107 protein-coding genes and 4 tRNA genes (2 of these 111 running past the window's edge) are annotated in these 115,343 nt (G+C 34.0%); 61 read left to right on the forward strand and 50 right to left on the reverse strand.

All coding sequences use genetic code 11. The features are described from left to right. Window positions 1-1,019 carry the 3' portion of a slipin family protein gene (locus J7E44_RS09555; protein WP_214828615.1) on the forward strand. The gene continues 79 nt to the left of window position 1, outside the view, so only the last 1,019 of its 1,098 coding nucleotides appear in the window; its start codon lies beyond the left edge, outside the window; it ends in the stop codon at window positions 1,017-1,019. 47 nt (window positions 1,020-1,066) lie between these two features. Here the strand turns inward: J7E44_RS09555 and J7E44_RS09560 are convergent, their stop codons facing one another. From J7E44_RS09560 to J7E44_RS09570, 3 genes are all read right to left on the reverse strand, one after another. Beyond that, window positions 1,067-1,522: a VOC family protein gene (locus J7E44_RS09560; RefSeq protein ID WP_214828618.1), complete on the reverse strand. Its 456-nt coding sequence runs from the start codon at window positions 1,520-1,522 to the stop codon at window positions 1,067-1,069. 166 nt (window positions 1,523-1,688) lie between these two features. Next, complete coding sequence (locus J7E44_RS09565; protein WP_251040536.1) at window positions 1,689-1,982, reverse strand: helix-turn-helix domain-containing protein; 294 nt, start codon at window positions 1,980-1,982, stop codon at window positions 1,689-1,691. Between the two features lie 39 nt (window positions 1,983-2,021). Further along, window positions 2,022-2,450 (reverse strand): helix-turn-helix domain-containing protein, encoded by a 429-nt coding sequence (locus J7E44_RS09570; protein WP_214828623.1) that lies wholly within the window; start codon window positions 2,448-2,450, stop codon window positions 2,022-2,024. A 662-nt stretch (window positions 2,451-3,112) separates the two neighbouring features. On the opposite strand from J7E44_RS09570, the gene J7E44_RS09575 reads away from it, so the two are divergent. The 8 genes from J7E44_RS09575 to J7E44_RS09610 all read left to right on the forward strand — a co-directional run bounded on the left by J7E44_RS09575 (window position 3,113) and on the right by J7E44_RS09610 (window position 11,039). Beyond that, window positions 3,113-4,651, forward strand: a complete 1,539-nt coding sequence (locus J7E44_RS09575) for a SulP family inorganic anion transporter (protein ID WP_214828626.1) — start codon at window positions 3,113-3,115, stop codon at window positions 4,649-4,651. Between the two features lie 319 nt (window positions 4,652-4,970). Further along, on the forward strand, window positions 4,971-5,645 hold the full coding sequence (locus J7E44_RS09580; RefSeq protein WP_214828629.1) for an HAD family hydrolase: 675 nt from the start codon (window positions 4,971-4,973) through the stop codon (window positions 5,643-5,645). A gap of 1 nt (window position 5,646) precedes the next feature. After that, complete coding sequence (locus J7E44_RS09585) at window positions 5,647-6,471, forward strand: phosphoribosyltransferase family protein (protein WP_214828632.1); 825 nt, start codon at window positions 5,647-5,649, stop codon at window positions 6,469-6,471. Beyond that, window positions 6,461-7,015: a TerD family protein gene (locus J7E44_RS09590; protein WP_214828635.1), complete on the forward strand. Its 555-nt coding sequence runs from the start codon at window positions 6,461-6,463 to the stop codon at window positions 7,013-7,015. The genes J7E44_RS09585 and J7E44_RS09590 overlap by 11 nt, the downstream gene beginning before the upstream one ends. A 6-nt stretch (window positions 7,016-7,021) precedes the next feature. Beyond that, window positions 7,022-8,182, forward strand: coding sequence for a toxic anion resistance protein (locus J7E44_RS09595; RefSeq protein ID WP_214828638.1), 1,161 nt, complete (start codon window positions 7,022-7,024; stop codon window positions 8,180-8,182). A gap of 39 nt (window positions 8,183-8,221) precedes the next feature. Continuing rightward, window positions 8,222-9,142, forward strand: coding sequence for a hypothetical protein (locus J7E44_RS09600; RefSeq protein WP_214828641.1), 921 nt, complete (start codon window positions 8,222-8,224; stop codon window positions 9,140-9,142). 69 nt (window positions 9,143-9,211) lie between these two features. Beyond that, window positions 9,212-9,823 carry a TerD family protein gene (locus J7E44_RS09605; protein WP_214828644.1) on the forward strand — a complete coding sequence of 204 codons (612 nt, stop codon included), beginning with the start codon at window positions 9,212-9,214 and terminating at the stop codon, window positions 9,821-9,823. A 178-nt stretch (window positions 9,824-10,001) separates the two neighbouring features. Then, window positions 10,002-11,039, forward strand: a complete 1,038-nt coding sequence (locus J7E44_RS09610) for a TerC/Alx family metal homeostasis membrane protein (RefSeq protein ID WP_214828659.1) — start codon at window positions 10,002-10,004, stop codon at window positions 11,037-11,039. A gap of 65 nt (window positions 11,040-11,104) precedes the next feature. Here the strand turns inward: J7E44_RS09610 and J7E44_RS09615 are convergent, their stop codons facing one another. Further along, window positions 11,105-12,100: a catalase family protein gene (locus J7E44_RS09615; RefSeq protein WP_214828662.1), complete on the reverse strand. Its 996-nt coding sequence runs from the start codon at window positions 12,098-12,100 to the stop codon at window positions 11,105-11,107. A gap of 132 nt (window positions 12,101-12,232) precedes the next feature. Here J7E44_RS09615 and bamJ point away from each other — a divergent pair, with 132 nt between their 5' ends. The 5 genes from bamJ to J7E44_RS09640 all read left to right on the forward strand — a co-directional run bounded on the left by bamJ (window position 12,233) and on the right by J7E44_RS09640 (window position 16,186). Next, window positions 12,233-12,667 carry a BamJ family beta-barrel-assembly machinery protein gene (gene bamJ / locus J7E44_RS09620; protein ID WP_214828665.1) on the forward strand — a complete coding sequence of 145 codons (435 nt, stop codon included), beginning with the start codon at window positions 12,233-12,235 and terminating at the stop codon, window positions 12,665-12,667. Between the two features lie 186 nt (window positions 12,668-12,853). After that, entirely contained in the window at window positions 12,854-13,804 is a 951-nt protein-coding gene (locus J7E44_RS09625) for a hypothetical protein (RefSeq protein WP_214828668.1), read from the forward strand. A gap of 67 nt (window positions 13,805-13,871) precedes the next feature. Next, entirely contained in the window at window positions 13,872-14,282 is a 411-nt protein-coding gene (locus J7E44_RS09630; protein ID WP_214828671.1) for an Rrf2 family transcriptional regulator, read from the forward strand. Between the two features lie 58 nt (window positions 14,283-14,340). Then, the gene (locus tag J7E44_RS09635) at window positions 14,341-14,994 is read left to right on the forward strand and encodes an NAD(P)-dependent oxidoreductase (protein WP_214828674.1); all 654 of its coding nucleotides are present in this window, start codon (window positions 14,341-14,343) and stop codon (window positions 14,992-14,994) included. A gap of 13 nt (window positions 14,995-15,007) precedes the next feature. Then, window positions 15,008-16,186 (forward strand): MBL fold metallo-hydrolase, encoded by a 1,179-nt coding sequence (locus J7E44_RS09640; RefSeq protein ID WP_251040537.1) that lies wholly within the window; start codon window positions 15,008-15,010, stop codon window positions 16,184-16,186. Between the two features lie 57 nt (window positions 16,187-16,243). On the opposite strand, the gene J7E44_RS09645 is transcribed toward J7E44_RS09640, so the two are convergent. Further along, a complete protein-coding gene (locus J7E44_RS09645; protein WP_214828676.1) occupies window positions 16,244-17,284 on the reverse strand; it encodes a M23 family metallopeptidase in 1,041 nt (346 codons plus the stop codon). 224 nt (window positions 17,285-17,508) lie between these two features. On the opposite strand from J7E44_RS09645, the gene J7E44_RS09650 reads away from it, so the two are divergent. The 6 genes from J7E44_RS09650 (at window position 17,509) to J7E44_RS09675 (ending at window position 24,117) form a co-directional block, all read left to right on the forward strand. Further along, entirely contained in the window at window positions 17,509-18,549 is a 1,041-nt protein-coding gene (locus tag J7E44_RS09650) for an NAD(P)H-dependent glycerol-3-phosphate dehydrogenase (RefSeq protein WP_214828679.1), read from the forward strand. Between the two features lie 247 nt (window positions 18,550-18,796). Beyond that, window positions 18,797-19,819, forward strand: a complete 1,023-nt coding sequence (locus J7E44_RS09655; RefSeq protein WP_214828682.1) for an LLM class flavin-dependent oxidoreductase — start codon at window positions 18,797-18,799, stop codon at window positions 19,817-19,819. A gap of 10 nt (window positions 19,820-19,829) precedes the next feature. Further along, window positions 19,830-20,918 (forward strand): NAD(P)-binding domain-containing protein, encoded by a 1,089-nt coding sequence (locus J7E44_RS09660; RefSeq protein ID WP_214828685.1) that lies wholly within the window; start codon window positions 19,830-19,832, stop codon window positions 20,916-20,918. A 182-nt stretch (window positions 20,919-21,100) separates the two neighbouring features. Continuing rightward, window positions 21,101-22,606 (forward strand): malate dehydrogenase (quinone), encoded by a 1,506-nt coding sequence (gene mqo / locus J7E44_RS09665; protein ID WP_214828688.1) that lies wholly within the window; start codon window positions 21,101-21,103, stop codon window positions 22,604-22,606. 243 nt (window positions 22,607-22,849) lie between these two features. Further along, window positions 22,850-23,251 carry a hypothetical protein gene (locus J7E44_RS09670; RefSeq protein ID WP_214828691.1) on the forward strand — a complete coding sequence of 134 codons (402 nt, stop codon included), beginning with the start codon at window positions 22,850-22,852 and terminating at the stop codon, window positions 23,249-23,251. Next, on the forward strand, window positions 23,251-24,117 hold the full coding sequence (locus J7E44_RS09675; RefSeq protein ID WP_214828693.1) for an AadS family aminoglycoside 6-adenylyltransferase: 867 nt from the start codon (window positions 23,251-23,253) through the stop codon (window positions 24,115-24,117). Before J7E44_RS09670 ends, J7E44_RS09675 begins: the two co-directional genes overlap by 1 nt. Here J7E44_RS09675 and J7E44_RS09680 read toward each other — a convergent pair. Next, window positions 24,114-25,694, reverse strand: a complete 1,581-nt coding sequence (locus tag J7E44_RS09680) for a GMC family oxidoreductase N-terminal domain-containing protein (RefSeq protein WP_214828696.1) — start codon at window positions 25,692-25,694, stop codon at window positions 24,114-24,116. The genes J7E44_RS09675 and J7E44_RS09680 overlap by 4 nt on opposite strands. 139 nt (window positions 25,695-25,833) lie before the next feature. On the opposite strand from J7E44_RS09680, the gene J7E44_RS09685 reads away from it, so the two are divergent. From J7E44_RS09685 to J7E44_RS09700, 4 genes are all read left to right on the forward strand, one after another. Further along, on the forward strand, window positions 25,834-26,451 hold the full coding sequence (locus J7E44_RS09685; RefSeq protein WP_214828699.1) for a DUF1684 domain-containing protein: 618 nt from the start codon (window positions 25,834-25,836) through the stop codon (window positions 26,449-26,451). Window positions 26,452-26,454: 3 nt separating this feature from the next. Further along, complete coding sequence (locus J7E44_RS09690) at window positions 26,455-26,928, forward strand: GNAT family N-acetyltransferase (protein ID WP_214828702.1); 474 nt, start codon at window positions 26,455-26,457, stop codon at window positions 26,926-26,928. Between the two features lie 72 nt (window positions 26,929-27,000). Further along, window positions 27,001-27,810, forward strand: a complete 810-nt coding sequence (locus J7E44_RS09695) for a glucose 1-dehydrogenase (RefSeq protein ID WP_214828705.1) — start codon at window positions 27,001-27,003, stop codon at window positions 27,808-27,810. 107 nt (window positions 27,811-27,917) lie between these two features. Beyond that, window positions 27,918-30,575 (forward strand): MGH1-like glycoside hydrolase domain-containing protein, encoded by a 2,658-nt coding sequence (locus J7E44_RS09700; protein WP_214828710.1) that lies wholly within the window; start codon window positions 27,918-27,920, stop codon window positions 30,573-30,575. A gap of 32 nt (window positions 30,576-30,607) precedes the next feature. Here the strand turns inward: J7E44_RS09700 and recO are convergent, their stop codons facing one another. From recO to J7E44_RS09720, 4 genes are read right to left on the reverse strand one after another with little or no spacing between them, the layout of a single operon-like run. Further along, the gene (gene recO, locus J7E44_RS09705; RefSeq protein WP_214828713.1) at window positions 30,608-31,294 is read right to left on the reverse strand and encodes a DNA repair protein RecO; all 687 of its coding nucleotides are present in this window, start codon (window positions 31,292-31,294) and stop codon (window positions 30,608-30,610) included. Further along, a complete protein-coding gene (gene porZ / locus J7E44_RS09710) occupies window positions 31,294-33,561 on the reverse strand; it encodes a type IX secretion system anionic LPS delivery protein PorZ (protein WP_214828716.1) in 2,268 nt (755 codons plus the stop codon). The genes recO and porZ overlap by 1 nt, the downstream gene beginning before the upstream one ends. A gap of 1 nt (window position 33,562) precedes the next feature. Then, window positions 33,563-34,513, reverse strand: coding sequence for a bifunctional metallophosphatase/5'-nucleotidase (locus J7E44_RS09715; RefSeq protein WP_214828719.1), 951 nt, complete (start codon window positions 34,511-34,513; stop codon window positions 33,563-33,565). After that, window positions 34,513-35,268: a 5'-nucleotidase C-terminal domain-containing protein gene (locus J7E44_RS09720; protein WP_214828722.1), complete on the reverse strand. Its 756-nt coding sequence runs from the start codon at window positions 35,266-35,268 to the stop codon at window positions 34,513-34,515. The genes J7E44_RS09715 and J7E44_RS09720 overlap by 1 nt, the downstream gene beginning before the upstream one ends. Window positions 35,269-35,375: 107 nt before the next feature. On the opposite strand from J7E44_RS09720, the gene dapA reads away from it, so the two are divergent. From dapA to J7E44_RS09740, 4 genes are all read left to right on the forward strand, one after another. Further along, window positions 35,376-36,248, forward strand: a complete 873-nt coding sequence (gene dapA / locus J7E44_RS09725; protein WP_214828725.1) for a 4-hydroxy-tetrahydrodipicolinate synthase — start codon at window positions 35,376-35,378, stop codon at window positions 36,246-36,248. A gap of 117 nt (window positions 36,249-36,365) precedes the next feature. After that, window positions 36,366-36,869: a GNAT family N-acetyltransferase gene (locus J7E44_RS09730; protein ID WP_214828728.1), complete on the forward strand. Its 504-nt coding sequence runs from the start codon at window positions 36,366-36,368 to the stop codon at window positions 36,867-36,869. Between the two features lie 292 nt (window positions 36,870-37,161). Continuing rightward, window positions 37,162-37,743, forward strand: a complete 582-nt coding sequence (locus tag J7E44_RS09735) for a helix-turn-helix domain-containing protein (protein ID WP_214828731.1) — start codon at window positions 37,162-37,164, stop codon at window positions 37,741-37,743. Beyond that, window positions 37,736-38,182, forward strand: a complete 447-nt coding sequence (locus J7E44_RS09740; protein WP_214828734.1) for a response regulator — start codon at window positions 37,736-37,738, stop codon at window positions 38,180-38,182. Before J7E44_RS09735 ends, J7E44_RS09740 begins: the two co-directional genes overlap by 8 nt. Window positions 38,183-38,781: 599 nt before the next feature. On the opposite strand, the gene recG is transcribed toward J7E44_RS09740, so the two are convergent. The 6 genes from recG to J7E44_RS09770 form a co-directional block, all read right to left on the reverse strand. Continuing rightward, on the reverse strand, window positions 38,782-40,866 hold the full coding sequence (recG, locus tag J7E44_RS09745; RefSeq protein WP_214828737.1) for an ATP-dependent DNA helicase RecG: 2,085 nt from the start codon (window positions 40,864-40,866) through the stop codon (window positions 38,782-38,784). Window positions 40,867-41,026: 160 nt separating this feature from the next. Then, window positions 41,027-41,560 carry a thioredoxin family protein gene (locus tag J7E44_RS09750; RefSeq protein ID WP_214828740.1) on the reverse strand — a complete coding sequence of 178 codons (534 nt, stop codon included), beginning with the start codon at window positions 41,558-41,560 and terminating at the stop codon, window positions 41,027-41,029. A 44-nt stretch (window positions 41,561-41,604) separates the two neighbouring features. Further along, window positions 41,605-43,077, reverse strand: a complete 1,473-nt coding sequence (locus tag J7E44_RS09755; protein WP_214828743.1) for a peptide MFS transporter — start codon at window positions 43,075-43,077, stop codon at window positions 41,605-41,607. Between the two features lie 109 nt (window positions 43,078-43,186). Beyond that, the gene (locus tag J7E44_RS09760; RefSeq protein ID WP_214828746.1) at window positions 43,187-44,938 is read right to left on the reverse strand and encodes a peptide MFS transporter; all 1,752 of its coding nucleotides are present in this window, start codon (window positions 44,936-44,938) and stop codon (window positions 43,187-43,189) included. Window positions 44,939-45,070: 132 nt separating this feature from the next. Beyond that, window positions 45,071-46,726, reverse strand: a complete 1,656-nt coding sequence (locus J7E44_RS09765) for a peptide MFS transporter (protein WP_214828749.1) — start codon at window positions 46,724-46,726, stop codon at window positions 45,071-45,073. Window positions 46,727-46,870: 144 nt separating this feature from the next. Next, window positions 46,871-49,000, reverse strand: coding sequence for a S9 family peptidase (locus J7E44_RS09770; protein WP_214828752.1), 2,130 nt, complete (start codon window positions 48,998-49,000; stop codon window positions 46,871-46,873). A 119-nt stretch (window positions 49,001-49,119) separates the two neighbouring features. Here J7E44_RS09770 and J7E44_RS09775 point away from each other — a divergent pair, with 119 nt between their 5' ends. Next, window positions 49,120-49,593: a hypothetical protein gene (locus J7E44_RS09775; RefSeq protein ID WP_214828755.1), complete on the forward strand. Its 474-nt coding sequence runs from the start codon at window positions 49,120-49,122 to the stop codon at window positions 49,591-49,593. An 11-nt stretch (window positions 49,594-49,604) separates the two neighbouring features. Next, entirely contained in the window at window positions 49,605-49,790 is a 186-nt protein-coding gene (locus J7E44_RS09780; RefSeq protein WP_200244190.1) for a DUF6496 domain-containing protein, read from the forward strand. Between the two features lie 88 nt (window positions 49,791-49,878). On the opposite strand, the gene glgP is transcribed toward J7E44_RS09780, so the two are convergent. Continuing rightward, on the reverse strand, window positions 49,879-51,540 hold the full coding sequence (gene glgP, locus J7E44_RS09785; protein ID WP_214828757.1) for an alpha-glucan family phosphorylase: 1,662 nt from the start codon (window positions 51,538-51,540) through the stop codon (window positions 49,879-49,881). A 200-nt stretch (window positions 51,541-51,740) separates the two neighbouring features. Here glgP and J7E44_RS09790 point away from each other — a divergent pair, with 200 nt between their 5' ends. The 5 genes from J7E44_RS09790 to J7E44_RS09810 all read left to right on the forward strand — a co-directional run bounded on the left by J7E44_RS09790 (window position 51,741) and on the right by J7E44_RS09810 (window position 58,434). After that, a complete protein-coding gene (locus tag J7E44_RS09790; RefSeq protein ID WP_214828760.1) occupies window positions 51,741-52,538 on the forward strand; it encodes a hypothetical protein in 798 nt (265 codons plus the stop codon). Between the two features lie 163 nt (window positions 52,539-52,701). Next, window positions 52,702-54,789, forward strand: coding sequence for an FIDD domain-containing protein (locus J7E44_RS09795; RefSeq protein WP_214828763.1), 2,088 nt, complete (start codon window positions 52,702-52,704; stop codon window positions 54,787-54,789). Window positions 54,790-54,859: 70 nt separating this feature from the next. Then, a complete protein-coding gene (locus J7E44_RS09800) occupies window positions 54,860-55,450 on the forward strand; it encodes a DUF1572 family protein (RefSeq protein WP_214828766.1) in 591 nt (196 codons plus the stop codon). A 66-nt stretch (window positions 55,451-55,516) separates the two neighbouring features. Continuing rightward, on the forward strand, window positions 55,517-56,863 hold the full coding sequence (gene mtaB, locus J7E44_RS09805; protein ID WP_214828769.1) for a tRNA (N(6)-L-threonylcarbamoyladenosine(37)-C(2))-methylthiotransferase MtaB: 1,347 nt from the start codon (window positions 55,517-55,519) through the stop codon (window positions 56,861-56,863). Window positions 56,864-56,916: 53 nt separating this feature from the next. Further along, the gene (locus J7E44_RS09810; protein WP_214828786.1) at window positions 56,917-58,434 is read left to right on the forward strand and encodes an FMN-binding glutamate synthase family protein; all 1,518 of its coding nucleotides are present in this window, start codon (window positions 56,917-56,919) and stop codon (window positions 58,432-58,434) included. A gap of 51 nt (window positions 58,435-58,485) precedes the next feature. On the opposite strand, the gene J7E44_RS09815 is transcribed toward J7E44_RS09810, so the two are convergent. After that, complete coding sequence (locus J7E44_RS09815) at window positions 58,486-59,235, reverse strand: hypothetical protein (RefSeq protein WP_214828789.1); 750 nt, start codon at window positions 59,233-59,235, stop codon at window positions 58,486-58,488. Window positions 59,236-59,289: 54 nt separating this feature from the next. Between J7E44_RS09815 and J7E44_RS09820 the strand changes: the two genes are divergently transcribed. Beyond that, complete coding sequence (locus J7E44_RS09820; RefSeq protein WP_214828792.1) at window positions 59,290-59,733, forward strand: RNA-binding S4 domain-containing protein; 444 nt, start codon at window positions 59,290-59,292, stop codon at window positions 59,731-59,733. Here the strand turns inward: J7E44_RS09820 and J7E44_RS09825 are convergent. Further along, the gene (locus J7E44_RS09825) at window positions 59,728-60,243 is read right to left on the reverse strand and encodes a shikimate kinase (RefSeq protein WP_214828795.1); all 516 of its coding nucleotides are present in this window, start codon (window positions 60,241-60,243) and stop codon (window positions 59,728-59,730) included. The two genes, J7E44_RS09820 and J7E44_RS09825, sit on opposite strands and share 6 nt — an antisense overlap. Before the next feature lie 116 nt (window positions 60,244-60,359). Here J7E44_RS09825 and J7E44_RS09830 point away from each other — a divergent pair. The 3 genes from J7E44_RS09830 to J7E44_RS09840 all read left to right on the forward strand — a co-directional run bounded on the left by J7E44_RS09830 (window position 60,360) and on the right by J7E44_RS09840 (window position 60,690). After that, a tRNA-Lys gene (locus tag J7E44_RS09830) sits at window positions 60,360-60,432 on the forward strand. Window positions 60,433-60,467: 35 nt separating this feature from the next. Next, a tRNA-Leu gene (locus tag J7E44_RS09835) sits at window positions 60,468-60,550 on the forward strand. Between the two features lie 67 nt (window positions 60,551-60,617). Beyond that, window positions 60,618-60,690 (forward strand) — tRNA-Lys (locus tag J7E44_RS09840). Between the two features lie 97 nt (window positions 60,691-60,787). Here J7E44_RS09840 and panC read toward each other — a convergent pair. Beyond that, on the reverse strand, window positions 60,788-61,636 hold the full coding sequence (gene panC, locus J7E44_RS09845; RefSeq protein WP_214828804.1) for a pantoate--beta-alanine ligase: 849 nt from the start codon (window positions 61,634-61,636) through the stop codon (window positions 60,788-60,790). A gap of 171 nt (window positions 61,637-61,807) precedes the next feature. Here panC and J7E44_RS09850 point away from each other — a divergent pair, with 171 nt between their 5' ends. The 9 genes from J7E44_RS09850 (at window position 61,808) to J7E44_RS09890 (ending at window position 72,338) form a co-directional block, all read left to right on the forward strand. Beyond that, the gene (locus J7E44_RS09850) at window positions 61,808-62,578 is read left to right on the forward strand and encodes a glycogen/starch synthase (RefSeq protein WP_214828806.1); all 771 of its coding nucleotides are present in this window, start codon (window positions 61,808-61,810) and stop codon (window positions 62,576-62,578) included. A gap of 11 nt (window positions 62,579-62,589) precedes the next feature. Then, window positions 62,590-64,146 (forward strand): DUF4270 family protein, encoded by a 1,557-nt coding sequence (locus tag J7E44_RS09855; RefSeq protein WP_214828808.1) that lies wholly within the window; start codon window positions 62,590-62,592, stop codon window positions 64,144-64,146. Window positions 64,147-64,172: 26 nt separating this feature from the next. After that, entirely contained in the window at window positions 64,173-66,026 is a 1,854-nt protein-coding gene (gene glmS / locus J7E44_RS09860) for a glutamine--fructose-6-phosphate transaminase (isomerizing) (protein WP_214828810.1), read from the forward strand. 107 nt (window positions 66,027-66,133) lie between these two features. Continuing rightward, window positions 66,134-67,552 (forward strand): T9SS ring complex lipoprotein PorK/GldK, encoded by a 1,419-nt coding sequence (gene porK / locus J7E44_RS09865; RefSeq protein WP_214828812.1) that lies wholly within the window; start codon window positions 66,134-66,136, stop codon window positions 67,550-67,552. A 62-nt stretch (window positions 67,553-67,614) separates the two neighbouring features. Continuing rightward, window positions 67,615-68,310, forward strand: coding sequence for a type IX secretion system motor protein PorL/GldL (gene porL, locus J7E44_RS09870; protein ID WP_214828814.1), 696 nt, complete (start codon window positions 67,615-67,617; stop codon window positions 68,308-68,310). Window positions 68,311-68,360: 50 nt separating this feature from the next. Continuing rightward, window positions 68,361-69,953 (forward strand): type IX secretion system motor protein PorM/GldM, encoded by a 1,593-nt coding sequence (porM, locus tag J7E44_RS09875; RefSeq protein WP_214828816.1) that lies wholly within the window; start codon window positions 68,361-68,363, stop codon window positions 69,951-69,953. Between the two features lie 23 nt (window positions 69,954-69,976). Beyond that, window positions 69,977-70,915 carry a type IX secretion system ring subunit PorN/GldN gene (porN, locus tag J7E44_RS09880; protein ID WP_214828818.1) on the forward strand — a complete coding sequence of 313 codons (939 nt, stop codon included), beginning with the start codon at window positions 69,977-69,979 and terminating at the stop codon, window positions 70,913-70,915. A 54-nt stretch (window positions 70,916-70,969) separates the two neighbouring features. Continuing rightward, window positions 70,970-72,004, forward strand: a complete 1,035-nt coding sequence (locus tag J7E44_RS09885; protein ID WP_214828820.1) for an NAD(P)/FAD-dependent oxidoreductase — start codon at window positions 70,970-70,972, stop codon at window positions 72,002-72,004. Between the two features lie 79 nt (window positions 72,005-72,083). Next, complete coding sequence (locus J7E44_RS09890; RefSeq protein ID WP_214828827.1) at window positions 72,084-72,338, forward strand: SemiSWEET transporter; 255 nt, start codon at window positions 72,084-72,086, stop codon at window positions 72,336-72,338. A gap of 54 nt (window positions 72,339-72,392) precedes the next feature. Here J7E44_RS09890 and J7E44_RS09895 read toward each other — a convergent pair whose 3' ends face one another. After that, window positions 72,393-72,827 (reverse strand): META domain-containing protein, encoded by a 435-nt coding sequence (locus J7E44_RS09895; protein ID WP_214828829.1) that lies wholly within the window; start codon window positions 72,825-72,827, stop codon window positions 72,393-72,395. A gap of 40 nt (window positions 72,828-72,867) precedes the next feature. After that, entirely contained in the window at window positions 72,868-73,260 is a 393-nt protein-coding gene (locus tag J7E44_RS09900) for a hypothetical protein (RefSeq protein ID WP_214828831.1), read from the reverse strand. Between the two features lie 362 nt (window positions 73,261-73,622). Here J7E44_RS09900 and J7E44_RS09905 point away from each other — a divergent pair, with 362 nt between their 5' ends. The 4 genes from J7E44_RS09905 (at window position 73,623) to J7E44_RS09920 (ending at window position 79,879) form a co-directional block, all read left to right on the forward strand. Continuing rightward, window positions 73,623-74,012, forward strand: coding sequence for a hypothetical protein (locus J7E44_RS09905; protein WP_214828833.1), 390 nt, complete (start codon window positions 73,623-73,625; stop codon window positions 74,010-74,012). A 141-nt stretch (window positions 74,013-74,153) separates the two neighbouring features. Further along, a complete protein-coding gene (locus J7E44_RS09910) occupies window positions 74,154-75,236 on the forward strand; it encodes an efflux RND transporter periplasmic adaptor subunit (RefSeq protein WP_214828835.1) in 1,083 nt (360 codons plus the stop codon). Window positions 75,237-75,258: 22 nt separating this feature from the next. Then, window positions 75,259-78,450 carry an efflux RND transporter permease subunit gene (locus J7E44_RS09915; RefSeq protein WP_214828837.1) on the forward strand — a complete coding sequence of 1,064 codons (3,192 nt, stop codon included), beginning with the start codon at window positions 75,259-75,261 and terminating at the stop codon, window positions 78,448-78,450. Then, the gene (locus J7E44_RS09920; RefSeq protein WP_214828839.1) at window positions 78,422-79,879 is read left to right on the forward strand and encodes an efflux transporter outer membrane subunit; all 1,458 of its coding nucleotides are present in this window, start codon (window positions 78,422-78,424) and stop codon (window positions 79,877-79,879) included. Before J7E44_RS09915 ends, J7E44_RS09920 begins: the two co-directional genes overlap by 29 nt. Before the next feature lie 218 nt (window positions 79,880-80,097). On the opposite strand, the gene J7E44_RS09925 is transcribed toward J7E44_RS09920, so the two are convergent. Beyond that, window positions 80,098-80,322 carry a hypothetical protein gene (locus J7E44_RS09925; RefSeq protein ID WP_214828841.1) on the reverse strand — a complete coding sequence of 75 codons (225 nt, stop codon included), beginning with the start codon at window positions 80,320-80,322 and terminating at the stop codon, window positions 80,098-80,100. Window positions 80,323-80,689: 367 nt separating this feature from the next. On the opposite strand from J7E44_RS09925, the gene J7E44_RS09930 reads away from it, so the two are divergent. The 3 genes from J7E44_RS09930 (at window position 80,690) to J7E44_RS09940 (ending at window position 84,785) form a co-directional block, all read left to right on the forward strand. Then, the gene (locus J7E44_RS09930) at window positions 80,690-82,336 is read left to right on the forward strand and encodes a helix-turn-helix domain-containing protein (protein WP_214828843.1); all 1,647 of its coding nucleotides are present in this window, start codon (window positions 80,690-80,692) and stop codon (window positions 82,334-82,336) included. A 107-nt stretch (window positions 82,337-82,443) separates the two neighbouring features. Next, a complete protein-coding gene (locus J7E44_RS09935) occupies window positions 82,444-83,976 on the forward strand; it encodes a M20/M25/M40 family metallo-hydrolase (RefSeq protein ID WP_214828845.1) in 1,533 nt (510 codons plus the stop codon). 107 nt (window positions 83,977-84,083) lie between these two features. After that, window positions 84,084-84,785, forward strand: coding sequence for a hypothetical protein (locus J7E44_RS09940; RefSeq protein ID WP_214828847.1), 702 nt, complete (start codon window positions 84,084-84,086; stop codon window positions 84,783-84,785). A 108-nt stretch (window positions 84,786-84,893) separates the two neighbouring features. Here J7E44_RS09940 and J7E44_RS09945 read toward each other — a convergent pair whose 3' ends face one another. Both J7E44_RS09945 and J7E44_RS09950 read right to left on the reverse strand, forming a co-directional pair. After that, window positions 84,894-86,000: a DUF4861 family protein gene (locus J7E44_RS09945; protein WP_214828849.1), complete on the reverse strand. Its 1,107-nt coding sequence runs from the start codon at window positions 85,998-86,000 to the stop codon at window positions 84,894-84,896. 11 nt (window positions 86,001-86,011) lie between these two features. Further along, the gene (locus J7E44_RS09950) at window positions 86,012-87,205 is read right to left on the reverse strand and encodes a glycoside hydrolase family 88 protein (protein WP_214828856.1); all 1,194 of its coding nucleotides are present in this window, start codon (window positions 87,203-87,205) and stop codon (window positions 86,012-86,014) included. Between the two features lie 270 nt (window positions 87,206-87,475). On the opposite strand from J7E44_RS09950, the gene J7E44_RS09955 reads away from it, so the two are divergent. Further along, entirely contained in the window at window positions 87,476-88,207 is a 732-nt protein-coding gene (locus tag J7E44_RS09955) for a hypothetical protein (protein ID WP_214828858.1), read from the forward strand. Window positions 88,208-88,556: 349 nt separating this feature from the next. Further along, window positions 88,557-88,889, forward strand: coding sequence for a hypothetical protein (locus J7E44_RS09960; protein ID WP_214828860.1), 333 nt, complete (start codon window positions 88,557-88,559; stop codon window positions 88,887-88,889). Between the two features lie 194 nt (window positions 88,890-89,083). Here J7E44_RS09960 and J7E44_RS09965 read toward each other — a convergent pair. Continuing rightward, a tRNA-Ser gene (locus J7E44_RS09965) sits at window positions 89,084-89,170 on the reverse strand. A 55-nt stretch (window positions 89,171-89,225) separates the two neighbouring features. Then, the gene (locus tag J7E44_RS09970; RefSeq protein WP_214828862.1) at window positions 89,226-90,242 is read right to left on the reverse strand and encodes an asparaginase; all 1,017 of its coding nucleotides are present in this window, start codon (window positions 90,240-90,242) and stop codon (window positions 89,226-89,228) included. Between the two features lie 163 nt (window positions 90,243-90,405). On the opposite strand from J7E44_RS09970, the gene J7E44_RS09975 reads away from it, so the two are divergent. Beyond that, window positions 90,406-91,068: a TrmH family RNA methyltransferase gene (locus J7E44_RS09975; RefSeq protein WP_492331087.1), complete on the forward strand. Its 663-nt coding sequence runs from the start codon at window positions 90,406-90,408 to the stop codon at window positions 91,066-91,068. Window positions 91,069-91,078: 10 nt separating this feature from the next. On the opposite strand, the gene J7E44_RS09980 is transcribed toward J7E44_RS09975, so the two are convergent. Together J7E44_RS09980 and tsaD are read right to left on the reverse strand one after the other, a co-directional pair. Further along, the gene (locus J7E44_RS09980; protein WP_214828866.1) at window positions 91,079-91,789 is read right to left on the reverse strand and encodes an RsmE family RNA methyltransferase; all 711 of its coding nucleotides are present in this window, start codon (window positions 91,787-91,789) and stop codon (window positions 91,079-91,081) included. A 270-nt stretch (window positions 91,790-92,059) separates the two neighbouring features. Beyond that, the gene (gene tsaD / locus J7E44_RS09985) at window positions 92,060-93,076 is read right to left on the reverse strand and encodes a tRNA (adenosine(37)-N6)-threonylcarbamoyltransferase complex transferase subunit TsaD (protein ID WP_214828868.1); all 1,017 of its coding nucleotides are present in this window, start codon (window positions 93,074-93,076) and stop codon (window positions 92,060-92,062) included. A gap of 4 nt (window positions 93,077-93,080) precedes the next feature. On the opposite strand from tsaD, the gene J7E44_RS09990 reads away from it, so the two are divergent. The 3 genes from J7E44_RS09990 (at window position 93,081) to J7E44_RS10000 (ending at window position 98,934) form a co-directional block, all read left to right on the forward strand. Continuing rightward, window positions 93,081-97,883: a translocation/assembly module TamB domain-containing protein gene (locus J7E44_RS09990; protein ID WP_214828870.1), complete on the forward strand. Its 4,803-nt coding sequence runs from the start codon at window positions 93,081-93,083 to the stop codon at window positions 97,881-97,883. A 134-nt stretch (window positions 97,884-98,017) separates the two neighbouring features. Then, window positions 98,018-98,488, forward strand: a complete 471-nt coding sequence (locus J7E44_RS09995; protein ID WP_214828877.1) for an Lrp/AsnC family transcriptional regulator — start codon at window positions 98,018-98,020, stop codon at window positions 98,486-98,488. 68 nt (window positions 98,489-98,556) lie between these two features. Next, the gene (locus J7E44_RS10000; RefSeq protein ID WP_214828879.1) at window positions 98,557-98,934 is read left to right on the forward strand and encodes a hypothetical protein; all 378 of its coding nucleotides are present in this window, start codon (window positions 98,557-98,559) and stop codon (window positions 98,932-98,934) included. Between the two features lie 44 nt (window positions 98,935-98,978). On the opposite strand, the gene J7E44_RS10005 is transcribed toward J7E44_RS10000, so the two are convergent. The 21 genes from J7E44_RS10005 to asnB form a co-directional block, all read right to left on the reverse strand. Continuing rightward, a complete protein-coding gene (locus J7E44_RS10005) occupies window positions 98,979-99,389 on the reverse strand; it encodes a hypothetical protein (RefSeq protein WP_214828881.1) in 411 nt (136 codons plus the stop codon). Window positions 99,390-99,395: 6 nt separating this feature from the next. After that, complete coding sequence (locus J7E44_RS10010) at window positions 99,396-99,935, reverse strand: TlpA family protein disulfide reductase (protein ID WP_214828883.1); 540 nt, start codon at window positions 99,933-99,935, stop codon at window positions 99,396-99,398. Between the two features lies 1 nt (window position 99,936). After that, window positions 99,937-100,662: a hypothetical protein gene (locus J7E44_RS10015; RefSeq protein ID WP_214828885.1), complete on the reverse strand. Its 726-nt coding sequence runs from the start codon at window positions 100,660-100,662 to the stop codon at window positions 99,937-99,939. 241 nt (window positions 100,663-100,903) lie between these two features. Next, window positions 100,904-101,758 carry a LuxR C-terminal-related transcriptional regulator gene (locus J7E44_RS10020; protein ID WP_214828887.1) on the reverse strand — a complete coding sequence of 285 codons (855 nt, stop codon included), beginning with the start codon at window positions 101,756-101,758 and terminating at the stop codon, window positions 100,904-100,906. A gap of 34 nt (window positions 101,759-101,792) precedes the next feature. Beyond that, window positions 101,793-102,362, reverse strand: a complete 570-nt coding sequence (locus J7E44_RS10025; RefSeq protein ID WP_214828889.1) for a GNAT family N-acetyltransferase — start codon at window positions 102,360-102,362, stop codon at window positions 101,793-101,795. Window positions 102,363-102,570: 208 nt separating this feature from the next. Further along, window positions 102,571-103,518: a transketolase family protein gene (locus J7E44_RS10030; RefSeq protein ID WP_214828891.1), complete on the reverse strand. Its 948-nt coding sequence runs from the start codon at window positions 103,516-103,518 to the stop codon at window positions 102,571-102,573. Between the two features lie 10 nt (window positions 103,519-103,528). Next, entirely contained in the window at window positions 103,529-104,692 is a 1,164-nt protein-coding gene (locus J7E44_RS10035; protein ID WP_214828893.1) for a hypothetical protein, read from the reverse strand. 32 nt (window positions 104,693-104,724) lie between these two features. Next, a complete protein-coding gene (locus tag J7E44_RS10040) occupies window positions 104,725-105,579 on the reverse strand; it encodes a transketolase (RefSeq protein WP_353050475.1) in 855 nt (284 codons plus the stop codon). Between the two features lie 104 nt (window positions 105,580-105,683). After that, complete coding sequence (locus tag J7E44_RS10045) at window positions 105,684-106,205, reverse strand: hypothetical protein (protein WP_214828897.1); 522 nt, start codon at window positions 106,203-106,205, stop codon at window positions 105,684-105,686. Window position 106,206: 1 nt separating this feature from the next. Then, on the reverse strand, window positions 106,207-107,736 hold the full coding sequence (locus J7E44_RS10050; protein ID WP_214828899.1) for a sodium:solute symporter: 1,530 nt from the start codon (window positions 107,734-107,736) through the stop codon (window positions 106,207-106,209). Window positions 107,737-107,846: 110 nt separating this feature from the next. Further along, window positions 107,847-108,131 (reverse strand): GNAT family N-acetyltransferase, encoded by a 285-nt coding sequence (locus tag J7E44_RS10055; RefSeq protein WP_214828901.1) that lies wholly within the window; start codon window positions 108,129-108,131, stop codon window positions 107,847-107,849. 1 nt (window position 108,132) lies between these two features. Then, entirely contained in the window at window positions 108,133-108,531 is a 399-nt protein-coding gene (locus J7E44_RS10060) for an OsmC family protein (protein WP_214828903.1), read from the reverse strand. Next, window positions 108,531-108,749: a (4Fe-4S)-binding protein gene (locus J7E44_RS10065; protein WP_214828905.1), complete on the reverse strand. Its 219-nt coding sequence runs from the start codon at window positions 108,747-108,749 to the stop codon at window positions 108,531-108,533. Before J7E44_RS10065 ends, J7E44_RS10060 begins: the two co-directional genes overlap by 1 nt. Beyond that, window positions 108,749-109,327 carry a TMEM175 family protein gene (locus tag J7E44_RS10070; protein ID WP_214828907.1) on the reverse strand — a complete coding sequence of 193 codons (579 nt, stop codon included), beginning with the start codon at window positions 109,325-109,327 and terminating at the stop codon, window positions 108,749-108,751. The genes J7E44_RS10065 and J7E44_RS10070 overlap by 1 nt, the downstream gene beginning before the upstream one ends. After that, window positions 109,327-109,860: an NADPH-dependent FMN reductase gene (locus J7E44_RS10075; protein WP_214828909.1), complete on the reverse strand. Its 534-nt coding sequence runs from the start codon at window positions 109,858-109,860 to the stop codon at window positions 109,327-109,329. The genes J7E44_RS10070 and J7E44_RS10075 overlap by 1 nt, the downstream gene beginning before the upstream one ends. A 32-nt stretch (window positions 109,861-109,892) precedes the next feature. Beyond that, window positions 109,893-110,792 carry a pirin family protein gene (locus J7E44_RS10080; protein ID WP_214828911.1) on the reverse strand — a complete coding sequence of 300 codons (900 nt, stop codon included), beginning with the start codon at window positions 110,790-110,792 and terminating at the stop codon, window positions 109,893-109,895. A 56-nt stretch (window positions 110,793-110,848) separates the two neighbouring features. Further along, window positions 110,849-111,166, reverse strand: coding sequence for a GNAT family N-acetyltransferase (locus J7E44_RS10085; protein ID WP_214828913.1), 318 nt, complete (start codon window positions 111,164-111,166; stop codon window positions 110,849-110,851). Window positions 111,167-111,297: 131 nt separating this feature from the next. Beyond that, window positions 111,298-112,173 carry a pirin family protein gene (locus J7E44_RS10090; protein ID WP_214829218.1) on the reverse strand — a complete coding sequence of 292 codons (876 nt, stop codon included), beginning with the start codon at window positions 112,171-112,173 and terminating at the stop codon, window positions 111,298-111,300. 120 nt (window positions 112,174-112,293) lie between these two features. Further along, window positions 112,294-113,694 carry an MFS transporter gene (locus tag J7E44_RS10095; protein ID WP_214828922.1) on the reverse strand — a complete coding sequence of 467 codons (1,401 nt, stop codon included), beginning with the start codon at window positions 113,692-113,694 and terminating at the stop codon, window positions 112,294-112,296. Window positions 113,695-113,916: 222 nt separating this feature from the next. Beyond that, a complete protein-coding gene (locus J7E44_RS10100) occupies window positions 113,917-114,726 on the reverse strand; it encodes a hypothetical protein (protein WP_214828924.1) in 810 nt (269 codons plus the stop codon). A gap of 231 nt (window positions 114,727-114,957) precedes the next feature. Beyond that, window positions 114,958-115,343 carry the end of an asparagine synthase B gene (gene asnB / locus J7E44_RS10105; RefSeq protein ID WP_214828926.1) on the reverse strand. 1,285 nt of this gene lie beyond the right edge of the window, so the window shows 386 of its 1,671 coding nt (coding positions 1,286-1,671); the start codon falls outside the window, past its right edge — the gene reads right to left on this strand; its stop codon occupies window positions 114,958-114,960.

The raw sequence follows: 115,343 nt of genomic DNA on the forward strand, positions 1-115,343 counted from the left end.
AAGGTAATCACTGGGTTTTTGGTGGTAAATTTGTGGAAATCTATGAAATGAAGACGTTGTTGAAAGCTAATGACGATTTGATTCTTTTATTGAAAAATGAAGAGTTAAATGCGATGTTGGAAATCGTGGAGGTGAAAGATGGTGAACTTGTATTGGTTTATGAGAACGGAATCTTTAAAGAGGTACTTCATGTTGGTCAATATGTCATTTGGAAGGGTGTGATGAACAGAGAATTTCTAAAAGCTGACTTGACGAAAGTTGATATTACAGAAAAGATTTCCAAAACCATTCTGGAAAATGCAAAATTGAAAAACCTTACCAGAAAATTTGTGGTGACTAATCAGCATAAAGGTTTGTTAATCATCGATGGTAAGCTAACGAAAGTGCTGGATGCAGGAACTTATTATTTTTGGGTGAATGAAATTTCCGTTGAAGTAAAAAGTGTAGATACTCGTATGCAGCAAATGGAAATTGCCGGCCAGGAGCTTTTAACGAAAGATAAAGCGATGCTTCGTATCAATTTTTATGTTCGTTATCAAGTGGAAAATATCGTGAAAGCATTGATGGATAATAAAGAGTATGATAAACAATTGTATATACTGATGCAGTTGGCTCTTCGCGAGTTTGTGGGTGCTTTGACACTAGATGAATTGCTGTTGAAAAAGGATTCTGTAGGAAAAGAAATTCTGGAGAATCTTGGACATAAAGCCAACGATCTTGGATTGAAGGCTACAGATGCTGGAATCCGGGATGTGATCCTAACAGGAGAAATGAAGGAAATCATGAATCAGGTTTTGATTGCAGAGAAAAAAGCTCAGGCCAACAGCATCATGCGTCGTGAAGAAACAGCTTCTACAAGAAGTTTGCTGAACACAGCGAAACTAATGGAGGAAAATGAAGTCTTGTGGAAGTTGAAAGAAATGGAATTTATGGAGAAGATTGCAGATAAGATTGGAGATATTACCGTTTCCGGAAACAGTAATATTGTTTCTCAGCTAAAAGAGATTTTTGCAAAATAAAACTAATAACTATTACTATAGAAATGGGCTTCTGTGAAAACAGAAGCTCATTTCGCATTCATATAATTTAACCAGTCTTCATAAGATATTACACCCAATTCAGGTCGGCCTTCACCATCGAGAATAGAGATGAATTCCAAACTATTTCCATCCGGATCATTAAAATAAATGGCTAAAGCTGGCATCCATGCAAAGACCATCGGCTTATCCATCCCATTTTTCAGAAAGTTGTAAGGTTTTAGGTTTCTTGTTTTTAAATAATCAACCGAATAATTCAGAATATCTTCTTTATCGCTCGAAAAAGCAAAATGCCTGGGTTGTAAATTTTCTTTTTGTTCCCATAGGCCGAGCATAAACTCTTTTCCTTCACCAACCCATAAAAATACAATCGGTCGGGTTTCATCTCTATGTGCTAGTTTTAGTCCTAAAACTTCAGTATAAAATTGAATAGCATTTTCTAAATTACTTACCTGAATATGTGTTTCATATAATCCTTTGATCATAATTGTCGTATTAAATGTTATAAGTAATAACAAAAGTATAAATCAATTCCTCAAAAATGATATTTCACCAATTCCTTTATAAAAAAAGAGTGATAGATATTATAACTTAAAAAATTTAGAATGTCGAATAAAAAAGCCGATAAATATTTATTTACCGGCTTATACTTTAATTGAGTTCTTCTTCAAAATTCTTTTTCCACTTCGCAATAGTGGTTCTGCTGATCTTATACTTCTTTGACATATAACTTGTAGAAAAACCATGCTTTCTCTGATATTGCAATAGCTTCAGCATTGTTTTCTTATCGTATGTTTTTAGTTTCTGGTTGTTTTTTGCACTTTCTTTTGATTGTTCAAAAAGCCTTTCATTAAGTTTTAGAACATCATCTGAAGTATTAAGTCTTTTGAGTAATTCTTTAATTTTCGGTTCTTCTAATTTATCAGGATGTTCAAGTCTGAGCATGTCATGATAAATTTTGCTGTAATTTGGTCGCATTATATCTTATTTATTTGGGGTGTCTATTTTCTGGAGCCAACGATGAAGCGTACTTTTTGGAATGGAATATTCTTTTATTACGTCATTCAAGCTCATCTCTCCGGACTGAATTCTTTTGATAATAAATTCTTTGATTTCCTGAGTGTAGATATTCTTTCTGAAATAAGGTATTTTTTCGGATTTTTCGGTGTTCTTATTTACTGCTGCTGGTGGAGCGTATAGAATAAGGTGAGAACTATACAGTCTGAAAAAGTCATACTCTAATAATTTACTGCATCTTAACAGAACTTCTGTGTCGATCGATCTGCTATTTAGCATGTTTTCAACAAACTCTTCATCTTTGTTTAGGAAGTTACAAATCCTTTCTATTGTAATTCCTTTGTCTTCAACTCGCTCTTTTATGAATTGTCCTATATGTATTTCTTTGTATAACATTTATAAGATAAATATTTATATTAATAATATGTGTAAGTAAATAGTGTGTTACAATTTTTATTGGTATTCTGAAATAGATAATGATAATAGAATATGATATGAAATATGTAATCAGATGCTGTTGAGCTATAATGATGGTAAAATGCAAAATTTGTAAAATCTTTTACATTACTATTTGCTGGCTTTTGAGTATTTAAAGAATTAATTGAGTATCCTTCCAACTTCCATCGATGCTTTTAGCGATTATTTATTTTTCATTTCGTCTAATAAAATACTATAAATATCAGATTTTACGACTGTAGTAGTAATAATACATTATCTAAAGCGCTTTCATGTAATTTCTCTTTATTTTGTTCTACTGATAGATTACTTTTTTATATTAAAGTTAAATTAGTAAAATCTTATTTTAATTTAAAGATATATAAGAAATAATCAACTTATTGGTTCCCAAATATAGAGAAAATAGAAATTGAAGCAAAAGATATAGTAATAAATAATGTTAAAAAATGGTTTTAACGAAAAAATTAGGGTGTTAAATTTTTATATTTTTAACAATATAAATTTATATATGAATTATTACGAATAATGCTTATTCGTTTATGCTATTTTGAAAATTCGATTATTGTATATAATGTTTCAAGTATTTACCTTTGTCCACAGTTATGAGTACATATATAAAGATCTTCGATTTTTCTAAAAAGGTAAACTATAAAAATGAATTACTTGCAGGGTTTACAGTTGCAATGACTATGATTCCTGAATCTCTTTCATTTGCTATTTTAGCGGGACTTTCTCCGTTAACGGGTTTGTATGCAGCCTTTTTAATGGGGTTGATAACGGCTGTTTTCGGTGGTAGACCAGGAATGGTTTCTGGTGGAGCGGGTGCTACTGTTGTTGTCTTGATCGCATTAGCTAAATCTCATGGTGTTGAATATCTGTTTGCTACTGTTATACTGGCCGGGGTTTTTCAAATGCTTGTGGGTATCTTTAAATTAGGAAAGTTCGTTCGGTTGATCCCACAGCCTGTCATGTATGGTTTTTTGAATGGTTTGGCTGTTATTATTTTTATGGCTCAAGTCGAGCAATTTAAATTTGTGGACAGCAATGGTGTCGTTCAGTGGCTACAGGGGACTTCTTTATATATTATGGCAGGGCTTACCATTTTTACCATAGCTATTGTTTATTTTTTACCAAAAATCACTAAAGTTGTTCCAGCTTCATTAGTCGCTATTTTAATGGTCTTCGGAATTGTTTTAGGGTTTAATATTAACACAAAAACAGTTGCCGATATTGCTCATATTAGCGGAAGCCTTCCTTCTTTTCATATTCCCCATATCCCATTTTCCCTGGAAACACTGAATGTTATTTTCCCATATGCTTTGATCATGGCAGGCGTTGGCCTTATAGAATCTCTCCTCACATTGTCTATGGTGGATGAAATTACCAATTCTAAAGGAAATGCCAATCGTGAATCTGTGGCTCAGGGAATAGCAAATATTACCAACGGCTTCTTTGGCGGGATGGGTGGCTGTGCAATGGTGGCACAGACCTTAGTCAATCTTAATGCCGGATCAAGGGCGAGGCTATCGGGGATCATTGCATCCCTTACTATTTTAATTATTATCTTATTTGGAGCTCCATTTATTGAAAAGATACCAATGGCAGCATTGGTTGGGGTAATGATGATGGTGGCGATAAGTACTTTCCAATGGGTTTCTATAAGGATTGTCAATAAAATGCCAAAGTCCGATATATTTGTTGGGGTAGTAGTTGCTTTAATAACAATTGTATTGCATAATCTGGCTCTTGCAGTTTTAGTAGGGGTTGTAATTGCTGCTCTCGTGTTTGCTTGGGATAATGCAAAAAGAATCAGAGCTAGAAAATATATTGACGAAGATGGAGCAAAGCACTATGAAATATTTGGACCCTTATTTTTTGGTTCTGTAACGGCCTTCACAGATAAATTTGATCCTGCTGGTGATCCTAATGATGTAATTGTTGATTTTAAAGAAAGCAGAATTGTTGATATGAGCGCCATTGATGCTCTGGATAAATTATCGAAACGTTACCATGATCTTAATAAAACACTGCATCTGCGTCATTTAAGTGAGGATTGTAGAAAGGTATTGAAACATGCAGAAGCAGTCATTGATGTTAATATTGAGGATGATCCTACTTATAAAGTGATGCCTGAAAGATAAAAATAACCAAACAAGGACTGTGAAATATTTACAGTCCTTGTCTTTTTAGGTTATCAATAGGTTAACGATGAACATATTGTACTAATATATATGGACAGTATTTCATGTCAATTCAATTTTTTGTGGTTTAGTTTTCTCAATTTTTTCTTAATTATTAGTGTTAAATCTTAAAAAGTTATAAAAAAACAGACATTAATTTTAAAAAAATTATCTTTGGAAGGAATTGAATAATTCAGCTTAAAACTAACGACAAAAACATGAAATTATATAAGCAATCTTTTTCAAGAGGAGCTTAATGTAAATTATAATTGGTACCATTTTGAAAGCAGATATCGACATCCATAACCACTATCATTTTTCTTTTGATCTGTGGCTCACTTTAATAAAATCTCATCCCGAATTTAAAGCAAAAAGAGTTGAGCTGTTCTCCTCATTTTTCAATATCAACAGACCCATAGAAGAGGTTGCAAAAACTGTAAAATACTATGATGATTTATGCAATACCATCAATGAGGTTATAGGTGGGAATGTGGATACTTTTGAAATCTATTTGCTGATTTTAAATGCTTTAAATGTTGATATAAAAGAATTAAACAGGGATGATTTAAATAGATTTTACACTGAAAGTGAAGAATTATTTCTCGAATATAAACCAGTTATTATCTTCGAAAATGTACATCAATTTTTTAACGAAATTAAAAGTCAGGGAAAGACCATTAATATATTAAGTAATACGGGATTTATTAAAGGAAAAACACTCCGGAAATTTTTGATTGAAGAGAACCTTGATGAATTTATCGATTTCCATATTTATTCCGATGAAATTAATTGTTCAAAACCTAATCCGATCGTTTTTCAGGAAGTGAAAAATAAAATTAAAAATCAAGATTTAGAACTGCATCAGATTCTACACATAGGTGATAATCTGATCGCTGATTTTAATGGAGCAAAAAATTTTGGTTTCAATGCACACTTACTTAAATACTCAATATAACATGAACAAGAGGTACAGTTTACACCATATCCATTCTGCAAAAGAGTTTACTTTTTCCCCTGCAGAATACAGTTATTTTAAGTATGGAGATAAATCTTATGCCGAAAAGTTTGCTAAGGAACTATTCGATGGGTTTATTTCTCATAACGAAGGACTTTTCAATGTCGATAAAGAGATTGTGATTTTACCAAGTCCTTATATGGCAATTCCTACAGCTTCTAATTTTTTGTGCTTCTACTTTAAAAAGTGCTTGGATTTTTATCTGTTTCAGAGAGGAAAGAAATCAAGTATTCTCTCAAAGATAAACCGTAATCATACCTATACCACAGATTATGGAAATCTTAGTTTTGAAGATCGTAAAAATTTGATTGCCAATGATACTTATTATATCGATAAGGATTTTTTACGCGGAAAACTTTGTATTTTTATAGATGATATAAAAATTACAGGAAGTCACGAACATACAGTGAACAAAATATTAGATGAATATGCTGTACAGGCGGATTTTATATTCTTATATTATGCTGAGTTGATGAATTTTGATATTGATCCGACTATCGAAAATTACTTCAATTACTACGCTGTAAAAAATGTAGAGCACATTGTAGAGGTCATGATAAAGCCCAGTTTTCAGTTCAATACAAGAATTGTAAAATATATTTTAGGGTTAGAATCAAGTAATTTTGAATATCTTACGTCTAAAGTAAAAAAGGAACATATGGATGATCTGCTGGAATTAGCTATCAGCAACAATTATCATTTAATAAAAGAATACGAAAATAACATAAACACTTTAACACAAACCGAATTATATTATGGCTATTAACTTACAGAAAGGACAAAGAGAAAATATAAATGCACCTAAATTCACAGTAGGTTTAGGATGGGATATCAATAATACATCTACGGGAGGTGCTTTCGATTTAGATGCTTCTTTATTTTTATTGGGAGAAAACAAAAAATTAGTTTCAGATAATCACTTCATTTTTTATAACAATCTTGAGTCTCCGGATAAAGCAGTTATTCACACAGGTGATAATTTAACAGGAGATGGAGCAGGAGATGATGAGCAAATCAAGATTGATTTAACTAAAATTGATGATGCTGTAAAAGAAATTACAGTAGTTGTTACGATACATGAAGCAGAATCCAGAAAACAAAACTTCGGACAGGTAAGAAATTCTTTCATTAGAATTTTCAATACAGATACGAATGAAGAAATCTTAAAATATGAATTAGATGAAGATTTCTCTATCGAAACAGCTGTTGAATTCGGAAGAATATACAACAGAAATGGAGAGTGGAAATTTGAAGCTGTAGGAAGTGGACAAAGAGATGGTCTTGAAAAATTTGTATCAATCTATCAATAATCTATTATGGATAACCAATCAAATCAATCCAATGACCCAATTCAGCCGATTGAACCTCTTAAAACCTTTGAGCCCAATCAGCAGAGTCAACCAGCTCAGGGAGTACCTCCGGTTCTAGTTGATAGAGACGGAAATGTAAATCTAACCCAGATACAAGGTGCAGATCTTCAGAAATATGAAACTGCAGCTAATGCTATAGATGAGACCAATCCTGGTTCTATCGTGAATTTTGGTTCTGAACTTCAAAAAACTTTAGCTAATCAAAGTGATAGTTTTTTAAATAATGTAAGAAGATCAAATTCTGGCGAAGTAGGAGAGCTGATCAATAATTTATTGGTCGAACTTAATTATGTGGATGTTGATGAAATCAACGGTGGCAATAAAGTGAAAGGCTTTTTCAGTCGTTTGCCATTCATGAAAAAGATGATCACCCAGGTAGAAAACTTATTTGCGAAGTATGATAAGATCGTTAATAATATCGACCAGATCTCGTATAAAGTAAATGCTGGAATCATTACTTCTACAAAAGATAATGCTGTATTACAGACTATTTTTGACAGTAACGTAAATTCTATCAAGCAAATTGAAGATCTTGTGATTGCTGGGAATTTAAGAATGGAAAGAGCATCGGGAGAACTTGCAGAAATGGAGGCTAATGTTCAGAATTATGCCGATTATCAAATTGCTGATAAAAGAGATTTTATCAACAGATTAGACAGAAGATTAGCTGATCTTAAAGTAGTACGTTTGATCATGATGCAGTCTCTTCCACAGATCAGACTGGTTCAAAACAATAACGTTTCTATTGCTGAGAAAGCACAGACTATCCTTACAACGACTTTGCCAGTATGGAAAAACCAACTTTCCTTAGCTGTTGCAATGCACAGACAACAGCAGAATATTGAAATTCAGCAGAAAGTATCTTCTACGACAGAAGAGATACTTAGAAAAAATGCAGAGCGCCTGGGTCAGAATTCAAGAAATGTTGCTAAAGCTAATGAGCAGACCATTGTTTCTGCTGAAACACTGAAAGAAACAACAGCAATGTTGATCAATACATTGAATGAAGTGAAGCAGATCCAAAAACAAGGTACCGAAAACAGAAGAAAACTGGATCAGGATCTACAGACATTAGAAAGCGAATTGAAAGCAAATATTAGAGGTTAATAATACGATATACCGGTGGATGATGAAGCAGTAATCATAATGTCTCAAAGTAAAAGAAGATTAACAAAGCTTAAGCTTCTTTCTAACTTCTTTGAAAATGTTGATATAATATCGATTTACATTAAAACAGATATTATACATAACTTATTCAATGAAAATAAAGCATTAGATTATAGTAAACTGGAGCTTTTTCATCTGCAGTATACCGACAGTCTGATAGAATTGCTGACCAAAATTAAAAAGAAAAAGGAAAACAATTTATTGGCTGTTATTAACGAGATCAATATCAATAACCAATATATTTCAGCTTTTGAGGAAAAGAAAGTTGATAGTTTTGAAATAGACAGGAAGATGTACAGTGGTATATTTTCCAAGCATCTGAAGAATTTGTATAAAGATCTTACAGAAGACAAATTTACCCTGAACTGGAATGATGTTTTATATTTTCAAAAAAAATATGGAGCAGAATTTTATAGAACGGAAGCAGATGAATCGAAACTTAAGTTTCATCAGGTTCCTTCTTATCAGTATCAGGATTATTCGATAGAAAGAAAGCTATTGGGTAAGCTTAATATACAGAATTTTAAAGTTCGCTTTATGTGTGGATATCGCATCGATAGGAACGAATATGAGTTGTTTAAGATCTTTCAATCCGATGAACATTTTATTTTCAATGTTGAAGAGAAAAGACTTTATCTGATCGATGATGAACTTGCATATTTAAATACTTCTGAAAACGAATCCAATCAGATTTTGATTATCAATCAGCTGAAAAATAAAAATGAAGAATTGGAAGAATCCATAGACGAAAGGAAACGAACGTTGCCGGATGATGTGGAATCCGTTTTAAAAGACTATCTGCGAAACCTGGAAAGTGTTGATATTATGAGCAAAATATTTGATGTTAACGAAGAAACCAATATTCTTAGGGCAATGCTCAATTTGAATTTGAATAATTAAAGAAGGTAAATAGGTGAAAAATAAATTCATCTTTTAACCAAACAATAAAAAATAACTAAACATAAAAAGATGGCTATTAACTTACAAAAAGGTCAAAGAATTAACCTTACTAAAGAAAACGGAACGGCTCTTACGCAAGCTTGTGTTGGTATCAACTGGGGTGCAATAGAGAAAAAAAGTTTTTTTGGCGGAAGTAAAAAAGAAGCAGTAGACTTAGATGGGAGCTGTATCTTATACGACTCAAACAAAAATGCTACTGAAGTGATCTACTTCGGAAATTTAAAATCTAAAAACGGATCCGTAAAACACAGTGGGGATGATCTTACAGGAGATGTAGATGGGGATGATGGTCTTGATAATGAGGTAATCACTGTAGATTTCAGTCAGTTGGATGCAAGTGTTGAACATGTTGCTATGGTATTAAATAGCTACAGAGGACAGGATTTCGGAACTATTCCTTTTGCTTCAATCCGTATTTATGAAGGAACACCTACCAATGTAAGAGAGGTTTTTGCTAAATATGATATTGCTAATGATGCATCATTTAGTGGACACGTTGCCATGGTAATGGGAGTTTTCTATAAGAGAAACGGAGAATGGAAATTCAATGCGATTGGAGATCCTACTGCGGATAAAAAATTGGAGCAAACGATTCAGACAGTACAGCAGAAATATCTGTAAAATAGAAATTGTTTTAGAAGTAATTGATATTCGGTACAAGTCGGGTTTTTATTTTTATAAATAAATTACTCGAAAGATTGCTATTGAAATTAATTGTATCTATGCATTCAGAAAAAAAACAGCAATAATTGTACTTTGTACAGCTATTGCTTTTATCGTATAATAACACATAATAAAAGTGGAAAAACATCAAAGTATTTTAGAACTGCATCCAGGTTTGGTGTGGGGATTCGCGATAACAGTTGTTGTCATGTTACTTCTGGATTTAGGAGTTTTCAATAAAAAAAGTCACGAGGTTTCATCTAAAGAAGCTACGATCTGGTCAGTCGTATGGATTTCATTATCCATGATTTTTTCAGGAGTAGTATATTGGGTTTTCAACCAATCCGATGGCCATGCTCTAGCCGTAGAAAAGTTTACACAATATCAGGCAGCATATTGGATTGAAAAAGCTCTTTCTGTAGATAATTTATTTGTATTTATTCTTGTTTTCGGATTCTTTAAAGTTCCAAAATATTTACATCACAAAGTTTTATTCTGGGGGATTATCGGAGCATTACTGTTCAGGGCTATATTTATTTTTGCAGGAGTTGGTCTTATCAACTTAACGTATTTGCCTGAAATGAATATTTTCGGTGAGGCTGTTAAAATTAATATTGTTATGATGCTGTTCGGTTTATTCCTTGTTTATGCAGGTATTAAATCATGGGGTGACGGAGATGACGATGATGATGAAGACTATAGCAATACAGCAGGAGCAAGATTAATTAAAAGCTTTTGGAAAGTTTCAGATAATTATGATGGTGATAAATTCTTCACAATCCAGAATGGAATAAAAATGGCAACGCCCCTTTTAGTGGTGGTAGGAGTTATCGAATTTACCGATGTTCTTTTTGCGGTAGACTCAATCCCTGCGATTTTTGCCATTTCAGATGATCCTTTCATTCTTTATACATCAAATATTTTTGCCATTTTAGGACTAAGATCACTTTATTTCCTATTAGCGAATTTTATTCATATGTTCAGCAAATTGCCATATGGTCTGGCGATTATATTATCCTTTATTGGAGTTAAAATGTTAATTGCACCATGGATCCATATTTCTTCTCCTATTTCATTGGGAATAGTAGGTGGAGTATTGGTGATCTCGGTTCTTTTATCAATCATGTTCCCGGAGAAAAAGGAAGATGAAAAAGAGAAATTAGAAGAAAAATAACGATTAAAGCCTTACTGAAAAGTAAGGCTTTTTTATTTTTATCATAGAAAGGATTTCCACTTAGGTTATCCATGCAACAACTTGTTGATCTTACGCCGGGTTTGCACAGAAACCTTATATGTTTCATCCCGGAGTTTCTGTATTTTACCTACAGGCTGAAAGATGGTTTTGCTTTCAAAAGGATTAAAGGATAATAATTCATTTTCGCAGGTACGCTCTAGTATAGAATTTTTTTCGATTTTAACTTCTCCTACTTTGATTAATGGTGAGTTTTTCCATTCCCGGTTCAACTTATTGATCGGCTGATCCTTTAAATCATAGCAGAGCTGAATGAATACATCCGCAGTATAATCATTGGTTGTAAAATAGCTTTCAATAGCCTCACGGGTGTTCATTTTCCTGCCAAAATTCTTTTCCACGGATTTTGGACTGAGCTGTATTTTCATCACATATTCCCCTAATCGGTAGGCTCCAATAGAATGGTAGTCAAATGACAGGAAGAAATGATTCCGCTGCCCAATCAATCTGACTATATTTTTTAAAAATGAAAAGGTAAATAAAGAAGGTGTTGCTTTTACAATCTGAATAAGGAGTGGGAATAAATTATTCCACTTTTTGATGAAGAAATGGTTGATTGAAGTAAATAGTTTCAGAAATGTACTTACAGAGTTTACCGGAAAAAGAGGAAAATTAACCAATGGATAATTCGCTAATACCTCGCCATTGTCATCTTTTATTTTTACTGAAAAGCCATACGCAGGAATATCTTTTTTAGATTGCTTAATTTTCAAGTGAGCATTGGAAAGCCGTATAACCAACTCATATCTTTCTTTATCAAAGAAAGGCTGTAGTTGATCCGGCAGATCACGATTTATTATAAATTCTCCTTTTAAAACGGCATACGTTTTTGCGTGCGCATTTCGTGTGGCATAATTTACATCACTTATGATAGATGACTGTTCAACAAAATCGGAAATACTTTTTTTATTGATTTTAAGGAGTTCTTTTTCATCCTCCGTCAGTTCATTGAATTTCTTATTATATAGTATTGGGATTGGCATTAATTTTTAAATTCAATTATAACACCAAGTTTTGGATTGCATGTTAAGATAATGTTATTTTAGTGTTTTATCTCCTTAACATTAGATTTTCAGTGTTTTTCAGAAAGTTTATCTTTGTAAAAAAATTAAATAATGGGAGTAGCAGATATGTTATTTAAACGCAAAAAAGAATTGGCTGAAAAGAACCTTAATGATGGAAAAGCCTTCATGGAGGAAAATGCCAAAAAAGAAGGTGTGGTAACGTTGCCAAGTGGTCTGCAATATGAGATCATAACAGAGGGAAGCGGGGCTCAGCCAAAAGCAAAAGATACCGTAAAATGTCACTATCATGGAACAACGATCAAAGGTGATGTATTTGACAGTTCAGTGAAAAGAGGAACTCCGGCATCTTTTCCTTTGAATCGTGTGATTTCGGGATGGACAGAAGCTTTACAATTAATGCCTGTAGGAAGTAAATGGAGATTATTCCTTCCGCCTAATTTGGCATATGGTGAAGAGCAGATCAGCAAAGAAATAGGTCCAAACAGTACGCTTATTTTTGAAGTTGAATTATTGAGTATAAAATAGGATAACCTTAAATATGAATTAAAATTTACCTGCATGTCAGGTAAATTTTTTTATTTGTCTTAAATTAGTACTTTAGATTGATCATAAGGCGGAATAATTTTCTGCAAATTCAGCAGTTATCATATTTTATCATGAATAAAATAGGAAGCCTTTTTGCGATTGACTCATTGCATAAAAATATACTGGATGAAAAAACTACTTTACCTTTTTGCTTTTTTTAGTTTACTGACTTCGTGTGTTTCTAAGAAAAATCAAGCGATTAAACAAAACATTCTGACATTAAAAGATAGCTACTGCAAAGCTCCATTTCAATATAATTACAGCAAGAAGCTTCCATCATATAATTCTGATTCTGTTTTGGCTGCAAATAAAGAACTGAAAGGAATGTTTTCCGATCAGAGTATTCTTATTTTAAATGCTTTAGATAATCTGGATGAGGTACATGAAATTATGGAACTGAAAAAAGATACCTCATTGAGTTCCCAGGTTAAAGTTCTACAACTTAAAACGAGAATAAATAGTAAAATAACCATTGCTTTAACAGAATTGGATGCTGTGGCTGCGGAATTCGACTGTGAAGGTGAACGTGTAGCTCAGATCGGAAGCTATGTAGACAACCTTAATGCTTCCAGAAATAACAAATTGATTTTATACTCTATTGTTGCAGGAGCAGCAGCATCAATTGCCGGCGGGATTGTAAAAGATGAAGGATGGAGTAGTGCAATAGATATTAGCGGAGGTGCTTTAGGTGCAGGTTTCGGTTTGGCGACACTTAACCCCAAAGGAAAAAAAGTAGAGTTTATCCATCAGAGAAATCTCCTACGGGATGTCTGGCATGAGAAGTTGGAATCACCCAATTTTCCACCTTTTATCTGGTATATGTATACTGAGAAAAAGTTTTCCAATAAAGAATCGCATTCCATTATTCAGAACATGAAGGAAAGATGGCTGCATTATCAGTTTGATGATAACCAGAACGAGGCTGATACATCAGTTATTTTCAGTGATGGTGGTTTTTATCGTGCTGATGATTTACAAAATCGTGCGGCAATGCTTAATCAGATGCAATCTGCAACCAGAACGATCAATCAGAATATCAATTATTTACTGTTGGATCTGGATAAATTAGTACTTTAAGAAAAATTTAACTGTAATAAATTTTGTTACAATTAAAATTTTGTTTTATCTTTGTCATGTAATTATAATGAACAATACAAGATTTGCTACGGCAGTACATATTATGACCTTATTGGCGGAAAGTCCACAGGAATGGTTAACTTCTGAATGGATGGCGGGTAGTATTAATATAAATCCTGTAGTTGTTCGTAAAGAATTAGGTGTTTTAAGAGCTGCTGGTTTAGTGACAAGCAGACAAGGAAAAGAAGGTGGAAGCCAATTGGCAAGAAGTGCCGAATCAATTAATATTTCCGAAATTTACTCAGCGGTAAAAAATACCGAAGTTCTTGGAAAGAAAAATCAAAATCCAAATCCGGCGTGTACCGTTGGCAAAGAGATCAATAATCATTTGAATACATTATTCAGTGAAACAGAAAAATTGGTTATTCAGTTTTTGGGCGATAAATCATTACAGGAGTTCTGTGACCAATTCGCATAAAAATTTTTTAACCATAAATGTAACAAAAGTTATTACAGTTTAATTAAAAATAAATATTATGAAAAAAGTAGCAGTAATCGGTGCGACAGGATTTGTAGGTTCACATGTTGTGAAAGAATTAGCAAACAGAGGTTATGAAGTTGAAGCAATTGTAAGAGATGCTTCTAAAGTTGAACAGAATGACAATGTAAAAGCAAAAAGTATTGATGTGAATAACATTGATGAGCTGGCTCAAGGACTACAGGGAAGTGATGCTGTAATCAGTACTTATAACGCAGGTTGGACAAATCCAAACCTTTATAATGATTTCCTTACAGGTTCTGAGAACATTGAAAAAGCAGTTGAGAAATCAGGTGTTAAAAGATTAATCGTTGTAGGTGGTGCCGGAAGTCTTTACACACCGGATAATGTTCAGATCGTCGATACACCGGATTTCCCGGAAGCGTATAAGCCGGGAGCAACGGCAGCAAGGGATTATTTGAATAAGATCAAAGAAAATAACACCCTTGACTGGACTTTCTTTAGCCCAGCGATTGAAATGAATCAGGCAAATGTAGGAGCCAGAACAGGAAAATACAGAACTTCTTTGGAAACTCCGGTTTTTGATGATAATGGAAGAAGTATTCTCTCAGTAGAAGATGTTGCTGTCGCTTTAGTAGATGAATTAGAGCAAAATAATCATATTCGTGAACGTTTTACAGCGGCTTATTAATTAAAAATACATAATGATGTTAAAAAAGAAATTATTATCACTATTTATTTTGTTAGGTTTTACAGGCTCAATGTTAGCGGGCAATCTTAAGATCAAAGTATATAATCCTGGAACGAAGGCTATTTTCCCAATCACTTCAACAATTATTTATGGAGATAAAGATGCCATATTGATAGATGCTCAATTTCAGAAACAATATGCTGAGCAATTGGTTAAGGAAATAAAAGCAACAGGAAAAAACCTTAAAATTGTTTTCATTTCACATAGCGATCCCGACTTTTACTTTGGATTGGATGTTATTAAAAAAGCCTTTCCTAATGTAAAGATCATTTCAACAGCTCAGACTGCTTATCTGATTTCAGCATCGAAGGATGATAAACTGGCAGTCTGGAATCCTCAATTGAAAAGAGATGCTCCATCAGAGGTTTTCGTGCCAGAAGCTGTGACTTCAATTCCCGATTTAGAAGGGAATAAGATAGAGATCAAACAAAATCCTGATGATCCTGCCCATAGTTTTATTTGGATCCCTTCAATAAAAACAATAGTGGGCGGAATTTCAGTTTCAGTAGATTCTCATATTTGGATGGCTGATACACAAAACAAAGAAGCTATTGATAAATGGATCGGACAAATTGACGCTATGAAGGCTTTACAACCACAGCAAGTTGTTCCATCACATTTTGCAAAATTAAATTTAGCTCCTCAGTCACTGGATTTTGTTAAAGGATATTTGGAGAATTATAAGAAAGCGGTTACTGAGAATAAAACACCAGATACGATCGTAAAATTTATGGTGACTCAATATCCTGATCTTCCGGGAAAAGATGAACTTGAAATGGGAGTGAAGGTATTTTTAGGCGAAATGAACTGGGATTTAAGATCTCCTTATCCAGCCATAGGACGAAAAGTTGAAGTTGATTTCAGTACTGGAAAGTTTGTTCTGGATTATAAAGATAATAAGACCATGTCTTTTACAGGTACGAATGGTGCTTTTAAAGGAGCTGCAGATACTGTTCAATACACTGTTACCGAAGTGGCAAGCAATGTATTTATGGTATATTGGCATGAGCCTAAAACAGGAGATAACGTAACTCACGTTCAGGATTATAATAAAAATGTAGTCTACACTAATATTGCATCAAAAGATGGATCATTCAATCATTTTAAAGGAAAGCTTACTATTCTGAAATAAATTCAAATTGATATAAAATAAAAAAATAACGGCTGTCAGATGACAGCCGTTATTTTTTTATAAATTCATAAACAATTTCGGATTTACCGGCGTATTGTTTTTGTGTACTTCATAATGAAGATGAGGTCCTGTAGAACGTCCGGAGTTTCCGGATTTGGCAATCACCTGACCCACTTTTACCTTATCATTTACTTTAGCGATCAATTCGGATAAATGTCCATATAAGGTTGCTAAACCATTTCCATGAGAAACGATCACGCAGTTTCCATAACCTCCTTTTTGTCCTGAAAAAATAATCGTTCCAGCAGCGGAAGCCCTAACATCAGATCCATACGCAACGGCAATATCCAGTCCTTTATGAAACTGTATCTGGTCAGCTTCAGCTGGAGGGTTATTTCTTTCCATAGGAGCTGTTTTAGATGAGGAGGAGGAAGAGGTTGTTGCAACAGATTTTGTAGAACTGGTTGCTGAAAGAGTAGGAGCACTACTGGTTGTTTTTGGAGTAACCATTACTTTTACTTCTCTTTTATTTCCGTAGCTGTCTGTAAGTTCAATGATTTTTTCAACAGGTTCTGCCTTTACTTCCGGTTTTGGTGCAGCGGCAACAGTTGGTTTAGAATTGGATGCCATGCTTGTTTTTACCGATGCATATACGGTTTTAAAAGGGATAGGATTTTTTCTGATTCCAAAATTGGATGAAATATAACCATCTGTAGGCATTCCTAACGGAACCTGCATTAGTTTTTTTTGTAAATCCATTAAATATTGGCTGTATCGGTTGGCTTGTTTAGCCAGATAGACAGAATTTGAAATACTGTCTTTACTTAAGAACATCAGCTTTTCACTTGGAACATCCTTTGATTTTAGAAATGAATTAAGCTGTGCAACGGTTTGATCTACTAAAGTGAGATCAGTTTTCATTTTTAAGTAATCTACACTATCTTTTTCAGTGTTTATTTTTACAAGGTTCACTTCATATTTTTTATCATCCCTTTCGGAAGATAGTTTAGCTATAAAAATGCCTTGAGCAAAAACTACTAGTAAAAGTCCACCTAAGAGGATATTTACGTTCTTTTTACTGTTTAGAAATTTCTTCATATTTCTTTCACTTAGTATTAAAACGGTATTAAGAGTGCAAATTTAATTAAAAATTGGTTTTGTGAATTATTTTTAATTAAAATTTACTTATTTCAATATTTAACGGCGATTTACCTATTTAATTGTATGAAAGTGTTAATTTTTTCAGAAAATTGGGTTTTATCATGCCTGTGAAAGAGATCCTAATTTTTTGTTTTAATATATTTGCAATTCACATTTCAATTATGGCGAAAAAGAAAACAATTTCAGAATCTTCAAATCCGAAAAAGAATAATAATGAGGTCTCGGTAGGGGTTGTTGGGAGTGGAAGTTTTGCAACTGCGATCGTAAAAATGCTTGTTGAAAACTGTAAAATAGTACATTGGTGTGTACGAAGTGAGTTTGTAAAAGGAGCTATTGAGCTTCGTGGACATAATCCTACCTATTTAACGGCAGTTAATTTCAATCTTAAAAATTTAAAACTGACCACAGATATCAATGAATTGGTTTCTGCATGCGACGTTGTCGTATTAGCAACACCTTCCATTTATCTTTCAGATACACTGGAAAAAATGACCTGTGAGTATAAAGATAAAATTTTCGTTTCTGCGATTAAAGGGATCATTCCTAAAGTGAATGATGTGGTAGCACATTATCTGAGAGATGAGTTTCAGATCGGTTTTAGAAATCAGGCAGTTATTGCGGGACCCTGTCATGCTGAGGAAGTGGCAATGGAAAGACTTTCTTATCTTACAGTTGCCACAGTAGAAGAGGAGGTATCTGAAAAGCTCTTGGGCATTTTCAATTCAGATTTTATTAAAATGCATTCCAGCAAAGATATCTTAGGAAATGAATACAGTGCGATCCTTAAAAATATTTTTGCCATCGGAGCTGGTATTGCAAGTGGATTGGGTTATGGAGATAATTTTACTGCTGTGTTTGTATCAAATGCGATCCGTGAAATGGAAATATTCCTGGAAGCCATCTATGAAGCACCTAGAGATGTAAATGAAAGTGCTTACTTAGGTGATTTACTGGTAACAGCATATTCATTATTCTCAAGAAACAGAAGTTTAGGAAACCTGATCGGAAAAGGATATACCGTAAAATCTGCGATTCAATCAATGAATATGGTTGCAGAAGGATATTACGCAGCTGATTCTATTTATAAAACAGCAAAACAAAAAAAGCTTAAGCTGCCAATCGTAGACACAATCTATGGGATTTTGTATGAAGGGAAAAATGCTGAAAAGCAATTTAAAAAGCTGACTGCAAAATTGAACTAAAACAACTTGAAAGTTATAAACCAAAATATAAACATCAGCAAATTTGCTGATGTTTTTTGTTGGATATTTAGTTAAAATACAACTTTGTTGATCTTTAGTTCAGACATTCAAACAATTTCTGTCTTCATCACATGAAAACATTGTCTGCTTTATATTTGATACTTATTTGCAATGAGTAACAAGTAGCTTCACTTCGAACTTACCATATGATAATATTCCAAGAGATTACATTTCGTAAATTAGGTAAATGAAAAAGATAGGATTTTTATCGTTTGGACATTGGGGAAACCATCCTTCATATGACAACAAAACAGCAGGTGATACTCTGTTACAATCCATAGATTTGGCGGTGGCTGCAGAAGAAATAGGAATTGACGGCGCATACTTTCGGGTGCATCATTTCGCTAATCAGTTAGCTTCGCCGTTTCCTTTGTTGGCGGCTATTGGTGCTAAAACTAAAAAAATTGAAATCGGAACAGGCGTCATTGATATGCGTTATGAAAACCCGTTTTATATGGTAGAAAATGCTGGCGCTGCAGATTTGATTTCCGAAGGTCGGTTACAATTAGGAATTAGTAGAGGTTCACCTGAGCAGGTTATTGATGGTTGGCGATATTTCGGATATGATTTGGAAGAAGGTCAAACTGATACAGATATGGGACGTCTTAAGGGTTTGGAGTTTTTCGATTTGTTAAAAGGAGAAGGTTTCGCGCGGCCCAACCCTAATCCGATGTTTCCTAATCCACCCGGATTATTGCGGATAGAACCCCATTCTGAAGGATTACGTGACCGTATTTGGTGGGGGTCTGCTTCAGATGCTACTGCAGTCTGGGCAGGGGAAGTTGGTATGAATTTGCAAAGTTCCACCTTAAAATTTGATGAAAGTGGAAAACCTTTTCATATTCAGCAAGCTGAACAGATTCGTTTATATAAAGAAGCTTATAAAAAAGCTGGACATACACGGGAACCAAGAGTTTCTGTGAGCCGATCCATTTTCGCCATAGTCAATGATCAGGACAGATACTATTTTGGACAGGAAGCAGATAGAACTGATAAAATAGGTGTTTTAGAAGGAAGTCAACGTGCTATTTTCGGAAGAAGTTATGCTGCTGAACCAGAACAGCTAATTCAGGAATTGGCACAGGATGAAGCTATTCAGGAGGCAGATACTTTGTTGTTGACAATTCCCAATACATTGGGTGTTGATTACAATGTACATGTACTTGAATCCATTTTGAAATATGTTGCTCCTGAACTGGGCTGGCGTTAAAAAAGGGAAAATGGCAGGAAAAATTTGGTATAAAACAAAAATTGCAATTATTGGAGCTGGGCAAGCCGGACTTTCTACCGCATATCATCTCAAAAAAATGGGATTGGAAATCGGTCAGGATTTTATTATTTTAGATGCTGCTCCTTTTGCCGGTGGTGCCTGGCAATCCCGATGGGATTCATTGACCTTGAGTACAGTAAATCGCATTCATGATTTGCCGGGAATGTCTTTCGAAGAAACTATTCAGGGAGATGAAACTGAAGTCCGAGCCAATATTGCCGTACCACATTATTATGATTTGTACGAGAAAAAATTCGGAATACAGGTCTATCGACCGGTGAAAGTTGAGAAAGTGAGCTTGAATGGAGAAAGGTTCTACATTGATACATCGTCTGTTGCATTTTCTGCATTAGGTATCATCAATGCTACAGGAACTTGGGAAAATCCTTATATTCCGGAATATCCGGGTGCTGAGCTTTTTAAGGGTGAACAACTGCATACCCGAAACTTTAAAAATGCCGAATATTTCAAAGGAAAACATGTAATCATTGTTGGTGGCGGTATTTCTGCGATTCAATTGCTTGATCAGATTTCAAGAATAACCACTACTACTTGGGTTACACGAAGACCTCCGGAATTCCGGGAAGGACCGTTTGATGATATGGCAGGGAGTTTGGCGGTTGCGATGGTTGACAAACGAGTGAGAAATGGATTATTACCAATGTCGGTTGTTTCGGTAACAGGATTGCCTGTTACTGATGAAATTAAAGATATGGAAAAAAGAGGTGTTCTTAAACGATTTCCAATGTTTAGTGAAATCACTGAAGAAGGCGTTAAATGGGAAGATGGAAGGCAAGAAAAAGCTGATGTTATTCTTTGGAATACGGGTTTCCGATCGTCACTGTCACATTTGGATGCTATTTTACCTAAGGAAGAGGGCGGTGGTGTCATTATGTCTGGAAGATTGGCAACCGAAGTTGCAAAAGAACCGAGGATTCATTTGGTAGGCTATGGGCCCTCTGCATCCACTATTGGAGCAAACAGAGCTGGAAGTGCTGCGGCAAGAGAATTGGTTACAACTCTGAGGATTATAAAATGATTTACATCTACATATGAAATATCACTTTAATGGTTAAAGCTAATTGATTTAGATTGATACTTTCGATTGCATTTTCTTGTCAAATCTAAAACTTTTTTCAATCTAAAAATTAACATGTTAAAATCGTTAAACACGTTCCTGTTGTTAAAACTTTTCCCGAAATTAGTATTAAATTTAATGTTATGTCACATTTGCTTACAAGCAGAACACCGAAACCAAAATATGATGTTGTACTCATAGGTGGTGGTATCATGAGTGCCACTTTAGCTACATTACTCCACGAATTTGATCCCAATCTTGAGATCGCAATTTTCGAAAGGTTAGGCAGGTTTGCCAAGGAAAGTACCGCAGCCTGGAATAATGCAGGAACCGGACATTCAGCTTTTTGCGAATTGAATTATACCCCAGAAAAAGAAGACGGGACCATTGATATCTCGAAAGCGGAAAGTATCGCGGAACAGTTTGAGATCTCAAAACAGTTTTGGTCATACCTGCTTCAGAAAGGCTACATCCAGGAACCTAAAGATTTTATCAATTCCTGTCCACACATGAGCTTGGTATTTGGTGATAAAGACGCTGAATACCTGAGAAAACGTCACGATGCAATGATCGGTTCTGTTTTATTTTCCGGAATGAAGTTTTCGACAGATCATGAAAAACTGAAAGAATGGATTCCTTTGGTAATGAGCAAAAGGAATGCTTCTGAAGTAATGGCAGCAACAAAAATGGATTTAGGAACCGATGTGAATTTTGGAAGCCTTACCAGAAAAATGGGAAGACATTTATTGGAAGATTCTAATGTTGAGGTATTCTTATACCATGAAGTAAAAGATATCGATCCTAGAGAAAATGGAGAGTGGGAAATGAAAGTGAAAGACAGGATCCACAGTCATAAACAGGAAGTGGTAGCAGATTTTGTTTTTATCGGAGCAGGTGGCTACGCACTTCCATTACTGGATAGTTCGGATATTAAAGAAAGCGCAGGTTATGGAGGTTTTCCAGTTTCAGGGGAATGGTTGGTCACTCATAATCCGGAGTTGGTAGAAAAACATCAGGCTAAAGTATATACCCAAGCTACTGTAGATGCACCACCGATGTCTGTTCCACACCTGGATCTAAGAATCATTGATGGAAAGAAGGCACTTCTTTTCGGACCTTTTGCAGGTTTCTCAACTAAGTTTTTAAAAGAGGGCAGTTATCTTGACCTTCCTGAAAGCGTCAATACTAAAAATATCAGATCCCTATTCGGAGCATGGTGGCATAATATTCCTTTAACTAAATATCTTATTCAGCAGGTTGCCATGACCAAAGCTCAGAGGATGCAGCATTTAAGAGAATTTGTAAAAGATGCAAATGAAGCAGATTGGGAATTAAAAATAGCAGGACAAAGAGTTCAGGTGATTAAAAAAGATGAAAAAGAAGGTGGGAAGTTGGAATTCGGAACCGAAGTGGTAGTGAATGAAAGTGGAACGATTGCCTCTCTATTAGGCGCCTCACCGGGAGCCTCCACAGCAGCATATGCAATGCTCAGCGTTCTTGAAAAATGTTTTGGAGAAAAACTTCATGGAGAATGGAAAGATAAATTGTTGGAGATGATTCCTTCCTATGGACAAAAGCTGGCAGGCAATCCAGAACTTACAGAGAAAGTGAGAAATTATACGAAGGAGAAGCTGGAGCTGGAGTATTAGTTTAGATAAAAGATATTGATGATAAAAATCTTGTCTTTGTCTTTAGAATTCTTAGGTGCGCGCTGCTTATCACTTTGAGTTGATAATCATTTAAAAAGCCAACTTATATAAGCTGGCTTTTTGTTTTCCATTAAATAAAATTCTTAACACAATCATAATCCATTCAAAATATCCATATCAACTTAAATTTAAATAAATTTGTATCAGACTATTCATTACTGATTACCAATTACTATAAAAGCTGTGGAAGAAATCATTGTAAAACCTATTATTGCTAAAGAACTTCTGGAATCTCTTAAAACGAAGATAGAGGAGGAGAAACAGGTCATTGTGCATTGTTGTTTTCCGGCATCACCTTTTTTAGGTAATCTGATCAGGATTTGGAATACAACGTATCTTCTGGATAATAGTTCAGAACATCAGAGCAAATTGATCCATGCTGAAAATATTTCTATATTTCCGGATTGGACCCCGGTTCCTTTTATGCGGGATTTTTGGTTTACTTTGATATTTTCTGGTTTACCTAAAGGCTGTAAAAGTTTTGACCTTAAAGAAGTTATTCCTGAAGAAGGAGGATTCTTTGTGGAATCTATTAAGAGAAATTCTATGGATGTATATCGGGTGAAAATTTCAGAATCTTATTAATGAAAACAAGGGAAGAAAAGCTACAGCAGATCATAGCCTGGGCTGAACAGAATAAGGATATCCGGGTCGTTTTATTAACCAGTTCATTGGTGAATCCCTACGCTCCTGTTGATGATTTCAGTGATCTGGATGTAGAGCTCGTTTTTGAAAATATGGCATCTTATGAATCCGATAAAAAATGGGTTGAACTTTTTGGAGTGCCTATTTCTATGGTGGAGGAAGATGAGACTTTTTTTGAAGGTAGGCATGCGATGAAAATGGTTTTGTATGAAGACCACGTAAAAGTTGATTTTAAGCTGTATCAAAAATCTGAATTTATAAAAGAAGTACAGGAAGAAATACTTCCTGAAGATTGGGATGTGGGATATAAAGTATTGGTAGATAAGGATCAGCTTACAAAAGATTTAAAAGCTCCAACATATCAATCGATCATGATTCAGAAACCTACACCCGAAAGGTTTCAGCAGCTGATCAATGATTTCTGGTGGGATACAACTTATGTTGCAAAATGTTTAAAGCGTGATGAGATCTTCTATGCCAAATTCATGAGCGAGGATGTCATAAGAACAGACTATTTCGTTCCTCTATTGGAATGGTATATTGCCAGTGAACAGGGATGGAATAATATAACTACCAATAAACATGGAAGACTTTTCAAGCGATATTTGTCTCCTGAACTCTGGAAGAAAGTTGAAGCAACTTTTTCAGGAAATAATATCGAGGAAAACTGGAATGCAATATTTGCGTATGCAGATCTCTTTCATGAAATAGGGATTGATATTGCAACAAAGATCAATACAGTTTATCCTGAAGAGCTTGAAAATAAAGTAAGAAAATACCTGATTGAAATTAGGTTACAAGGCTAAGCAAATTCGTTTTGTTGGATTAAATTTTCGATACAATACTCGGTAATAGCCACAATAGTAACAAAAGGATTTACTCCGATTGTTCCGGGAATTAAAGAGCCATCCAGAACGAAAAGGTTTTCATGATCATTTAATTTTCCATAGGAGTTCGTTGCTTCGCCTAATACACAACCTCCTAATGGATGGTAGCATATATTAGGTCCAAAACCATTTTTAAAAAGAAAATGACTTCTTGTCCCACCATTTGCTTTATTCATTTTTTTGATAAAATAATCAGCATTGGCTCTCATTTTTTCAGTATGACTTTCATTCCAGTCAATAGCAAGTTTTTTAGCAATAGGATCATAAGAAACCTTTCCTTTTTTATCAACGCGATTGATTAATAAATACAACGCAGTGGCTACGTCCATTCCCATCGGTAGTGGTGCAATCTCTGTGAAGAAAGGATGTTCCCTATCATCCCAATTATCAACTCCGCCTACGGGAATTGTGGATTGTTGAACTCCGGTACCACCGGATAAAGGTCTCACCCAGTTTCTGCCCGTCATAAAGTTTCCGTTATTGCCCCAATTCTCACCGACATTTTTTCCAAGAGGAAACTGATTCCTGAAATTCGATTTCATTAAAAGCTCTAATGTTCCTATGGTTCCAGCTGATAATATCAGTTTTTTACAATGAAAGACTTTTTCTGCCACAAGATCTCCCGAAGTATTGATGTGACGAACCTGCAGCGTATAGCTTTTGTCCTCATTTAGTTCAATAGAGTCAACACAATGTAAATCTAGGATTTCAAGATTTCCAGTGTCTAGTGCCTTTTTGAGATAGGTTTTATCAAGACTGTTCTTACCATAATTATTTCCGTAAATAACTTCAGTGTTAAGAGCAGATCGTGGAACTTCATTTTTAAATTCCTTTTCCATGTATTTGAAATCATATACATTCGGAACTCTGATGGTCTTGAAGCCGGCTTTATGAGCTTCTTCTTCACCTACTCTTGTAAATTTATAATAAGGACAGTCATTTAAAAACTGTTCATCAATAACGTTTACCTTTAATTCTTTTCGGGCCAAAGGGAAATAAAACTGATAAAATTTGTCAGCATCTAATTGAGGAAAAACCTCTTTAAAATAGCTTTCCTTAGGTGTTACTGCCATTCCGCCATTAACGATGGATCCACCACCCACACCTCTTCCTACCCAGACGTTGATGTGTTCAAAATCCAATCGGTCCAAAGCTCCTGTAAAAGGAGTTAAAGAAAAGAGGTTCATAAAAGGAGCTATCGTTTTCTTTTTTAGCCAGGCTGCACTTTTTCCAGGCTTTAATAAATTGGAGAATGGTAGTCCCGATTTTTCCCAATTAAGACCCATCTCCAGCATCAGTACTTTTTTTCCTGCTTCACAAAGACGTAAAGCAGCGACAGCTCCGCCATATCCGGAACCAATAATAATGATGGGAGATTCTAATGTTTTCCTTTGTTTCTTAATTTTCGGCTGTGATGCAAAAAGAAGATGAGTACTCAGGAAGTAAAGACTCGATATTCCTAAGGCACTGGTGGTAATGAATTTCTTTCTATCCATGATCCTTATTTCTCAAAAAGCATGCTAGAAAAACAAAAAAAATCATAAATTATATTTAAAATATTGCCCAATTTTTACTGCACTTATACTGTTCATCCTCTAAAAAATTCATAGTTTTATTCTTTTAATTTTGATATTCATGAAAAAATATATTTTAATACTCTTTCTATTTCCATTATTAGTCTTTTCTCAAAAGACGATTTCAAAAGAAGAGAAAGAAGTAAAGAAATTTCAGAAAGAGCTTAATGAAGAATACTTAAATTCTAAAGAAACTCCTTTACGCGGTGATAATTTTACCAACTTCAAAGAACATCCTTTCTTTCCATTTGATTTAAAATACAGAGTAACTGCAAATTTCGTTAAAACAGAAAATTCTGAACCTTTTGAAATTCCCACTTCATCGGGGAAAACAAAACAATACAAAGAATATGGAAAGGCTAGTTTTCAATTGGACGGAAAGCCTTATACCCTGACATTGTATCAAAGCCTAGACTTATTAAAGCAGGAAAAATACAAAGATTATCTTTTCCTTCCTTTTCGTGATGCAACCAATGAAAAGGAAACCTATGGTGGTGGGAAATATATGGATCTGAAAATTCCGAAAGGAAATACTATTATTCTGGACTTTAATCAATCATATCAGCCTTATTGTGCTTACAATGCCTATGATTACAATTGTCCGATCGTTCCCGAAGAAAATAAGCTTCCTGTAGAAATTCGTGCAGGAGTAATGTATAACGATATTTATCATCATTAAAAAATGGTTAGCCTACACTTTTACAAACCAGAAGACTTTTCTGAAGTTAATTATATTCTGGATGAAATCCAATCACAATATACATCAACCGCAGAATTCGCTATAGAAAGGATCAAAGAGCGTAATGATGGGAAAGGTTTTTCTATAACCATTTTTGATGACGATAAACCTGCAGGTTATTTCGCCCTGGACTTTGGTGATGATAAATTTGATCTTACTGATAATCCAAACTCGGTTTTACTGAGATCACTGTCTATAAACCCCGACTTTCAGGGAAAGGGAATTGGTAAAGCAGCGATGATTCATGTGGATGATTTTATCAGAAGAAATTTCAAGAATTGCGATGAAATTGTTTTAGCAGTGAATCAAAATAATACCTCAGCCTATGAGCTTTATTTAAAAGTAGGATACCGATACGATGGTAAAACCAGAATAGGCAGAAGTGGGCCACAACTTCTCATGTATAAAAAACTTTAAGAAAATTTTAAAGTAAAATCTTATTCTCAGCGTGATCTTTCCCTTAACTTTGAGTAACATCAAATAATAAATATGGAAATATCACTTCGTAATCAGGTAGCAGTTGTTACTGGTGCATCAAGCGGAATAGGTACCGGAATTGCTAAATCTCTTGCTTCGGCAGGAGCTACAGTTATTGTTAATCATTCTTCAGAAAGATCTACTGATGAGGCTAAAGCAGTTTTAAAGGATATTACTGATGCCGGTGGAAAAGGGATAACCTATCAATGTGATGTTTCAAAAGAAGATCAGGTTGTAAAAATGTTTCAGGAAGTAGTCTCGCAATTCGGAACTGTAGATATTCTGGTGAACAACGCAGGGATTCAAAAAGATTCTAAATTTACAGAAATGACCATCGATCAGTGGAATGCTGTAATTGGTGTCAATCTAACCGGGCAATTTCTTTGTGCCAGAGAAGCTATAAAAGAATTTCTACGCCGTGGTATCGATCTTTCCCGTTCCAAAGCTTGTGGGAAAATTATTCATATCAGTTCTGTTCATGAAATTATCCCATGGGCTGGTCACGCTAATTATGCATCCAGTAAAGGTGCGATAAGAATGCTGATGCAGACATTAGCTCAGGAGCATGGAGCTGATAAGATACGGGTTAATTCTATTTGTCCCGGAGCAATTCAAACCCCTATTAATAAGGATGCATGGAGCACTCCTGAGGCTTTAAATAATCTTCTTCATCTCATTCCATATAACAGAATTGGACAACCGGAAGATATCGGAAACTTAGCTGCATTTTTAGCCAGTGATTTGGCCGATTACATTACAGGAACAAGCGTTTTTGTAGATGGTGGAATGACCACTTTTGAGAGTTTTTCTACTGGAGGATAGAATTTGTCATTCAAAATGTAGCAACAAATTGAAGAATCTCATCTTTTAATTCTGATAGATTACTGTAGAATTAAGATCTAATTACTTATCATTCATAATATATCAACATGACAGAAAAACAGAGGCTTTCAGATGTTACCTGGAAAAAATGGGGTCCTTATGTAAGCAATAGGGAGTGGGGACTCGTTCGTGAAGATTATAGTGCGAATGGAGATGCATGGAACTATACCAATCATGATACTGCTGAAGCTAAGACTTATCGTTGGGGAGAAGAAGGAATTTGTGGAATCTGTGATGATTGGCAGAAACTGATTTTCTCTGTAGGCTTCTGGAATAAAAAAGACAAGATGGTGAAGGAGCGTTTCTTTGGTCTAAGTAATGGACAGGGAAATCATGGTGAAGATGTAAAAGAATATTTTTATTATCTGGATTCTACTCCCACGCATTCTTATATGAAGATGTTATACAAATATCCTCAAAATGCTTTTCCTTATGAAGATTTGCTAAAAACAAATGCCGAAAGAAGTAAGAGTGATGCAGAATATGAATTAATTGATACAGGAATTTTTGACCGGAATGAGTATTTTGATATTTTTATTGAATACGCTAAAGAAAGTCAGAATGATATTTTAGTGAAACTAACAATTATCAATAAATCAGAAAATGAAGCCTCTCTTAATATCATGCCTGGTGTTTGGTTTAGAAATACCTGGAATTGGGGATATGATGATTATAAGCCTCAATTGAGCTCTGACGAAGCAACAACTATCAAGGTTCATCATAAAGATCTAAACGTCAAAAATGTATATGCAAAGCAGTCATTGAAGACCTTGTTTTGTGATAATGAGACTAATAATGAAAGGCTTTATCAGTCATCTAATCTCTCCCGATATTGTAAGGACGGAATCAATGATTTCATTATTAATAATAATTCATCAGCAATAAATCCCAATGATATTGGAACAAAGGCTTGTTTTTTTATTGATGAAAATTTTAAAGCTAAAGAAACAAAAGCATTTGAATTCAGGATTTCTGATAAAGACTTAACCGAACCATTTAAAGATTTTGAAGAAATTTTTGATGGAAGGAAAAAAGAATCCGATGAATTTTATAATGAAATTCAGAAAGGAATGCAGTCTGATGACGAAAAAATGGTGCAAAGACAAGCTTTTGCAGGAATGCTTTGGAACAAAATGTACTACCATTATAATGTAGAAAAATGGTTAAAAGGAGATCCTGGAGAAGTAAACCCTCCAAAATCCAGAGAAAAAATAAGAAATTATGATTGGAAACATCTTAATAATGAACATATTATTTCGATGCCCGATAAATGGGAATATCCATGGTATGCTACTTGGGATCTGGCATTTCATGCCATTAGCTTTTCATTAATTGATCCCGATTTCGCAAAGTATCAGTTAAAACTTTTCCTATTTGAGTGGTATATGCATCCAAATGGTCAGCTTCCTGCCTACGAGTGGGATTTCAGTGATGTGAATCCTCCTGTTCATGCCTGGGCTGTTTTCAAGGTTTTTAAAATCGATGAATACCTTAATGATAAGCCTGATTTGCAATTTCTGGAAAGTGCTTTTCAGAAACTATTAATGAATTTCACATGGTGGGTAAACAAAAAAGACAATAATGGAAATAATATTTTTGAAGGCGGATTTTTAGGACTTGATAATATAGGTGTTTTTGATAGAAACAGTATGCTTCCTAATGGTGAACAGTTAGAACAGGCCGATGGAACAAGCTGGATGGCCATGTTTGCTCTCAATATGATGAGGATAGCACTGGAATTGGCCTTGTATAATAATGTGTATGAGGAAATGGCAATGAAGTTTTTTGAGCATTTTCTTTCAATAGCCCACTCGCTCGATAATATGGGAGATGAAAACTTTGGACTTTGGGATGAAGAGGATGAATTCTTTTACGATGCAATTTCCTCTAAGGATGGAAATCATATGTACCTGAAACTACGAACCATAGTGGGGCTTATTCCGATGTTTGCTGTTGAAGTAATTGATGATGAGGTAATTGAAAAACTCCCGAACTTTAAAAAGAGAATGTATTGGGTATTGAAAAATAAACCTGAACTGGCAGCTCTGGTTTCTCATTGGGAAGTAAAAGGGCATGATTCCAAACATTTGCTTTCACTCCTCCGTGGACATCGTCTAAAAAGATTACTTAGCAGAATGCTTGATGCCAATGAATTTTTAAGTGATTATGGAGTTCGTGCATTATCTAAAGTATATGAACAGAACCCTTATGCAGTTAGCCTGAATGGAATTGACTATTCTGTAAAATATACCCCTGCGGAAAGTGATAGCGGACTATTCGGAGGCAATAGCAATTGGAGGGGGCCTATTTGGTTTCCTATTAATTATTTAATTATTGAAAGCCTTCAAAGCTTTTTCTTCTATTATAGCCCAGATTTTATGGTAGAATATCCAACAGGAAGTGGAAGCTATTCCAATCTGGATCAAATTTCAGATGCCTTGAGTAAAAGGCTTTCCAAGATATTTTTAAAAGATGAAAATGGAAACCGCCCTGTTAATGGACAATATCCAAAGTTTCAGACAGACCCTGATTTTAAAGATTATATTCTGTTTTACGAATACTTTCATGGAGATAGCGGGCGTGGAGTAGGAGCTTCCCATCAAACAGGATGGACAGGCTTGATAGCAAAAATTCTTCAACCGAAGTTTCCTAAGAAAGAAATCGCAGAATCTGAAACAGAGAAGCCTGAAGATGTAAAATCTTAAAAATTGATCTTTCAATTTCACAATTTAACAGGTTATTCAAAAATCTGCTGAATGATTTCCAAAGAAGTTGGTATTTTAAAATCACTGATATGATAATGATAGTAGACCAATATGCTATCAAGGAAATCCTTCCGGAAGGAAGAATTGATCTTTATTTCATATGGATTCTCAGAAGAAATAATTGACTTCCAGAGTGAGGATACTTCATGATTAAATAGTTGATGAGTCTGAGAGAGTGAAAAAGTTCCCGTTTCTGGATCCAGAAAATCATATACATTTACCAGAGGTGTAATCCCATGTATTTTTAATATTTTAATTAAAAAAATAAGATGAGACTGATAGTTTAGTGAAGATAGCTTACCTATAAATTCATCAATACTAAAAAATAAGATCAGGTTTTTATCTTCATTTCTTAGAATCTGATTTAAAAAATCTGAGACAAAAAAGATGACCGTATTGATCTTGATATCTGTATAAATATCATTATTTTTTACCAATTCAAATTTTGAAATGGATCGTATACCGCTGCTTTTTCCCATACTAATGGAAATATTCAGTTGATTCAATGGCTGTAACAGTGCCTTTTTCTTATTTCTTTTAGAGTATATCCCCTTTAGGAAATAAGTCTGAAAACCATCTTCCTCCGTAAAACAATGCAGAATCGCATCATTCTCACCATATTTTATAAATGAAAGTAAAAATGCTCTTTGTGAATTCATTAATTAACCACAGCTATTTTAGCAGTAGCCTTATCAGAACCATCTTCATTGGTCATTAATACAAAATAGATTCCTGATGCTACCCTCGTGCCACGTTGATTATTGAGATCCCACTCGTAATAACCACCTCTTGCTACTGCTGAATGAACAACATTTCCAGCTACATCTGCAATTCTGATATTCGTTTTCTCAGCTAAACCTTTAATGGTTACTTTTCCTTTAAAGTTAGAATATACCACAGGATTTGGATAAACCACAACATCTCCAAAATTAGAAGTTACATCAGCCACATCGCCCTGATAAGTAACAATTCCGCTATAGGAAACAAAATATACCTTTCCTGTCTTCCTGTCTACTTTAATGTCTGTGATACTATTGGTGGGTAATGGCGAGTTTTCTTTAGTAAAGTGTTTGATGGTACGCTGTCCATCTGAAGACATATAATAAACGCCACCGCCGTCTACAGAGATCCATTTGTAATCTCCTGCATCTACTTCTATTTGTAAGATTTGAGAATCACGAAAAAGCTCTTCTCCAAGATTATTTTGCTCAATAATAATTGGTTCTACAGCGGGATTAGGTTCTTTAATTGCTGATACAGCATTTGAGAACACTCTTAGTCCACTATCAGAACCAATCCATGCATCTCCTGCCTTATCAATAGCGACAGAAATACTTCCGTTAGAATTGGTTGGAAGTCCATTGGACTGACTTAACAAATAAGGCGTGTCATCAGATACATTTGTAGGTGTTTTTTTATAATCATATACCAAGAAGTTATTTGTTCTTGGCATGGGAATCCATAATAAATTTTCATAGTATAATGCTTTTTGAACACCATTACTTAAAAGACCGAGATCTTTTACAATGAAATTATCTGCTGCTTTATCATAGGGAGCTATTGCGATGGAACCTGTATCCATGAATGCAATAGTAGCAATGAGGTTATTTTGATCATCATATGTTAAACCAACTGGACGACGTACAAAGTCACTAGGTGCAGCTAAATCGTAATATTTAGTAAAATCGAAATCTTTGTTACCAGCATTATACTTCATCTTGTAAATACCTTGCCCTCCAAAGACGTAATTGGTAAAGAAAACCTCATCAGGATTACTAGGATTAGAAGTAGCATCCAAAACATTAAAAGTTTGGGATTTTCCTATAAAATAAGATGGATAAATCCATTGCATTCCATTAAAATAATAAAAACCTGGGTTTTTAGGATTGATTACAGGCCCGTTAAATCTTGCATCTCTGGAACCTGTTGATATTAAAAGTTGATTTTCACCATATAAACTAAGCTTGTATGCATTATTGAAATATGGACCATCTGGTTTAAATGAGTTACTGGCTTCGTCCTTAATCCCTGATAATATGGATCCACCATACATTTTGCCGTTCACTGTTGTTGCTGTGTTACATTCTTCACCAAGACTTACAGCGCCCATGAAATTTCCATTAGTATTAAATGAATAAATTCTGGCTTGATCGGTTACAATGATATTATTTGGATTTACTACGATATCGCTAACTTTTCCAAAAGTTTGTGAAAGTGGGGTAGCTACGCCGTTGTCGTAGAGATATGCTGTTGTCGGAGAAGAAAAACTTAGTACAGATTCTGAATCGATTTGCGTAAATGAACCGGGCATTTCAGTAGTCCATGTAGAATATATCGGAAAGGTAGTATTCATTTCATGGCTTTTAAATCCGGTAGTGGTTACACAGTATACTTTATTGCCAACAATTGTTGCCTCGTTACTCGCTTGATAAACTCCACCAACAAGAAAAAATGTAGAATCATTGAATTCTTTTTTCTTCAGATCAAAAATTGAAAGTCCATATCCAACTGAAACAACAGCCTTGTCTCCAGTAATAGAAATATGATTGATCTTTTTACTTCCGTTGTATCCGGTAGCAATAGGAATATCAACCACATAAGTAACCCCGTCTGGAGTTACAACATCTAAAGAACCATTTTGATAACCTATCAGTCCTATTTTAGTTTGTGGATTATAGTCGAAGGCAGATATACCAACCTCGTGTAGACCATTTGCTTTAGACAGCTTTGTAATTTCACCTGTTGATATGGTATAATAAAAAAGTCCGTTTTCTGCTGCTGCAATTATTTTTCCGTGATCTTCTTTCATAGCGATCACATTATTGTAAGAGAATATATCCGACCATTTCTTTGACGAAATAACCTGTGCATTTGCGAATTGTACGGATGCTAAAATACCAAGGGAAATTATGGAGAGTTTTTTCATATTATGCTATTATACTGCTGTCTATAACCTGATTGTTCCAAGAAATATGTTGTACGTTTTTGTTGTTGTCAAAGTAAAAATCTATTCTTCCTAATAAAAGTCCGGCCCATCCAACCTGATTAACCAAAACATTTTTGCCCTGTCTATTTTTAAAACTTTGAGGTTCTGATAGAAAAGTATGGGTATGGCCTCCTAAAATGATATCAATATTTTCTGTATTGGCAGCCAATATTTTATCACTCACTTTATTAGGTTCATCATGATAATCATAACCAATATGAGATAAGCAGATCACAAGATCACACTTTTGTTCATTTTTTAGAAAATTGGAATAATGCTGGGCAACATCAATTGGATCAGAATAAACAGTCTCTTGATATTGTTTTTTACCCACCAAACCTTCCAGCTGAATTCCTACGGCAAAGATTCCTACTTTAATTCCATCTTTATTAAAAATTTTATACTGTAAAGTTTTTCCATCTAAAACAGTATTTTTAAAGTCATAATTTGAGCATATAAACGGAAATTGAGCATTAGGCAAGACCTTTAAAAAACCTTGAAGTCCATTATCAAAATCATGATTACCCATTGTGGATGCATCATATTTCATCATAGACATTAATTTAAATTCAAGCTCACCTCCGAAAAAGTTAAAATAAGGAGTGCCCTGGAAAATATCTCCGGAATCTAATAACAATACATTACTTTCCTGGCTTCTGATCTGTTGAATTAAACTTGCTCGTCTTGCAAACCCTCCCTGATTAGGGTTCTTTGTATAACTTTCATCAAAAGGTTCTATTCTGCTGTGCTGATCATTGGTATGAAGAATAGTAAGTTTGTTTGTCGAGGTTAGACTGTTCAATTTTAATTCCTCTGCCATCATCATATTGGGAGCTAAAGCCATTGCTAAAGTTCCACCACCTATTGCTTTTAAAAAACTTTTTCTATCCATTAGTTCTTACCAATAAAATTTAAACGAATATCTGTGTTGGGTACAACCTCTGAGTTTCTTTTGAAATAATCAATAAATAACTCCCTCATTTTTATTCCAGTAGGAATTGATTCTCCTTTTGCAAAGAAGCTCATATTATCTCCACCCAGTGCCAAATAATCTGAGGTTGCAATATAGTAATCCTGATTAGAATTCACTGCTTTACCATTAATTAAAGTTTTGGCTGGTTTTCCGTTGTCGGTTTCTATGTATAAATGGGAAACAGGATTGTTGACCTGTTTTTTTGCGTAGTATTCAAATAGACCTTCAAGATCAGATCCTTTCATTTTAACGATAACCACTTCATTTTCAAATGGCATTACTTCGTAGACATTCTTAAGTAAAATATCACCTTTTCCAATCGAAGTACGAATTCCACCAATGTTAATTAATGCAGCATCAACATTTTTTTTAAGATGAGTCTTTGCCCATTCATCTGCTCCACTGAAAGTGTAATCAGCTAAAAGATTTCCAAGATTGCTGTTATCTCCCTGTTTTGTAAGATCTACGTTGGTATGAGAGATCTTTTGATTCATCTCTTTATCCAGTTTCAGTTTATAGGGTTCAATAACCTTTACAAAAGCTTCATCATTCTTTAGCTCTTTATTAATAGAAATATTTTTCTGAGTTTCTACATTTGCAACTTGTAAAGAAGTTGTTTTACAAGAGGTAAGGGAAACCAAAGCAATTCCTAATAATAAGAATTTATTTTTCATAATTTCTTTTAGTATATGCAAATATAATTATATGTATAATAAAACATTATTATTTATTATAAATTCTTAGTCTAAATTATTAAATTTGGAAAAAATAATTCTAACAGATGAGCATTTTAAAAGGAGTAGGTGTAGCTTTGGTAACACCCTTTAATGAAGATTTATCCGTTGATTTTGATAGTTTAACAAAACTTGTTGAATACAATATTGAGAACGGAACCAATTATTTAGTTGTTTTGGGAACTACAGCTGAGGCTGCAACACTTTCTGAAGAAGAGAAGAAACAGGTTATAGATCATATCATTAAGGTGAATAATAAACGCCTTCCTTTAGTTTTAGGAATTGGGGGAAATAATACCCTGGAAGTAAAAAAACAAATTGAAGAAACAGATGTGTCTGCTTTTGAGGCAATTTTATCCGTTTCACCATATTATAATAAGCCTAATCAGGAAGGGCTTTATCAGCATTATAAAGTGCTGGCATCTACAGGAAAAAAAATTATCATTTATAATGTGCCTTCGAGAACAGGACAGAATATTGAAGCTGAGACAACACTTCGTTTAGCAAAGGAGTACCCAAATTTAATCTTGATTAAGGAAGCAGCACCTAATATTCTTCAGTATTTTGATATATTAAGAAAGAAACCGGAAGGTTTTTCACTGGTATCAGGAGATGATGAATATGCATTACCCGTTACACTGGCAGGAGGAGATGGAGTGATCTCTGTAATAGGGCAGGCTTATCCAAAAGAATTTTCAACAATGGTGCAGTTAGCTTTTGAAGGAAAAGTGAAAGAAGCTTACGAGATTCATAATAAACTCGTTGAGATTACGCGCTTAATTTTTGCTGAAGGAAACCCATGTGGAGTTAAAGTTATTTTAACTGAAAAAGGAATTATTAAAAACTTTTTGCGACTTCCACTTGTTCCAGCTTCTGAAGGATTGTATGCCAAGATAAAAGCAGAAATGATCAATATTTAAGAAAGCTGAATAAACTGATTATCAATTTATGAGTCGATAAAATGTTTGTTCTTATTAGTAATAAATAACATAAGGTGAAAGGCTTCGGCTTTTCACTTTTTTTAATCATAAAAAGACATGAAATTAATTAAAGCAACTGAAAAAGATATTCCTCTTATACAGGATTTGGCAAGAAGGTCATGGGAAAATGCTTATGCAGAAATTCTTTCAGAAGAACAGATGGATTATATGCTTAGTACAATGTATTCAGCCGATGAAATTTCGAATCATCTGAAGAATCCAAAGTATCATTATTATCTAATATTAGATGAAGTTAATGATTCGCCTGAAGGATTTGTTGGCTATGAACACGCTTACGAAAATCAAACCACAAAGCTTCACAGAATTTATCTTGTTCCTGAAAGTAAAGGAAAAGGGTTTGGAAAAGAAGTACTAGTATTTCTAGCCGGGAAAACACTTGAAAATGGAGATAATAGAATTATCCTGAATGTGAATAAATTTAATGCAGCAAGAAAATTCTATGAATCCCAAGGGTATAAAATATATGATGAAGGGGTTTTTGATATTGGAAATAATTTCGTGATGGACGACTATCTCATGGAGTTTATAATTCACAAATAATAGACTTATAATTCTGTAACATTATCTTATAATTCTATAACGGGTGACCTGTATATAAGCTTGATATTTGCAGTAGAACCAAATCACTTCAAAATAATACATTCATATACTTGGTTTTAAGCTGTTAGCTTTTATCAGTATATTTTTTTCATCCTTAGTGTTTAAATTCCTGTATTCATTAATACAGGAGTTTTTTGCGTTTGTGAATTTTATTTTAAATTTTTTAACCTATTTCACTTTTATATGAAATAAAATATTATATTTACAAAATAATTAACACACTTATACTAGGATGAAAATGTACGTGAAATTTGATTTCAATGCTCTTTGTAAAAAAGTGTTGGATGAAAAACTTAAGGAGCAAGGCTTAAAATATAGATTATTAAATTTTGGGGAAGTCGAATTTTACGAAGCATTTACCCAAGAACAACATACTATTTTTAAGAAAAATCTTGAAGATTATGGTATCGAAATTATAGAAAGCCAAAAGATAGCATTGGTACAGAAAATAAAAGATGCTATTGTAGAATTGGTATTTTCTAAAGATATTGTTGCCGTTAAAGCATCTATTTATATTTCAGAAAAATTGAACCATAGTTATGGTTATTTATCAAATCTGTTTTCTGAAGTAGCTTATACTTCCATAGAAAATTTCATTATTCTACAGAAAATAGAGTATGCGAAAGAATTGATTATCAATAATAAGCTTAATCTTACCGAGATTGCTCATAAGCTTAACTATTCCAGTGTAGCACATCTTAGTACACAGTTTAAGAATACAACAGGTATTACTCCCTCTCAGTTTCATAAAATAATCGGCAAGAGACGAAAAGAACAAAGTGTCATTGTTACTAATAAAATGCTGTATGACTAAAGAGTATCTGAATGCGATCCTCGTTGATGACGATGAAGGAAATGTTATTTTATTTAAAAATATACTTAAAGATCTAAAAATAGCAGTAAAAGTTCAGTCTTTTCAGAATGGTAAAGATTTAATGAAATACCTTAACAATGCTGAAGCTCTTATTCCTGAGATGTTATTGATGAGCTATCATATTCCTCAAAAGAGTATTTTAGAATGTCTGGATGAAATAAAAATGGATTTTAGATTAAGTAATATCATTACAGGAGTATATGCAGAGGCTTTATCAGAAGAAGATGTGGAAAGAATTTTTGTAAAAGGATCGAATATTTATATAAAGAAACCGGATAATTATAAAGATTTAAAAAGAGTGATTTCCGAAGTTGTGACACTTAATTGGCAGTATCATACATCTGGCCTGAATAAAGATAATCTTATCCTTAAAGTATGATGAATATTGAGTTTTTTAGGTTTTTAGTTTAGAGACGATTTGTATTTATTACATAATACTCACTAAAAGGTGAAAATTTTATAACTATTGAATATAATAATATAAATAGTTATTAGTAACAATAGATGAAATTTGTACAAGAAACGTGCTAACACAAGTTAATCATATAAAACAATTAATGTAAATAATTATTTTTTCAAATCTTGAAAGTAAATTATATTAATCACGATGTTAGTAAAACAAAATGGATTATTAATTTCCAATGGAAAAGCGAAGAAGATCTTTAAACAAAACGGTACAATCATGAAAACTCGATCGTTGGGGGGATATTTATATTCGTTTCTTTTAAAATCCTTTCGACAAACACAGTTAGTTTTTATAATAAGTAAGTTGGAAACATAATTCATTTTGTTTTTTTTAAATTTATTTAGTAGTGGCTTTGGCAAAAATACAAATGCTATAAATATTTTCACTCCACACTACATCACAAGATAGTAAGCATTCTACTAAATAAATTTTTTACTGAACGAAAGTAATTTCTTCTAAATAACAGTTTTATAAGGGGGCCGCGGAAAGATCTTTTTCTTTTTGCGGTTTTTTTATGAAATTTTGCTCCATTTATTTTTCCCTTTATAATACTTTAAATAATAATTTTTTATGATCTGGTGATCGATTCTGCTTAAAAGAGGGTCTGTTTCCAGAATTTTTTCAACGACCTTTTTAGTCGTTTTTATAATTGCTGAATCTTTTACCAGATCCAGTCTTTTAAAATCAACAACACCACTTTGTTGAGTTCCCAGGATATCCCCGGGACCGCGTAGCTGCATATCTACTTCGGATATTTTAAAACCATCATTCGTTTCCGTCATTGTTTTGATACGGGTTCTGCTTTCAGTAGATAGTTTATCAGATGTCATTAATATACAATAACTTTGTTCAGCTCCACGGCCCACACGGCCACGTAATTGATGAAGCTGTGATAATCCAAATCTTTCAGCACTTTCTATAACCATAACAGAAGCATTAGGTACATTTACGCCCACCTCAATAACGGTGGTGGCAACCATAATCTCAGCTTTTCCAGAGGCAAAATAATTCATGGCTGCATCTTTTTCGTCAGGTTTCATTCTTCCATGAAGCATACTGACATTATATTCTGAAAATGCCTCCATGACGTGTTCCAAACCTTCCATCAGGTTTTTATAGTCTAAGGTTTCAGATTCTTCAATTAAGGGATACACAAAATAGACCTGCCTGCCCTTTTTAATTTCATCTCTACAGAAATTATAAACATACATTCGATCTTTTTCTCTTCTGTGTGCGGTTACAATAGGTTTTCTACCCACAGGCATTTCATCAATCACAGACACATCCAGGTCAGAATAAAAGCTCATAGCAAGTGTTCTTGGGATAGGAGTAGCGGTCATTACTAAAATATGGGGTGGAATTTTGTTTTTTGCCCATAGTTTAGCTCTTTGGGCAACACCGAATCTATGCTGCTCATCAATAATAGCTAAACCAAGGTTTTTAAACTTTACTTTGTCCTCCAATACTGCATGCGTTCCTACTAAAATCGAGAGTTCTCCATTTTCAAGTTCCTGATGGATTATTTTTCTTTCAGAAGCTTTTGTAGAGCCGGTTAATAGGCGAACATTAATATCTGTTTTTTCCAGTAATTCCTTTATTCCGTTGTAGTGTTGTTGCGCCAAAATTTCAGTCGGAGCCATTATGCAGCTTTGAAATCCATTATCCATTGCAATAAGCATAGTCAGCAGGGCAACCATGGTTTTGCCTGATCCAACATCGCCTTGTAAAAGTCTATTCATCTGGATAGGTTTCTTCATATCCAGTCGAATTTCCTTTAAAACCTTCTTTTGGGCATTAGTAAGCTCAAAGGGAAGATGGTTTTCGTAGAAACCGGTAAAATAATCACCAACAATTGGAAAAGGATTTCCAAATGATTGACTTTTATGATGGATCTTTTTTAAGCCATAACCCAACTGAAAGAAAAAGGATTCTTCAAATTTTAATCTGTAATTTGCTTTTTCAAAGTATTCTAGATTTTGAGGAAAATGAACATTCAAAAAAGTTTGTTGCCTTGATAAAAATTTAAAAGACTGCATCATATAGTCAGGTAGATTCTCCTGAATAAGATTAGGAATTTCTTTGCAGATATTTCTAAGAATTGTTTGAAAGAATTTCTGATTAAGACCTCGTTTTGTTAATTTTTCTGAACTGGGATAAATAGGTCTTAGACGATTGTCATTTTCTTTTTTTTCCTCAATTTCAATCTCCGGGTGTGGCATTGAAAATTGATTGTTAAATAAATTGATCTTTCCGAAAATATAGATTTCCTTATTAATTGGTAGCTGCTCCTTTAGCCATTTTGAATATTGGAACCATACCAGATCCATCATTCCCGTTTCATCATTAAATTTTGCAGTAAGTCTTTTGGTTTTACCTGTCTGTATTTCCTGAACACTTGTAATTTTTCCCTTTAGTTGAATTTCGATATTGCTTTCCTGAAGGTTGGCAATCTTATACACTTTGTTTTTATCCAAATAACGAATAGGATAGAAGTTTAATAAATCTTCTACAATAGAAATTCCCAACACATTTTTAATGAGTTTAGCCTTTTCGGGACCGATTCCCTTGACATATTCTATGGAAGTTTCTAAAGTCATTCAGATAAAAACTCAATACAATAATAGATGAATTAGTGAGAAAAATGAGATTCCATATCAGCTATTCATTTTTGTAAGCGAGCCCTAATTTCGGCAAAATAGAATAAAATTTCAAATTTTTTAAGAAAAAAGACTTTCATAATTTGAAAGTCTTTGATTTTTAATTCTTTATTTTAGATTTGAATCTTTTCTGATAATCTTCCCATTGTTCACGGGTTCGAATTTTTTTATATAAATCCTTAGAAATGAATTCTAAATAAGGTTCAAGCTCAATCGCTGAAAGTTCACCCTGAAGGATCGTAATGGGACCTCCGTTTTCATCCAGAAAAACAGTACTTGGAACCGCAGCCACATTCATATATTGGGTAAATTCGTGCAAAGAATTTTTGCCTTTTTTATACTCTTTATCGTGATTTGAAAATGTTCTTCCAAAGATTTCAATATCACCTTTTTCTTCTGCATTGAATTTTACCGGATAATAATTGTCGTTTAAAATTTGAGCTATAACCGGATGTCCATAAGTCTTTTTGTCCATTATTTTACATGGGCCACACCAATCTGCATAAAAGTCAACAAGGATCTTTTTAGGATTTTGTTTTTGAGCCTTTAGCGCCTCCTCAATAGTCATCCATTTGACTTGGGCAAAACTGAAGGTGATTAAAAACAAACTTACTATGCTTAGAATTTTTTTCATTTAATTTTTAATTATTAATAAAAATAAGCATAATAAGCTTACATTTATTTTACATCTTGCATTAATTTTCTCACAAAGGAGGACATCAAAATTAATACCACTCCGGCAATTAATGCATAGATTCCCAATGTTTTATATCCATCAGTATAAGCAACAAGTTTACTCATGTTAGTATTTCCTGTATTAGCCTCAGATAAGCTGGCTCCGATTTTCCCTGCTGCAAATTGTCCGAATGCACTTGCTAAAAACCATAATCCCATCATCATACCAAACATTTTCTTTGGTGATAATTTGGTGATAATGGACATTCCTATTGGTCCTAAGCACAGCTCTCCAAAGGTGATAACCAACCATGTAAAAGTAAATAGGTTAAGTGAAGACTTACCATCTGAACCGGCAAAATATCTCAGGCTATAAAATAAAAAGAATCCTGCAGCCAGAAATAAAAATCCAATTCCGAACTTGTTAATGGTATTAGGCTCAAGTTTTCTTTTATTTAAACCAATCCATGCTAAACCGATCAGCGGACTAAAAATAATAATGAAAAAAGAGTTAGCACTATTGTTTATCACATTGGGATCCATCCCGAAGCCTAAAAGTTTATGTACTAAATTGTCTTTCGCGAATAAAGATAAAGATCCGCCACTTTGCTCATAAATGGAGTTGAACAAAAAGTACATGAAGATAAATATAAATGCTGCAACAAGTTTCTTTTGATAAGGAGAGGTTTGTTTTAGTGTTTCAACTATAAAATACCCAACAGCTGCAATACCTATTAAATACATAAAGTAATCTGTATAATTTGTATTCTTCACCATAATGAAAATAAGCGGCATGCTTAATAATGCACCAATATAGACCAATACTTCGCGTAAAGTTCTTTTTGATTGTGGAAGTACTTGCAACGGTGAGTCTCCAATAGGACCTAAGGATTTTTTCGTAGCAAAAAAAGTAATTAAACCTAGAATCATCACAATAGCTGCTGCAAGGAAGCACCAAGACCAGGAGTAATATTTTCCCAGATAAACACACAGAGCACCACCTAAAAGCCCACCAATATTGATTCCTGCATAGAATAAGCCATATCCGGCATCTCTTCTCGGATCATCCTCTTTATAAAGTTCTCCTACCATGGAAGAAATATTGGGTTTAAAGAACCCAGTCCCAATAATAGAGCAGGTAATACCAAAATAAAAGAAATCGTGTGGGGAAAAGGCAATAATAAGATTACCGATTGACATGATAATACCTCCAAAAACCAAGGATTTTTTGAATCCTAAAATTTTATCGGCAAAAATTCCGCCAATAAAAGTAAAAGCATAAATGAAAGCCTGTATGGCGCCATATTGTAAGTTCGCTTTATCTTCTAATAAACCTAATTGATCCACCATGAAAATCGTAAGAACACCACGCATCCCATAAAAACAAAAACGCTCCCACATTTCTACCGTGAATAGCGTCCAAAGCTGTTTAGGATACTTTCCTTTAAAATTTTGTATTTCTTCTAATGTATACATATTAATTGAACAATAATAAAATAAGATGTTTCATTTTGAAACGGATTCGCTAATTTATAAAAAAACCTCTGACTTAGCAGAGGTTTTTTATAGTATTTTATTAATGAAACTAGCCTACGCCGTTCATCATTTTCTTTAATCTTGGTGAAAGTATGGCAAGAATTACAGATGCGATACCACAAAGTACAACGAATACCATGAAGAATTCAAATAAATTATGAATTTCTACACCCGCAAAAGTTGTATTGGCAATAGGTAATTGTTCTTTCTCAAATAAAGCCAATTGCTCAGGAGTAAGTGTTACTTTTTTATCCAAAACATCCTGTAGATTTACACCCAGTTTTTCAGCTTTTACAAACTTGTCTCCTGTTGCAGGAATAATAGCCCCTAGAGAACCTGCTAAGGCATAACCCGCAGCATTAGAGATAAAGAAAACCCCATACAACAATGAAGCAAATCTTTTTGGAGCAAGCTTACCTACCAATGATAATCCGATTGGTGATAAACAAAGCTCTCCCATTGTTTGAATCAAATATAATAACATTAACCATTTGATGGCTAATAAACCTGTATTTCCCAGATCTTTTACATTGTAAGCGATAATGAAATAACTTAAAGCAATTAAGGCAAGACCTATTGCCTGTTTCATTGGAGATACCGGCTCTTTTCCTTTAGCTCTCAATTTATCCCAAAGGATACTGAATGGCAATGCCAATGCTACAACAAATAGTCCATTGAAGATTTGTACCATAGATGGCGGCATATTCCAACCAAAAATACTTCTGTCTGTTTGGTTATCTGCGATAAAAGTTAAAGATGAACCTGCCTGTTCAAAAGCAGCCCAAAAGAAAATAATAAAGAATGAAACAATATAAATTACCCAGATTCTTTGTCTTTCCACTTTGTTTTCAGCAGAGCTCATGATCAAAAATGCCAGAGAGATCCCTGCAGCGTAGATAAATGGATAAATAAGCCCTTTGATAAGCTGTCCCATTCCTACAGAATTAAATCCAAATTCACCTACTAGAACATATCTGAACACAAAGAAAAGAGCAACAAATAATACAGTTGCTATTCCCATAGATTTTCCTGAAAATTTTGCAGTTTGTGTTTCTCCTTCTTCAAAGTCTGCGCTGGTACTGTTTTTAGGTAATCCTCCGATTGGTCTTCCTTCAGGAGTTACGACATACTTATTTTTAAGAATGAAAAATGTTACTGTTCCTATAATCATTGCTATAGATGCAGCCAGGAATCCCCATTTGAAAGCGAAAATATCTCTAACTCCTGCAGAATCCTTTACATCTCCTAAATAAGGACAAATAAACTGACCTAAAAACGCTCCGATATTAATACCCATATAGAAAATGGTAAACGCCGAATCCAATTTAGATTTTTCTTGTTTAGGATAAAGACTTCCTACCATTGAGGAAATATTTGGTTTGAAGAAACCATTTCCAAAGATAATAATGAATAAAGCCAACCACATAAAGGTTTTTGCTCCGCCTAAGCTTTCAGAAAATGTAGATGCACTCAGGAAAAGTAAAAACTGCCCAATTGCCATAAGGCTTCCTCCTAAGATAATACAGTTTCTGTTTCCCAGATATTTATCTGCAATAAAACCTCCTAATAGAGGTGTTAAATAACATAAAGCAAGAAAACCCCCATAAATAATAGATGCATCAGCCTCCTTCATTAAGAGAGAATTTACCATAAATAAGGTAAGTAATGCTCTCATCCCATAAAAGTTGAAACGTTCCCACATTTCTGTTCCGAAAAGAACCCATAATCCTTTTGGATGTCTGGAACCTTTATTCTCTACAAATTCATCCGGTTTCGGATTTAATGCTTCAATATTATCCATATTTTATTGTTAATTTTTGTTAAGACTAGCAAATATAGTTTTTTTTGAGTTTTTGGCAAGTTTTTAATTTTATATTTAATAAAAAAGCTGTAGAACTCTGCTACAGCTTTATTATCTATCTAAAAGGGATGATTAATGCCCTTTTTCTTTCATGATTTTGTTCAATCTTTTTAACATAGAAAGGCCTAATAACGTTGCAAAAATTAATAAAGCGAAGTTTACTAAGAAATAATTTACTTTATTGTCATAGTTATACCAGGTGCTTGCTAAGATTCCAGAAAGTTTGTTCCCCACAGAATTAGCAAGGAAAAAGCCACCCATCATAAGTGCTGTGATTCTCGGTGGCGAGAGCTTGGAAACAAAAGACAATCCCATTGGAGAAAGACAAAGTTCGCCGACTGTAATGACTCCATAACCGGCAACCAGCCACCATGGAGAAACCTTAACCGCTCCATTATCTCCGGCTATTACTGCTAAAACCATTACCAGACAGGATAATCCAGAAATAAACAGTCCCAAAACAATCTTTGTAGGAGTTAATGGTTCCTTTCCTTTTCTTCGCAGTAAGGCCCAAAATCCAACCACTAAAGGTGTTAAAGCAATAACCCAAAATGGATTGATTGATTGAAATAATTCCGTATTGTACAGAAATACCTGCTTCTCGGGATTCTTTTCAAGTTCTGCACGTTGCTCAGAGGAAATATTTTTAAAATAGACATCTTTGCCGGTTGTTTTTATTGTTTTTCCGTCTTTATCTTTTTGAGATTGATACTGATCATCATAAACAGGAACCTCTTTATCTTTATAGCTTTTCCCATCTACCATATAGATATCTTCTAAAGGCTTTTCTATAGCTGCAGGGACACTTCGGTCTGTGTAATAATTAGCCCATCTCGTTAATGCTGTTCCATTCTGTTTGAAAACTGCCCAGAAAAACATACTGATCAAAAATACAGATAACAAGGCTCCAATAGAAGTTTTTTCTTCTGGTTTTGCCTTAAAATAAAGAGAAGCGTAAAAGTAAATAACAGGGATACAGGCAAAAATAAATGCATCTGTACTGTCACTTCCGAAAATATTATTAGGTACAAACCATCCAATTGCTCCAGCTATGATCGCTGGTAGGAAAACCTTAATTAAGATTTCAGAAAGTTTGGTATCTCCTTCTTGTACAGGCTTCATCTGAGCTGCGTGGATATAATGTTTTCTTCCAATGGTAAAAATTATCATACCAACTAGCATACCTACTCCAGCAGTAATAAAGGCTTCACCCCATCCGAATTTATTACGCATAAAAGCGGCGATAATATTACAGATAAAGGCACCAATATTAATTCCCATATAGAAAATATTGTAGCCAGAATCTTTATTTGCTCTATAAGGTTCTTCAGAATATAGATTTCCTAAAAGGGTAGAAATGGTTGGTTTAAAGAAACCGTTTCCGATAATAATTAATGCTAAAGACCCATAAAATAAAGGTAGATCTTTGAAAACTCCCATCCCGATATAACCCGCAGCCATTAAAATTCCTCCTAAATAGATAGATTTGATATAACCTAAAACTCTATCTGCTAGAAATCCACCAATAAAAGGTGTTAAATAGGTCAAAGCGATATAAGTTCCAAAAATATCATCAGCAGTTTTGTCGGGCAGCCCGAGACCACCTTTCAACCCTGTAGGCTCAATAACGTAAAGAACAAAAATTCCGAGAATTAAATAATACCCGAAACGTTCCCACATTTCAGTAAAAAAGAGAAAAGGCAGGCCTTTAGGATGTTTAGTCTTCATCGATTCAAATTTCAAATTTCTCAAAAATAAGTTTTTAATTTTAATTGATAAAATAAATTACTCTTTGCAAAACGATTAATGAAATTAATATTAAAAAACCTTCTAAAATAAATTAGAAGGTTTAATAGGTTATTTGATACTAGATTATAAATTATCTAAAATAAAATCTGTCATTTTCTGATACAGTTGTGGTCTTGTCTGGCCACCATAAATCCCGTGATTTTTATCCGGATAAGCCATGAAATCAAACTGTTTTTTGTTTTGAATCAATGCCTCAGAGAATTCCATGGAATTCTGGAAATGTACATTATCATCAGCAGTTCCGTGAATCAATAAGAGTTTTCCTTTTAATAGGTTGGCATATTCTGTTGGGGAATTTTTATCATATCCTTCCGCGTTTTCCTGTGGAGTCCTCATGAACCTTTCTGTATAAACAGAATCGTAATACCTCCAGTTGGTAACTGGTGCAACAGCAATCCCCGCTTTGAAAACATCAGCGCCCTTTGTCATAGCTAAACTCGTCATATAACCTCCGAAGCTCCAACCGAACATTCCGATTCGGCTTTTATCAATATAGGATTGATTTCCAAACCATTTTGCAGCAGTGATCTGATCTTCAATTTCGTATTTCCCTAAATTCATGTAGGTTACTTTTTTGAATTTCGCTCCTTTATATCCTGTTCCACGTCCATCTACACAAGCTACAATATATCCCTTTTGAACTAAATGATTAAACCATAAAGTATTTCCGGTATCCCAGGTGTTAGCCACCTGTTGAGAACCAGGTCCTGAATACTGAAACATAAATAAAGGATACTTTTTGTTTGGATCAAAGTTCTTAGGTTTCATCACCCATGCATTCATTTGATCACCCACTGAGTTTGGAATAGTAATAAACTCTTTATCAACAAAATTGTCAGCTTTTAGTTTTTGTAGCTGATCATTGTTGTTTTGTAATTCTTTTACAGTTTTACCATTTCCGTCTTTTAAGACAAAAGTAAATGGCTTTGAAACTGTAGAGGAGGTCTCGATAAAATAATTATAGTTCTTACTGAAATTGGCAGAATTATTTCCTTCTGCGTTTGAGATCAGTTGAGATTTTCCGTTTTCTATATTGATCTTGGAAATCACTTTGTTGATACTTCCTTTCTCAGTGGTCTGAACATAAATTTCTTTAGACTTTGGATTGTAACCGTAATAATCTGTTACTTCCCAATTTCCTTTTGTAACTTGTTTTTTCAGCTTGCCATCTTTGTCATACCAATATAAATGACGGTTGCCATCTCTTTCTGAACCCCAAAGAAATGAATCATCTTCAAGAAATTCTAATGTAGGGCTATCTGTATCAATCCATTTTTCGTCAGTTTCCGTAAACAACTTCTGAACTGCTCCGGTCTTTGTATTAACTTTTAAAATATCAGAAGCATTTTGTATTCTTTCAGAAGTAATTAACACCATTTCATCTGCTTTTGCAGTTTGAAAAACATTGGGGATGTAATAATTTTTAAAAGAACCTAAATTCAATGGTATTGTTTTTCCTGAATCCAGACGGTATAATTGTGCTGAAACAATAGAATTTTTTTCTCCTGCTTTAGGGTATTTATAACGCATTTCCGACGGATACAATGATTTACCGTAGATAGGAATGTATATTTCCGGAACCTGACTCTCATCTGATTTTACGAAAACAAGTGCATCCGAGTTTTTTGTCCATTCAAATAATCTCGCGTGTCCGAATTCTTCCTCATATACCCAGTCTGCCAATCCATTGAGAATAGAATTTTTCTTTCCATCTGTAGTTATCTGGGTAATTTTTCCAGAGGTTAGATCCTGGAAAAATAAATTGTTTTCAGAAATGAACGCTACCTTACTGGCATCCGGAGAGAATCTTGGCTCCTGCACTGTTTTACCATCATTTAAGCTGGTTACTTTTCCTGATTTTAAATCTTTAACATCAAATTTGCCTAAAAAGGAATGTCTGTAAATTGGCTGACTATCTTTAAGTAAGAGGATCTTCGACTCATCATCAGAAAACTCATAACTCTGGTATTGTCCATCAACAATATTTCCTTCTTTTTGGGAAGTTTTGTAAGAATATTTTGCAATTCCACCCTGTTCAATAACCAGATAATTTTCTCCATTTTTCATGGAAGTAATTCCAGCAATGCCCTTTCCGCGGTAATATCCTGAATATATTTTGTCTAATGTAATTTCTTGTGCTGATAGATTTTGAAATACAGCAGCAATACTAAGAGTTAATAGGATTTTTTTCATTTCTAATTTTAAAGAGATTCAAAGATAATAATTTTATCAAATGCACAAAAAAGCTTTTTTAGATAAGGCTTTGGCAAAAAAATTGGATGTATTATATAAATCAAGCTAAAATAATAATTATGGAAACGAATGCATTCAATCAGAAATTAAACCGTTATGTTTTGAACGATCAAATCGTATACACAGGGTTTTCTAGCTTTAAAGATGCTGAGGGATGTGCTCAGAAAAAAGGAGGAACTTTAGTAGAAGTAAGTTTTAAAGATGGAAATGACAACCCTCAGATTTCAGAAGAAGCAGGTTTAATAGAAAAAAAACTTCATTATTACGTAGATGCTGGTGATGAATATAAATTCATTCATTCCTCGGATCCTGGATTTAAGAAATATGCAGAGGAATTGCAAAAAATAAAGGCTAAAAATGATAAAACGAGTCCGGAAGAAAGGTATTTCGCCAATTTTGAAATTGAAAATATGGAAGATCCGATTATTGTGATCAAAAATGATCGACTGGAATCGGTTACTTCAAGAGAACGTTCAAAGTATTTGAAACATGCTAAAGTTTATGAATTAGGGGTTTCCCTGCCAAAATCTTAAAAAATAATATGATGAGCAAGACAAAATATTCAGACAAAGCTCAAGACAAAGTAGGAAAAGTAATGCACGAATTCAAAGAGGGTAAATTAAAATCCTCTTCTGGAAAGAAAGTAACCAGTCAAAAACAAGCGGTTGCCATTGGTATTTCAGAGGCCAGAGAAAAAGGTTTAAAAGTGCCTAAAAAGAAAAAGGATTAAGTCAAATAAAAAACGTGGAATTTTCCACGTTTTTTGTTTAATTTTTTGGCGTTTAATTTTTTACTCCTTTATAATTTGTAGCCTAATCCTACTGGTGATTATAAAGGATCTTGTAGTATTCATCGGCCATTCTATCACTATTGAATTGGTTTTTAACATCATCCATTGCATTGTATTGAATTTTTCTCCACGCATTTGTATTGTTATAATAAGTTGGGATAATATCATTCTCCAGAATCTCATATAATTTATTTAGATCATAAGTATCCTGTTCGTAAATGCTCATATTCATGTAGTCGACTTTTGGAACTACAAAAGAGTTTTCTTTATGCTTTGCAAATTCAGGAATCCATCCATCATCTGTTGAAAGATTTACGGAGCCATTCATTGCAGCGGTCATGCCTGAAGTTCCAGATGCTTCCCTAGGAACTCTTGGATTGTTAAGCCATAGATCTGAACCTTGTTTTAAAGATTTACTTAAAGAGAGCTCATAGCCAGTTAAAACAGCCATATTCTTATGGTTATTGCTTTCTTCAACAAGGGTATTAAAGGTGGAAATTGCAGTGTAATCCATTGGGTAAGGCTTTCCTGCCCATATAATTTGAACCGGATATTTAGGATTGTTTAATAATTTGTAAAATCTGTCTTTATCATGTAAAAGTAAATCAGCTCGTTTATATCCTGCAAACCTTCTTGCCCAAACAATTGTAAAGATATTTGGATCGAATAAATTTCCGGTTTGATCTGCAACGATCTTGAAAAGTCTCTTTTTTAAATATTTTTTACGATAATCGAATACCGTTTCGTCTCTTTCGTCTTTAGCGTTATAAAGTCGTTTATCGGCCCAGTATTTAAATTCCTGTGCATTGGTGATTGACTTAATCTCACAAATTCCAGGATATTTACTCCACATCGCTCTTGAAACAACCCCATGCAGCTGAGAAACTCCATTGGCTACTTTAGCCATCTGCAGCGCACAAAGTGAATGATTAAAACGATCATCTTGAGCTCCTTCAATGCTTTTTGCTTCCTCCATGCTGAAATCAGAGAAATAGGACATGTCATAACATAATTTCAGATTATGTTTTTCATTTCCTGCTTCTTCGGGTGTATGGGTTGTAAAGACCAATTTTTCCTTTACTTTGTTTAGGTCTCCCTTGTATTTTTTTAGTAAATAGAATGCTGCAGGAAGAGCATGTGCTTCATTAAGATGATAAATATCCCTATCAAGATTCATTTCATCCAGTAATTTTGCGCCTCCTTTTCCTAATAAAATGTATTGTGCCAGTTTGGTCGATTCGTTGGCATCATATAGTTTGTGGCAGATGGTCTTTGAAACGTGATCATTTTCTGGAACATCTGTAGATAAAAAAAACATGGGTGCTGTATGAAATGTTTCTGGATCCAGATACCAGACTTTTACCCAAACTGGCGCACTATGGATTTCTATTTGAAATTTTATTCCCGTATCTTCAAGGAAACTATACATTTTTTTTGTCCATACGGGCTGTAATGTCTGATCATGATTTCTAGCTTGATCATAATATCCGAATTTCCAGAGAATACCTATTCCTATAAAATCCTGTTTCAGATTATAAGCACTTCTCATATGAGAACCAGCAAGGAAACCGAGACCTCCGGAATAGATCTTTAAAACTTGCTCGAGAGCAAATTCCATAGAAAAATAGGCTACTTTCTTCGTATATTGAGGATTGATGTTAAAGGGTATTTTAAAATTTTTAAAATCCATGAACCAGAGTTTTAGATTAGATAGCCAAAGGTATTGATAATGAAAATAAACTCTACATTAATTATTTAACAAATTATTTTTAAAAGTATCTGTTGAATAGTTTTTTTACTTACCTTTAAGTGTAATTTTTTGATAATCAAAAACTTCTCGAATAAAACTATAGGTTTCATGTTTTATTAACAATAATAAAAACGAAGAGGATGAAAAAGGTATTTTCAGATGAAGATTTAATCAAGAATCTAAGCTTATATTACCTGAATCGACATTTGAAAAAAAAGCCGATAGAGAAGTATCATCGTAAAATAGATGAATCACAACTTCATGATCGGGAAAAATATAAGAAAAAATCAGAAATTTTACTGCTGAATTCGTTTATGCATCATTTCCCTGATGTTAAGTTTGAAAATCTTACCTGTGAAAGCCCCGATTTTATCGCTAATTTGAATGATAAAAAAATTGGGATCGAGCTAACAGAGGTGATCAATCATTTGGAAATGAAGAAGATTGAAAGTAATTTGAACAAGATTTTCCGTCAGGCTGAAATATTATTAGAACAAGAAGACACTACGAAATATCGTGGTGTTTATTTTTTAGAATTTCACTCGGATTTTAAATTTGATATCTTGGAGGAGCAACAGGAAAGTATTTTATCCATTTACAAAAGCATAAAAAAAAATAAGCCGGTAGGCTGTGTGAAAAGTCTTAGAAAATCTTCGCACCGTAGAAATGTTTTTATTACTCACGAATACAGTATGAATTTATTTGATGAGCTTTGTTCTGATAAGATCTTGGAATTAATTGAAAAGAAAAATGAAAAATTTCCCTATTATGACACTTCTGTAGACGAATGTTGGTTGGTCATCGTTTCCGATATGAACTCTATTGCATCACGATATACTTTTATTCAGGATAAGGAACATCTCAATGAAGTAAAAAGTCCATTTCATAAAATTTTTCATCTTGAAAATCTTTGTGGAAATATGACGAGTATAAAATAATCGCCACAAACACCCTTTAATATTCAATAAATTCTTCATTTAATCGAAGTTAATTTACGATTTTAACATTTTTATTATTTTTAATTAAATAATAAGTATATTTGATATATGTGTTGTGTATTGATTTAATTATTGATTAATTTTTAACAAAAACATGTATTTTATGAAGAAAAATCTACTTATTGCTTTCTTGCTTATATCACAAATTTTCTTTTCTCAGGCTGATTGTGTAACTGCAATCGCAGTTTGTGGTAATGCAAATATAACATACACTCCTTCAGGTCCCGGTGCCATAAATGAAACCCTTGGTGGTTGTTTACAGGTTGAAAATAATTCAACCTGGTATTCATTTACAATTGCTACAGGTGGTACCCTTACATTTGAAATTAACCCAACAGGTCCTGTAGATTACGACTGGGCTATTTATGGACCTAACAAAACCTGTGCTACAAAAGGAACACCTATCAGATGTTCTTCAAACGATGGAACTATTGCGGGTTATCCAACAGGTATGAATATGACCGCAACAGATACAAGTGAAGGACCCGGATTTGGAGATGGTTTCGTTAAATATCTGGACGTATTACCAGGGGAGACCTATTTTTTATATGTTGATAATTTTTCAACAACGGTCTTTACTTTTAATTTAGTTTGGGGTGGAACAGCTACTTTAGCATCTCCATTTACTGATCCTTTAATACAGCCTCATCCCTTTAATCCACCTGGAATTCCTGCGGCTAATCCAGCAGATCCAAGAGAAATAATTGTATGTTCAAATCCTGCAGTTTTTGATTTCAGTACCTTATCAACAGGTATTCTTAATGGAAATCCAAACTTTAATATTACCTATCATACCACTCAAAATGATGCATTAAGTGGAAATAATGCTATCTTAACTCCAATTACTATTAATACAGCAACCACTTATTACTATAGTATCAGCTATACAGATCCGGCAAATCCAAACAATCCTATTAATAAATGTAGGCAGACAGGAAATTTTAAATTCAAAGATGGAACGATAACAGGCAATGATGTAACATTAACTGCCTGTAATAACAACAACATGGGAACAGCGGTATTCGACCTGACGAGTGCTAATGTTATTGGTCTTCCAAATGTTACCAAAAAGTACTATCTGACGATGAATGATCTTAATGCGGGAATTAATGAAATTATAAACCCAAGTACTTATATATCTTCTGCAGGGGTTGTGTATGTAAAAATAACTTCTCAGTTTGGATGTATTGCAGTAGCAAAAATTACATTAAATTTTTATCCTCCTATTGTTGTACAGGAAGCCACTTTAAGATCATGCTTTATTGAAACTAATCCTTCGACAGCTTCATTTAATCTTACTGCTGCTCTTGTAACACCTACAGGTCCTGTAGGGTTGACTAAAAAATATTATCCTTCTCTAACAGATGCTATCAATGGAACTAATCAAATTGCGACTCCCGCAGCATATATTGCCCCAAATGGTGTTGTCTATGTGCGAGTATCCAATTCAAACAATTGTTTCACCGTTGCAAAAATTACCTTAATTGTTTTGCCACCAGTAAAATCCAGTGTTCTGGTTGATAAGATCATCTGTATGGAGGATACCACAACATTGGATGCAGGACCGGGCTTTGCTTCCTATCTATGGAGTACGGGTGCTATAACTCAAGCAGTCACAAATGTATCAGTTGGAACATATTGGGTTAAACTAAAGACGGGGGAATGCATTACAACCCAGACCGTGAAAGTATATCCTACCGAGCAGCCTGTAATATCAAATGTAGATATCTCAACGAATACCATTACTGTAAATGTTGTAGGGGGAACTCCAGCTTATAAATATTCACTTGATAATATCACTTGGCAGGATTCTAATGTATTTAACAATGTTCCTAGGGGAGACTGTCATATTTATGTAAAAGATATATATGATTGTGAACCTATTGATATTACAATAACAGTTCCGAACCTGGTGAATGTAATTACACCTAATAGTGATGGTATCAATGATGTGATCGATTATTCTGCACTGGCTCACAAGCAAAACTTAATATTGAATATTTTCGATAGATATGGCAATAAAGTTCATCAGGCAGATAAAACAAATGGCTATAAATGGGATGGAACAACCAACGGAAGTAAAAAAGTTCCGACTGGAACCTATTGGTATTCTGTAACCTGGAGTGAGAATGATAAGAAAAATACTCCTGTTAAATTCTCTAGTTGGATCATGGTGAAAAATAGAGAGTAGTGCTAAAACAAGATAAAGCCATCTTAACAAAAGATGGTTTTATCTTTAAAGTTTTTATTAACTTTAAAGTATGAAAGAACTATTTATCAAACGTTTCGAATATTATAAATCTCTTGGAGATAAATCTTTTGAACAATTATCAGATGAACAAATGTTTTGGCAGTATAATGTTGAAAGTAATTCAATTGCAGTTATTGCAAAACATATTGCAGGAAATATGATTTCAAGATGGACAAATTTCCTTACGGAAGATGGAGAAAAACCGGGACGGAAACGTGATGAAGAATTTGTAAATACCTTTAAAACAAAACAAGAAGCAATTGGTTTTTGGGAAGCAGGTTGGAAATGTCTTTTTGATGCTTTGAACCAAATTAATGAAGAAAACTTGTATGCTACTATTTATATAAGAGGTGAGGGACATTTGGTTATAGATGCTGTTTTTCGCCAGCTGGCTCATTATCCTTATCATATAGGACAGATCGTTTACATTGCAAAAATGATGAAAAATAATGATTGGAACACACTTTCTATTGCAAGAAATAAATCTCAGGAATTTAATGAAGAAATAAAGAATAAACTTGAGGGCGAAGGTCTAAATTCTAATTCTTCACCTGTTTGTTTCGAAAATAATCATGAGGTAAGAGAAGAATATAAACAATAGACTGAATCGATTCAGAGTTTTTATTTAAATTACTATCTTTGCACCCATAAAATTCAGGACTACTCAATGTCAAATTTTCACAAAACTGCCGCATTTCATACCCTTGGCTGCAAATTAAATTTTGCAGAAACTTCTACTATTGCCCGTCAATTAACAGATGCAGGTTATGATAAGGTGAGTTTTGATGATAAGGCAAATGTGTATGTTATCAATACTTGTTCAGTAACTGAAAATGCAGACCGTGAATGTAAACTTCATGTAAAGAGAGCAATGAAGGCTAATCCTGAAGGGTTAGTAGTCATTGTTGGATGTTATGCGCAGTTAAAACCCGAAGAGATCTCGCAGATAAATGGGGTAGATTTGGTTCTTGGAGCCAAGGAAAAGTTCAATATTTTAAGTTATCTGGACGATTTAGAAAAGTCGGAAAGTAACGGTCTTGTCCACTCTTGTGAAATCGAAGAAACAGATTTTTTTATTGGAAGCTATTCTATAGGGGATAGAACCAGAGCTTTCTTAAAAGTTCAGGATGGGTGTGATTATAAATGTACATATTGTACCATTCCTTTAGCCAGAGGGATCTCACGATCAGATACGATAGAAAATGTTTTGACTAATGCTAAGGAAATTGCTGGAAGAGATATTAAAGAAATTGTTCTGACAGGAGTTAATATCGGTGATTATGGGAAAGGTGAATTTGGAAATAAAAGACACGAACATACTTTTCTGGATCTGATCTCTGAACTCGATCAGGTTGATGGTATCGAGAGGATACGTATTTCCTCCATTGAACCTAATCTTCTGAAAGATGAAAGTATTGAATTGGTCTCAAAAAGCAGAAGTTTTGTTCCTCACTTCCATATTCCTTTACAGTCAGGATGCGATGATTTATTGAAAAAAATGAAACGTCGTTATTTAACCAAGTTGTATAAGGACAGAGTAAATAAAATTCGTGAGGTTATGCCTCATGCTGCGATTGGTGTTGATGTAATTGTAGGTTTTCCAGGTGAAACTGAGGAAAAATTTATGGAAACATATAACTTCCTGAATGAACTTCCTATCAGCTATCTGCATGTATTTACTTATTCTGAAAGAGAAAATACCGAAGCAGCGGAAATGAAGGATATTGTTCCTATTCCCGAAAGGAAAAAACGCAATAAGATGTTACGTATTCTTTCCGAAAAGAAAAAGATGTCATTTTATCAGACCCAGCTTGGGAAAACGCTTCCTATACTCTGGGAGCATGAAAATAAAGACGGCAAGATGTTCGGCTTCACAGAAAATTATGTGAGAGTGCAGAAAGATTTTGATCAGGCATCTGTAAACCAAATAGAATTTCTAAATTTAGAAAAAATCCTGTCAGATGGCACGGTTTCTGTGCAGTCATCTTACGAAAGTTTTTTAGCAAAAGCATAGTCTCTTTGCAAAATTTCTACTAAATTTATTTTAACTTTTAAATACAACATTCTATGAGAGATAAGTTTTTATCTTGGGGAATTGTATTAGTAATTGCTACATGGATTATAGCTTTACTAATCAGAGCGCATTATTGGATCCCAATTCTGCTATCGGCAATCTATGCATTAGGTGTATATAATACCTATCAGTCAAAACATGCAATACTGAGGAATTTTCCGGTGCTAGGTTATTTCCGGTATTTTTTTGAAGATATCTCTCCGGAAATGCAGCAGTATTTTATTGAACGGGAAACTGATGGGAAGCCGTTTCCCAGGAACCAGCGTTCTGCTGTTTACAGACGTGCCAAAAACTTAAGTGATACCGTTCCATTTGGAACTCAGCTGGAAGTTAATCATAGAAAATATGAAGGAATAAAGCATTCGATCTACGCAAAGTCTCCTTCTGAAGAGCTACCAAGAGTCTGGGTAGGCGGGGAACAATGTTCACAGCCTTACCATGCTTCTTTATTCAATATTTCAGCAATGAGTTTTGGAGCATTGAGTGACAGAGCACAAATTTCGTTAAACAGAGGAGCTAAAAAAGGAGGCTTTTATCATAATACAGGTGAAGGAGGAATTTCTCCACATCATTTAGAAGGCGGGGATCTCTGCTGGCAGATTGGGACTGGATATTTTGGATGTCGAGATGAAGAAGGAAAGTTTAATCCTGACTTATTTGCTAAGTATTCAACGATGCCGACTGTGAAAATGATTGAGATCAAATTATCTCAGGGCGCAAAGCCTGGACATGGAGGTGTTTTGCCGGGGGTGAAAAATACACCTGAAATTGCAAAAATAAGACACGTTACTCCAGGAATGACTATTATTTCTCCACCGTCACATTCTGCGTTTTCTAATGCTGCAGGACTTTTAAGGTTTGTGGAACAATTAAGGAACCTCTCAGGAGGGAAACCAGTTGGTTTTAAATTGTGTATTGGTGATACAAAGGAATTTGAAGATATCTGTGTTCAGATGAATGTGTTGAAGATCTATCCTGATTTTATTACAATAGATGGAGCTGAGGGTGGAACAGGAGCTGCACCTCCGGAATTTTCTGATGGAGTAGGAATGCCATTAGAGCCCGCATTGATTTTCGTAAATAAAACGCTTAATAACTATAACGTAAGAAATAAATTAAGAGTTATTGCCAGCGGTAAAGTTTTGACAAGTTTAGATATTTTAAGAGCAGTTGCTATGGGAGCTGATATGTGTAATAATGCCAGAGGATTTATGTTTTCTTTAGGTTGTATTCAGGCTTTAAGATGTAATACTAATAACTGTCCAACTGGTGTTGCTACTCAGGATAAAATGCTAATTAAAGGTTTGGATGTTACGGATAAAAGTGAGAGAGTATATCATTTTCATAAAAATACCCTTCACACTTGTAATGAGTTAATTGCAGCTGCGGGCAGAAGTTCTTATGAAGAGGTTGATGCTTCTATGTTTATGAGAGGTGATGAATTTGATCACTTGGCTGATCTTTATTTCCCGGATATTTTAGGGAATGTAAGACAAAAAGCAAGACTTTAAAATAAATAAAAAGCGCTTTTTATTTATTTGTATGCTTTATAGAGCATTAATTTACTCGTCTACAGGTCTTGTTGTTGTATTGTAAACTTGGAAATTAAAGATAAATGTTCTGTTTTGAAGAGAATATCCGGTGTAATTATAGTGTGCATCCCTTCCAAAAGCAGCTCTTGAAGGAACTAAGATAACTCCCTGTAGGTTATATGGAGCCTCATCTGCTAAAGCTGGAGAAGCAGCTTTAAAGTATTTTAATCCTTCTTGAAAACCTTCAATTTCATAAAACTTTCTGTCTTTAGCAGCATCCGTTGTTGCATCCTTTAAAACTTGTTTCTTAACATAATACCACATAGGATCTACCAAGGGAGATCCAGATCCATTAATTGTATTAACCAGATAAGGAACTGTAGGAGAAATTGTAAGTGAAACTGTGCCATCAGTATTTACAGCAAGGTAATTGCCTGCTCTAACCATCATTTTTAGGTTATCAGTAGCACCAATTGCTTTCCCCGGAGTAGGTTGGGCACCTGCTCTTACAATATAGATTACTCCTGAAGGAAGTTTTACCGGATTTAGCTCAGCTAGTTTTTTCTCATGATCATCAATAGTATCAGTGGCGCTAAAAGCTTTTACATTTCCTTGGGTATCCAAATAGTTATCATTTAAGAATTTTTGGATCGCCTGATCATCATAAGTGTTTCGAACTGCAACGTCATCGGGTTCTACAAATGTTTGTGGATCGTCATCTTTTTTACAAGCTGAAAAACATAAAGATCCTGCAAGGATATATAAAAATATTTTTTTCATTTCAAAAACTTTAATTACTTTACAAATAATATAACGGCAAAAGTATAAAAAATTATGAGAATAGATAAATTTTTATGGAGCATTCGTTTTTATAAAACGAGAACTGTTGCAACTGAGGAGATTAAAAAGAACAGAGTTTCTATTGGAGACGCTGTTGTAAAGTCTTCTAAGGAGGTAAAAGAAGGTGATGTAATAAAAATCCGTAAAAATCAGGTAGACTATAAAATTAAAGTAATTCAGATTCCTAAAAGCCGGATTGGGGCAAAATTAGTATCTCTTCATATCAAAGATGTCACAGACAAAGAACAATATGAACTGCTTAAACTACGCAAAATGTCTCAGGACTATTACAGAAATAGAGGCGAAGGAAGACCTACTAAAAAAGATAGAAGAGACATGGACGGATATGTTGAAAATGATATTGCTTCAGATTTTACAGACTGGGACGACTTTTTTGGTGAAAACAGTGAAATAGAAGATAAAGAGGAAAAATCATAGATAAAGTTTTTCAATGATTTCATTTACGATATCGTCAGGCTCTCTTGAGTCTGTATTTACACTTATCAAAGCTTTATTATAATATTCATTTCTTTCAAATAAATGCTTGGCAATAAATTCAGGGAGGTTTTCATCAGAGATATTGGCTATTATAGGCCTTTTCTCTTTTTGTTTTGAAAGCCTTTCTGTTAATGTGCCAATAGAAGCTTTTAAAAAGATGCTTTTAGAATTGTTATTGATGATCTCCATATTATTATAGTAAACAGGAGTTCCTCCACCCAGACTTAAAATAAGATTTTCCTCGGTGGCCAGTATTTCTTCCAGAGTTTCTCTTTCCAGCTTTCTAAAGTAGATTTCTCCCTTTTTTTCGAAGATTTCGGGAATGGTTGATTTATTTCGCCTGGAAATCTCTTTATCTAGGTCAATTAATTTAAAATTTATTTTTTCGCTTAAAATTTTGGAAATGTGTGATTTGCCACAACCCATGTATCCGACTAGTGAAATTATCATGAAATATTTTTAAACAAATTTGCGAAAAAGTTTTGAGAAATTAAAAAAAGTTATATCTTTGCACCACTTAAAACAAGGGACATTACTTAAATGAAAATTGTTTAAAATAAGTGGCCGACTCGGTAGCTCAGCTGGTAGAGCAATACACTTTTAATGTATGGGTCCTGGGTTCGAATCCCAGCCGGGTCACTAGCAAAAATTTTACTAGATTCTGTAATTTTTTTGCCTGCGTGGTGAAATTGGTAGACACGCCATCTTGAGGGGGTGGTTTCCTAAGGATGTGCTGGTTCGAGTCCAGTCGCAGGCACTGCAAAGAAAATGTGAATTTTAGATTATTATTAATTTAAAATTTGTAAATTAGAAATTTAATGACCGACTCGGTAGCTCAGCTGGTAGAGCAATACACTTTTAATGTATGGGTCCTGGGTTCGAATCCCAGCCGGGTCACAAGTTTACTGAAAAGTAAATTTTTTTCATATTAATATTTTGTGATTTGGTGTTCAAAGGCTTCCTTCCGGAAGCCTTTGATTTTTTATGTTGGTTCTTAATCCAAATGCATATTGTCTATTAATCTTACACCATCTACTATGACAACAATAAAGGCTCTGTATGATTTGTCTTTATAAAAGAAATCAGTTTCCTTTAATGTGTGCTCATCGGCAATCATAAAATATTCAAGCTTCATACCATGTTGCTGATCAAAAATATCATTAACTCTGTCTTTGATTTCAGGGACTGTGACTACACGGAACCAATCATTGACTTTTTTTAATGTAGCATAAATAATTTTTGATGCTTCTTTCCGATCTTCATGAAGTCGTTGATTCCTTGAGCTTAGTGCAAGTCCATTTTCTGCTCTGTAAATAGGAACTCCCATAATTTTTATTGGAAGTTGTTTTTTCTCAACCATTTTTTTTATAATGGCTAATTGTTGAAAATCTTTCTCTCCAAAATAAGCATTGTCTGGTTGTATTTGTCTGAAAAGCTCTTCTACTACAGTACCCACACCATCAAAATGTCCAGGTCTTGATTTGCCCTCCATTTCATTTTCTAACCCGTCAAAATCATAATGTTGGCTTTGAGCTTTCTCAGGATAAATATCCACAATTTCAGGAATGTAAACAGCATCTACTAATCCGGAATTTTGTAAAATAAGTATATCTCTATTGATATCACGGGGATATTTTGCCAAATCGTCGGAGTTGTTGAACTGAGTAGGGTTCACAAAAATTGAAGAAATTACAAGATCATTTTCTTTTCTGGCCATTTCGTAGAGTGAAAGATGTCCATTATGCAGAGCTCCCATTGTTGGTGCGAACCCTATTTTTTTTCCCATTTCTTTCTGTCTCTCAATGAAATCCTGAAGTGTTTTTTTGTTTTTTAGAACTTCCATAGTTAATTTTAATACCAATTCAAAAATAGTAAAAATATCAGATAATAAAATGCGTTTTTGATAATTTGGAAAAGGTAATTATCGTAAAATAATGTTAATTAAAATAATGTTGGATGTTTTTTTGTAATTTTGCACATTAAAGCATTTTTACAAAAAATTAGATAGAAATTTATGCCGAATCAAAAAATACTGTACATTACTACAGAAATGTATCCATATCAGGAAGATACGAACATGGCTACTGTGGTAAACAAAATGGCACTTAAAATGCACAATGAAGGCAATGATGTAAGAGTTTTTATGCCAAGATTTGGACAAATAAGTGAAAGGAAGTTTCAACTTCATGAGGTTATCCGTCTTTCAGGAATGAATATTATCATTAATGATCTGGATCAGCCTTTAATAATTAAGGTAGCATCTCTTCCTGGAGAAAGACTTCAGGTATACTTCATAGATAATGAAGAGTATTTCAAAAGAAAACAATATTACTTTGAAGATGATGGCGTTGCTTTTGAAGATAATGATGAGAGAGCAATATTCTTTGCGAGAGGAGTAATAGAAACGATTAAAAAACTTAATTGGGTTCCAGACATTATTCATTTGAATGGATGGATGGCTTCTTTTGTTCCTATTTATCTTAAAACCTACTACAAATCCGATACTTACTTTAAAGACGCTAAAATTGTTCTTTCTTTATATAATGAGAAGGACGCTCCTCTAAATGATAAAATTGGAGAAAAATTAGAATTCGATAATATTTCGGGCTTAAAAGCGTTAGATAAGCCAAGCTTTCAAAGTTTTGTAATTGAAAGCATGAACTATGTTGATGGTGTTGTAAAAGGAGATGAATTTTTAGATGGAGAGCTCGATAAAGCATTCAACGAAACATCAACTTCTAAATCGGAATATCTTGATGTAGACTCTATAAACAAACTTTATTAAAAAGACATTTAATGACTCGTACTATTAAAAGAACTTTTGCCATACTTTCTCTGGCAATTTTCGGCAGTGTATTACTTTATAATTGTGAACCGGATCCGGATTCTTTAGGGGAACAATTATTTTTAGATGGAGCAGCTCATGGAAATGAAAAATCTTATGACCTTATTGCTTTTAACATCAAAAATAATGATACTATTAAAAGTGATGCTACTCAATTAGGAGCGGCTATTCTTGGTGCTTTTAATGAGGGACAGTTTGGAATGCAAAGGGCATCTTATGTTACACAGCTAAGATTATCTACCTATGATCCCGACTTTGGGACCAATGCTAAGGTAGATTCAGTGGTTTTGGTTTTGAAACCTACATATGCTTCGGATTCCCTTACGACGACTACAGATGAAAATTATGTTTATCCAGACGGGAATGTACCAGCAAAGAAAGAGGTAAAAACATATCCTATCAACAAATATGGTAGAACTAAAAAAACGCTTACTATTAATGTTAATGAAGTTACCGATTTCTTAAAAGCTGCTACAGATGAAGTTAAGTCCAATGCGACATTTGCTTATAATACCACTGTATTGGGCTCAAAAGAATTTAAAGGAACTATTAATACAGTTGCCATTACCAAAGATTCTGATAACAGTTCAATATTTACTACAACAACACCAGGTATAAGAATTCCATTAGATAATGCGAAGACATTATTTCAGGAAAAAATTATTGATAAAAAAGGAAAACCTGAGTTGGCAGATGCTTCTAACTTTATAAGACATTTCAGAGGTCTTAGAATCTCTGTTCAGGAGAGTGATGGATATTTATTCCAGTTTTCTCCTAATGATATGGAGTTAATCATGTATTACAAATATGATAAGACTGAAAATGGGACAACCACTAAGACACCCGCGACTTATGCATTTGCTTTAGGAGCTGGTAATACTCATGTTGGTCAATATGAATATAACAGAGTAGGATCTGCATTAGGTAATGCAGTAATTGGAAATACTGAAACAGGTGATGCAAAATTATTTGCTCAGGGAATGGGTGGTCCTTCTATTGGAGTGAAAATTCCTGATGCGGCAATCAATGATCTTAAAACATTATATCAAAAAAATAAAGCTGCTATTATTAGTGCTAAGATAAGAATCTACACTGATGCTTCAACGTGGAGTAATAATTATAAGAAACCAGTGTTGTTTACTTTCTTACAAAATGATAAAGAAAAAGCAACCGATCCAATAAAAACAGACTTTACCAGTGATGTGCTTACCCTAGCAGGTACTCCGAATTTTAGTATATATAAAGCCTATGATTTAGATAAAAATCCAGCTTACTATGACTTTGTTGTTACAAAATCAGTAAAAGATCTAGTTGAAGGAACATCAGTTAATACCTATAAATCTTTTAGAATTGATATTGGTGGTTTCCTATCTAAGTCAGATAATTCAGGTTTAGCAGGAGCTAAATACACATCAAGAGCATACACAGTGGATAGAGCTGTATTAGTAGGATCTGATATTAGCAATGCTAAAAAAATGCAGTTAAAAATTACATACGCGACAAAGTAAAATTTTAAAAATACACCAAATAAATTATGTGCGGAATAGTTGGATACACAGGCTTTCAAGATGCTTACGATGTAGTTATAAATGGTCTTAGAAGACTAGAATACAGAGGATATGACAGTGCAGGAATTGTTCTGGAAAAAGAGAATAATTCATTTGAAGTTGAAAAGACAAAAGGAAAAGTTGATGATCTTGTCAATATTTCGAGTCAACTAAAAGGTACTGCAAAAATGGGGATGGGGCACACCCGTTGGGCAACTCACGGAGTTCCAAGTGATAGAAATTCTCACCCGCATTTATCTAATAATAACAAAATTGCTATTATCCATAATGGAATCATTGAAAACTATGATACCATTAAAAAGATGCTTACTGAAAAGGGATTTACCTTCAGGTCTGAAACAGATACTGAGGTATTAGTAAATCTTATTCAGTATTTTATGGATATAAATGCTGGAATAGATTTTCCAACGGCTGTAAGGTATGCTTTGAATGAAGTATATGGAGCTTATGCTATTACGGTTATGCATGAAGATTATCCTGGCGTTTTAGTAGTTGGTAGATTAGGTTCTCCTTTAGCTATTGGAATTGGTGATAAAGAGTACTTTATTGCTTCTGATGCATCTCCTTTTGTAGAATTTACGAAAGAAGCGATCTACCTAGAAGAGGGGCATATGGCAACAATTTCCTTAGAAGGAGGGGTTGACATTAGAACGATCAAAGAGAATTCTAAAATAGAACCTGAAATTCAACAATTGAAATTGAACTTAGAGCAGATAGAGAAGGGGGGATATGAGCACTTCATGCTTAAGGAAATTTTCGAACAGCCTAAGTCCATTCACGATACAATGAGAGGAAGGTTACTTGTAGATGAGGGCGTAATAAAAATGGCAGGGATCTGGGATCATGTTGAAAAATTTAAGAATGCCAACAGAATAATTATAATTGCCTGTGGAACTTCTTGGCATGCTGGTCTTATAGGTGAATATCTTATAGAAGAATATGCAAGAATACCAGTTGAAGTAGAATATGCCTCAGAGTTCAGATATAGAAATCCTATTATTACGGATAAAGATGTTGTAATTGCAATTTCTCAGTCTGGAGAAACAGCTGATACAATGGCTGCTTTAAAATTAGCAAAAGAAAAAGGAGCATTTATATATGGTATATGTAATGTGGTAGATTCATCTATTGCAAGAATTACGGATGCTGGTTCATATACTCATGCTGGCCCTGAAATTGGAGTAGCTTCAACAAAAGCTTTTACGGCTCAGCTTACGATTCTAACGTTGATAGCATTTAAACTAGGTAAACATAACGGTAACCTTGGAAATGCCGAATTCATGAGCCTTATTTCAGAATTGGATGCCATTCCAAAGAAAATAGAAGATGTCTTGAATTCTACACATGAATTAACACAGAGCATAGCTAAAGATTTCGTTGGAGTTCAGAATTTCTTATATCTAGGTAGAGGGTACAATTACCCTGCAGCCTTAGAAGGTGCTTTAAAATTGAAGGAAATTTCCTATATCCATGCAGAAGGGTATCCTGCTGCAGAAATGAAGCATGGCCCAATTGCTTTAATTGATGAAAATATGCCAATCGTTATTATTGCTCCTAAAAAAGGGCACTATGATAAGATTGTAAGTAATGTTCAGGAAATAAAGGCTAGAAAAGGGAAAGTGATTGCTGTTGTTAATAGAGGAGACAAACAGGTAAGTGAAATGGCAGACTATGTTATTGAGATTCCTGAGACGTCTGAATGCTTTTCTCCGATCGTTGCATCGGTGCCTTTACAACTCTTAGCTTATTACATTGCAGTATATAGAGGAGCCAATGTAGATCAGCCTAGAAACCTCGCTAAGTCGGTAACTGTAGAATAAAAATACTAGGAAATAAAATAAATTTAGATTTCTAGCGTTATTTCAAAAAAAATCTTAAAAGTTTCTTAAAAAAATTATATATTTACGGCTTAATTATAAAAATTAACATGAAAAGGATATTTCTATTATTATTGTCTGCGTCAGTAGCGTCGGTATCTTGTTCAGGTGGTGGTAGCTCTTCTGTAGGGAAGCCAGGAACAAAAGGAGAGTTGATACCAAGAGAAAAAACTAAATCATTTGTTGCTGAAAGACCATACGGTATGGTTGCGATTCCTGCAGGATCTTTTATTGCAGGTTTAGCTGATCAGGATATTACACATACCCCTGAAAAATCAGCATTAAAAACAGTAACCGTTTCGTCTTTCTTTATGGATGAAGCAGAAACTACTAATGCAGAATACAGAGTATTCATTAATTATGTAAGAGACTCTATTGCTAGAACTCTACTTGCTGAAGCTGCTGGAGAAGGTGGCGAAGGCGGAGGCAGAGGTGCAAGCATAGGAGATTATGCATACCTTGCTAAAAAAGAAGAGAACCTAACTCCTTATCAAGAATATTTAGAAGGACAGGGAGGAAGAGATGACGGTAGTTACGATGCAAGTAAAAAATTAGATTGGAAAATCCCATTACATTGGAATACTACAAAATATCCTGATGTTGAATATGCGGAAGTTCTAGAATCTTTGTATTTGCCAGCTTCTTCTAGAATGGGGAATGAAAGAATCCTAGATGTTAGTAAATTAAAATATAATTATCAGTGGGGAGACATGGATGCTGCACTTGCTGACAACGAAAGAGGAGTAAACTACCTTAAAAGTAAAAGCATCGCGATCTATCCGGACACTACAGTTTGGGTAAAAGATTTTCACTTTGCATATAACGAGCCCTTATTTGAACAGTATTTCTGGCATAAAGCTTATAAAGATTATCCAGTTGTTGGGGTAACTTGGGATCAGGCAAGAGCTTATTGTAACTTCAGATCTAAATTGAAAACAGATTACAATGAAAGCTTGAAAAGAAGAAAACAAAGACCATTACAATTCCGTTTACCTACAGAGATCGAATGGGAATATGCAGCAAGAGGCGGTATGCAAAATGCTACATATCCTTGGGGAGGTCCATATTTAATGGATGACAGAGGTTGCTACTTGGCAAACTTTAAACCTAAACGAGGTAATTATATGGAAGATGATAAGAAAGGGACTTATACATATTCAGCTCCAGTAAAGAAATTTAAGAAAAATGGATTTGGGTTATTTGATATGGCTGGAAACGTTTCTGAATGGACAGAATCTTCTTATAACAATTCTTCATACGGATTTTCTTCAACTTTAAATCCTTCAACTAAAGATAAAACAGATTCTAAAAAATCTGTAAGAGGAGGTTCTTGGAAAGATATAGGTGCAATGCTTATGACTGGTGCAAGAGATTGGGAAAGAAAAGATTCGGCTAGAAGTTATATTGGATTCAGAACTGTACAGGATATTCCTGAGGCTGCTGTTAAACCAAGAAGAGTTAACAGATAATCAGATCAAACAATTATTTTTCAATACAATTTATTTTTAATCATTAAAAAAAACTAACTTATATGTTTAAGACTAAAGATGCTTGGATGAATTTCTTTTATTCATTCGGTGCTGCAATTGTAATTCTTGGAGCTTGGCTTAAGATTACTCACATTAACTTGGGGCCAATCAGTGGTAACGTTGCTCTTACTGTAGGGCTTATTACTGAAGCTATCATCTTCATTATTTTCGCTTTTGACCCTCCAAAGTCTGAGGAGTCTTATGCTTGGGAAAATGTATATCCTGAATTATTAGATAAACATGCAAACCCAAATCCGCTTCACTCTAATGTATCTTCTAGAAATAATGCTGCAGCTCAATTTGCAGAACTAGAAAATTCACTTTCTTCGAAATTGGATAAGATGTTGCAAGATGCTAAATTAGATGTTCAATTATTCGATAGATTAAGAACAGGAATTGATAAATTTTCAAACTCTGTTGATCAAATCAACCAAACAGTAGACGTTTCTGCTTCTACTCACAAATATAACGACCAACTAAATAAAGCAGCTCAACACATGGAAAGCATGAATGCTTTATATACAATGCAGTTGGAGAATGGTAAAAGACAATCAGAATTTGCTAACAAATATGTAGCAGATATGCAGAAGTCTGCTGAGCATTCAGAAAAATTCAATCAGGAGTTACAAGGTTTAACATCTAACTTAAATAATTTAAATAGAGTTTATGGTGGTATGCTAACCGCTATGAAGTCATAATTTCCTAACCATTTTTAAATTTAAATTTTAATCCAAAACAAAGAAAAAGAATGGCACAAGGAAAACAGACTCCACGTCAGAAGATGATCAACCTTATGTATTTGGTGTTCATCGCTATGATGGCCCTAAATATTGATGCGGAAATCATCAGATCATATTATGACTCTACAAAAGCTCTTAATGAAACAAGAACTTTAACGGAGAAAAAGAATGAGAAAATTTTTGAAAAAACATTAGAAGCTAAAGCTCAGCAGGTACCAGATACCTATCAACAACCTTGGGAACAATATAAAGTTTTAAAAGGAAAGATTGATGCATTGGTTGTTGCAGCTCAAGGTATTAAAAATACCCTTAACAAGGAATCAGACTTTCATGATAAAGATCCTGAAACAAAGAAAGATGTTGATGTAAGCGAAAATTTTGCTGCACTTAACAATAATGATGCAACAACACATTATTTCTTTGCTGATGGAGATGAAAACTCACCTTCGAAAGGAGCGTTGGAACTAAAAAGTAAAATAGATGATGTAAGAAATTACATTAATGCTACTTTTGGAAACAATGCGCAGTTAAAAGACTTAGTTGAAAGAGCTAACAAATCTCTTATTGCTGAATATCCAAAAGGAAAATCACCAAATGAGAAGACTTGGTTTCAGAATAAATTTTATCATCAGCCACTTATTGCTGCGATCTCTAATTTAGAGATTATCCAGAATGATGCTAGAAATGTACAATCTGATGCATTGGCATTATTACTTCAAGAAAAAGTAGATGCTAGCATTAAATTTAGCAGCTATGAGCCAATTGTTTCTGGACCAGTTGATATCCAGTCTGGTAAGCAGGCAGAAGTTAAAGTTATGTTAGGAACTTATTCAACAAGTAATAAGATCAATATTACAGGAGTAAGCAAACTTGAGAATGGAAAAGGGATTATCCCAATTTCTGGATCAGGTATTGGCGAACATACTTTAAGTGGTAATATTACATTAACAGATGCTTCTGGTAAGCCTCAAAGTTTCCCTTGGACGCATACTTATAATGTAATTGCCGGACCAAGAGAAGTAAAACTAGAAAAAGGATTGTTACTTTCAGCAGATAAGATGAATGTAATGTATAGAGGATTGGAGAATCCTGTATCCGGATCTATCTTAGGTGCTGATAATTCTAAATTATCATTATCTGCTCCTGGTGCTGTTGTAAAAGGAACTGGTCCTGGAAAATGGAATATTACTCCTTCTACTGGAAATACTATTAAATTGACATTGTCGGGAACTGATCCTTATGGTAAAACAGTTTCTCAGGTATTTGAATATAGAATTAAAAATGTTCCTAATCCGCAAGGTCAAATGAGAGGCCAAACGGTATTGAATATTCCAGCTACTTCAATTCCAAATCAAATGGTACAGGCAGCATTACCTGATTTCGACTTCCCGGTTTCGTTTACTGTTAACCAGTTTATGGTAAAAGTACCAGGTAGAGCGGCACTATTGATCAAAGGTAATAGCCTTGATGAAGCTGCTGGATTAGTTAAAAACGTGAGAGCAGGAGATGTAGTTTATATCTTTGATATTAAAGCAACTGCTACAGGTTTAGGAAACCAGACATTGAGAAATATCTCTCCTGTTGTAATCAATGTTCAGTAATTTTAATAAGTTAAAATAATATTATGAAAAAATATATAAGCACTTTTTTAGTAGTAGTTTCGGGGTTTGCTTTTTCCCAGACTATTCTGAATGCATCTTCTCCGGAAGAGTTCAGACAAATGAGAGCTGAAAATAAACAAAAAGTTGGAGATACGATTGTCGATAAAACTGTAAAGCCTTTGGAATATGGTTTTGTAGAAGATAAAGATATCTTAAAGAGTATGTTTGTTTGGGAGATTATTGATATGAATGATAAGATTAATCAGCCATTATACTATGATAATCCTGATGGTCTACTTGCTACTCAAACAAGATCTTTGTATCAGTTATTATTGGATGCAGCTACAAGTGGTAAAATTCAGGAAGTATATGATGATGAGAATTTTGTAACTAAGCTAACTCCTGAAGGAATTCAAAAGAGATTAGAAAGTGTAAGAGTTGCTGATGCTGCTATTGATATTTTAAATTCTGGAAGAGCATTAACTGAGCAGGAGAAGAAGGAGTACACTGATGTCTTTAAAACAACAACTGAAAAGGTGAAAGTATTAAAGATTATGGGTATGTGGTTTATTGACAAAAGAGATGGTCAAATGAAATACAGACCTCTTGGTATTGCTGCAATGGGACCAGATCCAGCTGTTCAAGGTGTTATCGGACCAGATGGTAAACCGCTTGCCAGTAATGATGAGTTGATCGATCTATTCTGGATCTATTATCCAAGTGCAAGAGAGATATTAGCGAATAATTTTGTGTATAACAGAAAAAATTCGTCAGCTGATTTATCTTTTGATGATATTATCAATGCAAGAAGATTCTCGTCAATTATCTACAAATCTTCTGGAGGTTTAGGAGATGGTGTAATCAAAGATTACATTCCTAAGAATGCTGATGAGCAATTAGAAGAAAGTGACAGAATTAAAGGTCAGATTCTAGATATGGAAAATGATATGTGGAATTATTAGATTTCACTTGATATTTATACAAAACCTGAGTATTTTTACTCAGGTTTTTTTATTATGAAAAATATAGACTATATTATTGTAGGAGATGGATATGCGGGACTATTTTTTGCCCATCAGCTAATTAAGAATAATAAATCTTTTATTATTTTTTCTGAAGGAAGGAAAAGCGCTTCACAAGTTTCTGCAGGAATTATTAATCCTGTAGTTCTAAAAAAATTCACGACTTTCTGGCTTGCTCAACAGCAGATAGACTTTCTGAAGAATAGTCTTTTGGAAATTGAATCATATACCAAAAAGAACTATTTAATTAACAATCCTATTCATCGGATTTTCCATGACGAAAATGAGCAGAACCTCTGGTTAAAGAAATCAGATAATGAAGGTCTTTCTGAATTCTTAAATAAAGAATTTCAACATTTGGATGGGGTTAATAATCCTTTCTCCACGGGGAAAGTAAATCAGTCTGCAAGACTAGATGTGGATGGATTTTTTAGTGATTTTTTCAAATATTTTGAGAGAAATGAACAACTGGTAAAAGAAAAATTCGATTATAATCAGTTAAATACATCTGATAACATATATAAAGATATCTCCTTTAAGCATGTTATTTTTTGCGAAGGAATGGGAGTGAAAGACAACCCTTTTTTTTCTGATATTGCTGTAATTCCAAATAAAGGACATCACATAAAAGTCAAACTTTCTGAAGCTATTCAAAAAGATGTTACGATTAAAAAGAAACATTTTCTATTTCCAGTAAATAATGGTCTCCATTTTTATGGTGGAACCTATGACAGAGAGCAACTCCATCATCACATCGATGATTCTGCGGTGGAACAGTTGATAAAGGCGCTGTCTGAATTGTATCCAAATGATTTTGAAGTACGTGAAGTTAACTTTGGGTTCAGGCCTACTGTAAAGGATAGAAGACCTATTGTAGGAAGACATTCGGAGCATCAGAATTTGTATGTTTTCAATGGGTTGGGTGCGAGAGGAATTTTGAATGGATGTTATTTTTCTAAAAGGCTGTATCAGTTTATTGAAGAGGAGATTTCTTTACCAGATGAAGTTTCCCTGTCCCGTTTTAAATAAAACTAATGCTAAATATTTTAAAATTTATCTAAACAATTTGATCTAATTTCCTATCTTCAAACTGATAGATTTAAATAAAATGAATGTAAATATTCTTGGAATCGTAGCAGGTATACTTACCTCTATATCAATGGTACCTCAGCTTTTAAAGGTTTTGAAAGAGAAAAATGTTGAGGATATTTCCTGGATTATGCTTTTGGTACTTATATCTGGTCTTTCTTTATGGGTATGGTATGGCATATTAAAGAATGAGCTTCCAATTATTTTATCCAATGCTTTTGCTGTGCTCATGAATATTTCTCTTTTGATATGTTATATGATTTATAAAAAATAAAATTAAAGGCGCTTTACCTCAGGTAAAGCGCCTTTATTATTCAAAATCTTAATTTTATTTTTGTAGAACAAACTTTGCCAGTGGAGCCATTTTAGCCTTATTAAGTGTTAAGGTATTTCCATTTACAGAATAATTATCTGTTGCAAGTAATGCTTTGGTAAAAAGCTGTTCAGTTTCTAAATCTTCACAGGCCATCATAGTAGACATTCCTTGATTGAATTTTATACGCATTATGTCCTGTTTGATTTCAAAAGAGCCACCTACTCCATTACATCCGGCATTCCCTTCATATCTCATGTCAGTTGTATTTAATGAGAAATATGGGTTGTTCTTTGGGTTTTTAAGCTTTATGGGTTGCCCGTTAATTTCCGTTAGTTTCCATGTTTTTCCAGTAATGTCATTATTGCTTTGTTGTACGGTCTTACTTGTACAACCTACAATAAGGGCAAATGTAAAAAGTGTCAATAAGTAATAATGTAATTTTTTCATAGTTATTGTTTTTATTTAAACACCTAAGATTTAAGGTTAATTAGTAAGAAGCCATTTTGCTGGATCCAGAGTCTTTTTTGTCTTGCTTATGATGAAATAAAACCATGTCAACATTTCTTTTCAGGAAAGTGATATTGCCTCTGATATTTGAGTATTGGTATTCTGAATTGGATGCAGTATAATCTGGTAAATCTTTGTTTTTCTTAAGCTCATAAGATTTACCGTTCAAATGAACAACTACCGTATTTTCTGTATTATTAATAGCAACTTCTATTTTGTCTCCATAGCTGTCTGTAAAAACATCTTTGGTTATTTCATCCGTTTCCACAGGATGGGTTGCTGTAATTTCGGGTTCATCTTTTGCCGAACTTTTACACGCTGTTACTGATACAACAGCCAGAACAATAATGATGGGATAAAATATTTTTTTCATAATTATAAGTGATTTGGTTTTTCATTGGTTAGATGTTTATAATGTGTAAAATTACAATTTTTTTACGGGATATTTGTTAATTTTTAATAAATTAAATAAATATTCATATATATTGTGGGTAAATATGTTGGTTTCAAAAAACCTATTTTTGTTTTTTTAACTATATTTTTTTATTTAAGAATTTTTTTTATGCTGTTTTTTTGATTCATAAATGGCCTGAAGAAGGTGTAAAGTCTTTTTAAATCTTAAATCTTAGTTTTATATTTTTGTAATAATTTGGATTCAGAATTTTTCAAGGTGAGTTAAATTTTGTTAATCTGTATAATAATATTCAAATCTAAGCTTACCTTTGCCACTTCAAAATGAGAACCTATATTGTATACTTTTTGACAAGCTTATTTCTGCTTTTTATAGTGGAAAGTAAGATCAATGTCAAAACATTACAAAATCATTTTCCTGATCATACTTCTCACCACTTACCAAAAAAGGCAAATCGCTTAAATCAGACCTACGAGAAATTATCTATTCAGCAAGCGCCGGATAATGTCGGAAATAATTCTTTGGAATTGATTGAAGATGATTTCCAATTTTCGGATACCGTGCAAAATGTGGTGCTTTTCGTAAGTGTCTGTAGTTTAGTATACTTCTTTGGATTGTTTAATTACAAACGGCTAAAACCTGCTATACAAGGTTTTATTTCTAACTATTCCTCCGTAAAAAAATTCATTCTGATACGTTCTATTAGAATATAAAATTCATTTTTCGATTTATTTTCTGCTCTCCTATCAGAGCGGAATACTCCTGCGTTGTGTTTGCTGGTAATCATCATAACGTTTAATCTTTATTACCATTCTATTCTATTAAACATTAACGATTTATATAATTTCAAAATTATGAAAAGAGCTGCCTCAGGCATAGCGCTAAGCACCCTCTTGTTATTTGCTAGTTGCAATAATAAGAAGGAAGAAAAAGAAGAAGTCACAACATATCCAATTACGTCTCCGGTAAAGATGGATACAGTAATTAATAAGGATTATGTTACTCAGATTCAATCCGTAAAAAACATTGAGATCCGTGCACAGGAAAAAGGATTTCTTGAAAAGATTTATGTAGATGAAGGTCAGTATGTTCACGCAGGACAGACCTTGTTCCGAATTATGCCTCAGCTATATCAGGCTGAATTAATGAAATCTAAAGCTGAAGTAGAGCAAGCTAATATTGAGCTGAGAAATGCCAGTACATTAGCTAATAATAATATTGTTTCAAAGAATGAAAAAGCAATGGCAAAAGCTAAACTAGATGCTGCCAATGCTGAAATGAAATTAGCTCAGATTCATTTATCATTTACAGATATTAAAGCACCTTACTCTGGTATTATCAACAGAATTCCATTGAAGTTAGGGAGCTTGATTGATGAAGGTGATCTATTGACAAGCTTGTCTGATAACACCAATGTCTATACCTATTTTAATGTTTCAGAACCCGAATACCTGAACTATCAGATGCATGCTGCTGATAGGGGAAGTAAAGAAGTAACTTTAATTATGGCAAATGGGGATGCGCTTCCTCAGAAAGGAGAGATCCAAACCATTGAAGGGGAATTCGATAATGAGACAGGAAATATTGCTTTCCGTGCCAAGTTTCCAAATCCAGATAAATTGTTGAGAAATGGAGAAACTGGAAAAGTAAGAATGACATTGCCCCTTAGAAATGCTCTAATTATTCCGCAAAAAGCAACGTACGAAATTCAGGATCAGAAATATGTATTTGTGGTAGGGAAAGATGGCGTATTGAAATCTAAAAATATAAAAGTAGCTTACGAATTACCAGATCTTTATGTGGTTGCTTCTGGACTTTCGGAAGGAGATAAATTTCTTTTAGAAGGAGTTCAAAAAGTAAAAGATGATCAAAAAGTAAAAGTGAAATTCCAGGACCCTAGAAAAGTAATTCAATCATTGAAATTAAAAGCAGAGTAGTCTACTCGTAAAATGAAGTTGTATGTTTAAGAAATTCATTCGCAGACCTGTTCTGTCTATCGTAATCTCATTGATTATCGTATTTATGGGGGTTCTGTCATTGGTAAAATTGCCCGTGACACAGTTTCCCTCCATCTCTCCACCCAAAGTAAATATTACAGCGGAATATCCGGGAGCAAACAATGAACTGTTAATTAAATCTGTAGTTATTCCTTTAGAAAGAGGTTTAAATGGTGTTCCAGGTATGAAGTATATGACTTCAGATGCCGGAAATGACGGTGAAGCCTCTATTCAAATTGTATTTGACTTGGGTACTGATCCCAATGTTGCTGCTGTAAACGTTCAAAACCGTGTGTCTTCGGTGGTTAATAAATTACCTCCGCTGGTAGTTCGTGAAGGGGTGAAAATTACCCGTGAAGAACCAAACATGTTGATGTATATTAATTTATACAGTGATGATCCAAAGGCCGATCAGAAATTCCTGTTCAACTATGCAGATATTAATGTAATGTCTGAATTGAGAAGGGTAAGTGGAGTTGGATTTGCAGATATTCTTGGAACCCGTGAATATGCAATGCGTGTTTGGTTAAAACCAGACAGATTAACAGCCTACAATATTTCGGCAGATGAAGTAATGGAAGCTTTAAATGAGCAAAGCTTAGAAGCCTCTCCAGGTAAAACAGGAGAGAGCTCCGGAAAACGTTCTCAATCATTCGAATATATCCTAAAATATCCTGGTCGTTTTAGTAATGAAAAGGATTATGGTAATATCATTCTAAAGGCTAAGTCAGCTGGAGAATTTGTAAGATTAAAAGATGTTGCCGATATCGAGTTTGGTAGTTCAATGTATGATATTTATTCAACATTAAATGGGAAACCTTCTGCGGCGATTACTGTAAAACAATCTTATGGTTCAAATGCAAGTGACGTTATTAAGAATGTAAAAACTTTGATGGCTGACCTTCAGAAAAACTCTTTTCCAAAAGGGATGCATTATGATATCAGTTATGATGTTTCAAGATTCCTGGATGCCTCTATTGAAAAGGTCGTGCATACTTTATTCGAAGCATTTATTTTGGTAGCAATTGTGGTATTCCTGTTTTTAGGAGATTGGCGTTCAACTTTAATTCCAGCTTTAGCAGTTCCTGTTTCATTGGTTGGAACATTTGCTGTAATGTCCGCTTTTGGAATTACATTAAATATGATCTCGCTCTTTGCTTTAGTTATGGCGATCGGGGTCGTCGTCGATGATGCAATTGTAGTAATTGAAGCTGTCCATGCTAAAATGGAAGATAAAGGACTTTCTCCACTAAAAGCAACAGAAGAAGCAATGCATGAGATCAGTGGTGCAATTATCGCAATTACTTTAGTAATGGCATCCGTTTTCATCCCTATTGCCTTTATGTCTGGCCCGGTTGGTGTTTTCTACCGTCAGTTTTCGATCACGATGGCTTCAGCAATTATCCTTTCAGGAATTGTAGCCTTGACATTGACTCCCGCATTATGTGCTTTAATATTAAAGAATAATCACGGGAAAGCTAAAAAGAGAAATCTGATCACAATATTTTTAGATAAATTCAATGGTGTATTTACTAAGGGTGCTGGGAAATATGAAAAGCTGCTGAATAAAACAGTGACTAAAAAGATGTTTACATTACCTCTGTTATTGGCTTTTTGTTTATGTACTTTCTTTCTAAGTAATTCGCTTCCTTCAGGATTTATTCCAAGTGAAGATCAGGGAATGATCTATGCAATTATTCAGACACCTCCAGGATCTACTTTAGAGAGAACGAATCAGATAGCAAAAGAACTGTTAAAAGAATCAGAGGATATTGATGGCGTACAGTCAGTTTCTTCTCTGGCAGGTTATGAAATCCTTACGGAGGGTACAGGGTCGAATTCAGGAACTTGTTTGATCAATTTAAAAAGTTGGGAAGATCGTAAAGAATCTGCTGCGGAAATTATTGAAAAGCTTGAAGAAAAGGCTAAAAATATTCCTGGTGCTAATATTGAATTTTTCCAGCCACCGTCTATTCCGGGATATGGTGCTGCAGGTGGTTTCGAACTTCGATTACTGGATAAAGCTGGAAGTGGGGATTATCATAAAATGGAACAGGTAAGTAACGATTTTGTAAGGGAATTAAAAAAACGACCTGAACTGGGATCAGCATTTACTTTTTACTCTGCAAGTTTCCCTCAGTATATGCTGAAAGTTGATAACGATCTGGCAGAACAGAAAGGTGTAACTATTGCGAGTGCTATGGACAACCTGTCGACATTGATTGGTTCGAATTATGAAACGAGTTTCATCCGCTTTGACAGACCTTATAAAGTAATTGTTCAGGCAGGTCCGCAATATCGTGCTTTACCGAGTGATCTTTTGAAATTATACGTTAAAAATGATAAAGAACAAATGGTGCCTTATTCTGATTTCATGAGGCTTGAAAAAGTATATGGTCTATCAGAGATCACAAGACATAATATGTATAATTCTTCCGAGGTAAGTGGAACTCCTGCTCCTGGTTATAGTAGTGGTCAGGCGATCAAAGCAATTCAGGAAGTTGCTGATAAGACGCTCCCTAGAGGATTTGGTATCGACTGGGCTGGTATTTCCAAAGATGAAGTTAGCCGTGGAAATGAAGCTGTATTTATCTTTTTGGTGTGTTTAGGCTTTGTCTATCTGATCCTTTCCGCACAATATGAGAGTTTTATACTTCCGTTACCGGTAATTCTTTCTCTTCCTACAGGTATTTTTGGCGCATTTTTATGCCTTAAACTTTTAGGATTAGAAAACAACATCTATGCTCAGGTGGCAATGGTAATGTTAATCGGACTATTAGGAAAGAATGCTGTGTTGATTGTTGAGTTTGCCGTACAGAAGAAAGCAGAAGAAGGCATTCCTGTAATGAAAGCAGCAATTGAAGGAGCTACAATCCGTTTCCGTCCTATTTTAATGACCTCATTTGCATTTATTGCCGGACTTATTCCATTGGTAATGGCAACGGGTCCTGGAGCTGTAGGAAACAGAACCATTGGAACAGCTGCGGCTGGAGGAATGCTTATAGGAACTATTTTCGGACTAATGATCATTCCTGGATTGTATTACATCTTCGGAACGATAGCTGAAAAATCCAGACTGGCAAGATATGAAGAAGAGAATCCTTTAACAGAACAAACTGAACCTTATGAACATGATGGAAAATTTGAAGATTAAATCAATTCTTACAGCCATTGCATTATCACTTGTTGTAGCAAGTTGTAAAGCTCCAATGGCGACCGTTATAAAAGACGAGGTAAAAGAAAATGTACCTCAGAATTTTGGAGAAAACGAGCAGCAGGATGCTAATTCCAATAGCGGAACAACACCCTGGAGACAGTTTTTTACAGATCCAAATTTAGTAAGCTTAATAGAAACTGCCCTGAAAAATAATCAGGAACTATTGATTACTTTACAGGAAATTGAAATTGCAAAAAGCGGAGTCCTTTATAAGAAAGGAAAGCTAAGCCCAACTGTGGCAGCCACAATAGGAGCTGGAGTGAAAAAATCCGGTCGTTATACCAGTGAAGGAGCTGGTGATGCTACCACAGAGATTGAACCAGGTCGAGAAATGCCGGATCCATTGGGGAATTTTGAAGGTGGATTAATGGCTAACTGGGAAATTGATATCTGGAAAAAATTGAGAACTGAGAAAGAATCGGCAGTTGCCCACTATTTATCTACAGTTGAAGGAAAGAATTTTATTCTTTCGAACCTTATTGAGGAAGTAGCTGATAATTATTACGAGTTGTTGTCTCTTGATAACCAGTTGGATATTATTCAACAGTATATTAAGCTTCAGGAGAAAGCATTAGAGATCTCTAAAATACAGAAACAAGCGGCAGCGGCTACGGAATTAGCGGTAAAGAAATTTGAAGCCGAACTGGCTAAATCCAAAGCAACAGAGTATACAATCCGTCAGCAGATCACCGAAAAAGAAAATGGGATCAATGCACTTTTAGGAAGATTCCCACAGCCGATTGTGAGAACAAAAGAAAGCTTTATGTCAACAATTCCGCAAACAGTTTATACAGGTATTCCTGCGCAGTTATTAGCAAATCGCCCGGATATAAAACAAGCTGAACTGGAATTAAAATCTGCGAAATTAGATGTAGAGGCAGCAAGAAAGGAATTTTATCCTTCTTTGGAAATTTCTGCAACATTGGGATTGGAGGCATTCAAGCCATCATATCTCGTGAAAATGCCAGAATCTATTGCCTATAATCTAGTAGGTGAAGTAGCGGGACCTCTGATTAATAAAACTGCAATTAAAGCTAATTTTCAGACGGCCGATGCAAAACAGATCCAGGCATTATATGAGTACGATAAAACCATTCTAAATGCTTATCTGGATGTTGCAAACTTAATGTCGAAGGTTAAAAATATAGACCAATATTATAAGCTGAAATCTGAGGAAACACAGGCTTTAGATCAGTCAATCGATATTGCCAATCAATTATTCAGAAATTCAAGAGCAGACTACCTTGAGGTACTTTTAAATCAAAGAGACGCTTTGGATGCCAAAATGGAATTGGTAGAAGCTAAAGAAAAACAGCTGAGTACAGTTGTTGATATTTATAAGAGCTTAGGCGGAGGCTGGAAGTGATTATAAATCCTTAATGTTTTTTTAATAGAAGGAGACTGTCGAAAGACAGTCTCTTTTTTTGCTCTGCAATTGAATAAGCCAGTTTTCTGATAACTTTAAGTATAGAAAAAGGACTCGGTAATTAAACTGAGTCCTTTGCAATTTACCTGCATATAGCAACTAAATTATATATAAACATGGTTGTTAGTTCTTAGTAATCCCAGAATACCTTATTTGTATTACTGTTGGGCTTTCCAATGAGTTCCATTCTTTACGGGTGGATCTGTTTCTTTCAGATTCTCATCATTGGTCGTTTTTAATTGATTAGTGTTCATTATTTTACTGTCAATAACACTTGTTTTTGCCTTTTGAAAATCATTTTCATCATCCTGTCTGCAAGCACCTAATGTCATTGCTATTACGATTAGTAGTGGAAATGTTTTTAATGAGATAATCTTTTTCATAATATTTCAGAGTTAAAAGGTTATCCCGGCCAGGTTTATCATTCAGAATTCTGAGTTCGAAATTATATGCATAAAATGACATAAAAAAGTACTTGTTGTCTCTATTCGGCAATTAAGACGTCCTAATTCGTAAATAAGGACAATTACAAATAATTGATATACAGTATATTGCGTGTTTGTTTTTTGATTTTAGAATGGGAGGTATTAATTCATGAATGTTTGATAAGATTTAAATGATTTTGTGTATTTTTGATTACTATATAGGCACCATTAATCATTCAATGTGATCAAAAAGCTACTTTTTATAATCTTTTTAGTAATTTTTAAACTTTTCTTTTCCCAAGAAGGGTACAGCGATTATTATAAGTTGAGAGTTAAATACGAAAATTTCGAAGAAAATAATACGGAAGCATTTCCATTTATTCAACCTTATATTAATAAAGCGAAAAGAGAGAAGAATTATGATAAGCTAGTTCAGGGATATAAAGACGGTGTATTTTATGCTTCTTCCAATGAGAAAAAGCTTATCTACGCAGATAGTACAATATGGGCAGCGAAGCTATCAGGAGATAGGGATCTGATTAGCACGGCGTATCTGGAAAAGGGTGTGGTATATTATTATCACTACAAGAGATTTCAGGCAGCACTTAATGAATACCTTAAAGCCTATGAGTATTCTAAAAATACAAAGAACGATTTTTTAAAATATCAGAATTTATATCATATTGGGGTTGTAAAAAGTTATTTGGGATATTACGAAGAAGCCTCAAAATTGTTTGAGCAATGCATTGATTATTATAATCCTAAATCCAAATCGGGTTTACATCCCAACGAAGTTTATAACAATAAGAAAGGTTATCTTAATAGTCTTCATCAGCTGATTATTTGTTATCGTAACCTAAAAAAGCCAGATCAGGCAACCTTAGCAATTGAGACAGGACTTGAAGAAGCAGGCAGTGATAGTGATTATGAACAGGAAAAAGGCTACTTCCTACTTTCTAAGGGGATTTTAGAATATGATGACAGCGAATATTTAGCCGCAACAGAATACTTAAAAGAATCAATTCCTCCGATTAAGAAAAGTGGAGATTTTGCCAGACTTTCTGTAGATTATTTTTACGTTGGTAAAAGTTATGCAGGGTTAAAAAATAATGCAGAGTCAATTTCATATTTCAAAAAAGTAGATTCAATTTTTCAAAAGCATCAGTTTATCCTTCCTGAACTCAGAGAGAATTATGAGATATTGATCAAGCATTATAAAAAAGAAGGAGATCAGGGACAACAATTATATTTTACCAGCCAGCTTTTAAAAGCGGACAGTATTATCTCAAGAGATTTTATTTACTTATCAAACAAGATCCATAAAGAGTTTGATACAAAAACGCTGCTTGAAGAAAAGAGTAAATTAGAGAAGGCGAACTCATGGGGAAGATCTATTATTGTTGGCCTGATTTTATTGGCTGTTCTGCTTGCAATTTTATTGATTATAAGGTACAGAAGAGAAAAGGATATACAACGAAAATATATTATTTTAGAAGAAAAATTTAGCCTACAACAGAATTTGATTTTTGAGAAATCTCTTGTGCCTATAGAGACAGAAGAGAAAAAAACAGGATTAGATGAAAACAAAGTAGAAGAATTACTTCGAAAATTAAAAATTTTTGAAGACAAGAAGGAATATACTCAGAAAGGGCTTACTATTAATAAACTTGCCGGCCAAATGGGAACCAATTCCAACTACCTTTCACAGGTGATTAATGATTGCAAGGGGATGAATTTCAATAAGTATTTAAGTGAGCTTAGGATCAATTATATAACCAGACAGCTATTTGAAAATAAAGAATATCTTAAATATAGAATTGAAACGTTAGCTAAAGAATGTGGTATAGCTTCCAGACAAAATTTTTCAGATTTGTTTTATGAAATTAATGGAATCCGTCCAACAGATTTTATCAGGAAAAGGAGACAGGAACTTGATAACAAGAATAATTTTTCGGCTTTTAATCCTATTTAAATATTTATTATTCGAACGTCATTGAAGGTTGGTCTTGTATTCTAAGTTTTTTTAATAGAAATATCTTTGTTATATTTATTGGAAAGCCATCACAAAACCAAATTATCATGAAAAAATTCTTTTTAGCAATTTTAAGTATTGTAATTATTTTGGTAGCAATACTTCTGATTAAAACTTTTACCTATCCATTTAAGAAAAATAATACAACCACAGTTGCTGAAGTAAAATGGGTGAAAAATGATTCTGCAATCCAAAGGCTTTCAGGCGGAATAAAAGTTCCAACTGTATCAGCAGGTGATTTGGATGTTTTCAATTATGCACCATTTGATCAGTTTAAAGAATATCTGAAAAAATCTTATCCTTTAGTATATCAGAATACAGAAAACTATGAAGTGAATAAATATGGATTGGTTTTTAAGTTAAAAGGAAGTAAGCCAGATCTTGAACCTATTCTTTTTTTATCACATATGGATGTCGTTCCTCCCGGAGACGCTGACATCAAAAATAATGCACAAGATATTTTCAGGCCTAATGATAAGGCTTTACCTGCGGTAACAAAAGTATCGGAAGATTGGGATTATGCACCTTTTTCGGGAGCAGTTGCTGATGGGAGGATCTATGGAAGAGGTGCGATAGATATGAAGGGAATGTTATTTTCTTTGATGGAATCTCTTACCAACATGATTAAAAGCGGGGCACTTCCACAACGGGATATTTATCTGGCTTTGGGATTTGATGAAGAAGTTGGAGGAAGAAAGGGAGCAAAGCAGATTGCCAAACACTTTAAAGAAAAAGAATTGAAGTTTGATGCCGTCTATGATGAAGGAGGTTTAATATTACAGAAAGGAAGTATTAAAGGAATAGATTCTGATGTAGCGGTAGTGGGATGCGCTGAAAAAGGATTTCTCTCTGCAAAAATAAAGGTAAAAGGTTTAGGCGGCCATTCTTCCATGCCTCCTATGCAAAGTGCTATTGGTAAAGCGGCGGTTATTATGCAGAGGTTGGAAGAAGATCAGATGAAACCCATGATTACTCCTTTAATAAAGGAATTTTTTGATAATATTGGTGGAACAATGCCTTTTGTAAATAGACTTGCTATTTCCAATCAATGGCTTTTAAAATCGGTATTACTTTCCCAACTTGCCAAGAATAATTCTACGAATGCTTTAATTCGCTCTACAACAGCTCTTACCATGATGAAAGGTAGTGATGGAACGAATGTACTTTCTCCGGAAGTTGAATTTGTTGTTAATTTCAGACTTCTTTCAGGAGACTCCGTTAAAGACATCAGGGATCATATTAAAAAAGCTACAAAAGGTTTTGATGTTGAAGTAGAGGAGATTGATAATACAAGGGAAGCTTCTGCTGTGTCGCCTACAAATGTTAAAGCCTATCAACTAATTCAGGAAGGTATTAAGCAGATTTACCCGAATGCTATTACCACACCATATCTCACAATGGCCGGAACGGATGCTTATAAATATCAGATCGTTAGTAAGAATGTCTATAGATTCATGCCAATAAAGATCACTGATGCAGAAAAGCAAAGTATTCACAGTACCAATGAGTATATAAGCATAGAAAATTATATGAAAATGATTCAGTACTTTGAGTATATTATGAAAAACTATGACAAATAAATAGTTTCACCTTCTCATTTTTCACTAATTAATTTTTTAAATTAATAATAACACGTCAAGTTTTGTCGCATTACTGAAATAGCTTTGTCTCACCAAAATATAAAGCTATGGAATTGCCGTTTTACTTAAGTTATAAAGAGTTTGAAAGTCATTATTACGATAACCTTGAAAAATGGTTTGAAGAGTATCACAATACCAGTGAAATTGATTTTCTGAAAAGCTTGACAGATATGTATCGTCCTTATTTGTATTATAATTTTGGAAATGACAGAGTTCAGACTGATGCTTCCATTCAGATCAAAGATTGTTTTTTTCCATATTATGAAAAGATTGGTCTTTCCTTTTGTACCAGTTGTGAAAATGGAAAAGAAAAGAAGAACAGTAAAAACAATATCAATCATGTTTTTGAATGGAAAACAATTACGATGATGGAATATGCCCAACATATTCTGGATAAAGTTAATCGTCATTTTACAAAAAAGTCGATTTCTCCAAAAGAAGAAAATGTTCTTGATTATATTAATAATTATGAAATTATTACTTCTAAAGAAGGAGCCGGTTATTGTGTGAATTATAACCTCCATCAGCAGACAATTCCCTTTTTAAAGGCTTATTTACCTTGTTACGGACAAACGGTTAATATTGCAGTATATAGAGATTTTATTTTCTCTGTGGTACAGATTGCTAATTTCATTGATCAGAAACTAAAAGCTGTACAGGCTATAGAAGCTACGATTTATAGTAAGTTAAAATCAGATGCCAGATTCAAAGTACAGATGAGCCATCAGTTTCTTACCATGTGTAATTAGTATGACAAACGACACCAAAACATTCATTATAACTCAATTATGGTTTGAACAATATCTCATATTATTCAAACAGACAGATCCTGATCAATTGATCAGGATTTTGTTTTATTATTTGGAAACCTGTATTGGATATTTAAGTTTTAGGTAAAACTCCTGAAGATATTTTTCCCAATCCTTAGCGGAAGTAATTTCTCCTGCTTTATCCCATGCGGCTCCTGCGTAAAAGGTCACAGATTGTTTATTACTCAAAATAATTTCTGATCCTAAATGTTTATTCTTATCTACAATATAATAGTTAGCGTAAGGAAAAAGCATCCCTGTTCCTACAATCCCGTTTTTTGAATTCTCAGGCCAGTAAGCAGCTAAATGATTATTCTGGTCTGCTACCTTTTCACCTTTGCCATCCCAATGAACAATTCCAGCGAAAACAGGAAGCGTTTGTCTGCCTGAAAAGTGGTAGGTAGCTACAGACTTGTTAAGTTGAGAGCCTGCATCGAGACTAATTCTTTTGACAACAGAAATTTCGTAACCACCTTTTTCTACTTGAGGATAGGTAAGCTCAAAAGTAAAACGTAGAGGTCCTTCCTCCAGAATTTTGTATGAAGTATAATTTCCAAGATAAACAAACTCTCCACTGATGTAAGGTAAAATGTCTCCGGCTCCTAAGGTTTTTCCAACCTGAAAAAAATCTAAACCATCTCCATTATCCTCATGATAATTATTTAATTTGTACCATTCATTGATTACCATTCGGTCGGTTCTTTTAGCCCATGCGTCCATTCCCCATCCATTTTGTTCAGGAACTTTTTCCAATTCTTTACCATACATACGGAAGGCGATCTTATCATTTTCCCAGGCGAAATCTCCTAAACGTTCAGGTATAAATCTTCCGTACACCACATTGCTTAAGGATTGTGATGGCGTTTGAGAGAATTCTATTTTTTTGGTTTCTTTAGCTGTAAAATCACCCTGAACAAGAAGATCACCGTTCTTGAGCCATTGATAAGGTATTTCCTTACCTGTAGACGTTTCTTTTATCCTGAAAGTTTTACCAATAAGAAGTTTAACCTTTTTCAACAGGATTTCTATTGACTGTGTATTACGCTGAAGATCGAGGCTGTTTTTAAGCTGTAGTTTCAATAGTATTGTAGATTGTTGTGCATGAACCAATGATCCTATGCCTACCATTACTATAACCCATTGTATTGCTTTCATTAAAAATGAATTTATTGTAGATACCAGTCTTTATATCTTTTCAAAGCTTCCAGAAAATAATAATCTGCATAAATTAGCGGAACATCAATCTCTGAATTAAGAGGTAAGCCTCCTGTGCTGTGCTTTAGAAGAAAACCACCATTCTCGCCTAATTGTGAACGGTACTTATCTCCAGATAAACTCACTATCATTTGGCGGGCTGCATCTGCATAGTTTGCTCTTTCATCTTTTTCTACATATTGACCTAACTCCAAAAGTGCCGAGGCTATGATAGCACCAGCAGAAGCATCGCGGGGAACTTCTGGAATTTTTGGATCGTTGAAATCCCAATATGGAATTTTATCCTCTGGAAGAGTAGGATTGTTCAGTATAAATTTTGCAATATGACGAGCCTGGTTTAAATATTTTTCATTTTTTTTAAATCGATACATCATCGTATAACCATATAGAGCCCATCCTTGCCCTCGTGCCCAGGCGGAAGAATCTGAATAACCCTGAAAAGTTTTTTTCCCTAAAACCTTACCCGTATTTACATCATAATCGATAACATGATATGAACTGTAATCAGGACGGAAATGGTTTTTTATCGTTGTATTAGCATGAGTAATAGCTATTTCTTCAGTTTTTTTACTACCTCCATTTTTAGTAGCCCACATCAGTAGTTCCAGATTCATCATATTATCAATGATCACTGGTCCTTTGAAATCTGCCATTTTATCCCAAGACAAGATAGCCTGCATTCCAGGTTTAAACCTTGTAGATAAAGACTCCGCAGATGTTAAGATCACTTCTTTATAAGCAGGATCTTTAGTAATTCTGTATGCATTGCCAAAACTACTGAACATCATAAACCCCAAATCATGATCGCGGGTAAATGTTTTATTAGGTTCGATTATTTTTAAAGTTCTTTCCGCTTCTTTTTTTATCTCTGGATCATTAGTCTGTTCATAGATCATCCATAATGAACCCGGATAAAATCCTGAACACCACCAGGTAATATCTCTGGTCGTAATTTTATTCGAAGAAGCATTATAAGATTGGGGCATTTTATCTGGAGGGACAGATTTTATCAAATATTTATATTGCTTTTCAGCAAATTCAAATTCATTTCGAATAAGCTTTGACATCTCTTTCTTATTATTCTGTGCCGCCGCAATTATATTAATAACCATAAAGGTTAATACAGTTAATTTTTGTAAAATCATGAATTGTAATTATTCTTATGTACAATTTAATTAAATTTTATGAATTTGATTAAAAAGATCTTATTAAACCTTAGCCTGTTAATTAACTTTTTAACGATTCTAATAATACATTTGAGATGTTTTTTTTATATCTTTGAGTATATGATTGATAATATTCTTATTAAGAATATCTAGCGGTTGAATTAGGTTGTACTAAAATTTGTTTTTTCTCGAGTAAGATTATTTGTAATTAAATTATTATATATATTAATCTTAAATACCAATCAAATTATGAAAAAATCAATTATTTTTTACTGTCTATGTTTATCTGTATCTTATTATTCACAGGTTGGAATTGGGACAACTAATCCTCAGGCTGTTTTACATGTAGATGGTGCAAAAGACAATGCCGTTACCGGTGCACCAACGGCTGCTCAAGAAGCAAATGATTTTGTAGTGACGGCCTCCGGAAATGTCGGTGTCGGAAATGCTAATCCTCAAAGATCATTGGATGTAGACGCCAAAAATCAAAGTCTCAGAATTCGAAATCTTGTTAGACAGGTTCCTGCGAGCTATGATATACTGACAAGAGATTTAACTACTAGTGATGTGGTTGCGACGTCGTACAGCTACAGTGAAAGTGTAACAGTGGCACCTGGTGCAAGTGCAACAGTTACTGTACCCGCTACAGTTAATATTGCAAGTGGTCTTTTTATTGTAAAATCAACAAACGGATGTGCCAGGGCAATGATAACCAGTTTTGCATATAATGGCTTATCCTTAGGTTACATCTCTGGAGTAGCAAGAGACAAAATAGGAAATCCTGCGATTGCTCCTATTGCACCTTCAGCAAATACTTCAGGAACGTGGACTGTAACTTTTGCCAACGTAACCAATTGTGCTGATGGAGGAATAGGAACGCAATTTGACTTTACGGTTATGAAGCCGACAGTTGACTCTTATACCATTACTAATAATGGAAATGTAGCAAAAACATATCAATTGACTGTTAGTCGTTTGTAAGATTGATTAAGTATCAATAAATTTATTATATTAAAATAGAAAAATAAAGCATTGGTTTTCATTGCTTTATTTTTTTTCAGAAAGAAAGGAACATGAAAATTGGATATTACAATTGTATTCGTAATTCCGATATGATTTGCGTCAGGCAGGCTGAAGTTAAAAGTTCAATTTCATATTTTCTATCAGTAGTTCCGACAGATAAAATTCTGTATTCCCAACCTGAGTAAACTCTGTTTGTCGTAGGTTATTTTTTCAATTTGATTAAATTATTTTCATTAATCTTTTTAGGATTATATAAATTTGGCTTGCTTTATGTTATATTTATCAGGTTAATTTTAAAAATAAAAATATGAAAAAGAAATTATTTGCCTTATTAGCTTTTGGATTATTTTCAACAGCTGTTAATGCTCAGGAAACTGTAAAACAAGAAGTAAAAAATGTTGGTACTGCAATTGAAAAAGGAGCGAAAGCAACAGGAGAAGGAGTGAAAGATGGTGCTGAATGGGTTGGAGATAAAACTAAAAAAGGGGCAAAAGCTACGAAAAAAGGTGTTAAAAAAAGCACGAAATGGGTTGGCAAAACGGCAACCAAAGGTGCAAAAAATGTTAAAAAGACCGCTGTAAAAGGTGCAGATGCAGTAGCAGATGGTTATAAAGATGTAAAAGCAGATCTGAAAAAATAACCTTTCAGGATTTTCAGAAAAATATAAAAAAACGACTTCTACTGTAGAAGTCGTTTTTTATTATTATAATGCTTTTTCTTGATCATTATACCTCATGAATCATGATCTAAATAAAAATAATATTCATAAATGATTCAAAAAAAAACACCCAACTTATTGGGTGTAAATGTTTTAATTGATTATCAATTGTTTTGCAGAGAGGAAGGGATTCGAACCCTCGATACAGTTACCCGTATACTACCTTTCCAGGGTAGCTCCTTCAACCACTCGGACACCTCTCTATTTCGAGATTGCAAAAGTAATGTATTTTCTTGAATTAACAAATAATTAAAGCGATTAGTCTGTAATTTCTCCACATAAGCTTTTAGAAAAATTATCAGCAAAGTTCCCGGAATATTTTGGATTATCAACTAGGTGCATGGCTTTTGTAATGGCAGTTTCTGCTGTCATATCTTTTCCACTAATAGCACCTATTCTTGAGAAAATATTACTGTTTTCATATTTGCCAAATGAAATACCTCCTGAAATACATTGACTTACCACAACGATTTCAGTTCCGTTGTTCCGGATTTCCTGTAATGTTTCTTGTGTTTTTTCGCTGCTAAAAATGGTTCCTGATCCGAAAACCTGAAGGATCAAAACTTTCATTTTAGGGATTTCCTTGAAATGACTTAAGTGCATTCCTGGAAAAATCCTCCAGAATAAGATATCTTCAGAAATATGATCATCAACATGAAATTCTACATTGGGATCACAGCGGTATAAGCTGTCTTTTACAATGTTAAGATGAACCCCAGATTGTCCAAGTATAGGATAATTTGGACTAGCATAAGCATCAAAATATTCGGCAGAATATTTTAAAGTTCTGTTTCCTCTTAATAATTTATATTCAAAGTAGATGGCAACCTCCTGAATAACGGCTTCATCATTTTCATATAAACTGGCGTAATACAGGCTTGTTAAAAGATTTTCCTTAGCATCAGTTCTTAGATCTCCTATCGGCAACTGTGATCCCGTAAAAATAACGGGTTTTTTCAATCCCTTTAACATAAAACTTAAAGCTGAAGCTGTATAGGACATGGTGTCTGTGCCGTGAAGAACTAAAAAGCCGTCATAGTTATCATAATTCTTATGGATATAATGAGCGATAATTTTCCATTCTTCCGGTCCCATATCTGAAGAATCCAGTGGTTTTGCAAAGGGATGCACGAAAACTTCACATTCCATTAGTTTCATTTCAGGCATCTTTTCGAAGATATTGCCAAAATCAAACGCTCGGAGACTTCCGGTTTCATAATCTTTCTCCATACCAATCGTACCACCGGTATATATCAACAGAACTTTTCGTTTCATGTATACTTTTTATTAAGAAGTTGAATCTTGCTCAGGTTTATAATCTCAAAATTACGTTAATTTGCAAAGATTTGAAAATGAATGAAAGGCTTATGGAAAAATTTTATAAAAATCAGGTTATAATTGTTAGCGTTACATCAGGCTATAAAAAAAGAAAAGACTAATGCAGATGAAAGATTTAGCACAAACTTTTGAGTATTTAAAACAGTTCTTAACAGAGGAAAGATTACGGAAGATTGAACACTTTTCCCAGGATAGCTCTGATTTTGTGCTTCCTGTGATGGAAGATATCTATCAATTCAGAAACGCAGCAGCAATCGTAAGATCTGTTGAAGCATGTGGGTTTCATAAAGTTGTAGCGATGGAAGAGGAGAATGTTTTTAATCCCAATCTTACAGTGACTAAAGGAGCTGAAACCTGGGTTGAGGTACAAAAAATGCCAAAAAATATTTCGTCTCTCAAGGAAATCAAAAATAACGGGTATAAAATCTTAGCTGTTTCACCGGAAAAAAATGCCGTAATGCTTCCTGATTATCAGATCACAGGGCCTATTGCTTTGGTTTTTGGAACCGAACTGGAAGGAGTTTCAGAAGAGGTACTGGACTTTGCGGATGAAACACTGGCTATTCCAATGTATGGCTTTACAAAAAGTTTTAATGTTTCAGTTGCTGCGGGAATCTGTATGTATGAATTGAAACAGAAACTCCTTAGATCTGGTATAGATTATAAACTTAATGAACAAAAGCTTTTGGAGATGAAGATACGCTGGACAGTTAATTCCATTAGAAGTGGTCATCAAATTCTAGAGCAATACTTAAAGCGATGATTTTAAGAGGTTAGCTATTTGTGTTGGGATTCAGATTGAGATAATTCCAGGATGTTACAAATATACCTGCTGTTTCCGTTCTAAGTCGTTGGTTTCCTAGAGATACCGCTTTCACTTTATTTTCTGCTAAATTTTGAATTTCTTTTTCAGAAAAATCCCCTTCAGGACCAATAAAGAAGGTGTAGTGATCTAGTTTTGGGATATTATTAAGCTCAATTCTTTCCAGGTTTTCATGACAATGAGCAACAAAAGTATTTTTCGGATCTATGTTTTTAATAAAATCTGAAAACTTTACAGGATCATTTACAATGGGAAAATGAAACCTCAGGCTTTGCTTAGACGCGGCAATACTTTGTTTTCTTATCTTATCAATATTAATGTTTTTACGTTCTGTTTTTTCTGTGATCAAAAATGTAATTTCGGAAATACCCATTTCTACAGCTTTTTCTACGAAAAATTCAATTCGATCAATATTTTTGGTGGGTGCAATTGCAATATGAAGTTTAGGATTAAAATCCGGGATATAAGTTTTAATTTCAGAAACATTAAGAATAGCTTTTTTACCCTCTAAAACCAATTTTCCGGAAGCCAGATTTCCCTTGCCATCAGTTACATGAATTTCTTCTCCATTTCTCATCCGAAGAACTTTCACAATATGTTGCTGTTCTTCATCATTGATAGTTACTTTATGATCTTCTATATGTCCGTAAAATAATTTCATTTTTTGCCAAATTGTTAAATCGTTGAACTGTAAATTAATAAACTAAGATTTTTGATTGATCCCTCAATTAATTTAATCTTCATTATTTAAAATTCCAGATTGGTTTAAAGAATTAAAGACCCAATTACCTCTATTGTTAAACCAAAAGCGATATTTAAAAAAATATGATTTGCTATTATTCGATTTCCATGAAGGACCTTATTAGTATGAGGCATAATTTTCATGGCAGTTCTTCTTTTATGTGAATCGATAAATTAATGATGTACCTTTTTATAGGTCATATTTCGAAATAGCACTTGTTCTTAAGTCAGTAAATTCTCCTCTTTCAAATTTTAACTGCGCTACCATCGCGATCATTGCAGCATTATCTGTAGTGTATTCAAATTTTGGGATGTAAATATTCCAGCCTAGTTTTCGCTGATTTACCTGCATTGCTTCTCTTAATGCTGAATTGGCAGAAACACCGCCTGCGATAGCAACTTCATTGACATTCAGCTCTTTTGCTGCTTTTTCAAGTTTATTCATTAAAATTTCAATAATGGCCTTTTGAACCGAAGCACATAAATCGTTGAGGTTTTCTCTAATAAAATCAGGATTCTTTTTTACTTCTTTCTGAATGAAATATAATACTGAAGTTTTTATCCCGCTAAAAGAATAATTGTAGTCTTCCAGTTTAGGTTTATTAAATTTAAAAGCATCGGGATTTCCTTCTTTAGCCAACCTATCAATAATAGGACCCGCCGGGTAGTCAAGATCAAATATTTTTCCAATTTTATCAAAAGCTTCACCAGCTGCATCATCTATTGTTTTGCCCATAATTTCCATGTCGAAATAATCTTTTACTAACACGATCATGGTATGACCACCACTCACAGTAAGGCATAAAAATGGGAATTTTGGCGGCATAGGATTTGCATCGTCAATAAAATGCGCTAAAATGTGTGCCTGGAGATGGTTTACCTCTATTAATGGAACATCTAAACTCATAGCCAGAGATTTAGCAAAAGAAGTACCCACAAGGAGGGAACCCAAAAGTCCTGGTCCGCGTGTAAATCCTATAGCAGAAATCGCATTTTGTTGTATATTTGCTTTGGTGAGAGATTTTTCAACAACGGGAATGATGTTTTGCTGATGGGCTCTTGAAGCTAATTCAGGAACAACACCACCATATTCTTTGTGAATTGCCTGATTTGCAGCAATATTAGAGAGAATAGTATTCCCCTTGATGATAGCTGCTGATGTGTCGTCACAAGACGATTCGATACCTAAAATTATAGACTCGCTCATAATAATGGCAAAGTTAGAGAATAATAACGAAAATGAGAATAAAAAATCTGTAACTGAAAACTTAAGTGATCAGGTACAAAAGACTGTAGAAAATGTAGAGGAGAAGGTAAAAGAAACCGTAAAAGAGGCATCTGAACTGGCTTCAGATGCCGTTCATCATCCTGTGGAAACTGCCCAGGAGTTTGGTAAGCAGGCTGCTAAAGATGTTACCAGCTATTCCTGGTGGGCAAGGCTTCTGCTCATTTTATTCTGGTTAGGTTTTTCCCTTATTGTTGCGGTTATAGTTATTATAAATCTTCCTGTTACTAAGCAATGGGCAGCTGATCAGGCATTGCAAATCGTTAATAAAGATTTCAAAGCAAAAATGTCCACAGAAAGTGTGGAAGTGAATTATTTTGGGAATGTTACTATTAAAGGATTAAGAGTTAAAGATTATAAAGGGCTAGAGTTTATTAAAGCCCGGGAATTTCGTGCCAATTCAGATTGGTTATCACTGGCGGCTGGGGCAATTTCAGGGAAAAGTAACTCGCTGAGTTTTAATTCCCTTACCATGGTAAATGCAGATGTGAAAGTAATCACTTATAAAGGGGATAGCATTTCCAACTTCATACGTTTTACACAATTGTTTGATAATGGAAAGAAAAGAGATCCTAAAAAACCTGCTTTCCAATTAAACTCCAGAGTACATATCGTAGATTCTAAGGTTTCGATTGTTAATCAAAATTCACCTGGTGAAGCAGGGAAATGGCTGACTGCCACTAAATTTAACCTGAAAGCCCCTAATTTAAAAGTTAATGGAGCTGACATTTCAGCACTTATTAATAACTTATCTTTTGTAACTACAAGATGGGGAAAATCTCACTTTGTAGATACTTTCTCCACTGAATTGTCACTGACTCATAAATCCCTTTCTCTTAAAGATTTAACCCTAAATACAGATCATACTCTTTTACAGGGAGATATTAAGTTTAATCTTAATAATGGTTCATGGGCAGATTTTGCAGATAGGGTAAGATGGGATATGAATCTTAATCAGGGAAGTCAGCTAAGTGGTTATGATATCAGTTACTTTGTTACCAATTGGGATAACTTTAAGCCCTTTAATGTTTCTGGGAAAATGACAGGGCCATTAAATAAATTTTACCTTGAAAATTTCCTTATCAGAAATCCTGACGTGAATATTGCGACTCAGACCATGAAGGTAAATAATCTTTTAAAGGGTAAATTCCTGATCGAAACAAATAACCTTTCTACAGACTTTACCTATAAAGATCTAAAAGCAATGATGCCTTCATTTATCTCTAAAAAGATGAAGAACTTTGCAGATGATTTTGGAAAACTAAAATACAATGGATCAGCAAGAGTGAATCCTGATCAGATCTATATTCCCAATGGTAATTTAATGACGGGAATCGGACAGGCTAAGATTTCTAAACTTTCTCTTACAGGATATAGTACGGCAATGCCAAAGTACTCTGGATATGTGGAAGCAACAGACCTAAATACTTCAGTCATTACAAAAAATAAATCAGTAGGATTAATATCAGGGAAATTTGATATCGATGGACAAAGCTTCGATGTTAATACCATGCGGCTGACTACAAAATCTCAGATTTCAAGTATTGAGATCATGAATAAAGAAATTAACAATCTTTATCTGGACGGTTTATTGGATCACAAAAAATATAATGGAACAATCACAGTAAATGATGAGCAGGCTAAAGCTACGATAAAAGGACTTATTGATTTCAGTACATCAAGAATTGCAACAGATGTAAATGCTGATGTTACCTATCTGAACATGAATTATTTTACTAATAAACCTGGAAATCAGATCGTAAGTGGGAAGGTGGTTGGAAAAATGGCGATGTCATCTCTTAATGATCTGACATTGGATGTAGAGGCCAATAATATCAATTTTGCGACCGCGACACAGAAGTATATAGTTCCAAATGCTAAATTAAAAACATTTATTGAAGCTGGAGGTAGGGTTATTTCCGTTGATGCTCCAGGAGCAGTAAATGGAAAAATTTCCGGCAAGTATAATTTGGCGGATCTTTCGGGGATGGTTGAGAATGGATTAGGTAAGATCTTAGTTGGACCACCACCAAGAAAGCTATATAGAGGGCAGAATTTTGCAATGAATTTTGATGTTCAGCAAGGATTAGTGAGTTATTTTTTACCTGATTTGAAACTTCCCCAGGGAGCATTAGTTGAGGGACAGTATGATGGTAATTCAAATAATCTCATTCTTAATGTAGATGCAGCTTCATTAAAGTATATGATGACCAAAGAAGTTGAGATTACAGAAGCAGATAAGGCATTGGCAGAAGCAAATCCTGCATATAAGATAAATGCGAGAGATAATATCACCAGAGACAGTGCTTTGGTTGATAGTGTAATGGTCAGAATAAATACAGCCAATCTTGATGAGCAACTGTATGCAAAAATAAATAAGGTTCAGTATAACAAAAATATACTCAAAGATATTACGCTCAGTGGAAAGAATGAAAATAACACAACTCTTCATCTTGCCACTAAATTTAAACATGGAAGTCCTGAAGATGAACTGGAGGACAAGCTTAAAGAATATGCCATCAATGTAAATCAGTCCACCAACGAGTTTGGTGATTTTGTCTTCAAATTTGATCCCACTGAAGTAAAGTTTAACGAGGTAACCTGGGCTATAGATACAAGTCCGGAACTTGATCACTCGATAACGTACAGGAAAAAAACGAGCGATTTTGAGATCAGAAACCTGAAAATCTATTCTGATAAAAGCGTATTGTTCATTAAAGAATCCACGTTTAAATCAGCTAAAGATTTTTACGTAGACGCTGATATCAATGACTTTTCTATTGAAAAACTTCTGGAAATGCAGTCTGGTGGAAACTCTATGAATCTAAAGGGACTGGCAAATGGGAGTGTGAAAATAAGAATGGATAAAAGCACCCTTCAGCCATTGGTTGATTTAACGGTTGATGATATCCAGATGAACGGAAGTGATATGGGAGACCTTACCATTTCTGCTACAAACAGTTTTTCGCTGAATGTGTATGATATAGATGTAAAAGTAACTTCTGCCGGGGTTATCGGAAATAACAATCTACATCTGACAGGAACTGTTAATAATAATACTTCTTCACCTACAATCGATCTTGTGGCAGAGATGCGTGAGTTCAATGTTTCCTTTGCGCAGCAGTTTGTACGGTCAATTTTTGGCAACCTTAGAGGAAAAGCTACAGGAGATCTTAAAATAAACGGGACTCTGAAAAATCTTGACTACAGTGGTGATATTGCTTTAAAAGAATTTGGATTAAAACTCTTATTTACAGGAGTTGATTATTCATTTGATGATACCGTTATACCATTATCAAAAGGTCTGGCGATTCTTAATAATATTGAAGTTCATGATGGAAGATCCAATTCTAAAGGAAATATTTCAGGAGCTATACAGTTTGAGACACTCTCTTCAATGGGGGTCAACCTTGTAATGAGGGCAGATAATTTATTGGTGCTTAATAGTACCCAAAAAGATCTTGATCTATTTTGGGGTAGAGTATATGGCCAGGGAGATCTGTATATTGATGGTCCTGTGTCGGGTCTTAGTATTACGACACCTAATATGAAAGCACTTAGTGGAAGTACATTTACGTTTAATTCAAGTTCAACTTCCAATGTTGAAGAATTTAAAATGCTGAGGTTCTTAAAAGAAGGAAAAGATGGCTTGGTAACACTTGAAGATAAGAAAAAAACGGGAGCTAATATGCATATTGACTTCTCTCTTGATGTTGATAAAGGAACGACAGTAAATGTTCTGGTTGGAGATGATGTGGGGAATATTACGGTAAAAGGAGAGGCTAAGAACCTGAAATTCCAAATGAACAGACAAGGGGGTATTGCTATGGCTGGAACCTATAGAGTGGATAATGGGACCTTTGTTTCAAAAGCAATTCTTAATAAAACATTCCAGATAGAAAAGGGCAGCAGTATCCGTTGGGATGGTGATGCTATGAAGCCGGCATTGAATATTACAGCCAACTATGTGAGAATGGTTTCCAATGCAGGACAATATTTAAATATGGGTAATCTTCAGCCTATAAGTATATTGCTACAGGCTAATATTACGCAATCTCTTGTTGATCCTAAAATAGATCTGGATGTATCTGCTCTGGATGTATCAAGTCAGGTAAAAGAAACGCTGGCTGCTAAAATGAGTCAGGAGGGTGAAAAGGTTCTTCAGTTTGGTTCTATACTGTTGTTAAATAGTTTTAATATTTCAAATACCGGTGGAGTGGGTGTCGATGTTGCCGGAGTAGCTGAATCTTCGGGATATAATATGCTTTTAAAGCAATTGGGCTCAGTTCTTAATACAATGAGTAATGAATTCCAGATCGACTTAAATTACGTAAAAGGGGATCAGAATTCAAACACTGGAGATCGGGCGAATGCGGGGGTAAGTTTTGCACTTTCCCCAAGGATAAAAGTGAAGACCGGTTTGGGAATTCCATTAACGAAAACTGAGAGTACTGAAGCTAATTATCTCTCCGGAGAGGGATCTATTGAATATGATATTTCTAAGAAAAATGACGGAAGTTTAGTTTTAAGAGGGTACTCTAAACCTACGAATATCGGAATGGGACCAGGTGGAACCGGCACTAACGGATCTGCAAATCAAGCCTATGGAGGCGGTGTTGTTTGGAGTAAAAGCTTCAATTCTTTATTTAAAAGGAAAAGAAAAGATAAAAAACAACCAGATGTGAAAAAGGAAATAAAAACAGATTCCCTAAAAGCAGAGGGTAAATAATTTGAATATTTTAATGATTTTTATCATCTGTGTTAATTATTGTTAATTATTGTTATAATTTTTTTAGTTAAATTATTTTTTATAGATTTGCAAAAAATACATAGATTTTTTAAGAAAATTGTAATTTAACTAATATGAACTATCAACTGGACGAAATAGACAAAAAGATTCTTGATTTCTTAGTAGAAAACACAAGAATGCCTTTTACTGAAATTGCTAAACAGATGGATGTGTCTGCGGGTACAATTCACGTAAGAGTGAAAAAAATGGAAGATGCAGGTATTATTTTGGGGTCATCCCTTAATATCGATTATGGTAAGTTGGACTATCATTTTACAGCCTTCATCGGAGTTCTTTTAACTAAATCAAACCGTACGCAAGAGGTTTTAAAGGAATTAACAACTATTCCTAATGTAATCGAAGCGAGCGTGATTTCTGGAAAATATAATATTTTCTGTAAAGTAAGAGCTAAGAATACTGAAGATGCGAAGAGAATTATCTATCAAATAGATGATATTCAGGACGTAATGAGAACTGAGAGTATGATTTCTATGGAAGAATACTTAAGTGATAAGAATAGATTAATCAACGCTATTTCTATTTAATCAAATTGTAAACGAATAATTATAGAAGAACTTATGAAATTACTCATAAGTTCTTTATTTTTGTACCTATGGAAGAATACAGTTACTTTGATGAAGATCCAAAGAAAGGATGGGGTTTTATTTTAGCATTTGCATCTTTAATGCTATTTACGATCATGGGGTTGGGGATAGATGTTGATGAGTATTTACAACACGAATATCTTAATATTCCAAGATGGTACTTCTATATCATTTTTTCTTTAGATCTATTGATGATGGTCAGCCTTGTTCTGATGTTCTTCTATAAAAAAATTGGGATCTTTACTTTTCCCGTATTATTGGTTTTGCACTTCTTTATGCACAACTATTATCTGTCTACATTTTTATATACAGATGTTACCAACCTTTTCCTTTTTACAGGATTTGGTATGCTGGCTATAATTCCCAAATGGAAATTCTTTAAATAAAAATAAAAACCGCTCTCATTATGAGAGCGGTTTGAAAAATATCATTAACGATTTATTGTCATTAAAGTTTCTTGTGAAACTTTATGTTCTCCTTTTTGATAAGTATCTTTACTTGATAGTAAAACCTCATAAGTATAGATACCTTTAGGTAAATTATATATACACTCTTTCTCGTCTTTTTGTATTACGAGTTCTTTTTTGATTTCCTCATCTTCTATTTTTCCGTTTATCTTTACAGTAATTTTCTCATTCATTTTATTTTTGAAACAAAAACTGTCTACGGTTCTAGCATTTGGATCTGTTTGTTTTGCAGTATTTCCTTTTAAAGCCATATAGCCTTGTACTAAAATATTACCAATTGCTAATCCTTTATCTAAACCACTTGTGGGTGTTTGAGATTTTAAGTTCAATGAAAAAGTTAAGATGAAGAAAACAATTAAATGTTTTAATTTCACATTTTGTTATTTTATTGAATTTAGCTTTTTAGAAAACTCTTCATAACAAATTTGTCCCTCTTCCTTGTAAATAACTTTATTGTTCTTGATAATATATGTAATTGGAACTATTTCAGTTTTAATTAGTGACTTCAAATCTCTATTTTCTAGAAGATTTCTAATCGCTTTTCTATATTCAGAGTTTTCCAAAGTTATATCATTAATAACATGATTGGACTCAATTGATTTAATTAGTTTATTACTGTCTTTATCTATTGATAGTGTTGCAAATTTAATATTTGGAAAGTCCTTTTTTAATTTGTTAAAAATAGGTATTTCGTCTATACATGGCTTGCACCAACTCGCCCATAAAGTTATTACAGAAATTTCTCCATCTTGTAAATAGTTTTTTGAGAATTTGCTATTTTTAATATCATACTTACTATTTACTTCAATATCATCATGTTGTCTGCCAATTGTAATCTTTCCAAATTGAAATCCAACATTATAAACTGCAAAAATTATAATTAGAACAATAGGGACTGTTATTAGAATTTTCTTTCTCATGTTATTTTATATAAAATTCTCTTGTATATATTTTATTATTTTCGTTTACAAAATACTCTCCAGCTTTTATGATAATGTTATTATTTATAATTATATCATCGTCAAATCTCAATATATTTTTATTTTCTTTTGCTAATTTTAATAAATTATCATTTCCAGAAATATCAATTGTTGCGAGTGCCCCTTTTGTATCACCGGATTTATTAAACCAAGGATATATAAAACAGTGTGTTAGGGAATAGCTATATTCATGTCCAAAAATATGACCTTGATGTTCACTAGTATAACATATGTAACGAATCCTTTCTACACTAGGTTCAAAAGCAATCTGCCCATCTATTACATTATACAAGCCAGCTTTCATAATATAACCATATCCTTCTTTAAGTATTTTATTATCATCAGGTATTGCTAAATCATGTAAAACTTCTACTTCATCTTTTTCATATAAATTTCCTCTTGTATCTTTGACATCCATAACAACAAGTTTATTTTTTCCTGTTGTTATATAATCACAAGTTGTATGCGACCATATCTCAACACCAAAGCTTCCAATTGCGCAACAAGAATATGTAATACATAGTAATTTTCTTCTATCAGCACTACCACCACCTTCTTTTGTGGTAGTTAATAATTCTTTAGCATTTTTATTGATATAATTTTGTCCGAATGAAAAACTGCTAATTACTAATGCAGTGATATAAATGAATTTTAATAAATTTTTCATTTTTTGATTTTTTATATTTAATAATTAATTTTTGTCATACAATCCCTGACATGGGTTTCTGCTGATCAGCTTTTTTTGTTATGTGCACAAACAAAAAACATCACTAGTGCTTGAATTTCTCAGCAAACATATGAAGGATGACAAATAATTATTAAATGATTTACCCTTAAACTTCTACTTAAATTACTAAGGGTATACTTTAAGGGTTTTCATAAGGTTGATTATCAATTGTTTAATTTTATCAAGACATTAAGACATCTTTGTACTTTTTACTCATTTCTTGTATTTCTTTTTTACTTTTAATTTCAATTTTCTTGTAAATATTTGATAAATGGGTTGATAATGTTTTCTCCGATATATTTAAAATCTTACTTAATTCAGAATATTTCAAATTCGGATTCTCTAAAAGCAATTTTAAAATTTCAGTTTCTCTTACTGAGAGTTTTTCGAATTGAATGCCTTTTTTGATTTCTTTTTTTCTAAGAGGATATAAAAAGTAATCAACTGACATTATGAAAAAACCTAAGCTGAAAAATGTCTGTTCAATAAATTGATTATCTCCGAATATCAGTATGTTCAATGGTAATGAAATAAGTCCTAAGAATGATAATATACCTATAATATCATGGATTTTAAATATGATATTTTTGTGTGTTTTGAACTTTTTAATTTGTTGTTTAATCACCAGAATAATTACTGATGATAAAAAAGCTAAAATAAAAGTTAAAAAGTAAATCCGTGAATAATTTAAAGATTCTGTAATAGTATACGGAAGGATAAAAAGAATAATGAGAGTTAACAATACGAAAACACCAAGTGTACTTAAAGAAAATTCTTTAATAAAGATTAAACCATATTCTTTTTTTATAAAAGTATAATAATGGAAAGCTACACCTACTCCAATAATCCATGCAAAAATATTTTGCGAAATAATATTTATTCCAAAATCTTTATCAGGAAGTAAACCTTCTACAGAGTTATAAATTAAGCCTGAAATAAGTAAACATAAAAATTTCAAATAATAATTTTTATCTCTTCTTTTCCAAACAGAAATAAGTTGTAGGGAAACTACTATAATTAGTAATACAAATATCATTATATAGATGCATGTATTGATGCCAATTTCTGTATTAAACATACTTCAAAAAATAAAGAGGGTAATCTAGCTCAAAAGTTTCATGAAAAATCATAAACCCATTTTGAGTGTAAAAAGTACGATTTTCAACAGTGGTAGTTTCTATGTAAATTAGTTCTCCTTTATAAAACTCTAAAGAGTCTTTTAGTAGTTTCGTTCCTATTCCGGTTCCTTGTTCGGTTGGAATAACTGCCATTAGCCATAGATGAATGAATTTTTCTTCAGGATGAAAATTCTTTAAAAGTTTTTCTCGTTTTAAAACTTTATTTATGTTATTTAAACCAATACAAATAAATAGTAATTTGATTTCTAGTAATAGTTTTTTTAAACTAAGTTTATTTCTATCTAAGTATAAAATACATCCTTTGTAATCATCACTTAAAAAAACATTTCCATCCAATATAGATAAGTCGAATTGAAATTCCATCAAAGCTTTCAAGCGCTTATATCTGTTTCCACATTTATTTATAACAAAGTTTATAGAATTGGGGATAAGAACATCAATAAAAGCCTGGCATAATATATCAACTGCCTTTTCTTTATCTTGATTAGTAGCTTTTTTCATCATTTTGTTTTCCTAAAAATATGAATAATAATATAATGTGTCAATTATTATTGGTTGATAGTCAATTTGTTATGTTGTTTTGAGCATTGTGTATTTGAAATAAATTACATACTAATGTACTTGTGTTGAATTTATTTCTGCTTTTGTGGGATATAACAAAAAAAAGCACCCAGAATCGGATGCTTTACTTTATCTTAAAAAAGATAAATTATTTCTCTAAAATTCTTTTTACTGCTTCTTTTACGGCAGCAGAATCAATTTTATATTTTTTCATTAGTTCAGCAGGAGTAGCGGATTCTCCGAAAGTATCATGTACTGCAACGAATTCCTGTCTTGTAGGTCTTTTTCTTGCTAACATTCCAGCAATAGACTCTCCTAAACCTCCTAAATAGTTGTGCTCTTCAGCAGTAACAATTTTTCCGGTTTTTTCAACTGATTTTAAGATGATTTCCTCGTCTAACGGTTTAATAGTATGGATATTGATCACTTCACAAGAGATCCCTTCTTTTTCAAGCTCATCTGCAGCCACAAGAGACTCCCAAACCAAATGTCCTGTTGCGACAATCGTTACATCCGTACCTTCTTGTAAAAGAATTCCTTTTCCAATTTCGAAAGGCATATCTTCAGGAATGAATACAGGAACTGTAGGTCTTCCGAATCTTAAATATACCGGGCCTTCAAAATCGGCGATAGCAATAGTAGCTGCTTTTGTCTGGTTGTAGTCACATGGGTTGATTACCGTCATTCCAGGAAGCATTTTCATCATACCGATGTCTTCTAATACCTGGTGTGTAGCTCCATCTTCTCCTAATGTAAGACCAGCGTGAGAAGCACAGATCTTTACATTTTTCCCTGAATAAGCGACAGACTGACGAATTTGATCATATACTCTTGAAGTAGAGAAATTGGCGAAAGTTCCCGTGAAAGGAATTTTCCCCGTAATACTAAGACCTGCAGCTATACCAATCATGTTAGCTTCAGCAATTCCTATCTGGAAAAATCTTTCTGGTGCTTTTTCAATGAATTTTTCCATTTTCAAAGAACCAATAAGGTCTGCACAAAGTGCTACTACATTTGGATTTTTATCAGCAAGTTCAGCTAATCCGGCTCCGAATCCTGAACGTGTATCCTTTTTTTCTGTATATGTATATTTCATTTTTATTTTTTTAATCTAGATTTTTTAAATAATTATTTAATTTCTTCTTATCAGATTGATTAAGTGTTTCCTGAATAGTATTGAGATAAAGAACTTCACGTCTTATTTCATCTAAAGTCAGTTTAATTCCTACATTATGTCCGGAAGATTGTGTAAGGTACATATCACAGACTTGACCTACATAATTTCTTATATGTCCTTTAAGCTCTTTAAAATCAAAGCTAGGAAGATCTTTTTCGAAATTTTTGCAATGTGAAGGAAGTCCTTTCCAAAGAGTTTCACTTGGAATATTGGTAATAGCCAAGCTTCCATCTTCATCCTGATTCTTTTTGTAGTCTGAAGTATAATCCGGAATGTAATAATAGGCCTGATCTGAATATGGATCTATAGCCGCCGTTGCTGAATCAGCAATAACTGCTGTAGAATCTGTTGCTGCATATGCAGAATCATTTTTTGCATATTTTTCTTCCTGTTTTTTATAGGCAATCATGATAGAGTCCTGCTTTCTTTGCTGATCAGTCATTGCTTTTTTATGATCAAAAAACACCTGATCTTTAGAATCTTTAATTGAAGCCAAAACGAAATACTCTTTGTCATAAGTTTTTTCAGGACCCGCTTTTAAAATAAGTCCGCTTAAACCTGAATTTTTCATTTTGATACCTGGAAGATATTGATTCAAAAGTCCACTAAATACACTCATGTTATTAATAGATGACTGATCATCAATACATAATTTCAAATCTTCATTTTCCTTTTTTGTACCATCCTTTGATCGGTAATTGATCAGATAATGTGAACAAGATGTTCCTAAAATAGTTTCTTTTGTACCCAGCTTCTTGGCTTCCAAAGTATACTCTTCCTTCTCTCCATAACCGTAATTGCTATAACCAAGATACATCAATGCACCCAACCCTGATCCACTAAGACGGCTGTTCATTTCTAATGAAACAGAAGTTGTTCCTAATGCATCTGTATAGTAATACATTGGAACATCCTTAATGTTCAATTTGGTAAGAAATTCATTGTTGTTACTTGCAAACATTTTTAAAGATAGCATAGGAGCTTTTTTATCAATCATCTGATAATTGAACTCTTTAGCAAAAGAAATCTTTTTCTCTTGCGCTATTCCCAAAATAAAGCTTGTAAGCAGACAGATTAAGATGAATTTTTTCATGGAAAACTTAATAAATGTGATCATCTAAGATATTAGTAATCTGCCGGAGCTTCCAAATAAAGTTGTTTGAATGCTGTTTCCAACTGCTCATCATTAGGAGCTTTACCATGCCAAGCGTGACTTCCCATCATAAAATCAACTCCAGCACCCATTTCTGTATGAAGGATAATAGCAACAGGCTTTTCTTTCCCCGTTTCGGCTTTTGCTCTCTCAAGAATAGCGATCACTGCCTCAAGGTCGTTACCGTTTTTCTCTTCTAAAACAGTCCATCCAAATGCTTCCAATTTAGCATGTAGATTTCCTAAACTTAATACATCATCTGTGTCACCATCGATCTGACGACCATTATAGTCAATAGTAGAGATAATATTATCTACTTTTTTAGCAGCAGCAAACATTAAAGCTTCCCAAACCTGACCTTCTTGTAATTCTCCGTCTCCATGAAGAGAGTAAACTAATGATTGGTCACCATCTAATTTCTTCCCTAAAGCAACCCCTAAAGCAACAGAAAGTCCTTGTCCTAAAGATCCTGAAGAAATACGGATTCCAGGTAATCCCTCGTGAGTAGTCGGGTGACCCTGTAATCTTGAATTTAGCTTTCTGAAAGTTTTTAATTCTTCTACCGGAAAAAAGCCAAATCTAGCTAAAGTAGAATAATAAACCGGTGAAATGTGACCATTTGAAAGATAGAAATGATCTTCATTTTTACCTTCCATAGTGAAAGGAAGATGATAGTTCAATACTTTCCCATAAAGTGCTGTGAAGTACTCTGTACAACCTAAACTTCCGCCTGGATGTCCTGAATTAACAGCATGAACCATTCTTAAAATGTCTCTTCTGATTTGCGTAGTAAGAGATTTTAACTCTTCGATACTTTTACTCATTATATCTGATTTATTTGCACGCGAATTTACAATTTTTTAATGGCTTATGGAAATACAAAATCCGAGCGGAAAACTCGGATTTTGAATTATTTAAAGAATTTATCTTTTTAGCAGCCTTCGTTAAGGGATACTGAAATTTCAGTGACAATATTATTAACCATCTTGAAAGATAATACTGTTCCCGCATCAGTGTCGTTCAGTATGAAATAACTTTCATTTTTAACCTGTTTCCCTTGGTCATCCCATCCAGGATATGTACTGTAGCTTGGATAATTTTTGTAAGCATTAATGATATCATCTTTCGTACTTCCAACACCAATACCACTTTTTGTTTTAAATTTCTTACTGGTAGTAGAAACACCATATATACTGTAGCCGTTGGTCTCTTTCCCTTCATTATCATATTCCTGGGAGGTGCTGATCATAATGGTTTCTCCACTGTACTTTACCGAATTTTTAAATTCTCCATTCGTTAATCTTAATTTTGCTCCGGAATACTTTTCAATCTCTGCACTTTTCATAAATACTTTATAAGGTCCGATTCTTAATGTTGAAACCTCAAAACTTTCCTGTGCAGAAAGAAAGCCAGAAGCAAAAAGAACTAATAAAAGTGGAATAATTTTTTTCATATTATTTTGTTTTTTTTAAATGTGATTTAGAATTATTTTTTCTGATTAGCCAAAGGCCAAAGAACGTCAGTAAACCATTAATGATAAGTAATTCCAATCCTATTTTAAAGTCACCGAAAATACTTACCTGATATTTATCGATGAAATAAGAAATTATGGGTGCCGCAATACAGACGTAAGGAACAAGTTTATCCTCAACCTTATATTTTGTAAAAATACCAAATGCAAAAAGACCCAAAAGCGGACCGTAAGTGAATCCGGCTAATTTTAAGATCAATCCAATCATGGAATTATCATTGATCATCTTAAAAATAACAACCATTATCAGGAAAGAAAATGCAACGATCAAATGTACATTTTTACGGAATTTTTCTTTCTTTTTGTCAGTCCAGTCTTTCTTTTCTTTCATTCCAAAAATATCGATACACAATGAAGACGTAAGAGCCGTCATAGCGCCATCCGCACTTGGAAATAAGGCTGAAATTAAAGCTATAATGAATATAATTGAAATAAAACCAGGCATATGATTTAATGCCACTTCAGGGAAAATTTTATCTCCAAAAATCTCTTTACCACCCAATAAGAATTCTTTTTTAGGGATGCCGTCTTTTATGATTTCAGTAAAATGACCTCCTTGGCTTTCTCCAAAAAGATAAAGAAGCCCACCCATATAAAGGAATAATGAAATCACACCCAGTAAAATAAACCCAAGCGTAACCATATTCTTCTGAGAATCCTTTAATCTGGTTACAGAAAGACTTTTCTGCATCATTTCCTGATCTATTCCGGTCATGGTAATGGTAATAAATGCTCCAGCAAGAATCTGCTTTATAAAAAAACCGGGAGAATTAAAATCCATTTCGAATATTTTAGTGTAGCCTTTATCACTCATTGCTGTTAAGCTTTGTCCAACACTTAGATCCAAATGATTAAGCATATAAACGGTACAAATGATCAAGCCCAGGAGCATACATGAAGTCTGTAACGTATCTGTCCATACAATGGTTTTTACGCCACCTTCATAAGTATAAAGAATAATCATCGCAAGAATGATCAAAGTGGTTACAATAAACGGAACTCCTAAATTATCCAATATAGTTACCTGAAGAATATTGACAACCAAATATAACCTGGCTGTAGCACCTACTAATCTTGAGACAATGAATATCCACGCTCCTGATTTGTATGAAAGCTGCCCCATTCTCTGCTGAAGATAGCCATAAATTGAAGTTAGTTTTAATCGGTAGTATAAAGGGAGTAGGACGTAAGCAACGACAATATAACCTATAAGGTACCCTAGTGTAATCTGTAAATAAGAAAAACTGTCTTTACCCACTGCACCTGGAACACTCACAAAAGTTACCCCCGAAAGAGAGGTGCCGATCATTCCAAAGGCAACGAGCATCCAGTTACTTTTACGGTTTCCAATAAAGAAACTCTCATTGTCACTTCCCTTACCCGTTTTATAAGCTACCCAAAGGAGCAGCGCAAAGTATACAACGATAATGGACAATAATATAACTGGAGACATATTTTTTGCAATTAAAATTTTACAAATATAGTTTTTTTATGTTCTGATAAAAAAGAAAAACCTTTCAGGGTAGATTCCTGAAAGGTTTACAAAGTATTTTTTCTCGTCAGCTAGACTACGACGTCCTGTAGGTCTTCGTTCTTCTGGAAAGTAGCTTTCGCAAAAGGACAAAGCGCAATTATTTTTTTGCCTTGTTTTCTTGCGAAATCTACTGCCGCTAAAACCATGTCTTTACCAACGCCTTTTCCGTTGTACGCTTCTTCTACTTCTGTATGATCAATAATGAATCTTTCTTCTCCAGCCCAGGTATAAGTCATTAATCCAGCGCGGTTTCCGTCTATGAAAGCCTCAAAACTTCCGTGTTTTTCGTCGTTGTTTTGTTTTACCTCTGTCATATTATGAAAATTTGGTTAGTATTTCTATATCGTTTGTTAAAATTTTATGAATAGGGCAGGCATCAGCAATAGTGTGAAGCCTTTTCATTTGATCATCATCCAGGTTGGTTCCCTCAAAGCTGATATTTCTTGTGAAAACAGCTCTTTTGGAAAGCGGAAAGTTTTCCAGATCAACCTCTACGTTAATCTTCTCTACATCCCATTCTTTCCTGTCGATGTACATTCTTAAAGTCGCAGCAGTACAGCTCGCCAAAGAAGTGGCCAGAATTTCAAAAGGATTGAAACCTTTATTTTGCCCTCCTTTATCAATGGGTTCGTCCGTAATGATCTTATTTTCACCGGCTATTACTTCCGTATAATATTTTGTTTTTCCTAAACTTGCTTTTACGGTTACCCCCATTATTTTTCAGTATTGAATTTGTAACTCAATGCCCCTGAAGGACATTGCTCGATTTGATCTTTAAGTTCTTGTGTTGTTGCGTTCTCAACCTTTATCCAGGGTCTGTCCTTAGGGTTATAAACTTGCGGAAGCAATTTTACACAAATTGCGGAATGGATACATTTTTTTGGCATCCAGATCACAGCAAGATCTCCATTATTATATTCGTGCGTTTCCATTATTCTTCTTTTAATATTTTTTCGATTCTTCTGTCAGGAATGAGCCATATAAGAGCAACGATGTAATAAAAACAGATAGCAATATAAGGATAAAAAAAAGAAGTTACGATTCCTGTTATGTAAAATACAATTGAAATGTATTCTTTAAATTTTGAATGTATTGCATCTTTTAATTTTGAATTTTCCCCTTCACATTGTACAATTAAATTCTCCATGATAGTATATGCAATGGCACACATAATCAGTCCAATACCATAAGCGGCAACAGGATTTTTAGCAAAACGGGTATTTCCGATCCACTCTGTTGCAATAGGCATCAATGAAAGCCAGAAGAGTAAATGCAGATTTGCCCAAAGTACACTTCCATTAATTTTTTTTGCAGCCTGAAAAAGATGATGGTGATTATTCCAGTAGATCCCAACATAAATAAAACTGAATATGTATGCTAAGAGCTTTGGAACAATGGGCTTAAGGCTCGCCCAGCTATCTCCTTCCGGTACTTTGAGTTCAAGGACCATGATGGTAATGATAATGGCTAAGACACCATCACTGAATGCTTCTAGTCTTCCCTTGGTCATTATCCTGTAATCTGGTTTTTAAAATTTTCAATTTTATCATTCAGTTCTTTGAGCATATCCGGATTGATAACGCCACTTTCCAGATCAAAGTTTTCATAAAACTTTGGTAAGGAAAAAGTATCCTTAATTTCTGCCGCAAATTGCGGGAAAAAGGTTTTCGCAGTATTCATCACATTTCCACCTCCATAGCCACCAGGAGAAGTACTCATTAAAAGCATCGGTTTATTTTGAAATACTTTTACATTAACTCTAGAAGCCCAATCGAAAACATTTTTAAATGCAGCACTATATGACCTGTTATGTTCTGCAAGGGAACAGATGATCACGTCGCAGTCTCCAATTACTTTTAAAAATTTATGAGCAGGATCTGGAAAACCTTTTTTCTCAAGATCCACAGAAAACACAGGCATGTTATAGTCATTCAAATCAATGAGATTGATCTCTTCATTTTGAAAACTTTTTAACACAAATTTTACCAGTTCTCTGTTAATCGAAGTGGAAGAAGTGCTTCCTGCAAATGCTAATATTTTCATTGGTTATTTAAGTTGTTTGGCTCTGATCCAATTTATTTTCTGTTCAAAATTGATTTTGGAAGTGGAACGAAGTCTTGGTCATCTCCAGGAACTAATGGGAAAGCATCATGGTTTTGATCATTCCAGTTTACCTTAGCCTGATCAAGTAATTCTTTATCCGAATTTACGAAATTCCAGAATATAAATCGTTCTTCATCGAAGGGTTCACCTCCGAAAAGATAAACAGTAGCATTTTCACTCATTTCAAACTCACATAGCTTAGTGTCTTTGGCTATTAGAAGCTGTTTTGATCCATAAGTATTTCCCTCGATATTTACTGTTCCATCTAAAACGTACATAGCGGCTTCACCATACAGATCCTGTCCTATACTTATTTTCTGTGCGGTTTTGGTTTTTATTTCAATGAAAAATAATTTACTGTGTACAGGAACCGGAGATTTTTTTTCAAATGCTTCTCCAGCAATTAATTTATAATGAATTTCACCATCCTCCCAAACCGGAAGCTCGTCTGCTTCGATATGATGAAAAGTTGGCTCACTTTGCTCCAAGTGTTTTGGAAGTCCTACCCAGATTTGAAAACCATGAAGTTTTTTATCCGTTTCTCTTAAATATTCAGGTGTTCTTTCAGAATGAACAACGCCTTTTCCCGCGGTCATCCAGTTAACTGCTCCAGGTTTTATCTCCATGGCGCTTCCAATGCTGTCACGGTGAAAAATAGAACCCTCAAGCAAATAAGTTAAAGTAGATAGTCCGATATGCGGATGTGGCGGCACATCCAGATTTTGATAATCTTTCAATTCTGATGGTCCCATATGGTCTATAAAAACAAACGGACCAACTGCTCTTTTTTCACGGAAAGGTAAAAGTCTTCCCACCAAAAAATTTCCTATATCTGCAGCTTTTTCTTCTATGATAAGTCCAATATTTGACATAATAATGTGCTCTTTTAAAATTGATTTAATTAAAGTGTTGTTACTTTTTTGTGATATTAAAGTTTACTGTATCCTTCAAATCTGTCATCGACAATACGTTTCCATTCCGGATGCTTTTTAATATAAGCGAAAACATAAGGACAGAGTGGAAGTAATTTTTTGATATTTTCTTCAATATAACAAAGGGTTTTCTCAACAACAGCTGCCGCGGCTCCTGTTCCTGCTAGTTCTGGTTCAGCTTCTGTATGTACTAAAATTATCTGACTGCCCATTTCGCGATAATCAATAAAAGCAAAATGTCCGTTTACTTCTATTTCAAATCTTTTCTTTGAGTCATTTTTAACTAAAGGAATATGTTCAAACTCTGATTTCATTATGTATTTTTTTAATTACAATATTTATAATGCTTAAAAGTGTTTCGTTAAAGGTAATAAAAAGCAATAATTAAATAATCGGCTTAAGATTAAGATTATTTAATTATTGCTTAATTTCCTTAATTTGTTAGTTAATCTTCCAGGTATCCAAACTTTCCGGTGTTGAAATCTTCAAAAGCCTGCATGATTTCCTCTCTTGTATTCATTACAAAAGGGCCGTGTGGAAAAATAGGCTCTTTGATTGGTTCTCCGCTAATGATCAGTACGATTGCATCCTCGCTTGCTTCAATAGTAAAATCTTCACCTTGATTTTCAAATAATACGAACTGATCACTTGCAGCCTTTTCACTTCCGTTCACCATAATACTTCCTTCAATCACAAGAGCTGCGGTATTATAATGGTCAGGAAAATGAAAGTCAGCTTTTCCACCAGCTTTTAACTTAGCATTCATCATATGTACAGGAGTGAAAGTAAAGGCCGGACCTTTATTTCCATTATATTCTCCAGCTATTATTTCAATTGATCCATTTTCTCCAAGATCGACCAATTTCATATCTGAATTCTGAATAGCCTGATACTTTGGTTTACTCATTTTATCCTTAGCAGGAAGGTTTACCCAAAGCTGAACCATCTGAAAAATTCCTCCGGTCTTGGACCATTCTCTTTCATGGTATTCTTTATGCAGAACTCCTTTTGCTGCAGTCATCCATTGTACATCTCCTTCTCCGATTATGCCGCCGCCACCTGAGCTGTCATGATGTTCGACTTTTCCCTTATAAGCTATTGTTACTGTTTCAAAACCTCTGTGTGGATGTACACCCACGCCTCTTGGTTTTTCAGATCCGTTAAAATGAAATTTTGAATTATAATCGAGCATAATAAAGGGATCCATTCTTTTCATGTCCAATCCGGATGCTCCTGGTATAAAGTTATGAACTCTAAAACCATCACCTACAAAATGTGCAGGTTTTGGTGATATCACCATTTCTACTTTTTTAGTTGTCATCATAATGTTGATTTTTTATACAAACAAAAATAGAGTAGATGGAGATCAATTGCATTGATCTGTGTTAAGTTCGTACAGATCTGATTTTCACAGATTTGTTAAGGATTGAGAATAAAGGCGTTATTCTTTGGATTTCATGTTTTTACCATCTGAAATATGAAGCCTTCTGAAGACCAATCCTGAGAGAATCGTAAGTACACCAACCGTAAGAAAAGTGTAACGGAATGCATTGTGTATTTCTCCTTTAATAAGATCAGTGCTTTCAAATATTTTTAATACAATAAGGCCGAAGGCGATCCCAAAACCTATAGCGAGCTGTTGATTTACAGATATCAGAGAATTTCCGCTACTGGTCTGGAAGTTTCGCAAATCTGCGATGGAAATAGTATTCATAGAAGTAAACTGAATGGAATTGAAAAATCCCAAAACAGCAATAATAGGAACAAACCAGTATAAGGAAGTATGGATATTTGGAATAGCAAGCAGGCATATTAATGTTCCGATAATGAATGTATTGACCATTAAGGTCTGGCGATATCCGAATTTGTCTAAGATCTTGATAACTGAAGACTTTCCAAATATCGCTGTTAATGCCATAGGGGCAATAATCCAGCCTGATGTAACTGCAGATTGTTTATAAGCAATCTGTATCATTAAGGGAAGTAATAAAGGAACAGCACTGATTCCTAACCGGGTGGCCATGTTTCCCACAATTCCTACACGGAATGTTCTCACCTGAAATAAGTTTAAAGGAAATATAGGGTTTCCACCTCTTTTTGCATGTCTGTAATAATAGTATAGAAATAAGAAGCCCAGAATAAAAACAAGAAGAACGGGAGTCGTATTCTGTAAATCTCCAAAAAGTTCCAATGAGATAGAAAGCAGGAGAGAGGCTGCCGCAAAAATCATGAATCCTTTTAGATCGAAATCAACATTGTCAGATTTATAATTAGGCATAAATCTAATTCCTAAAATAATTCCTAAAATCCCAATAGGGATATTAATAAGAAAGATCCAGTGCCACGATAGGTAATCTACCATATATCCTCCAACAAGAGGGCCGAGGACAGGGCCAATAAGTGCAGGAATAATGGCGAAATTCATCGCTTTTAATAGTTCATTTTTATCAAATGTTTTTATTAAAGCTAATTTTCCAACAGGAGTCATCAAACTGCCACCAACTCCCTGTATTACTCTTGAAATAACAAGGTGCGTGAGGTTCTGTGATAAGGCACAAAATAATGAACCCAGACTAAAGAGTACGAGAGAGAAAATAAAGATCTTTTTCGTTCCGAATCGATCTGCTAAAAAACCACTTGCAGGCATAAAAACCGCTAATGTCAGAACATAACTGATAATAGCGTTCTGCATATTCAAAGGCGATTCCTTCAGATCTTTTGCTATAGAAGGTAAGGAAGTATTTAAAATTGTTGAATCCAGCATCTGCATAAAAATGGCAGTGGCTAGAATCAATGGGAGGATCTTTTTAATAGATGTTGTGGACGAGTTGGTTTCAGACATTTTATATCAGCTAGAATCTTTAAATAATTTATATCAGTAAAATTTCAGCTAATTTGAGTTGATTAAAATGTAGTAGTGGAATTAAAAGAAGAACCTATTTTCTTTCCTCTGTTTATAAATTGCTCAAATTAACGCATTAAAAAACTTAATAGAATTTATTATTAGATAAAGAAATATCTATAAAATTAAAAAGTCTTGTGAAATTTCACAAGACTTTTTAATTTATTTTTTAGTTTTTTCTACTCCTTTCCATTCATCCCCAGCTTTTCTGTACTGGCTTAAAATAAAAGTTTTGAAATCTGTTGTTTTATACTCAATGTTATCCGTGTTCTGTTCAAATGGCATGATGTAGTAAAAATCAACATCTGTTTTATCTGTTTTATTTCCTTTTTTCACAGAAGGAACATATTTTGAAAACTTATATCCCGGAAGGTATTGCTTTAAAGAAGCATAGAATTTTTTATCTTCTTCACTAGGAATAATATCTACAATATTAAAATCATCTTTCTTCTTGTCGATCCAAAGGTAGTATGTTTTCTCTTCCTGAGTTTTCTTGTTTAGAGAGTTGAATGCAAATAATTCTTTTGGTACCAGTTCCTTAATTTTTTCAGGATCTACTTTTGTGAAATATTCGCCTTGAGAAGGATCCACATACGTTTCGAGATTGTACATCAAAACAGCATTGTTCTCAAAATTTTTATTTTTAAAATATTGATTTAGAGATAATTCCGCTGTTTCTCTTAATTCTTTACCTCTTGCATCTAATTTTTTAGTTAGATTTTGAGGGTTTACTTTTTTTACAAACTCATATAAAACAATTGGTTTTACATCCTTAAGGTGAGGATATGTTTTTAATTGCTCAGCTTTTGCCAGCCAGTAATATTGTTGATAGTAGTTTTCTTTTTCGTTATCCTTTACAGTCTTATAAGTTAGGGCAAGTTTTTTTGAGTTAAGATATTTACCAAATTTACCTTGGCCAAAAGCAAAATTTATGGATAATAAAGCAAAAAAGATAGTAATGGTTCTTCTCATTTTATAAAATTGATTTTTTCGTTTTCCAAATATAATTATTTATTAGATACTATTTTTGATTGTCGGTTAAAATCTGTCAATATTCTTGCTGTTAATTCAAAAGAAAATCCTGTATTGCTACAGGATTAATAAATTTTACTTTAGAAGATAGGATGTGAGGCTTTAGAATCAGATCGGAATAATTTTTATTCTGATGGTCTAACTCCAAAAAATCTATCTCTCAAAGATTAATTATTCATACGATGTTTCATGTACTTTTACTGCCCTTCCACTTGGGTCATTCATCTTTTTAAATGCCTCATCCCATTCTAATGCAATAGGGGTTGAACAAGCAACTGATGGTACAGATGGTACAGTTGCTGCTGCGGTTTCACTTGGAAAATGCTCTTCAAAAATAGTACGGTATCGGTATTCTTCTTTATTTTGAGGAGTGTTCAGTGGAAACCGGAATTTTGCGTTAATCATCATTTCATCGGTAACCTCTTTTTCTGCGACCTCTCTTAAAGTATCAATCCATGAATAGCCAACACCATCAGAGAACTGTTCTTTTTGTCTCCAGACAATAGACTCCGGAAGCGTGTCTTCAAAAGCTTTTCTTAAGATCCATTTTTCTATTT

The sequence above is a fragment of the Chryseobacterium sp. ISL-6 genome, from assembly GCF_018613715.1.
GTDB lineage: Bacteria > Bacteroidota > Bacteroidia > Flavobacteriales > Weeksellaceae > Chryseobacterium > Chryseobacterium paludis.

Bases quoted from the DNA above. Each gene is read 5' to 3' on its own strand.
- J7E44_RS09560 (WP_214828618.1), bottom strand. From the start codon at position 1,522: ATGATCAAAGGATTATATGAAACACATATTCAGGTAAGTAATTTAGAA.
- J7E44_RS09565 (WP_251040536.1), bottom strand. From the start codon at position 1,982: ATGCTCAGACTTGAACATCCTGATAAATTAGAAGAACCGAAAATTAAA.
- J7E44_RS09570 (WP_214828623.1), bottom strand. From the start codon at position 2,450: ATGTTATACAAAGAAATACATATAGGACAATTCATAAAAGAGCGAGTT.
- J7E44_RS09575 (WP_214828626.1), top strand. From the start codon at position 3,113: ATGAGTACATATATAAAGATCTTCGATTTTTCTAAAAAGGTAAACTAT.
- J7E44_RS09585 (WP_214828632.1), top strand. From the start codon at position 5,647: ATGAACAAGAGGTACAGTTTACACCATATCCATTCTGCAAAAGAGTTT.
- J7E44_RS09590 (WP_214828635.1), top strand. From the start codon at position 6,461: ATGGCTATTAACTTACAGAAAGGACAAAGAGAAAATATAAATGCACCT.
- J7E44_RS09595 (WP_214828638.1), top strand. From the start codon at position 7,022: ATGGATAACCAATCAAATCAATCCAATGACCCAATTCAGCCGATTGAA.
- J7E44_RS09600 (WP_214828641.1), top strand. From the start codon at position 8,222: ATGTCTCAAAGTAAAAGAAGATTAACAAAGCTTAAGCTTCTTTCTAAC.
- J7E44_RS09605 (WP_214828644.1), top strand. From the start codon at position 9,212: ATGGCTATTAACTTACAAAAAGGTCAAAGAATTAACCTTACTAAAGAA.
- J7E44_RS09615 (WP_214828662.1), bottom strand. From the start codon at position 12,100: ATGCCAATCCCAATACTATATAATAAGAAATTCAATGAACTGACGGAG.
- bamJ (WP_214828665.1), top strand. From the start codon at position 12,233: ATGGGAGTAGCAGATATGTTATTTAAACGCAAAAAAGAATTGGCTGAA.
- J7E44_RS09625 (WP_214828668.1), top strand. From the start codon at position 12,854: ATGAAAAAACTACTTTACCTTTTTGCTTTTTTTAGTTTACTGACTTCG.
- J7E44_RS09630 (WP_214828671.1), top strand. From the start codon at position 13,872: ATGAACAATACAAGATTTGCTACGGCAGTACATATTATGACCTTATTG.
- J7E44_RS09635 (WP_214828674.1), top strand. From the start codon at position 14,341: ATGAAAAAAGTAGCAGTAATCGGTGCGACAGGATTTGTAGGTTCACAT.
- J7E44_RS09640 (WP_251040537.1), top strand. From the start codon at position 15,008: ATGATGTTAAAAAAGAAATTATTATCACTATTTATTTTGTTAGGTTTT.
- J7E44_RS09645 (WP_214828676.1), bottom strand. From the start codon at position 17,284: ATGAAGAAATTTCTAAACAGTAAAAAGAACGTAAATATCCTCTTAGGT.
- J7E44_RS09650 (WP_214828679.1), top strand. From the start codon at position 17,509: ATGGCGAAAAAGAAAACAATTTCAGAATCTTCAAATCCGAAAAAGAAT.
- J7E44_RS09655 (WP_214828682.1), top strand. From the start codon at position 18,797: ATGAAAAAGATAGGATTTTTATCGTTTGGACATTGGGGAAACCATCCT.
- J7E44_RS09660 (WP_214828685.1), top strand. From the start codon at position 19,830: ATGGCAGGAAAAATTTGGTATAAAACAAAAATTGCAATTATTGGAGCT.
- mqo (WP_214828688.1), top strand. From the start codon at position 21,101: ATGTCACATTTGCTTACAAGCAGAACACCGAAACCAAAATATGATGTT.
- J7E44_RS09675 (WP_214828693.1), top strand. From the start codon at position 23,251: ATGAAAACAAGGGAAGAAAAGCTACAGCAGATCATAGCCTGGGCTGAA.
- J7E44_RS09680 (WP_214828696.1), bottom strand. From the start codon at position 25,694: ATGGATAGAAAGAAATTCATTACCACCAGTGCCTTAGGAATATCGAGT.
- J7E44_RS09685 (WP_214828699.1), top strand. From the start codon at position 25,834: ATGAAAAAATATATTTTAATACTCTTTCTATTTCCATTATTAGTCTTT.
- J7E44_RS09690 (WP_214828702.1), top strand. From the start codon at position 26,455: ATGGTTAGCCTACACTTTTACAAACCAGAAGACTTTTCTGAAGTTAAT.
- J7E44_RS09695 (WP_214828705.1), top strand. From the start codon at position 27,001: ATGGAAATATCACTTCGTAATCAGGTAGCAGTTGTTACTGGTGCATCA.
- J7E44_RS09700 (WP_214828710.1), top strand. From the start codon at position 27,918: ATGACAGAAAAACAGAGGCTTTCAGATGTTACCTGGAAAAAATGGGGT.
- recO (WP_214828713.1), bottom strand. From the start codon at position 31,294: ATGAATTCACAAAGAGCATTTTTACTTTCATTTATAAAATATGGTGAG.
- porZ (WP_214828716.1), bottom strand. From the start codon at position 33,561: ATGAAAAAACTCTCCATAATTTCCCTTGGTATTTTAGCATCCGTACAA.
- J7E44_RS09715 (WP_214828719.1), bottom strand. From the start codon at position 34,513: ATGGATAGAAAAAGTTTTTTAAAAGCAATAGGTGGTGGAACTTTAGCA.
- J7E44_RS09720 (WP_214828722.1), bottom strand. From the start codon at position 35,268: ATGAAAAATAAATTCTTATTATTAGGAATTGCTTTGGTTTCCCTTACC.
- dapA (WP_214828725.1), top strand. From the start codon at position 35,376: ATGAGCATTTTAAAAGGAGTAGGTGTAGCTTTGGTAACACCCTTTAAT.
- J7E44_RS09730 (WP_214828728.1), top strand. From the start codon at position 36,366: ATGAAATTAATTAAAGCAACTGAAAAAGATATTCCTCTTATACAGGAT.
- J7E44_RS09735 (WP_214828731.1), top strand. From the start codon at position 37,162: ATGAAAATGTACGTGAAATTTGATTTCAATGCTCTTTGTAAAAAAGTG.
- J7E44_RS09740 (WP_214828734.1), top strand. From the start codon at position 37,736: ATGACTAAAGAGTATCTGAATGCGATCCTCGTTGATGACGATGAAGGA.
- recG (WP_214828737.1), bottom strand. From the start codon at position 40,866: ATGACTTTAGAAACTTCCATAGAATATGTCAAGGGAATCGGTCCCGAA.
- J7E44_RS09750 (WP_214828740.1), bottom strand. From the start codon at position 41,560: ATGAAAAAAATTCTAAGCATAGTAAGTTTGTTTTTAATCACCTTCAGT.
- J7E44_RS09755 (WP_214828743.1), bottom strand. From the start codon at position 43,077: ATGTATACATTAGAAGAAATACAAAATTTTAAAGGAAAGTATCCTAAA.
- J7E44_RS09760 (WP_214828746.1), bottom strand. From the start codon at position 44,938: ATGGATAATATTGAAGCATTAAATCCGAAACCGGATGAATTTGTAGAG.
- J7E44_RS09765 (WP_214828749.1), bottom strand. From the start codon at position 46,726: ATGAAGACTAAACATCCTAAAGGCCTGCCTTTTCTCTTTTTTACTGAA.
- J7E44_RS09770 (WP_214828752.1), bottom strand. From the start codon at position 49,000: ATGAAAAAAATCCTATTAACTCTTAGTATTGCTGCTGTATTTCAAAAT.
- J7E44_RS09775 (WP_214828755.1), top strand. From the start codon at position 49,120: ATGGAAACGAATGCATTCAATCAGAAATTAAACCGTTATGTTTTGAAC.
- J7E44_RS09780 (WP_200244190.1), top strand. From the start codon at position 49,605: ATGAGCAAGACAAAATATTCAGACAAAGCTCAAGACAAAGTAGGAAAA.
- glgP (WP_214828757.1), bottom strand. From the start codon at position 51,540: ATGGATTTTAAAAATTTTAAAATACCCTTTAACATCAATCCTCAATAT.
- J7E44_RS09790 (WP_214828760.1), top strand. From the start codon at position 51,741: ATGAAAAAGGTATTTTCAGATGAAGATTTAATCAAGAATCTAAGCTTA.
- J7E44_RS09795 (WP_214828763.1), top strand. From the start codon at position 52,702: ATGAAGAAAAATCTACTTATTGCTTTCTTGCTTATATCACAAATTTTC.
- J7E44_RS09800 (WP_214828766.1), top strand. From the start codon at position 54,860: ATGAAAGAACTATTTATCAAACGTTTCGAATATTATAAATCTCTTGGA.
- mtaB (WP_214828769.1), top strand. From the start codon at position 55,517: ATGTCAAATTTTCACAAAACTGCCGCATTTCATACCCTTGGCTGCAAA.
- J7E44_RS09810 (WP_214828786.1), top strand. From the start codon at position 56,917: ATGAGAGATAAGTTTTTATCTTGGGGAATTGTATTAGTAATTGCTACA.
- J7E44_RS09815 (WP_214828789.1), bottom strand. From the start codon at position 59,235: ATGAAAAAAATATTTTTATATATCCTTGCAGGATCTTTATGTTTTTCA.
- J7E44_RS09820 (WP_214828792.1), top strand. From the start codon at position 59,290: ATGAGAATAGATAAATTTTTATGGAGCATTCGTTTTTATAAAACGAGA.
- J7E44_RS09825 (WP_214828795.1), bottom strand. From the start codon at position 60,243: ATGATAATTTCACTAGTCGGATACATGGGTTGTGGCAAATCACACATT.
- panC (WP_214828804.1), bottom strand. From the start codon at position 61,636: ATGGAAGTTCTAAAAAACAAAAAAACACTTCAGGATTTCATTGAGAGA.
- J7E44_RS09850 (WP_214828806.1), top strand. From the start codon at position 61,808: ATGCCGAATCAAAAAATACTGTACATTACTACAGAAATGTATCCATAT.
- J7E44_RS09855 (WP_214828808.1), top strand. From the start codon at position 62,590: ATGACTCGTACTATTAAAAGAACTTTTGCCATACTTTCTCTGGCAATT.
- glmS (WP_214828810.1), top strand. From the start codon at position 64,173: ATGTGCGGAATAGTTGGATACACAGGCTTTCAAGATGCTTACGATGTA.
- porK (WP_214828812.1), top strand. From the start codon at position 66,134: ATGAAAAGGATATTTCTATTATTATTGTCTGCGTCAGTAGCGTCGGTA.
- porL (WP_214828814.1), top strand. From the start codon at position 67,615: ATGTTTAAGACTAAAGATGCTTGGATGAATTTCTTTTATTCATTCGGT.
- porM (WP_214828816.1), top strand. From the start codon at position 68,361: ATGGCACAAGGAAAACAGACTCCACGTCAGAAGATGATCAACCTTATG.
- porN (WP_214828818.1), top strand. From the start codon at position 69,977: ATGAAAAAATATATAAGCACTTTTTTAGTAGTAGTTTCGGGGTTTGCT.
- J7E44_RS09885 (WP_214828820.1), top strand. From the start codon at position 70,970: ATGAAAAATATAGACTATATTATTGTAGGAGATGGATATGCGGGACTA.
- J7E44_RS09890 (WP_214828827.1), top strand. From the start codon at position 72,084: ATGAATGTAAATATTCTTGGAATCGTAGCAGGTATACTTACCTCTATA.
- J7E44_RS09895 (WP_214828829.1), bottom strand. From the start codon at position 72,827: ATGAAAAAATTACATTATTACTTATTGACACTTTTTACATTTGCCCTT.
- J7E44_RS09900 (WP_214828831.1), bottom strand. From the start codon at position 73,260: ATGAAAAAAATATTTTATCCCATCATTATTGTTCTGGCTGTTGTATCA.
- J7E44_RS09905 (WP_214828833.1), top strand. From the start codon at position 73,623: ATGAGAACCTATATTGTATACTTTTTGACAAGCTTATTTCTGCTTTTT.
- J7E44_RS09910 (WP_214828835.1), top strand. From the start codon at position 74,154: ATGAAAAGAGCTGCCTCAGGCATAGCGCTAAGCACCCTCTTGTTATTT.
- J7E44_RS09915 (WP_214828837.1), top strand. From the start codon at position 75,259: ATGTTTAAGAAATTCATTCGCAGACCTGTTCTGTCTATCGTAATCTCA.
- J7E44_RS09920 (WP_214828839.1), top strand. From the start codon at position 78,422: ATGAACATGATGGAAAATTTGAAGATTAAATCAATTCTTACAGCCATT.
- J7E44_RS09925 (WP_214828841.1), bottom strand. From the start codon at position 80,322: ATGAAAAAGATTATCTCATTAAAAACATTTCCACTACTAATCGTAATA.
- J7E44_RS09935 (WP_214828845.1), top strand. From the start codon at position 82,444: ATGAAAAAATTCTTTTTAGCAATTTTAAGTATTGTAATTATTTTGGTA.
- J7E44_RS09940 (WP_214828847.1), top strand. From the start codon at position 84,084: ATGGAATTGCCGTTTTACTTAAGTTATAAAGAGTTTGAAAGTCATTAT.
- J7E44_RS09945 (WP_214828849.1), bottom strand. From the start codon at position 86,000: ATGAAAGCAATACAATGGGTTATAGTAATGGTAGGCATAGGATCATTG.
- J7E44_RS09950 (WP_214828856.1), bottom strand. From the start codon at position 87,205: ATGATTTTACAAAAATTAACTGTATTAACCTTTATGGTTATTAATATA.
- J7E44_RS09955 (WP_214828858.1), top strand. From the start codon at position 87,476: ATGAAAAAATCAATTATTTTTTACTGTCTATGTTTATCTGTATCTTAT.
- J7E44_RS09960 (WP_214828860.1), top strand. From the start codon at position 88,557: ATGAAAAAGAAATTATTTGCCTTATTAGCTTTTGGATTATTTTCAACA.
- J7E44_RS09970 (WP_214828862.1), bottom strand. From the start codon at position 90,242: ATGAAACGAAAAGTTCTGTTGATATATACCGGTGGTACGATTGGTATG.
- J7E44_RS09975 (WP_492331087.1), top strand. From the start codon at position 90,406: ATGCAGATGAAAGATTTAGCACAAACTTTTGAGTATTTAAAACAGTTC.
- J7E44_RS09980 (WP_214828866.1), bottom strand. From the start codon at position 91,789: ATGAAATTATTTTACGGACATATAGAAGATCATAAAGTAACTATCAAT.
- tsaD (WP_214828868.1), bottom strand. From the start codon at position 93,076: ATGAGCGAGTCTATAATTTTAGGTATCGAATCGTCTTGTGACGACACA.
- J7E44_RS09990 (WP_214828870.1), top strand. From the start codon at position 93,081: ATGGCAAAGTTAGAGAATAATAACGAAAATGAGAATAAAAAATCTGTA.
- J7E44_RS09995 (WP_214828877.1), top strand. From the start codon at position 98,018: ATGAACTATCAACTGGACGAAATAGACAAAAAGATTCTTGATTTCTTA.
- J7E44_RS10000 (WP_214828879.1), top strand. From the start codon at position 98,557: ATGGAAGAATACAGTTACTTTGATGAAGATCCAAAGAAAGGATGGGGT.
- J7E44_RS10010 (WP_214828883.1), bottom strand. From the start codon at position 99,935: ATGAGAAAGAAAATTCTAATAACAGTCCCTATTGTTCTAATTATAATT.
- J7E44_RS10015 (WP_214828885.1), bottom strand. From the start codon at position 100,662: ATGAAAAATTTATTAAAATTCATTTATATCACTGCATTAGTAATTAGC.
- J7E44_RS10020 (WP_214828887.1), bottom strand. From the start codon at position 101,758: ATGATATTTGTATTACTAATTATAGTAGTTTCCCTACAACTTATTTCT.
- J7E44_RS10025 (WP_214828889.1), bottom strand. From the start codon at position 102,362: ATGAAAAAAGCTACTAATCAAGATAAAGAAAAGGCAGTTGATATATTA.
- J7E44_RS10030 (WP_214828891.1), bottom strand. From the start codon at position 103,518: ATGAAATATACATATACAGAAAAAAAGGATACACGTTCAGGATTCGGA.
- J7E44_RS10035 (WP_214828893.1), bottom strand. From the start codon at position 104,692: ATGAAAAAATTCATCTTAATCTGTCTGCTTACAAGCTTTATTTTGGGA.
- J7E44_RS10045 (WP_214828897.1), bottom strand. From the start codon at position 106,205: ATGAAAAAAATTATTCCACTTTTATTAGTTCTTTTTGCTTCTGGCTTT.
- J7E44_RS10050 (WP_214828899.1), bottom strand. From the start codon at position 107,736: ATGTCTCCAGTTATATTATTGTCCATTATCGTTGTATACTTTGCGCTG.
- J7E44_RS10055 (WP_214828901.1), bottom strand. From the start codon at position 108,131: ATGACAGAGGTAAAACAAAACAACGACGAAAAACACGGAAGTTTTGAG.
- J7E44_RS10060 (WP_214828903.1), bottom strand. From the start codon at position 108,531: ATGGGGGTAACCGTAAAAGCAAGTTTAGGAAAAACAAAATATTATACG.
- J7E44_RS10065 (WP_214828905.1), bottom strand. From the start codon at position 108,749: ATGGAAACGCACGAATATAATAATGGAGATCTTGCTGTGATCTGGATG.
- J7E44_RS10070 (WP_214828907.1), bottom strand. From the start codon at position 109,327: ATGACCAAGGGAAGACTAGAAGCATTCAGTGATGGTGTCTTAGCCATT.
- J7E44_RS10075 (WP_214828909.1), bottom strand. From the start codon at position 109,860: ATGAAAATATTAGCATTTGCAGGAAGCACTTCTTCCACTTCGATTAAC.
- J7E44_RS10080 (WP_214828911.1), bottom strand. From the start codon at position 110,792: ATGTCAAATATTGGACTTATCATAGAAGAAAAAGCTGCAGATATAGGA.
- J7E44_RS10085 (WP_214828913.1), bottom strand. From the start codon at position 111,166: ATGAAATCAGAGTTTGAACATATTCCTTTAGTTAAAAATGACTCAAAG.
- J7E44_RS10090 (WP_214829218.1), bottom strand. From the start codon at position 112,173: ATGACAACTAAAAAAGTAGAAATGGTGATATCACCAAAACCTGCACAT.
- J7E44_RS10095 (WP_214828922.1), bottom strand. From the start codon at position 113,694: ATGTCTGAAACCAACTCGTCCACAACATCTATTAAAAAGATCCTCCCA.
- J7E44_RS10100 (WP_214828924.1), bottom strand. From the start codon at position 114,726: ATGAGAAGAACCATTACTATCTTTTTTGCTTTATTATCCATAAATTTT.